The organism is Anaerostipes sp. PC18 (assembly GCF_039789045.1).
Lineage (GTDB): Bacteria > Bacillota > Clostridia > Lachnospirales > Lachnospiraceae > Anaerostipes > Anaerostipes hominis.
In genome coordinates this window covers 3,084,911-3,200,253 of the sequence record NZ_CP121164.1, presented here as the reverse complement: position 1 = coordinate 3,200,253, position 115,343 = coordinate 3,084,911, and the positions used below count along the sequence as shown (strand labels likewise).

Genomic DNA, 115,343 nt, shown 5'->3' with positions numbered 1-115,343 from the left:
TGATCAACAACGTCTTTAATCAGGCGGTGTTTGTCATAGGAATGGTCGTTTTTCTGGGAATGCTCGTACAAAAAACGGAGATGTCTAAAATCGTTGCAAGCACCGTTAAGACAATGATTGGATTTTTGCTGATCAATACAGGAGGACAGACGCTTGGGGCTGCACTGCTTCCTCTTCAGCCCATGCTCATAAGAGTCTTCCGTCTCCAGGTAAAAGTACAGGATCTGGGAGCCGCACAGGCAGAAAGCCTTGGGGACATAGGCAGTGAGATGGCCCTGATCTTTGCCCTTGGATTTCTGATGAATATTTTGCTGGCGAGAATTACGAAATTTAAGTATGTACATCTTTCTGCCCATGTCTCATTTTTCTTTTCCGGGCTGATTGCGGCGGCATTAAAATTTGGGACAAATTTAAGCTTTATACCATTAGTTCTCATAGGAGCCGTCCTGTTAGGGTGCTATATGACCTTTACATGTGCCTACGTGGCACCTCTGATGAAAAATATCAAGGGAGGGGAAGGATTTACCCTGGCACATTCCAGTTCCTGCGGTATCTGGCTGGCTGCAAAGATCGGCAGACTTGTGGGAAACAAAGAAAAGGATCTGGAGGATATTAAAATACCGAAGAAATTAAATTTCCTGAGAGAAATGACGATTGCACTTACTGTCGTAATGACCTTGATGTTTTTCGTAATCTCTCTGATCAGCGGTCCGGGATGGGTTGTGCAGCAGGTCAGTCAAGGCAGAGATATCATCAGTTTTTCCCTGCTGAACGGTTTACAGTTTGGACTCTGGATTACGGTGATCATCACCGGTGTGAGAATGCTTTTGTCAGAAATCATCCCTGCATTCCATGGAATTGCAGATAAGGTAATTCCGAACGCAGTTCCCGGACTGGATGTGCCGCTGCTGTTTCCCAATTATCCAACTTCCGTTATTTTTGGATTTTTGGTGAGCCTGGCCGCAGGATTTATCGGCATGGGGATTTTAGGAGCAGTCAATTATCCGGTCGTTGTGTTTCCGGCTCTGATCCCTACATTCTTTACAGGGGCGGTTACGGCTATTTTTGGAAACTCCACAGGCGGGATCCGGGGTGCGTTTGCAGGTTCATTTTTGAACGGATTGATTCTGATCATAGGCCAGGCACTCCTGCTTCCAATGATCGGAACTTATGCTCCGATCATGAGAATATTAAGTGAGACTGACTATTGTTTATACGGACCGCTTTTAGGAGGACTTTTAAAACTTCTGGGAGGCATTTAGATGAAAGATCTTGTATTGTATATGACCATTGGCTATCCTGATGAAAATACTTTTTTTCAAATGCTGGATATGCTGGATGAGGAAAAAGTTCCTGTTTTGGAGCTGGGAATTCCGGTCGGGAATCCGTTTCTGGACGGTGATCTGATCAGGCAAAGCCACAAGCAGGTGCTCGATTCAGGAATTGGCAGGGAAAAGATCGTAAGGTGGCTGCAGAAAATACGGAGAGAGTATAAATTCCGTATCATACTAATGACGTATAAGGAGGGTATGGAAAAGTTTTGTTTATCTGAACTGGACAGAAAATTATACGACGGCATTTTATGTGTGGATGAAGTGATAAGGGCAGATAGCGGGATGAAACCGGTTCAGATATATAATGAAACTATGACGGAAGTTCAAATGCTCGGACTACTGGCTGAGAATGCAAACTTTGCATATGTCATGAGCGGAAATGGGAAGACCGGATCTTTTTCGCGCCTGCCGGACGGATATATACGGACTGTTCATTTTTTAAAAAAAAATACAGCCCTGCCTGTCTATGTGGGATTTGGCATAAAGACGCTAAAAGACGTGAAGGCTGTGTGCAGCCATGGGGCAGACGGGGTGATCATCGGATCTCATTTTATGAGAATCATGAGAGAAAAAGGATGCCTGGAATGTAAAGAATATATAAAAATAATAAACAATTATTTACAAAAAACTGCTTTACAATCATAAAGAATAATTGTAAAATAATACCATAGGAGGGAGGCCTATGGTATTATTATTTTATCTCACAGCCGCGGTTATATGGGATTTCACCACATTCCGGATACCGAATTATTTTATTTTGTTTGGACTGATTCTTGGAGCTTTGCTCCTGCCGTTTCGCGGCTATGGCATACAGGAAGTCCTGCTGGGGTGTCTGTGCCCTGCTGTTTTTTTATATCCGCTGTTTTGCATGGGTGTCCTTGGTGCGGGAGATATCAAGCTCTTTGCTGTCACAGGACTGTTCCTCGGCGGATTAAACATATATCTTGTGGCGGTATCATTTGCAGCCGGAGGTGTTCTTTCTCTGTTTCAGATGTTATCTGACAGAAGTCTGATTCCGCGTCTTGTCTGTTTCTATTTCTATCTGCTCCGCTGTATCCATGAAAGAAAGTTTATGACGTATCCATCTTATTCCCCTCAGAAAGAGAAAAATCAAATTCATTTTACCACGGCAGTGATGATCGGGTATCTGATGCTGTGTGCATGGAAGGAGTGCCTATGAGCCATATTTTTATCGGCATCTATGATGAAGACGCTGTTTATGGAAAACGGCTGATGGAGTATATCAACCGGCAGAAAGAGTATCCTCTCACAGCGGCGGCGTTTGCTTCTTTAGAAGCACTCACAGAATTTACCGGCAGTCAGGATGTGAAAGGTTTAATTCTTGAGGAGGGAACACAGATCGATAGTAAAGTACCGGTTTATTACTTAAAGAAAGATTCCACACAGGAGGCATGCCGGTATGGAAGTGCAAAGGAGATCGTGAAGGAGGCCTATGCAGCTTTCAGGCCGAAAGGTCTGAGTTCAGGCGGTGTCACGGGTGTCTACTCTCCTTCCGATAATCTGAAGCGGACCGGATTTGCACTTGAGACCGCCGAAAAACTCAATGCATTGTTTTTAGGCATGGAGTCCTTTGGTTATGCCGTTTATAACAGGAGCATGGAGGACCTTTTGTTTGCGGTAAAGGCCAGGAGAGAGGGCATCATTGATTATGCATACAGTCTGACCGCCGGCACTGACGGAGTCCAAAGGATAGACTCTGCCCGATGTTTTCTGGACTATAAGGACATGTCCGGGGAAGATTACCGATGGTTTTTTCAGCAGCTGGGGGAAGCAGGCATATCCGCCGTATTAGATATGAGTACCGCCTGTATTTATGATTTTGAACTGTTCTCATTGTGTGACTGTCTGTATCTTCCTGTTTGGGAAGAAGATATAGAGGATTCCCGGTTTTTGGGGTTTAAAGAGCTTTCAAAACAGCACCCTGTACTTTCAACACTGCACTGGAAGGAGGTATATTTATCAAAGACACAGAACCGAGCAGACAGGACGAGATGTCCTGCAGAGAAATATTAAAAGAAAGAGTTCTTCAGAGGGCTGACCTCATCTGCGATATAAGCGACAGACAGCTCCTGGAACTGATAGAAGAAGAACTGCAGCGGATGTCGGAAGAAGGGTATCTGCCGCTGAAGTACAAGTTCGAACTGCTGAAAGAGGTTTATAACTCTCTGCGCAGACTTGATATTCTCCAGGAGCTGCTGGACGATACTTCGATCACGGAGATCATGATCAACGGATATGAAAATGTATTTGTTGAGATCGGCGGAAAGCTCAGGAGATGTCATAAGAAGTTTTCTTCCGAAGAGAAGCTGTATCAGGTGATCCAGCAGATCGTGGCAGGGGCCAACCGTATCGTCAATGAGACGAATCCCATAGTGGATGCCAGGCTCCCCGACGGTTCAAGGGTGAATGTAATGCTGCCGCCGGTCTCCTTAAACGGTGCCGCTATGACGATCAGAAAGTTTGCGGGGGAACCTATGACGATGGAATGGCTGAGGGGAAAAGGAGCCTTTACGCATTTTACGGAGCAGTTTCTTGAGATACTTGTGAAGGCCAGATATAACATTTTTATTTCAGGAGGCACCGGAAGCGGAAAGACAACATTGCTGAACGGAATGTCAAACTGTATTCCAAAAGATGAACGGATCATCACGATAGAGGACTCGGCCGAACTTAAACTCAATGGTATTGAAAACCTGGTTCGTCTGGAGATGAGAAATGCTAATATTGCCGGGGAGAACCAGATTACGATTGCACAGCTGATTAAGGCAGCGCTCAGGTCAAGACCCGACCGGATCATCGTGGGGGAAGTGCGCGGTGAGGAAGCTTTGTCGATGCTGAATGCCATGAACACTGGACATGACGGCTCCATTTCGACGGGACACTCAAACGGCCCGGAAGATATGCTCAGGCGCCTGGAAACAATGGTTCTCATGGGAGTAGATATGCCGGTCTCAGCCATAAGGGGACAGATCGCATCTGCCATTGATATTATCATTCATCTCGGCAGAGTCAGAGACGGCAGCAGAAAGCTGATGGAGATCGATGAGATTCTTGGAATTCACAACGGTCAGGTGAAGCTTGCAAAACTGTTTACGTATGATCAGGAAAAAGGGCTCTGTTTTGCCGGATCACTTAACAATACGAAAAAACTTAGGGAGTATGGTCAGTATGAGGCTTATAAAGAACTATTATCTCAGCAGAATCAAGGAGGTAAACATCCTTGAAGTGTTTGATATACGAAAGGCTGCGTTCAAAGCGGCACAGGGAATGATTTTGTTTTTTATAGTATGCTATCTCTTTTATGACCGGATCTGGCTCGGGCTCCTCTATGCCGTGTTTTGCTTCCCATATATGCTGTACCAGGCCAGAGAGGAGAGAAAGCTGCGGATCAGACAGGCCAGGCTGGAATTCAAAGAGATGCTGCTCTCCGTCTATAACAGTCTGAGCGCGGGATACTCCCTGGAAAACGCTGTGAGGGCCGCAAGAGATGATTTGAAAACAGTCAATGGAGATAAGAAAAGTGTGCTGGAACAGGAACTCTCTCTGGTGTGCGCGGGACTGGAGGTGAATCAGCCTATCGAAGTGTTGATGGACAAGATGGCTTTAAGGCTTGGTGTGGATGAAGCAGTGCAGTTTGCACAGGTGCTGTGGATAATTAAGAGAAACGGAGGGAATCTGATCCAGATCATTAAAAAGTCGGTGGAGCATATGAACCAGAAGATACAGGTGAAAGAAGAAATCCTTACGATGGTGTCTTCCAAAAGGATGGAACAGAAAATCATGTCTGTGATGCCGTTTTTTGTCCTTTTGTATGTGCGTCTCATGAACCCGGGATATTTTCAGGTTCTGTATGACTCGCCGGGAGGCGTGATATTGTCGACGGTTTGTCTGATTGTTTTAGTCACTGCAGGAATGTGGGCAAAAAGGATTGTGGAAATCGAGGTGTAACATTGATAGAAAAATGGGTCCGTCATCTGCCGGAAACAGCTGTCAGGAACAGGAGGGAGTGCATCCGCAGCTACTTCTGCGGCAGCAGGGAGGAACAGGAGAAAGAGGTTTGGCGTTCACTTTTCGAACAGTGGAGGAGGGTATTTCTCGCAGCCTTTATATTTGTTGGGGTCATCTTTTTAGCGGCAGGGGCAGAATGGCTGGGAAGAAAAGATATTGTCATCCACAGGGATAAAGACGGAGAAGAACTGAACCAGGAACTAAATATTGATACAGGCAAAGAAAAAGAGTCCTATGATCTGACCATTCATCCGAAGGCATATACCAAAAAAGAAGAAAGGGAAGCCTTTCAGAAGGCAAAAAGCTATCTGGAAAAACATATGAAAGGTGACAATCCGTCTTTAAATGAAGTGAAAAGCCCGCTTGATTTCCCAGGGCAGATTCCGGGAAGTCAGATAAAAGTCAGCTGGGATACAGGGGATCTGAGTCTGATCGATGAGGCAGGCAATGTATTTAACGGAGATTTAAAAAATCCTGTGATCATAAAAGTGAGAGCGTCTCTCTCATACGGAGAGCGCAGAGAAATAATCATGACACCGGTCCGCCTGGTTCCCGGACAGGCCGGCAAAAAGGGATCAAAAATTGCCGGAATTAAAAAGGAATTAGAACAAATTGAAAAAGAAAATGCAGGGAAAGAAACATTTCGTATTCCGTCAAGTATAAACGGCAGTGAGATTACAGAGGCGGACAAGGGGAAAAGCCGTCTCCCGATACTGGCTGCAATGGGTATCCTCTGTCTCGGGCTCCTGTGGTACACAGAGGAAGAAAGACAGAAGCAGAAGAAGGCTAATTCAATGAAAGAGACGATGGAGGAGTATCCTATGATTATCAGCCGGTTTGTTTTGCTCCTGGGAGCCGGAATGACGGTTCAGGGAGCAGTCCATTCCATCGGATCTTCTTATGACGGGGATCACCCCAAGTTTGTTTACCGGCAGTTTCAGGAGGCAGATAGAAAGATCGCTCTCGGGATGTCCCAGACGCAGGCTCTCAGTGAACTTGGAAGCAGCATTCAGCTGCCATGCTATAAAAAGCTGTCGGTCCTGCTTTCCCAGAGTCTGCTCAGAGGAACAAGGGATCTTTTAAGCAGACTTGAGGAGGAAGAGACAGCGGCGTTTTCAGAGCGGAAGGAAACGGCCCGGCGAAAAGGGGAGGAGGCCAGCACTAAGCTGCTGATGCCGATGATCCTTATGCTGATCGTTATTCTCACCCTGCTGATGGTGCCTGCATTTTTATCATTTTCGTAGAAAGGAGAGTTTGCTATGAAGGAGTTTATGAAAGATGAAAGAGGAATGGGTGTGGTAGAAGTGATTTTGATCATCGTCGTTCTCATAGGGCTTGTCATTATTTTTCAAACTCAGATCAAGAAAGTGGTACAGAACATTTTCAAAACGATCACATCCAAGACGGGTCAGGTTCAATGAAAACAAATACGAGGGGGAGTGTGACTGTATATGCAAGTCTTATGTTTCTCGTAGTTTTACTGCTGCTTAGCATGTGTCTGGAAGGAGCTTATCTCTATCTGGGAAAAGGGAAGGCCCAGGGAGCTTACATGGCGGCCCTCGCAGGTGCCAGAGGAAATTATCAAAAAGAGCTGGAGCAGCAATATCATCTGTTCGGATTGGATGTGCGGTATGGAAAACAGCTGGACGAGAAACTTGCGGAGGCATTGAAATACAATCTGACAGAGAGCAGGGATCCGTTTTCTTTTTATCCTGGCTCTGTGAGAACCTCTCATAAAGTTTCGCTGGCAGACAGAAGAGGTGAGATCCTGAGAGAACAGATCGCAGAATTCATGAAATACGACCTTGGGAAAGACGGCATCAGGCTGTTGACGGATAACGTGTTTAAGATGCCGAAAGAAGACGATGCCTCCCGGGCAAGAGAAGTCATCAATGAGGCAGACAGAGAAGCCAAAGAGGAGGAAGAAGCGGAGGAGACAGGAAAAAAGACGGAAACAAAAACGCCGGTGAGATCAAAAGATCCGAGGAAAGGGCTGGTCAAGATTTTGCGGGAGGGCACGGTGACTGTTGTACTGGGAAAAGAGGCGGAAGTATCCGAACAAAATGTACCGATCGTCTACGGACACAGGGACACGAAGAAGGAAAAGAATCCTGATTTCTATCAGGCGGAATCAGTAAGTCAGTCATTAAAAGGCCGGGGACAGTATGCATCTTCACCGGGGATAAAAACAGAACTTATGGGGACAGCCTACGGGGTAAAATATTTCAGGAACTATACATCAAAAGAAAAGAAGAAGGGCCTGCAGTATGAAACAGAATATCTGATTGCCGGAAAGGAGTCGGAAAAAGAAAATCTTGGTTCGGTGTTTTCTAAGATTCTCTTGATGAGATTCCTGCCAAACTTGATCTATGTTCAGGGAGATACTGTAAAACAGGGGCAGGCAGAGGCACTTGCGGTCTCGATCCTCGGAATTACCGGGCTCGTACCTGTTGTCAAGCTGGCAAAGCATCTGCTTCTGGCAGCGCTGGCCTATGGAGAATCAATTCTTGATCTGAGGAATCTTTCGGAAGGAAAACAGGTGCCTCTGTGGAAATCCAAAGACACATGGCAGATGGAATTTGCGGGTCTTTCCTCACTTACCGGCAGAAGAAAGTCTGTAAAGAAAGGACTGTCTTATAAAGATTATCTTCAGGTATTATTATTCCTCCAGACTGAAAAACAGGAAAAATATCTGCGGATGATGGATGTGATCGAGGACAATATAAAGAGGAAAGTCCCCGGGTTCTCTCTGAAGGATTGTTACGTTTCCTTTGAAGCAGAGACAAACATGAGTCTGAATCCGTTCAGATTCGGGGGAATCAATCTTCCGGTCATGGGACGGTATCAATGGCCAATGAAAGAAATATCACAATATTAATGTCTAAACGGGAGGAGGGGAGCAGAGATGTTCTTGGATTGTAAAAGAAAACATTTCTCCAAGCCAACAGCCAACAATTTAAAAATATCAATTGAATACAGACGATCCAAAGGGACATCTCTGCTCTCCTCCTCCGGTGGGAGCATGACGCTGGAAGCCAGCCTTCTGATCCCGGTTTTTGTATTTTTATTCCTGGCGCTGGCCTCGGTCGGGGAAAACCTGTGGATTCACGGTCAGGTATATCACGGAGTTACAGAGGCTGCAAAGGAGGAAGCGGTATATGAGTATATGCTGGCCAAAAAGAACATCTCTTCAATGAGGACCGTGCTGCTGAAACAGAAGTTTCTGACTGCTGTGGATCAAAAAAGGCTGAATAGCTCCTCACTTGCGGGAGGTGCACAGGGTATTTTGTTTACAGACTCGCGGTTTCAGGAAGACCGCGAAATCTATGAGATCAGGGCGCGCTACCGAATTGTGTACCGTCTTCCTTTTCTTCCGCCGTTTACAGGAGACTATGAGCAGAAGATCAGACAAAAAGCTATGACCGGATATGCTGAGGGACAGAGAGGAGCTGGCAGCGGGGAAGTATATATAACGCCCTATGAGAGTGTATACCACAAAGACATAAACTGTACGCATCTTTCACTGTCCATTGTTTCTGATTCGGATGTGCAGAAGTACAGAGACGGAAAGACCAGATACCGGGAATGTGAACGCTGCACAAAATACCATAAAGGGGATATATCCATTTTATTTATTGCGAAAGAGGGAGACGCTTATCACACGGACTTAGGATGCAGCGGCTTAAAAAGAACAGTCAGTAAGAAAAAGAAAAGTGAGGCAGAGGGGATGAAGCCATGCGAAAGATGCGGGAAATAGATGGATATATGACATTAGAGGCGAGCCTTATCGTACCTGTTATCTGTTTTTTACTTGTACTTCTGTTTTCGTTTTTCTTTTATATTATGGATCTGGGTATTGTATCTGGTACTGTAAAAGAAGCAGGATTGTATTCGGAGAAGCAAAAATATGGAACAGATTTGAGGCGGGATCTGGAAAGAAAGATCATGATGGGGCGGATCAGTTCATTCAGCGTATCTGAGACAAAGGAAAAGAGAAAGATCAAAGTACAGGCTGAAATTGGAGTGCCGGTGGCGGGAAGTGTGGAATTCTTTGGGCTGCGACTGTTTAAGATTACGGAACAGCAGGAATTTATGCTTCCAAAAGAGACAGAAAAGATCAGGAGGTGGAGCTTGATTGAATGAACAGTGGGTCCGGGAAGGGTTTGATCATTACTATGTTGTGCCTAAAACAGGCGGGGAAGTTTATGAAGAGCAGGTCCTTCTGTCAAATATGATCGCGGGGATCCTTCCCTGTGAACTTCGGAGGACGGAAAATGAAGAGGCATATTATTTTCATCTTGTTTCATCTGATTTATATATTGACCAGATTGGAAAGCTGGATGCGGGAAAATTTTTTATGGATCTGATCACGACGATAGAAGAAGCGGAGGATCACCTGCTGAATCCGGATCAATTTATTCTGACACCGAGGCATGTGTATGTTTTCGGCGGGAAGCCGGCTCTCTGCTATGTGCCGGGAAACGGATCAGACATCACAGAGCAGCTCATGGAGTTTGTACAGTCCTGTATTGATCAGCTGGATTATGGAAGCCGGAGCCAGGTCACTTTTTTTTACGAACTGCATAACAGGCTGAGAAAATCCCCAGTCTCCCTGGAAGGGCTGAAACAATTTATGAATCCTGAACCGGTATTGATTGAGCGGGCAAAGGAGTTTCCGGGAACAGAAGAATTCATAAAAGATGAACCTTTTGAGAGCAAGAAAGATAAAAGAGGCAGGATGCAGGTCTGTTCTGCCATGCTGTATATTCCGCTTCTTTTCTCTGCCGCATATTTTGCGGTCAGAGCATGGAATGAGGGAATGACCTATTCGAATCTCAGAGGGATTGTGATCGCAGGGTTTCTGATTATGCTAAACACAGGATGCCTGTGGGCAGAAGTAAAAAACAGCAGAAAAATCAGAGTGAAGCCGAAAGAAGATGAGAAACAGCCTGCGGATGAGACCGTGATGATGTGTGATGAAACCGTGCTTTTAGTCCGGGATAAAGGACCTGTTTTAAAGCCTTCGGGAGAGGAACATACGGAAATAGAATTAAACAGCGCTGAGTTCACTGCAGGGAGGCAGGAAGAAGCAGTTGATCTCTATCTGCCCCAGCCCGGAGTAAGCCGGAGGCACTTTCAGATATTGACAGAGAATGGGGGATACATACTCAGGGATCTGGGATCGAGAAACGGAACATTTTTGAATGGTGAAAGAGTGTGGAAGGAAACGGAACTAAAGAGCGGAGATGTGATAAAAGCAGGTACAGAACAATTTGAATTTATGATATAATTCCAATAAAGTTGAAAAGGCTTCTATTGGAGGAAATGTCATGTATCAGAGAATATTAAACTTGCTAAATATCAGAGGATATCAAAAAGAAATGACTCCTTTGGGCCCATGTTATGTAAAAGAAGAGCTTAGTAGAAAAAAAGGAGTGTTTATTGCTTACGAGCATAAACCGGACGGAAGCCTTTATACTGCAGAGGAAACGGGCTCATTGAATGAGGAACTGAAGCAGTATATTGGGCCGAAGGCATCGATTCTTGTATTGATTCTTTCAGAACAGGGCGGATCCATATGGACGGACCCTGACAGGTCTTTTGAAGAATTATATGATCCTGTCTGCATGATACTTTCAGCTTCAGACAGCAAGGGCCGGTTATCGGCTCCGTCAGAGGAGTTCCGTTTCAGAAAACTGAAAGATTACCGGGCTACGGCTGTTATATTGATGATCAATATTTTCATGTATCTGTGGTCGGCGGCCAGCACAGAGATCCTTAATTGGGGAGCGCTTACATGGATGCATGCATTCAAACAGGGGGAGCTTTACCGTTTGGTTACCAGCAACTTTCTGCACAATGGATTTGATCATCTGTTTAACAATATGATCGTCTTTGTTTTGATTGGAAGCAGACTGGAACGGAGCTTCGGCAGGGCCAGATATGTGGTTTTATACATGGGAGCCGGGTTATGCGGAAGCATCGCCTCCGCTGTATACTATATGAATATAGGAGAAATGGTGGCATCTGTCGGGGCATCGGGAGCTATTTTCGGACTCATTGGTGCGATGCTTTGGATCTTGATCAAAAACCGGGGTTATCAAAAAGAATTTTACGGAGGAGGAGTCGCACTTATGATCGCGGGAAGCCTGTATCACGGCTTCTCTACCATGGGAGTTGACAATGCAGCCCATATTGGGGGCTGCATCGGGGGATTCCTTTTGGCTATCTTGCTGTATCGGCGAGACAGGGGAAAATAAGGGTGAAGGTGGTGCCCTGATTTAAGGCCGAATCCATATGGATAGAGATGTCCAATTCCCTGGCAATCTCACTGACTACGGATAGGCCAATGCCGTTTCCTTTGGGCACAAAAGAGACGCCGCGGTAAAAGGCGCGGGACTGCTGTTCTTTTGTCATGCCGATTCCGGTGTCAGAAAGACTGCAGACAATATAATCGCCTTCCCGGCTTAAATGGACAGAAATCAGAGGCTCTCTTGAGGCCTCTTTTTTTCTGCTGATTGCGTTGACACCATTAGAGATTAAGTTGTTGAAGATTTGAAGGAATTTAGTCTTGGCGCCCTTGACATAATAGGGGGAGAAATCCTCTGTCTGGACAGAAAAGCGGATTTTACACTCGTTTAGCCTGGAATTCCATGAACACCTGATCTCTTCCAGGAGGGCTTTTAAGTCCACGGGCTCCAGTGCGGCTGAGGCATCGGATACAGGGGAGAGCATTTGGCGGACCATGTCAAAGACAGAGGAAAAATCAGCTTTCATTCCGGACCAGTAAATGTCCTTTAAGAGCTCCGGGTGTGTCTGCTCTATGTACTGAAGCTGGCTGTAAATTAAAGTCAGAGAGTTTTTTAATTCATGAGAAAATGTTGTCAATTCATTTTGATTCTTCATATTCACGCTTCTTTCTATTACAAATTTTATACATCGGCAACTATAAGTTTATATGGGAGATCGTGTAAAAGGCAACGGTAAACAGGGGCAAAAGTTCGACGATTTTTTTCCTTTTCCATTTTCAGAGGTTATGATACAATAAGGAAATGATGCAGGAGGAAAGAATATGTCATATATGGCTTTATACCGAAAGTTCCGGCCGTCGGCCTTTGATGAGGTCAAGGGGCAGGATCATATCGTCACGACGCTGAAGAACCAGCTGGAAGCCGGGCGTATCGGCCATGCCTATCTGTTCTGCGGAACCAGGGGGACCGGAAAGACGTCGGTTGCAAAGCTGCTTGCAAAAGCAGTAAACTGTGAGCACCCGGAGGACGGAAATCCGTGCGGGGTCTGCGAAAGCTGCAGGGAAATCCAGGAAGGCAGTTCTATGAATGTGATGGAGATTGACGCGGCGTCAAACAACGGTGTTGACAATATCCGCGATATCAAAGAACAGGTGCAGTATTCTCCGGCTTCAGGAAAATATAAAGTGTTTATTATCGACGAGGTGCATATGCTTTCCATGGGGGCATTTAATGCCCTGTTAAAGACTTTGGAAGAGCCGCCGGAATATGTGATCTTTATTCTGGCTACTACAGAGGTACACAAGATACCCATAACGATCCTTTCCCGATGCCAGAGATATGATTTTCACCGGATCACAGCAGATATTATTGCTGACCGGCTCATGGAACTGATGTTGGAAGAACACGTGGAGGCGGAAGAAAAAGCGCTGAGATATGTGGCCAGGATGGCGGACGGTTCCATGCGTGATGCGCTGAGTCTTTTGGACCAATGTATTGCATTTTATCTTGGGAAAAAACTGACCTATGAAAATGTGCTTGAAGTTTTAGGGACAGTAGATATCAGTGTATATGAAAGACTTCTGGACAGCATTCTTGTAAATGACGTGACGGAAGTCATCGGGATCGTCGGAAAGGTTGTGGAGCAGGGAAGAGAACTTTCCCAGTTCATCACAGATTTCATCTGGTATTTGAGAAATCTTCTGCTGGCAGGCAAAGGTGATGCGTCCATGGAGGCTCTGGAAGTTTCTGCGGAGCAGCTCAGCCTGATGCAGAAAAAAGCAGCACAGGTGGAAGAAGAGACTGTGATCCGGTATATCCGCATACTGTCGGATCTGCTGAACCAGATCCGGTTTGCCACATCAAAAAGAGTGCTGGCCGAGGTGGCATTAATCAAGATGTGCCGGCCGCAGATGGAGACCGACCTCTCCAGTGTGCTCGAGCGAATGCGCATGCTGGAAGATTCGCTTGAACAGATAAAATCCCGGGGAATCTCCCTGGCACCTGAGACTGCCTCAGAAGAACCCGTTCAGCAGCCTGAGGAGCCGGCAAAGACGCCGGAGCAAATACTGGAAGAGAGGCTTCCGAAAGCCAGAGCCCAGGAACTCAAGGAGATCATTAAGCACTGGAAGCAGGTGAAGCTTGCACAGCCGCCGATGATAAAGAATCTCCTTTCGAAGGGAATCCTGACTGCGGATGAATCGACAGAAGTTCTGAGACTTATGTTCAAACCGGAAGGCAGCATGAACATGGGGAAGGATTACTTTCAGAGACATCCCGAAAAGATAGAGGCACTGGAAGCAGAACTGGCGAAGAGATCAGGGTTCCAGGTAAAGATAGAGATCGGTGAACTGGAGTCTGAGAAAAACGAAGACACCATTAATCTGGATTGTATCCACATGGATGTGACAATAGAAGAGTAAAAAGAATTTTATTTCAGGAGGTATTTAAAATGGCAAAAAGAGGCGGATTTCCGGGTATGGGCGGAAATATGAACAACTTGATGAAACAGGCGCAGAAGATGCAGAAGCAGATGGAAGAAACCACAAAACAATTAGAAGAGACTGAATATGAAGCCACAGCCGGAGGCGGAGTTGTAAAGGTTGTTGTTTCAGGCAAAAAGGAAGTGGTATCCGTAAGTCTGGATGAGGAAGTGGTTGATCCGGATGATATTGAGATGCTGGAGGACCTGATCGTGGCAGCCGCCAATGAAGCGCTTCGCAAGATGGAAGAAGATTCACAGAGCAAAATGGGGAAAATCACCGGAGGTCTCGGAGGAGGCATGGGAGGCGGATTTCCTTTCTAAGGATGGATAGCGGATATGGATTATTACAGCAGCCAGATCACGAAGTTGATTGAAGAATTGGGGAAGCTTCCCGGAATCGGCCCCAAGTCGGCCGGGAGGCTTGCTTTCCACATTATAAATATGCCGCTTGACCAGGTGAAGCATTTGTCTGAGAGCATCCTGGATGCAAAGGAAAATGTCCACTACTGCAGAGAGTGCTGTACCCTGACGGATCAGGACATCTGTCCGATCTGTTCCAGCAGCAAGCGTGATCACAGTACTATTATGGTGGTGGAGAGTACCAGGGATCTGATGGCCTATGAGAAAACAGGAAAATACGAGGGCATTTACCATGTCCTGCACGGAGCAATATCTCCGATGCTTGGAATCGGACCTTCAGATATCCGGCTGAAAGAATTGATGGCCAGACTTCAGGGGGATGTGAAAGAGCTGATCATTGCTACCAACTCAAGCCTGGAAGGAGAGACCACGGCAATGTATATAAGCAAGCTTGTGAAGCCGACAGGCATCAAAGTCAGCAAAATTGCCAGCGGAGTTCCGGTGGGCGGAGATTTGGAATATATTGATGAGGTTACCCTTCTTCGGGCACTGGAGGGAAGAACTGAATTATGAAATGAAAAAGAGCAGCCGGGCAGGCTGCTCTTTTTCTGTAAGTAACTTTAAAACAATAAGGAGAGGATTTTCATCCTCAAGAGGGGTAGGATTTGAAAGTATTTAAAAATGTTTAACTACTTTACATTTCTTATTCTACTGGATAATTGTGACCAAACCGTGAAGAAACTGTGGATAAATTAAAAAAAGAGGTTAAATTATCAGAATCTTTTGAAAAAAATAATGAGAAAACAAAAAAACACTGTATACATATTGAAATTGCTTGACAATATAAAACCCATTTTTTATAATAATAACATAAAGAGGAACAAGGGAACGGATACCTAGAAAGAATCGATGGGAGGCGATATTGTTTGGATATTATGTCGAAAGACATAGAAGACATTCTATATACAGAGAGTAATAAATTTCATACAGTGAGCCTTCAGAATATAGAATAAATATGTCCAGTATAGATTTTATACACAGGTCGGAGAGACAGGACAGGTAGAACGTCATACGAAGAATCAGACGTATATAGAAGAGAACGGAAATAAAAGAAATGAAAGATCAAGAAGTTTGATGTTTGAGTCGCAGAGACTCAGAGTTCGGATTGATTGAGAGATTGAAGGGAATACAGAAGTTGTGTATGGCATGTATGAAATAGGGCGGATCGAAGAGAAGCCTCCGATCAATAACAATTAAATAATCTAAAAGGTGAGTCGCAGAGACTCACCTTTTTTAGTTAAGCGAATATTATAGTAATAATTTCACACTTCATTTTTGGATTCTTGAAAAAGGCCTATAAATAAGATACAATACTTACCAAAGGAGATGAAGATCATGAAAAAACAGGATTGTATATTTTGCAGGATAATCAGCGGAGAGATTCCGTCAACAACCATTTATGAAAATTCAAAATTTAAGGTGATCATGGATATCGCTCCGGCCAACAAGGGGCATGTACTCATATTGCCGAAAGAACACTATGATAATATTTACGATATAGATACGGCCACAGCCGGAGAACTGTTTGAACTTGCAGCTATGACTGCGAGGGCTTTAAAGTCGGTTCTTGGCTGCGACGGAATGAACATTTTACAAAACAATGGAACTGTGGCTGGTCAGACTGTCTTCCATTTTCATATGCATATCATCCCGAGATTCGAGGATGATACCGTGAATATAGGATGGAAAGAACTGAGCTATGAAGACGGAGAGATGGAACAGCTCAGGGAAGCCATACGGAAGGAAATGTAAGGGCATGTCAAAGATATCCTGGAAACCGGGCAATATGATATATCCCCTGCCGGCAGTGATGGTAAGCTGCGGCGCAGAGGGCGAGCCTGACAATATCATTACTGTGGCATGGACGGGTACGATCTGTACAAATCCGCCGATGACCTATATTTCACTGAGACCCCAGAGACATTCCTACCATATGATTGAAAAGAGCGGTGAGTTTGTCATCAACCTTACCACGGCAGAACTTGCCAAAGCGACAGACTTCTGCGGCGTGCGCTCCGGAAGGGACCTGGATAAGTTTAAAGAGACGGGACTCACGAGGGAACACGGTACACTCTCATATGCGCCGTATATCAAGGAGAGCCCCGTGAACATCGAATGCCGGGTAGAAAAGATCAATCCTTTGGGCTCCCACCATATGTTTACGGCCAGAGTTGTAAACATTCTCGCAGATGATACTTATATGGAAGAAAACGGACGGTTTGCCCTCGAAAAGACCAATCCTCTGATCTATTCACATGGAGGATATTTTGAGACGGGCAGACAGATCGGAAGTTTTGGATACTCCGTAAAGAAGAAAAAAAGGAAGAAAAGAAATGACAAGCCAAAAAGGAAATAACTATATTTTAATCGGGATGCCCGGGGCCGGCAAGAGCACCATCGGAGTTCTGCTCGCCAAGGCATTGGGAGCCGAGTTTATCGATACGGATCTGGTGATCCAGCAGAAGACCGGAAAGCTTTTAAGAGATATTATCAGCCAGGAAGGAAACGAAGCATTTAAAAAGATCGAGGAGGAGGTCAACGCATCTGTCGAAGCAGAAAACTCTGTGATTGCACCGGGGGGAAGCGCCATTTACAGCCCCAAAGCGATGGAACATTTTAAAAATATTGGTACAGTCATCTATCTGAAGCTCGATTATGAGACGGTTGCCCAACGCCTCGGGGACCTTGCGGCAAGGGGTGTGGTGCTGGATAACGGGCAGACACTCAGTGACTTATACCATGAAAGAATACCTCTCTATGAAAAATATGCAGACATCACGGTAGATGCCGATGATTTAAAGATCGGGGAAGCCTTAGAAAAAGTGTTGGAAAACTTAATGTAGTGTGATATACTGATAAATATGCGAGTAAGCGGCATGGAACTTTTGGACTTATGAAGGCTTTGATTGCCTGTCCAAGGGTTATGTATGAAAAAGATACGCTTATTTTTCAGAAGAATGGATAGAGTATTGATAGAGAATGAATGATTCGATTGATTGAATAGAGTTTTATATAGAGGTGTATGATGGAACAATATATCATTAAAGGCGGAAACCCACTGGTAGGGGAAGTTGTCATTGGAGGTGCGAAGAATGCTGCACTGCCCATTTTAGCAGCAGCAGTTATGACAGACGGGACGTGTACTATTGAGAATATGCCCGATGTCAGGGATACAAATGTTCTGCTCCAGGCCATGGAAGGCATTGGAGCCACAGTTAATAGATTAGGGAAACATGAAGTAGTTATCAGCGGAAGCGGAATGAATGTGGACTGCGATGTGGATAACGAGTATATCCGGAAGATCAGGGCTTCTTATTATCTGATCGGGGCTCTTCTCGGGAAGTATAAAAGGGCCAGAGTAGCCCTGCCGGGCGGATGTGAGATCGGAAGCCGTCCGATTGACCAGCATATTAAAGGATTTAAGGCGCTGGGAGCCACGATTGAGATTGAAAACGGCATGATCACAGCGACTGCCGATGAGTTGATCGGCTGTCACATTTATATGGATGTGGTATCTGTCGGTGCGACTATTAACGTCATGATGGCAGCGGCTTTGGCAAAGGGAAATACAACCATTGAAAATGTGGCAAAAGAACCGCATGTAGTTGATGTAGCCAATTTTTTGAACAGCATGGGAGCCAGCATACGCGGAGCCGGCACTGATGTGATCAAGATCAAAGGCGTAGAAAAGCTTGGAAATTGTGAATACTCCATTATCCCGGACCAGATTGAGGCGGGGACATTCATGACTGCGGCCGTGGCTACAAAGGGTGATATTACGATCAAAAATGTTATTCCAAAGCATCTGGAAGCCATCAGCGCGAAGCTGGAGGAGATCGGTGCGCAGGTAGATGAGTTTGACGATGCGGTCAGAGTTGTAGCGACAAAAAGGCTCGATTCCACCCAGATCAAAACTCTCCCGTATCCAGGGTTTCCGACGGATATGCAGCCTCAGATGGCAGTGTCACTGGCTCTGTCCAACGGAACTAGCATCGTTTCAGAGAGCATTTTTGAAAACCGTTTCCGGTATGTAGATGAACTGACAAAGATGGGTGCCCGTATCCAGGTGGACGGCAGAACGGCCATCATTACCGGAGTCAAATTGTTTACCGGGGCAGATGTCTCAGCACCCGATCTGCGTGCAGGGGCAGCGCTGGTCATTGCAGGCCTTGCGGCCGACGGTTATACTACGGTCAGCGATATCGGATATATCTACCGGGGCTATGAAGGTTTTGAAAAGAAAATTCAAAATCTTGGCGGAGATATCCAGCTGGTAAACAGCGAGAAAGAAATCGCCAGATTTAAACTTCGTATTGTATAGATAAAGGGGGAATTGCCGATGCGACAATACCTGAAGAATGAAGTTTTTAAAATATCCAAGTGGATAGAATTTTATTTATCTGCGCTGATTGCCATAGCGGTTATCGGCGGCGGGATCTGGATGATCAAAGATCTGATCACTATTTTATCATCCAATCCGGATTCCAATGCTGTCTATCAGTTTGTACTCAATGCATTTAATCTTGTGATCTGCGTGGAATTCATCAAGATGCTTTGCAAGCATACTGCGTCAACACTGGTAGAAGTGCTGATGTTTGCGATTGCAAGACAGATGATTGCGCAGCATACCAGTCCGGTGGAAAATCTGCTCTGTATTTTTTCAATCGCGGTCCTCTTTATTATAAGAAAGTATTTTCTGGACCGTTTTGAGGACATTGACAAGACAGTATTTCTGCCAAACCAGAAGATTGCCAAAGTAAATGAGCTGGTCCATGTGAACATTCCGGAGGAATACAAAGGAGAGTCCATAGGGGAAGCAGTACTCAAGGGCATCGATCTGGAAAAGGAAGAAGTAAAGTGCGGGCATTGTTATTATTTTCCGGGCGGGGCAATCCGCGTATCTAAAGTTGCCGCAGGGCAGGTGAAGGAAGTGGAAGTCATCCGCAGCAGGAATGTAAATATCATGCCGAATTTATGATTTTAGATTGAAGCAGGTCCGATCAGTTCGGGCCTTTTTCGATATATATAGTTGCTGTTCAGCAGAGCGAAAGGAGCACATAATGGAAAAAATATTATTTACATCAGAATCCGTGACTGAAGGACATCCGGACAAAGTCTGTGACCAGATTTCAGATGCTATTTTAGATGAACTGTTAAAACAAGACCCGATGAGCAGGGTAGCATGTGAGACTTGTACCACAACGGGACTCGTTATGGTCATGGGCGAGATCACAACCAATGCCTATGTGGATATCCAGAAAATAGTAAGACAGACTTTGACGGATATCGGATATACGAGAGCCAAATATGGATTTGACGCGAGTACCTGCGGTGTCATCACGGCCATCGATGAACAGTCCAAAGATATTGCCCTTGGTGTGGACAAGGCCCTGGAGGCAAAGGAATCCGATATGTCCGATGAGGAACTGGATGCCATCGGAGCAGGTGACCAGGGCATGATGTTTGGATTTGCTACAAATGAGACGGAGGAATATATGCCCTATCCGATCTCTCTTGCTCATAAGCTGTCCAAGAGACTTACGCAGGTACGTAAAGACGGGGTTCTTCCTTATCTAAGGCCGGACGGAAAGACACAGGTCAGTGTGGAATATGATGAAAACGGAAATCCTTTCCGTCTGGAAGCTGTAGTCTTATCTGCACAGCATGATCCGGAAGTGGATCAGGAGCAGATTCACGAAGATGTGAAAAGAGAGATCTTTGATAAGGTTCTTCCGAAAGAAATGGTGGATGATCAAACAAAATTTTTCATCAATCCGACAGGACGTTTTGTCATCGGGGGGCCGCAGGGTGACGCGGGACTCACGGGAAGAAAAATCATCGTAGATACCTACGGCGGATATGCACGGCACGGCGGCGGAGCTTTTTCAGGCAAGGACTGTACCAAGGTAGACCGTTCGGCTGCTTACGCTGCGCGCTATGTGGCAAAGAATATCGTAGCTTCCGGACTGGCTGACAAATGTGAGATCCAGCTGTCTTATGCGATCGGTGTTGCACATCCGACTTCCATCAATGTGGATACGTTCGGCACCGGAAAAATATCCAGCGAAGATCTCGTGGAACTGATCAGGAAAAACTTTGATCTGAGACCGGCAGGCATCATCAAGATGCTGGATCTGAGAAGGCCGATCTACCGTCAGACGTCCAACTACGGACATTTCGGAAGAAATGACCTGGATCTGCCGTGGGAACGCCTGGATAAGGCAGAGATGCTGAGAGAACAGGCCAAATAAGAGGATAGGATGATGTCATACGACCTTGTGTTTAAAAACGGAACCATTGTAGATGTAAAGACAAAGACAAGTTACAGGGCAGACCTGGCTGTGTCAGGGGGAGTGATCGCAGAGATCGGCAGTCTTGACGGAGAAAGAGTAGTGGACTGCAGCGGAAAGGTGCTCTGTCCGGGATTCATAGACGCCCATGTCCATATTGAGTCCAGCATGGCATCGCCGGCTTCATTTGCAGATGCAGTGCTGCCCCATGGGACTACGACGGTAATCGCCGATCCTCATGAGATGGTCAATGTCAGGGGAAATGAAGCTATGAAATATCTTCTGGATGCATCAGAGGATCTGCCGGTTTCCGTCTATGTGATGCTCCCGTCCTCCATTCCTTCTACACCATTTGAAACTAATGGGGCGGATTTCACGTCTAAAGATATAGAGGCGTGGATTGAACATCCGAGAGTGCTCGGCCTGGGAGAGGTCATGTGTTATCCGGATGTTCTTGCAGGAAGAAAGGAGATTATGGATAAGATCGCTCTCTGCAGGGGAAAAGTGATCGATGGACATGCTCCCGGACTCTCAGGAACCGATTTGTATCAATATATACAGGCTGGGGTCATGACGGACCATGAGTGTACCTCCTTTGAAGAGGCAGAAGAAAAGCGGAGAGCCGGCATGAAGATTCTCATCCGGGAAGGAAGTGCGGCAAGAAATGTGGAGGCGATCGTTTCAGGAATCGTGAAGAAGGGCCTTGACACGGAAGGATTTCTTTTCTGTACAGATGATAAACATCTGGATACAATCGAGCACGAAGGTCATATCAGTTATAATATAAAGAAAAGCATCCGGCTGGGACTGAAACCGGAGGAAGCAGTGGCCATGGGCACCTGGAATACGGCGCGGACATATGGCCTTGCCAGCGTCGGATGCCTGGAAAAGGGATTTGATGCAGACATCGCAGTCTTAGATTCTCTGGAGAATATGAATGTTCTTGAAGTCTATAAAAAGGGTCTTCCTTCCGGATGGTGGTTGGAACACAGGGCGGAACATGAAACGAATTACAGGGGAATGCTGCACACAGTGAATCTGAAACCGTTTACTGAGGAACAGCTGAAACTGCACACAGAAGGAAAAGTGCCGGTGATCGGGCTGGTGCCCGGACAGATCACGACAAGGTACCTAAAAGAAGAGGTGCCTGCTAAAAATGGTCTTTTTTGTCCCGATTCCACATACTCAAAGCTGTGTGTGTTTGAGCGGCACAGAGGTACAGGGAATATTAAGGCCGCTCCGCTGAAAGGGTATGGGATCACAAATGGAGCAGTTGCTACATCTGTTGCCCATGACTCACACAATATTATCGCAGCGGGAGATAATGACAGAGACATTATGAAAGCTGTGGAGATCATACAAGAGATGCAGGGAGGCTATGCTCTGGTGCAGGGCGGGGAAGATATTCTGAGACTTCCGCTTCCGATTGCCGGACTCATGAGTACGCGGCCTGCAAAAGAGATACAGAACCGGCTGGATGCCATGGTACGGAGAGCCAGGGAAATGGGCATATCAGAGGACTGTGATCCTTTTATAACATTGTCATTTATGGCGCTGCCGGTGATACCGGAACTACGCCTGACAGATAAAGGACTGGTGGATGTAAAAAACTTTCAGATGATAAAGGAAAAAGGTGAGTAGAATGAGCAGAAGAAGGAGAACAAGAAGGAAATGGAACAAAGCCGGTATTGCCGGATGGATTCTTTTACTGGCTGTAGTCATAGCCGGGAGTATCTGGTTTGTCCGTTCCGGAAAGACAAAATACACAAGTGTAAATGACGGGATTGGAGAAATGACCGCGAAGGCCAATGAAGGTGTCATGGACAAAGGAACAGGAGACGAATTAAAGGAGTCGCTCTATGTTCCGAGAAAAATTGATAAAACGAAGAAGCTGATCGCATTTTCTTTTGATGACGGTCCGGCCAGAGAGAATACGGACAGGATTGTCAAGGCTTTAGACAAAAATGATGCGAGAGCAACATTTTTTATGCTGGGACAGAATGCCAACCTGTATCCGGAACTGGTAAAGGAAGTCATGGATTCAGGAAATGAAGTGGCAGGACATTCATGGAATCATCCTCAGCTCACAAAGATCGGGACTTCCGGAGTCCGGCTGCAGATGCAGAAGATGAATGCTGCCATCTCCAAGGTGACAGGAGCAGATGTGGGACAGCTTAGACCTCCTTACGGTGCTATCAATGACACGGTGAAAGCCAATGTTGATGCTCCTCTGATTTTATGGAGCATCGATACGCTGGATTGGAAGACACTGAATACAAATGCCACGGTCAACACGATTTTAAAGCAGGCCAAGGACGGAGACATCGTATTGATGCATGATATCCATAAACCTTCGGTGGCGGCAGTGGAAAAAGTTCTTCCTCAGCTGAAGGCAAAGGGATTTGAAGTGTGCACGGTATCTGAGCTCCTGGAAGCCAAGGGAATAAAGGTCGGCAAGGGCGATGTGGTCATTAGTGCAAACCAGATCAACAGGTATAAAAAATAGTTTACATAGAATCAGTGATTCACTCACCCGGGTAAGTGATTGACTGCAGAACTATTGTCTGAACAAAGGAAATTATTTGCCTGCGGCAAATCGCATCTGGCACGCAAAGTTGTCAAGCCCCTCAAAGAGTGAGGGGTTGGGGCGTTGAAGTGGGCTTGCTCCTCTTTTCGTATGCACAGAGAGTTCAGAAAAAGCTGGCCGGAGTATTCAGAGACAGGGGAGCGAAAAAAGATGACCACCTCTATTTTCTGAACGGAACAAAACCGCCGGCGATTCTCGTGGAAAGTTTTTTCTGTGATAACAAGGGGGACTGTGAACTGGGAAATGATATGAAAAAGCTAGGAAAATTGATTGCAGACGGTATCGCCGGAAAAACAGAATTGAGACAAAAGGGGCCGTCTGCGCCGATGCATAAGGATGTGGAAAAAAACTTTCAAATGGTGCCGGGACTGTGGACAAAAGCCGCTGAAGACGGATCGGCTGCGACCTGGGCAATTTTTGAAGGCGAAGGTACCATGCCGGAATCGATCCAGCAGCTGGAAAAGAGGATTGGAACCGAATGGCTGCCAAACTCAGGATATGAGTTTGGGTTCCGGTAAAAAAGAAAAATGAGTAAACGGTAAATCAAAGATCCGGCAGCCATAATGACTGCCGGATCTGCATTCTTACAGATCATCTATTAAGGCGGTACTTTTTGCATACGCAGTGCTTTTTGCCTCAAAAAAGTCTGTTTTAATCATGTTGGCGTTGGAGAACTGTCCGACCCAGGACATGGACTCCGGTTCAGTTTCATTACCGGGATAAATGGGTTCAAAGCCGAGATTTTGGCATCTCAGATTTCCCAGGTACCTGATATATTCCTGCACCATTTCCTTTTTAAGCCCCTGGATCTCATCGCCGATTACATAGTGTCCCCAGCGTATCTCCTGTTCACAACCCTTTTTGATCATCCGGCGATAGTCATTGATACAGTCAGCATTGAACAGGGAGGGCTCTTCTTTTTTTAATTCCAGCAGAATATTTTTAAACAGCCACAAATGAGTATTTTCGTCCCTGTTGATATACCGGATTTCCTGTACAGAACCCGGCATACGGTGATTTCTTCCGAGATTATAAAAAAACATAAATCCGCTGTAGAAGTAAATGCCTTCTAAGATGTAGTTGGCAACAAGTGTTTTTACGAAAGTTTCTGCATTTTTATTGGTCTGAAAATCATTATAGAGGTCACCGATGAATTGATTTCTCTCCAGCAGATGAGGATCGTCTTTCCACTGATACAGGATATCATTTCTTTCCTGAGGCTCGCAGATCGTATCCAGCATATAGCTGTAACTCTGGCTGTGGACTGCCTCCTGGAATGCCTGGATCGACAGGCACAGATTGACCTCATTGGCCGTGATATATTCACTGATATTCGGAAGGTTTGCCGTCTGGATGCTGTCCAGGAAGATAAGAAAAGAAAGGATCTTATCATATGCCCGGCGCTCAGGCCCCGCAAGCTGCTTATAATCTTTGATGTCTGTCCCCAGATTGATCTCTTCAGGTATCCAGAAATTATTCATAGCCTGGCGGTACCAGATGCTGACCCAGGGGTATTTCATATTATTAAAATCATTCAGGTTTGTTGTATTTCCGTTGATCATCCTGCGCTTTCGGACATCCGTGTCACCGTAAGGATTAAACAGAGGTTTTTTTGTAAGTTCTGTCATTGATTCTCTCTCTTTCTGTAGTTAAGAAGAACAAACTTCGCAATCTTCAACTTCAAGGCTTTTGGACCGCATGTAATAAATTGTTTTGACTCCCTGTTCCCATGCCAGGATATAGAGGTCCAGGACTTTTCGGAACGTGTATTCATTGGTGATATACAGATTCATGCTCTGTGCCTGGTCGATGTGTCTCTGACGGACACCGCATGCTCTCACAGACCAGGTCTGGTCAATATAGTGGGCATTTTTATAATACCAGAACGTCTCCATGGACAGTTCAGGGGCAACTCTTGGGATCAGCCCATATTTTTTCTCTTCCAGAAAGTACCGGTTCATGACAGGATCCAGGCCTGCCGTGGTTCCGGCAATAATGCTGGTGCTGCTTGTAGGTGCTGCGGCAAGCAGATAGCCGTTGCGCAGCCCGTGTTTTTTGATCCGGTCCTCAAGTACTTTCCAGCGTCCTTTTGTGAGACCACGCTTTCTGAAATATTCCCCGGTCTGCCAGTCACTGCCCGGGAAATACGGATAATATCCTTTTTCTTGGGAAATTTTTGAACTGGCTTCCAGTGCGGCATAATGGATATCGGAAAATACTCTTTCTGCGAATTTTAAATGTTCTTCGCTCTCCCATTGTATTTTATGCTTTGCCAGCATGTGGTGATAACCGCTGACTCCGAGGCCTACGGGGCGGTATCTTCTGCTGTTGATCTCGGCATAAGGCACAGGAAAAAAGTTCAGGTCGATTACATTGTCCAGGGCCCTCACTGCACTTTCTGTGACATAGGACAGCTGCTCGTAATCGGTGACACAGAGATTCCCGAGGGAGAGGCTTGCCAGATTGCAGACTACAAAGTCTCCTGGTTTTGTGACGTTCACAACGACTTCCTCACCACCGATAATTTCAATTCTCTGTTCTGTCTGTACGGAGGCGCTCATATTCTGGGCGATCTCGGTACAGAGGTTGCTGCAGTAGATGATACCCTTGTGTGGGTTGGGATTTGCACGGTTGACATGATCCCGGTTGAATGTAAATGGCGTTCCGGTCTCTGCTGCACTTTTGATAATCATCCTCACGATATCTTTGATGGGGATCACACGCTTACTGATTCTGTCATCCCGGACACAGTCCAGATATTTTTCTGTCCACTCCGTTCCATAGCAGTCTTCCAGTGCATAACCTTTGACTGTGAGTATGTCGTGGGGGCACATCAGGTACCAGCTGCCTTCAATATTATCTCTTGCCTGTTCCCAGAAATAGTCGGGATAGCAGACTGCAGGGAACACGTCGTGGGCTTTCATTCGTTCATCTCCGTTGTTTGTCCGGAGACTCAGAAATTCGGGAAGGTCTTTGTGCCAGACGTCCAGGTAAACGGCCACGGCACCCTGCCGCATTCCAAGCTGGTCTACGGCCACAGCCGTATCATTTGCAAGCCGTATCCAGCGGATCACGCCTCCCGCGGCTCCCTCAAATCCCCGGATCGAGCTTCCGCTGGCCCTCACTTTTCCGAAGTAAAGGCCCATGCCTCCTCCAAATTTGCTTACTTTGGAAAAGCTGTCAATGCTTCGGTATATTCCGTCCAGGCTGTCCGGAACCGTGTCAATGAAACAGGAAGAGAGCTGATGGTAAGGTTTTCTGGCATTGGAAAGAGTCGGAGTGGCCATGGTGACTTGAAGGAGGCTTAACATATCATAAAAACGTTTGACCCACTGATTTCTGTCTTCTGTTTCCTTCATCGCCAGATGCATGGCGATGCCCATGAACATTTCCTGGGGAGTCTCCAGAGGATTCCCCTGCCGGTCCCGGATCACATACCGGCTGAGCAGAAGTTCCAGGCCGGAATAGTGAAACAGGCTGTTTCGCTCCGGCCGGATCCAGGATGAAAACAAACGGATCTCATCTTTAGAGTAATGTTTCAGGATATAATCTCCATATAAATTCTGCTGACTCAAAAATATAATTTTATCACAGAAATTCCGGATATGGTATTCTTCTAAATTGTTTTTAACCACAGATTCGAACTCCAGGATCTTGAGCCTTGCGGCAATATTCTCCCATTTGGGAGCCTCCTGGGAAGTGAGCTCGGCGGCCGCCTTTACAAGCAGAAGGAGTTTCTCATGATCCTCCATATTTTCCTTCAGAAAACTCTGAAACTTCTCGTTCAGGATATTTAAGTCATATTCTTTCTGCAGAAACTCATTTTGTATGGATTTAAGAAGGTTTCCAATCGGAAATTCCTCTGTCCGGAATGCTTCCAGTATCGTCTGTCTTACAATGACAGCGTTTTCGGAGCCCTGTGCTCTTGTTATGTTTTTCATATGAATTGTTCACCTTTCAACTATATGTAGGATGCTAAAAATTATATTAACACAATATATTGATCTTGACAACGCATATCAAGAATAAAACTGATGCAAAGAGACACGGGAATATATTCCTCCTGGGAAATTTCACAGGAATTGTGCAGCTTCATTGTTTGATAGCCCCTCTCCCTAAAGCCTTTGTATATATTGATTACATTTTCAAGGTCTGTTAGGATGGATTTGTTGAAAATAACAACACAGTAAAGATCAGAAGATTCCGTCTGATGTGTTGTGCTCAATACCCAGGCGCCGGGCTTTGAGTCCAGTTGACGAAGAAAGGATGAAAAATTATGATGCAGAAAATTCAAAAATTCGGCGGGGCGATGTTTACTCCGGTTCTCTTGTTCGCCTTCGCGGGAATTGTCATAGGGATCGGAACCCTGTTTACCACAGAGACTATTATGGGCAGTCTTGCTGCTCCGTCCAGCATGTGGTACAAATGCTGGAATGTGATATTACAGGGCGGCTGGACCGTATTTAACCAGCTCCCTCTCCTGTTTGTTGTCGGACTTCCAATTGGCATGGCGAAAAAACAGAATGCCCGGTGCTGTATGGAAGCTTTGGTTTTATATCTCACATTTCACTATTTCCTGAGCACGATCCTTTCCCAGTGGGGAGGAGTCTTCGGGGTTGACTTCGCACAGGAAGTCGGCGGCACAAGCGGTCTCACAATGATCGCAAATATAAAAACCCTGGATATGGGTATGATGGGCGCACTCGCTATCGCGGGAATCGTCATTTACTTACATAACCGTTTCTTTGACACGGAACTTCCGGAATGGCTGGGTACGTTCAGCGGCTCCACCTTCGTATTCATGGTCGGATTTTTCGTGATGATTCCGGTGGCAGTCCTCGCAGCATTATTATGGCCCAAAATCCAGATTGGTATGTTTGCATTCCAGGGATTTGTCAAAGGAGCGGGAGCTCTCGGAATATGGGTCTTCGTCTTTTTAGAGAGAGCCCTGATTCCTTTTGGCCTGCACCATATCTTATATTCACCGTTTTATTACGACAATGTGGTGGTACCCGGAGGACTTTATGCCTACTGGGCAACCAAGCTGCCTGAGATCGCAGCGTCCGGTGCATCTTTAAAATCGTTGGTTCCTATGGCCGGATTCACATCCACTGGGTTCTCAAAAATCTTCGGATGTCCGGGGATCGCACTGGCTTTTTACTCAACTGCGAAGAAAGAGAAGAAAAAGAAGATCCTGGGTCTGCTAATTCCGATCACACTGACCGCGATTTTCTGCGGCGTGACAGAGCCGATCGAGTTTACCTTCCTGTTCGTGGCGCCTGTACTCTTTGTAGTCCACGCACTGCTGGCGGCCACCTTATCCACTACCATGTATCTGGCAGGAATCGTAGGAATCCACTCCGGCGGAGCGATCGAAATGGCTTCTTTAAACTGGATTCCTCTGATGGGAAATCACTGGAAACAGTATCTGCTCCTGCTGGTCATCGGCCTTGTATTTACCGGAATTTATTTTGTGGTATTTAAATTTCTGATTCAGAAATTTGATTTCAAGACACCGGGTCGGGAAGATGATGATGAGATTAAATTTGGTTCCAAGAAAGAGTTCAGGGAGAAGAAAGGTTCTAAGCAGGACCAGAAAATAGAGTTTGCGCAGCTGATCCTTGAAGGCCTGGGAGGAAAGGATAACATAGAAGATGTGACAAACTGTGCAACCAGGCTCAGGGTCAATGTAAAAGATGAAAAGCTTTGTAAGGACGACCCTTATTTTAAATCCATAGGAGCCCATGGCTGCTCAGTGAATGGAAAGTCATTCCAGGTTATTATCGGCCTGAAAGTAGCGGGCGTCCGGGACGATTTTGAGAGTTTACTGTAGTAGGTTGAATTAAGAAAGCAGGGATAAAGATGATGAATGTAAAAAGCAGCAGATTAGACAGGTATTACAATATCGCCAGGGTCCTCCTTTGCCTGACACCGTTCGTGTGCCTTGCGTACCTTTCCATGGGAGCGGCCAGAGTGGGAGGCTCAGTCTCAGCCGCGATCGGGGAGGACCCTAAGCTTGCGGTGATGTTTCTGGTGTCTATGATCAATCCGTTTATCGCATACCTCATGACGTTTATGCAGAAGAAATTACACATGGATGCTGCCTATGCAGTTGTCAATCTCACCCTGCTCATTGCGGCAGAAATCATGCTTCAGAACATCTGGTATATCCTGCTCCTTGGGTTTATACTGTATAAGACAACCCGGGAGAGCGGACTGACCGTCAGGGAGAGCTTTAAAAAAGTTTGGAGGAATCAGTTTCTGAGTGTTATTTCAGGGAGCCTTGTCGTGATCGCGCTGTGCTCTGTCTGCCTGTTTGCAACCATAAGAATTGCGCTGCATTAAGCAGAAAATGGACGTAATTTCTACCGGATAAGTATCCATCTAACAATAGTTTTTTACCACTATTGTAGGAGCGCATTTTAAAGCGCGACGGAAATAGTGGTAAAAAACTCATTGAATGAAATATCTGTTTACATATCTCCGATAGAGAAGTTCACCAGGCGAAAATAGTCTTTTACATCCGGAATCGTCAGACGGAGGCACAGAGGGCCGCCGTTTTTTCTGTATTCCTGATATAAACCTTTCTGGATCATGCGGCTGTTCCATATATCCAGAGGCTTACCGCCGTCAGTCCAAAGAATCACCGGCCCGCTGCAATGGTCTGCAAGGCACAGAAATTCATCCAGGTTAAAAATATAAAGTTTTATCATTGATCTGCCCTCCTTTCATAGATTACAGTTTTTAGGAGAGAAAGAATCGGGGCCCTGTTTCTGTTCTGCTTATCTGTAATATCATTATAACGAAAAAATACAGATAAAAATATAAGATTACTGCTGCTTTATATCACTATCCTGCCATTTGCGTCGGTATTCTTTTGGTGAACATCCCATGGTTTCCCGAATGCGTGTGCGATCTGAGAGACCGTCAGTTTTTCAGAATAATGCTCCTGAACGTACTGCATTATGGATTTTATTTTTTTTGAGTCCAGAGATTTTGTGGCGTACAGGACATTGGAATTGACCAGACCGCCGGAACCGGCAGGAAAGCTCATTTTTCCGCCCGGAGTGTAATATTCCAGAGTTTCTTTTTGGATATAAAATAATCCGGCCTCCTTATGCAGTGCCAGGGGATCTGACCGCCGATACAGCGGTCAAACTCTACATAGGAACAGGTATATGGAAAATTCGGGCCAAAATCCGGGAAATGTGAAAATTCACAGCTTTTGTTCTGTGTCACGGAACCAATGACCGCTCCCTAAACCCGGCAAATCTATTGTCACCGGATGCTTTTGGGGTGTACTATTTGGTCAGTGAAGAAAACAACAAAGCAAATGCTAGGAGGATGTTGATTATGACAAAGAAGAAATATGCAGTTACAGTGGCAGGAGGAGGCAGCACATTTACACCGGGTATCGCTCTGATGCTCTTAGAGCACATGGACCGTTTTCCAATCAGAAAAATCATGTTTTACGACAATGACGCCGAGAGACAGGAAGTAGTGGCACAGGCATGCCGGATTTACCTGAAAGAGCATGCACCGGAAATTGAATTTGGATATACGACGGACCCGGAGACTGCATTTACAGACATTGATTTCGTACTGGCACATATCCGGGTAGGGAAATATGCCATGAGAGAGCTGGATGAAAAAATTCCGTTAAAATACGGGGTGCTCGGACAGGAAACCTGCGGACCGGGAGGAATTGCTTACGGAATGCGTTCCATAGGCGGCGTTATCGAGATTTTAGATTATATGGAACAGTATTCTCCGAATGCCTGGATGCTGAACTACTCAAATCCGGCAGCCATCGTTGCGGAGGCTACCAGGAGGCTGCGTCCTGATTCCAAGATCCTGAACATCTGCGACATGCCGATCGACCTGGAAGAGAAAATGGCAGATATGTGCGGGCTGTCTTCCAGAAAAGAGATGCAGGTCGGATATTATGGGCTGAACCACTTCGGATGGTGGCATAAGATTTATGACAATAACGGAAATGATCTGATGCCGCAGATTAAAGAGCATATGAAAGCAAACGGTTTTGCGGACGCATTGTCCGATACAAACCAGCATGTGGATGAAAGCTGGGTACATACCTTCCAAAAGGCAAGAGATGTCTACGCAGTAGATCCGGAGACGATCCCGAATACCTACTTAAAATATTATCTGTTCCCTGATTATGTGGTAGAAACCTCTGATCCGGAGTACACAAGGGCCAATGAAGTCATGGACGGACGGGAGAAATTTGTGTTCGGAGAGTGCAGGCGGATTGTAGAAAACGGCACAAGCAAAGGATGTGCGTTTGAGGCGGATGCACATGCAACTTATATCGTTGACCTCGCCTGTGCCATCGCTGAGAATACACAGGAAAGATTCCTCCTGATCGTTCCGAATGAAGGGGCAGTGGAAAACTTTGACCGCACAGCCATGGTTGAGATTCCCTGTATCGTAGGCTGCAACGGATATGAAAAGATCTGCCAGGGAGCAATTCCTCAGTTCCAGAAAGGATTGATGGAACAGCAGGTAAGTGTAGAAAAACTGACAGTGGAAGCGTGGATCGAGGGAAGCTATCAGAAACTGTGGCAGGCGCTGACTCTTTCAAAGACAGTTCCGAGTGCAAGGATTGCAAAACTGATTTTGGATGACCTGATCGAAGCAAACAAAGACTTCTGGCCGGAACTGAAATAAGTCAAATGGGAGGTATGGGATGTTCGGATTTTTAAAGGGAAAAAGTAAAAAAGAGAAGATATTTTATTCCATGGTAACAGGAAAGAGTATTGATCTTTCTGAGGTAGATGATGAAATGTTTGCAGGAAGGGTTCTGGGTGACGGGATTGCTGTCTGGCCGGAGGAGGATGTGTTTTCGGCTCCCTGCACCGGTACAGTGACTACGGTGACGGATACAAAGCATGCCATCGGTCTTGAGAACGGTGACGGTGTTCAGGTGCTCATTCATATCGGACTGGACACGGTAAAACTTGATGGAAAGGGCTTTGAAACTTATGTGGAGCCAGGACAGAAGGTAAAAGTCGGTGATCCCCTTGTAAAGGTGGACCGTCAGATGCTCAGGGAAGAAAAAATTCCGGACGTCTCCATGCTGGTTTTCATAGAACCAAACGGACATAAACTGACTAAATTTTATACACGACAGACAGTGGAGGCGGGAACAAGTCCTCTGGTGGAATACGAGTAGGAAATTTCTCCATTATTGCAAGGCAGGTATCATGAGGATATCTGCCTTCTTGCATCAATGGACAAAATGTGGGAAATAGAGTAAAATTAGGGTAAGATTCAGGAACCAGAAGGCGGCGGAAGCATTTATGAGGTAGATGTCTTTATGAAATTAGATGAACTGGTGAACAAGCATTACGGACAGCTCAATGAAAATGATTTATACATATGGAATTACATATTTTCACACAGGAAAGAGTGTGAAAAGCTTACCATAGACCAGCTGGCTTTTAAGTGCAGTGTGTCGAGGACAACCGTTCTGCGGTTTGCCCAGAAACTGTCCTTAAAAGGTTATGGTGAACTAAAGGTCTTTTTAAAGCTTGATAATCAGGAGGCAAAGGAAAACATCGGGCATGTGGACATGGTCTGTGAGTCTTACCGCCGGGTGATCGACAGCATGAAAGAAAAGGACTGTACAGATATCTTTAGGAAGTTTGATCAGGCAAAGAATATCTACGTGTATGGGATCGGCATGATCCAGTCTTCCATTAAAAAAGAGTTAAAGCGGACCTTCATGATGAGCGGGAGGCTGATCTATGATCTGAGCGGATATGAGGAAGCGGAAAGGCTTCTCAGCATTGTCACGGAGGATGACTTGTTTATCATCATATCTGTTTCAGGAGAGAATGAATTTATCAATAACTTTACTAAAAATCTAAAGATCCGGGGCGTCTCTGTGCTGTCCATCACGAAGCTTCGGGAAAATACGCTGGCACATATGGCGGACTATGCTCTCTACGTTACTGAGACGGTGTTTTCCCAGCCGTTCAGTCACATAGAGTATGATTCTCTCACATCATATTTCATTTTGATTGAGATTTTATTTTTAAAGTACATGGAATATAAGACAAAAAAAGAGGAGATAGCGGATGAGGCTGGAAACCCTGATTGAAGAAAATTATGATAAACTGAATGAAAATGATTTGAGTGTCTGGAACTATATTCTGCGGCATAAGAAGGAGTGTCAGACCATGTCGATCCAGGAGCTGGCAAAACAGTGCCATGTGTCCCACACAACAGTCTCAAGATTTACTCATAAACTGGGGATGGAAGGCTACGGGGAACTGAAGATTTTTTTGAAATGGGACAGCCGGGAGGAGGAATCCTTCGATGTGAGGGAGATCGAGCGGGTCTACCAGGACTACATAAAGACTCTGGATATGATGAAGGACAGGGACTGTTCTGATGTCTCAGAGATGCTTTCCAAGGCCGGAAGCATATATGTATACGGAACAGGAGCGGTCCAGAAAAATGCTGCAAGAGAGTTAAAGAAGAACCTGCTTTTCCTGGACTATTTATGTAATTTGATTGAAGGACGAGATGAAATAAAGATGGTGCTGGAAATCGTAAAAGAGGGAGATGTATTTTTTCTGTTTTCTCTTTCCGGTGAAAATGCCTTTGTCAATGAGCTGACAGGCAGGCTGAAAGCAAAGGGTGTCAAAATCATCTCTGTGACAAAAGTGGGGAATAATGAGCTGTCGAGGCTCAGTGATATCAGCCTTCAGTTCTATGCTCATCCGGTGCTGAAGGGAAGGTGTAATTCCGATGTATATATGACGGCTCAGTTTTTTGTGGTCAATGAGTTTTTACTTTTAAAGGGATTGGAGTATGGAAGAAGTGAAGAGTGAATTCTAAAAGGTACAATAGACGGTCTTTCTCTTTTCTGTTAAAATAAAAAGAAAAATCAGGTGGTGACAGATCATGTTTGTAGAAGAAAGACAGCAAAAGATTCTTGAACTTTTGCATGAAAATCAGAAAGTAAAAGTAAAAGAGCTGAGCCGGATGTTTGAGGTTACAGAAGACTGTATCCGGAAAGATCTGGCCAGTATGGAAGGCCGCGGCCTTTTAAAGCGTGCCTATGGAGGCGCCGTTCTGACGGAAGGCATGCACCCGGGGCACAGCAATGCGGTTTCTTCAAGGAAGGAAACGAACCTGAAAGAAAAACAGAGGATTGCAAAAAAAGCGGTAAAGCTGATCAGCGACGGGGATGTGGTTTTTTTGGACACATCCACAACGAACCTGGAGGTTGCGCGGGAAATCATCCGTTCTAAACGGAAAGTGACGGTCGTAAGCTGTATGCTGGATATCGCAAATCTGTTCGCAGCAGATGTAAACACTGGATTTATACTTTTAGGAGGAGAGTTCAACCGTTCTCAGATTGGGTTCCTGGGTTCGCTGACCCTTTCTATGATGGAGAACTTCAGATTTGATCTCTGCTTTATGGGTGTTGTCGGGGCGGATATAAAAGGAAATGAAGTCACTACCTATGTTCCGGAGGACGGAGCTATGAAGCGGAAGGCCATTGATAAAAGCCGCAGAAGATATCTGGTGATGGAGACAAAAAAGTTTGATTTCCAGGCAAATTATGTCTTCACAGATTTCACACAGGTAGATGGGGTGATCTGTGAGAAGGAGCCTCAGGAAGAGATAAGAGAAGTGCTGAGAGAATATGGAACAGAGATCATAGCATGACAGTTCCTGTATGATCTCCGCTCGATTTTTGAAATGTATGGATAAATAAGATCATAGGCAAAGTATCTGTAAAATATGGACAGATACTTTGCCTGTTGTATTGATTCGCTGATTTTAAAAGCTTTTTTAAATTTGTACCACCCTGTCCACCCAGCCGCGGTAAAAATTCTCTTCATGAGATACAAGAAGTACGGTGCCCGTGAATTTTTTCAATGCGTCTTTCAATGCTTCTTTGGCCGCTGCTTTTGAATACAGCAGGTTCATTTGCTCCTCTTTTATATAAAGAGACTGGAAAGCAGATTTTAAAAAATCTGAGATCGTTATGTTATGTTCCCCTTTGTTAAGCTGGAATTCTGCTTCTTTAAAAAGCTGTTTTTCGCCGAATGAATGTGATAAATCTTTAATATCTAATAAGCTCATGATGATCGTGATCCTTTCCTATCATATAAAAAGACAGAAGACAAAATACATTACTGTATCTGCCTTCTGCCGTATCTTAGAGACGGTGTATTATAAAACAACAAAAGGCCGCGGACAAAACATTGTCCGCAGCCTTATAGCATGGGATTTTTCGGGAAAACGGGTATCCAAATAAGAACTGCTCATGCAGCCGCAGATGATTCTTGATTCGGATCTGTCTACCGATGAAATCTTAAAGCGGGCAGGTGCCGCCATACTCTGCAAAATGTCCTACATCCCTTCGTGGAATGTTCGTCTCACAACCTCTTCCTGCTGTTCTCTGGAAAGCTTATTAAAGTTTACCGCATATCCGGAAACACGGATCGTCAGTGTCGGATACTTGTCCGGATGTTCCATTGCGTCAATCAATGTCTCGCGGTTGAATACGTTGACATTCAGGTGATGAGCGCCCTGTACAAAGTAACCGTCCAGGATATTTGCAAGATTTTCTTCTCTCTGGCCCTGATCTTTTCCTAAGGCCTCCGGTACAATGGAGAAGGTGTTGGAAACACCATCCTGGCATACGTCGCGGTAAGGGATCTTGGCTACGGAATTTAGAGAAGCCAGAGCGCCGCTGTTGTCCCGTCCGTGCATTGGGTTTGCACCAGGAGCAAGAGGCTCTCCTAATTTTCTTCCGTCTGGTGTGGAGCCCGTTTTCTTTCCATACATAACATTGGATGTGATGGTAAGCGCAGATAATGTATGGATGGCATTTCTATAGATCGGGTGTTTCTTTAATTCCTCAGAGAATAAAGTGACAGTGTTGACGGCCAAGTCGTCTGCCCGGTCATCGTCATTGCCGTATTTCGGGAAGTCTCCTTCAGTCTCAAAATCTACAGCCACACCGTTTTCATTGCGGACCGGTTTTACAGCGGCATATTTGATCGCTGATAAGGAGTCTGCCGCGATGGAAAGACCTGCCACGCCGTATGCTGCGATACGCTCCATATTGGTATCGTGCAGTGCGAACTGGCTCGCCTCGTAGGCATATTTGTCATGCATATAATGGATGATATTTACTGTGTCAACGTATAATTCGGCCACATAAGAAAGAACCTTTTTGTAGTTTGCCCAAACTTTTTCGTAGTCCAATACTTCATCGGTGATCGGCTCGATGCCCGGAATGACTTCAATCCCCTTTTTCTCATCGATGCCGCCGTTGATTGCATACAGCAGGGACTTGGCAAGGTTGCAGCGCGCTCCGAACAGCTGGGTCTGTTTTCCGACTTTCATAGCAGACACACAGCAGGCGATAGCATAATCATCTCCGTAAATCGGTCTCATGACATCGTCATTTTCATACTGGATAGAGTCTGTGTCAATGGAAACTTTGGAGCAGAACTTTTTGAAGTTCGCCGGAAGCTTTTCAGACCAGAGGACAGTCAGGTTCGGCTCCGGAGCTGTTCCCAAATTATAAAGAGTATGGAGATAACGGAAAGAAGTCTTTGTTACAAGCGGTTTGCTGTTGATTCCGATGCCGCCGATGGACTCTGTGATCCAGGTAGGGTCTCCTCCGAATAATTCATCGTACTCCGGTGTCCTTAAATGTCTTACAAGACGAAGCTTGATGATAAACTGGTCGATCAGTTCCTGGGCGTCTTTCTCCGTCAGAACGCCGTTTTCCAGGTCGCGCTGAATATAAATATCAAGGAAAGTGGAAGTACGTCCGAGGGATGTAGCCGCACCGTTGTTTTCTTTTACACCGGCAAGATAAGCCATATATACGGCCTGAACAGCCTCTTTGGCGTTGGATGCGGGTTTAGAGATATCCACTCCGTAGGAAGCAGCCATTTCTTTGATCGCTCCTAAAGCACGGATCTGCTCGGATACTTCCTCTCTTGCACGGATGCGGTCTTCGCTCATCGGTCCGTCTAAGGCATCCAGATCACGTTTCTTTTCTTCAACGAGATAATCAATTCCATAGAGGGCGGCACGGCGGTAGTCTCCGATTACACGTCCTCGTCCGTATGCATCCGGAAGCCCTGTCAAAAGACCGGCAGTCCTTGCAAGTCTTGTGCGCTGCGGATAAGCGTCAAAGACACCTTCGTTGTGTGTCTTGCGGTATTCATTGAAGTGACGGTCAATTTCCGGATTCAGCTTGTATCCGTACTGCTCCAGAGAAGAATGGGCCATTCTCTTTCCGCCGTATAAGTTTACGATACGTTTTAACGGAGCATCTGTCTGAAGACCGACGATGACTTCATTTTCTTTGTCGATATATCCGGGAGCGAAGTTTGTGATGCCGGAGATGATGTCAGTTTCTACATCTAAAACTCCGCCTTTTTTTGTTTCTTCGGAAAGCAGTTCTTCGCATTTGTTCCACACTTTTTCCGTTTTTTCTGAAACACCTGCCAGGAAAGAGTCATCGCCCTCATATAACGTATAATTTTTCTGTATAAAGTCCCTTACGTTGGTTTCCTTTGTCCATTTTCCATCTTTAAAGCCATTCCATTCTTTTAACATTGTTTTCCTCCGTATTGATCAAAATAGGTTTTTTGAAGTTGTTTGGTACGTTCCTTGTCCATTGCCGGAACTCCTTTGAGTGGGTAAGAAAGATTCATTACCTCATATTTGTTGGCACCGAGCAGATGATAGGGAAGAAGCTCTACCTTTTCTACGTTTGGTATGCGGTCTATGTATTCCTTTAATTCCTGCATGTGCTCTTCGCTGTCTGTAAGTCCCGGAACTACGACATGGCGAATCCATAGTTTCGTGCTGTTTTGTTCCAATGCCTTTAGAAATTCGTTGAACCGCTCCATCGGTCTTCCTGTCATAGACTCGTAAGCCAGTTCGGTTATTTCTTTGAGGTCTAAAAGTACCAGATTCGTGTAAGAGAGGATCTCATCATAATCTCCCTGTCCGAAGCCTGCGGTGTCAATGCACGTATGGATACCTTCCTGTCTGCAGAGTTTCAGGGTCTTAAGCAAAAACTCCGGCTGCATCAGCGGCTCTCCGCCCGAAAAGGTCACTCCGCCGTTCTGTTTAAAGTACGGCTTAAAGCGGGAAATCTTTTTCACCAGTGCCTCCGGAGTTATCTCTTCACCGCCCTGAAACTCCCAGGTGTCGGGGTTATGGCAGAACTTACACCGAAGGGCACAGCCCTGGAAAAAGACTACGCTGCGGATGCCCGGGCCGTCCACTAATCCCATGGATTCCATGGAATGGATGTGTCCAACAATCATAGGAACCTCCTGTAAAAATGTTGATTGGCTGCCTGGGATACGAGTATAAGCGGTTTATGGAAGGACAAAGTAGGCAAGCCCACACCTCATCTTCCCAACACCCCACTCTTTGAGGGGCTTGACAACTTTGCGTGCCAGATGCGATTTGCCAAAAGCAAATAATTTCCTTACGCATCTGTGCACAACCCGCGGAGCGTTTTTATTTCATGGGGAAGGTCGTAGAACTTTCCTGTGAAATAAAAAAAGCCGCACGTCCAGGCAGAGTGCCCAGACGGTCGGCTAAAAATTCATTGTCATACTTCCTGTGGTAAACTCCACTTGTCCGTCAGTCATATGACTTATGTCTTTAAAATACTATACCTGGCACCGGAATGTCAACCCCGGAATCGAAATATTTAATGTAAAATTTTTAGCCGGCTCCATCATAACCTGGATGCTTCTGCCTGTCTACCGGGTATCTGATAAAAGTTTTCATGTTTAAAATTCAGAAAATCCGGGCATGTTCATAGTATGAAGAAGAAATCAAACATTTGGATGTTTTTCCTTGCCGCCGCAGTGATCTTCTCTGTGGTCTGGGCAAAAGAGGAAGACGACAAAGCGGATCAGAAAATAAAACAGGGAGTCGTGCGGTTCCATATACGGGCAAATAGTAACAGCAGGAAAGACCAGGCAGAGAAACTCCTGGTCAGGGATCAGGTAGTGGCATATCTGAAGCCCTGTATGGAGCAGGCCAAAACAAAAGAAGATGCAAAGAGAATCCTTGACAGCCGGAAAAAGGATATTGCCAAAGTGGCAAAGGCCACGCTGCAAAAGAGGGGAAGGGATCTTCCGGTCAAAGTCTATCTGACCAGAGAGAAGTTTCCCGAAAAAGACTATGGCAGCTACGTATTTCCCGAGGGAACCTACGATGCACTGAGAATTGATCTCGGAAATGCCAGTGGACATAATTGGTGGTGTGTCATGTTTCCGGACCTTTGCATTACCAAAGAGAGTGAAGCGGCAAAAGACGAAAATACCAGAAAAAAACTGGAGCAGCAGGTAGGAAAAAAAGGAGTGAAAAAGCTGGAAAGGAAGAAAGAGAAGCTGCCCTGGTTTTTGAAATGGCTGGAGTAGAGAGGTAATATTTACTAAATAAACATATAAAAAGTTAACTACTTTTTTCGTTGATATTTGTTGTAAAAATAGGTATAATAAAGTTACAAAGGTTTTAAAAATTTATAACAATACATTTTATTTCCAACACGGCTGAGAGGGGCAGAAAGTGAAGGAGATGGTATGGATGAAAAAGATTTCAAAGAGGCATACGGTATGGTAGATCAATTATTTTTATAGGTCTCTGCTGCTCATAACAGCAGGGATTCTGATGCTTTTGGCCTTCCTGCTGCTCCTCCGGTAACTGCAGACGATTACATATCAAAATACAAAGAGGGAATTTTACAGGTGTATTCTGTAAACTTTCCTCTTTTATTTCATTTCATAGGAAAGTTCTATGACCTTCCCTATGAAATAAAAACGCTCCGCGGGTTGTGCACAGATGCGTAAGGAAATTATTTGCCTGCGGCAAATTGCATCTGGCACGCAAAGTTGTCAAGCCCCTCAAAGAGTGAGGGGCTGGGGAGATGAGGTGTGGGCTTGCCCACTTTGTCCTTTCTCTGTGAGAAAGCAAAAAACATAAAGAGTGCACTATCTGGGAACCATAAAAACAAATGATGAAACAGGCACAACTTTTATGCTGCCCAAAACGTCTAATTATTAAATACGGATGTAAGGAGAATCTACAAATGAAGAAAAAAATAAAAAAAGATAAACTAAAAGAAATGAAGGATTTTTACCGTTCAGTCCTGCTGATTTCACTTGGCATCACTATGATCCTGATCTTCCAGGCAATGCTCATGTAGACAGAAAATCATGGACGATTCAGCTGATGAAAAAGACACGCCGCTAAAGCGTGTCTTGCGGTATGTATGTTTGGACTGCTTAATCCTCAGGCAAAGGTTTCTTTGCAGAGATCAACAGCAGTTTTTTCAGCTTATGTACACGAAACTTTGTGAGTCCCGCTGCCTTGAACATGCCAAGAATTTCATGAGTGGACGGCCGTTTCACCTTACAGGAAGGAAGAAGCCTGTCCGCCACGTTGCCGGTGATTCTTATTACCTCCGGGAATGCAACGACACCGATGTAAAGCCTTCCGCCAGGAGTCAGGAGATCGGCCGCTTTCTGAATGAACTCCGCCTGGTCGGGGAAGTGATGGAATGCGCTGCACACAGTTATGATGCGAAATGTATTGTCCTCAAAATCCAGGTCATCGCTGCTGCCTACCTGGAAATGCAGGTCGGGATAATCTTCACTGGCCCTGCGGATCATCTCTCCGGAGATGTCGACTCCATATCCTTCAGCGTTTCTCCAGCGTGTGAGTCCGGCGAGCAACGCTCCGGTCCCGCATCCCACATCCAGAATTTTATCATTGTCGCGGACACATATCTTTTTGATCATCTCCTGTTCCAGAGAAGCCGCCATCTTACCGCTGATGGTCTTTTCATAATTTTCAGCCTTTTTATCGTAAATTTTTGCAGAACGTTCTTTTACATTTTTCATAGGTACGTCCCCTCTTTCTTCATCTTACTCTATTATTCTTTACAATGATTATATCAGATAAACGAAAACATCCGCAACAGATAAACCCAAAATGTGAGGCTGACAGAAGAAAGTACGGTTGCAGCCACCACAATACTGGAAGTCAGTACATGGTCGTTGTCCATGGCCTTCGCCATTACATAGCAGCTCACGGTAGTCGGTGAGCCGAGCATGATCAGAATTGCGATCAGCCCTTCATTCCGGAAACCGAAAAAAACAGCAAACGGAAGAAAGATGAGAGGCAGTATAAAAAGCTTGATGACTGCGGCAGCCATCGTAGGCCGGATTTTTTTCAAAGCCTTTGCGCCCTCAAAACCTGCGCCGACACAGAGCAGTGCCACCGGAGTTGCGGTGACAGAAAGTTCGTTTAAGCATTTATCGATGATCGGCGGAAAATCCACGGACAGATAGGAAAACGGAAGTCCGGCAAGAATTCCCAGAATGATAGGGTTTTTTGCGATATTAATCAGCGCGGATTTCATGCTGCCTGTGCCGGAACCCGATCCCCTGACTGTCAAAACGATGACAGAAAAGATATTATAAAGAGGTACACTGGCAACGATCATCAGCGGTCCCATAGTAGAATGCCCGTAAATATTCTCGATGAAGGCGATTCCCAGGATGGCGGCACTGCCCCGGAAAGAGGCCTGGACAAACGCCCCGGTCATGGACTTGTCCTTTAAGAAAATTTCTGCAAAGATCCAGATGCCGGAAAACATCAGAGTGGTGACGATCATGCAGAAAAAAAAGTATTTAAGATCAAAGGCCTGTTTCAGCGGTGCACCGGAAATATCCCGGAATAAAAGGGCCGGGAGGGCCGCATTAAAGACAAATTTATTGGCCGTGTTTACAAAGTTTTCGTTAAACCATCCCTTTTCCTTCAGAAACCATCCGAGAAAGATCATAAAAAAGATAGGGACAGTCGAATTTAAGCTGAAAATAAAATCATTCATAAGTATCCTCCGGGTGAGATTATAGCAAATAAAAAAGAACAATTCAAACATGCCAATTTTTCTTGCTAAATGCAAATTGAGGTGATATAGTACCCTTGGATGGTATTCCTTAGAGAAATCATACCAGTGATCGAATCTTATGAAGGACATCACCTCAAGAAGGCAGGTGATTATTCCGTATGAAAGCAGGGTTTATCGGGGCAGGCAAAGCAGGCTGTTCCCTTGGCAGGTATTTCGTACATTACGGCATCCCTCTGGCAGGGTATGCCAGCCGCAGCAAGGCTTCAGCCCAGGCGGCGGCAGACGCAGCACACACACAAAGTTTTGATTCATTTGACAAATTATTATCAATGTGTGATGTTCTTTTCATTACTGTTCCCGACGGTCGGATCAAAGACGTGTGGGAGCAGATCAGAGCTTTTCCGGTCCGGGAAAAGTTTATCTGTCACTGCAGCGGTTCCCTAAGTTCCGCTATTTTCTCTGAAATAACCGAAGCAGGGGCTTACGGCTATTCTATCCATCCAATGTTTCCATTTAACAGTAAGAAAACTTCATATGAAGATCTTTCTGAAGCCTTGTTTACCCTTGAGGGTGACAGGGAGCACAGAGATCAGATGCTCTCATTTTTAAGCGTGTTGCCCAACCCGGTCGTGGAGATCGAGGCGGAGCACAAGGTTCGCTATCATGCGGCCGCGGTCATGGCGTCCAACCAGATGGCGGCGCTGATGAACCGGGCTTTAAGGATTCTTGAAAGCTGCGGATTCAGTGAGCAGGAGGGCCTTATGGCGCTTGCTCCTCTTGTCCGGCCGAATCTTGAAAATATTCTTCGTTCGGGGCCGAAAGTAGCTTTGACAGGACCGGTGGAGCGAAATGATGCAGCTACTGTGGAAAAGAATTTAAATGCTCTTTCCGGAGAAGAGAAGGAGATCTACCTTCCTCTGTGCAGGGAGCTGATAAGGATTGCGAAAAGCAAATATCCGATGAGAAGCTATGAACATATGGAGAGAATATTGGAGGAAGAACATTGAAGAACACAGTAAGTACATTTCAGAAGATGAAAGAAAAGGGAGAGAAGATCTCCATGCTCACAGCATATGACTATTCCACGGCCAGGCTGTTTGACGAGGCCGGCATTCATTCGATCCTAGTGGGAGATTCCCTGGGGATGGTTATGCTCGGCTATGACACGACGATCCCGGTGACTGTGGAGGACATGATCCACCACGGCGCTGCGGTTGTGAGGGGAGCAAAGAATGCGCTTGTCGTAGTGGATATGCCATTTATGTCCTACCAGACGTCTGTATACGATGCAGTGGTCAATGCCGGAAGGATCATGAAAGAGACAGAAGCTACGGCAGTTAAGCTGGAAGGCGGAAAGGACGTGTGTCCGCATATCGAGGCCATTGTCAAGGCTTCCATTCCGGTCGTGGCCCACGTAGGCCTTACTCCGCAGTCCGTAAACGCCTTTGGAGGATTTAAAGTACAGGGCAAAAGCAAAGAAGCGGCGAAGAAGCTTTTGGAGGATGCCCTGGCAGTAGAAGCAGCCGGAGCATTTGCGGTCGTGCTGGAGTGCGTTCCTGCAAAACTTGCAAAGCTTATTTCTGAGAAACTCCGCATTCCGACCATCGGCATCGGCGCAGGGGCAGACTGTGACGGTCAGGTCCTCGTTTACCAGGATATGCTGAATATGTACGGGGATTTTGTACCGAAGTTTGTAAAGCAGTTCGGAAACGCAGGCCCGGTCATGAAAGAGGCAGTGCAGGAGTATGTCAGGGCAGTAGGAGACGGGACATTTCCGGAAGAACAGCATACATTTGCGATCGACGACGATATTATAGAGAAGTTGTATTAAGGAGAGGATCATGAAGATTGTCAGTACAGTAGATGATGTCAGGAAACAGATAAAAGAATGGAAGATGCAGGGGCAGAGCGTCGGATTCGTGCCGACCATGGGGTATCTCCATGAAGGGCATAAAAGTCTGGTAGATTGTGCACGAAAAGAAAACGACAGAGTCGTCGTGAGTATTTTTGTAAATCCGATGCAGTTCGGCCCGGCGGAGGATCTGGCCGATTATCCGAGAGACCTGGAACATGACGCACAGATCTGTGAGAGTGCAGGGGCAGATCTGATCTTTCATCCGGAACCGGAGGAGATGTATGCCGGCGACTTTTGCTCTTTCGTTGATATGAGCGTTTTGACGGAAGGACTCTGTGGGAAAACAAGGCCGGTGCATTTCAGGGGAGTCTGCACGGTTGTCACGAAGCTTTTCAATATTGTCACTCCGGACAGAGCCTATTTCGGACAGAAGGACGGCCAGCAGCTGGCGGTGATCAGACGCATGGTGAGAGATCTGAATATGGATATCCGGATCGTGGGCTGTCCGATCGTAAGAGAAGAAGACGGACTCGCCAAGAGTTCCAGAAATACATATCTTTCACCGGAGGAAAGAAAAGCCGCATTGATTCTGAGTCAGGCGGTGCGGCTGGGAGCAGAGCTTGCAAAGACCGAAAAGGATGCTGAGAAGGTTGTCCTGGCTATGAAGGATAAAATACAGACAGAGCCGCTGGCAAGGATTGATTATGTTGAGGCGGTGGACGCTCTGTCCATGCAGCCGGTGAAGACACTGGAAGGCGGCTGTATGCTGGCTATGGCAGTTTATATCGGAAAAACAAGACTGATCGACAATGTGTTAGTGTAAGGAGAAAGATGATGAAGCTTACGATGTTAAAAGGAAAGATCCACAGGGCCACGGTGAGACAGGCAGAACTGGACTATGTGGGAAGTATCACGGTGGACCCCGAACTTTTGGAGGCAGCAGGCATTCTGGAATATGAAAAGGTGGCCATCGTTGATATCAATAACGGCAGCAGGTTTGAGACATACACCATTGCCGGAGAGCCCGGAAGCGGCATGATCTGTTTAAACGGGGCGGCGGCCCGGTGTGTATCCCAGGGAGACAAGATCATTATAATGTGTTATGCTGAAATGACGCCGGAAGAGGCAAAAGAGCATAAACCAAAAGTAGTGTTTGTAGATGACAATAATAAGATCACCCGTCTGACCAGCTATGAAAAACATGGCCGGCTGGAGGATATGTAGGAGAAGACTATGCTGAGTGGAAAAACAATCGTCTTGGGTGTCACGGGAAGCGTGGCGGCCTATAAGATGGCTAACATGGCGAGCATGCTGATAAAAAGGGGATGCGAAGTCCATGTGATCATGACAGAAAATGCAACCAACTTCATCAATCCCATTGCATTTGAATCACTGACCAATACAAAATGTCTGGTGGAAACCTTTGACCGGAATTTTCAATTTCATGTGGCGCATGTGTCACTGGCAAAGAAAGCAGATGCCATGCTGATCGCTCCGGCTTCCGCCAATGTGATCGGAAAGATCGCAGGCGGAATTGCAGATGACATGCTGACAACCACCGTAATGGCATGCAAAAGTCCCGTCCTGATCGCGCCTGCTATGAATACAAATACGTATGAGAACCCAATCCTTCAGGACAATCTTGAGAAACTCAGAACATACGGTTATACGGTTATCGAGCCGGCCAGCGGACATCTGGCCTGCGGGGATACAGGTGCGGGGAAAATGCCCTCTGAGGAAGTCCTCATGGCTTATATTGAGCGGGCTGTGCACCGGCCGAAGGATCTTGCAGGAAATAAGGTGCTGATTACTGCTGGACCCACGAGAGAGGCGATTTGTCCTGTGCGGTATATCACCAATCACTCGACAGGGAAGATGGGCTATGCCCTGGCAAAGATGGCAATGCTCCGGGGTGCTGATGTGACCCTGGTTACCGGCCCGGTAGAGCTTGAGCCGCCGATGTTCGTTACCACAGTGCCGGTTGTAAGTGCAGCCGATATGTATGAGGCTGTGATGAGCAGAAAAAAGGAACAGGACATCATCATTAAATCGGCGGCTGTGGCAGATTATACTCCGGCCCGGGTAAGCGATGAGAAGATGAAAAAGACCGATGGGGATATGTCCATTCCTCTAGTCCGGACAAAAGATATTTTACAGGAGCTGGGCCAAACAAAAGAAGAAGGCCAGTTTATCTGCGGATTTTCTATGGAGACCCAGAACATGCTGGAGAATTCCAGAAAGAAGCTTAAGAAAAAGCAGATCGACATGATTGTAGCCAACAATCTGAAGGAGTCCGGAGCGGGATTCGGGACGGATACAAATGTGGTGACGCTGATCACCGATGACCGGGAAAAACAGCTTCCCATCATGTCCAAAGAAGATGTGGCAGATGCCATTTTAGATTTTATTAAAACTTCATAAAACTTTATTCAAATACTCTTTTTCCCACCTTCCTATGATATAATAGAAGTACCAAAAGCAGCAGGAAGGTACGGGGTCATGAAAGTAGTGAACAAAGTAAGAATTATATTTTTGCCAGCGATTATACTGCCGATTTTCTTGATGGTAGTATCAATCGCTGCTTTAAGTGTAGGGTATATCCGCACAACCAACGAAAACATATATTCCAATGGAATCGAAGGATTCGCCAATCCATTGAAAACGATGAACAATGAGACGAAGTCCTGTTTCAACGACTTGAAGAGGAGTGCCATCGAGAATCCCGCGGCCTTTGAGGATACGGATTACCTGAACAGGATCAATCAGAGGTTAAAAGAAAAAGAGTCTTATCTGATCATCAGAAAAGGAAGGACAATCGTATATCGGGGAACAAAAGAAGATCACACCGAGACGGAGAAGAAACTTCCCGGGTTTGGGAGTGAGATCAGCAGCCAGGACAGCGGAGTATTTCTCGGGAAACCGGAAAATTTTCTTGTCAAGCAGCAGGACTTTCAGTATACCGACGGAAGCAAAGGCTCTGCGTTTATTCTGACAGATTTGGAGACAGTCCTGCCTCATTATAAGAATATTATAAGCCAGGTCTTCTTTTCGATTGTGGCGATCCTGATTCTTACCAGTTTTCTGCTTTCCTGGTTTATGTACTCTGAGTTCATAAGGCCGTTAAAGAAACTCAAAGAAGGTGCAGACCGGATCAAGGAGGGCAACTTAGACGACGATGTGGAGATCAACAGCAAGGATGAGATCGGGGAACTCTGTGCTTCCTTTAATGCCATGAGGGCGGAATTAAAAGAGTCTATTGAGGCAAGAATTATCTATGAAAAACAGAACCGTGACCTGATCAGCAACATTTCTCATGACCTGAAGACGCCGATCACAGCCATCAAAGGCTATGTGGAGGGGATCATGGACGGAGTGGCAGACACGCCGGAGAAGATGGACCGGTATATTAAGACGATCTACAACAAGGCCAACGACATGGATGTGCTGATCAATGAGCTGTCCCTGTATTCCAAGATCGATTCCAACATTATTCCTTATAATTTCAGGAAGATCGATATTAACGCCTACTTTAAAGACTGTGTGGATGAGATTGGTTCAGACCTGGAGCAGAAGGGAATGATGTTCTCATACAGCAACTACTGTTCCGCAAATGTAGCGGTGATGGCTGATCCTGAACAGTTAAAGCGGGTGATGAACAACATCATTAACAATGCCTGTAAGTATACCAATAAAGCGAAGGGCAAGGTCAGCATTACATTAAAAGAGCTGGACCGCAAGATCCAGGTTGCGATTAAAGACAACGGCATCGGTATTTCCAGGGAGGATCTGCCCAATATTTTCCGCAGAACCTACCGCGCGGATATGTCCAGGAATTCTGCCGGAGGCAGCGGACTGGGACTTTCCATCTGTAAGAAGATCATTGAAGAACATGGGGGAGAGATATGGGCGGAGAGCAAGCTGCGCTCCGGCACCACAATATTTTTTACATTAAATAAAATCGCAGACACCCAGGAGGAAGAGAGTAATGAGTAGAGTTTTAATTGTAGAAGATGAACTGGCCATCGCAGAGCTTGAGAAGGATTATCTGGAGCTGAGTTCTTTTGAAGTAGAGATTGAGACGGACGGAGAGAAAGGTCTGAAACTGGGCCTTACCGAAGATTTTGATATGATTATTCTGGACATTATGCTTCCGGGTGTGGATGGTTTCGAGATCTGCAAGCAGATCCGGGAGAAGAAAGATATTCCGATCCTGATGGTATCCGCCAAGAAGGAGGATATCGATAAGATCCGCGGACTGGGTCTGGGAGCAGATGATTATATCACAAAGCCGTTCAGTCCGAGCGAACTGGTTGCCAGAGTAAAGGCTCATCTAGAGAGATACCGCCGTCTGGTATCCAGCAACACCCAGGAAAATGATGTGGTGGAGATCCGCGGACTCAAAATTGATAAAACCGCAAGAAGAGTCTATCTGAACGGAGAAGAAAAGGCATTTACGACGAAAGAGTTTGACCTTTTAACTTTTCTTGCCAGCCATCCAAACAGGGTATTTACAAAAGAGGAATTATTTAATAAAATTTGGGATATGGAATCTCTCGGAGACATTGCCACGGTCACCGTCCATATTAAAAAGATTCGGGAGAAGATTGAACTTAACACTGCAAAGCCGCAGTATATCGAGACCATATGGGGTGTCGGATACCGGTTTAAGATGTAGGAGCAGTCATGAGAAGAAAAAGAGAAGTAAAGATACTTTACAAAGATCAGGATATTGCCGTCTGTGAAAAGCCGGCGGGGATGCCCACGGCCGATGACAAGAGCGGAGATATGGATGTATTTCACAGTCTTAAAAACCAGCTCTTTTTTGAGGAGAACCTTGACAGGGAACCGGAGCTCTATGTGATCCACCGGCTTGACCGTCCCGTGGGAGGCGTCATGTTGTTTGCCAGGACGAAGGAGGCGGCGGCAGAGCTGAGCCGCCAGATCAGGGAACATATATTTGAGAAGGATTATCAGGCCATTATAAACGGCTGGCTTCCTGAAGAGGACGGGGTATTTACGGATTATCTGTTGAAAGACGATAAGAAAAATACGTCCTGCACCGTGCCGGGGGAAACGCAGGGAGCAAAGAAAGCGGAGCTGTCTTACGAGGTTCTGGATATGGTGGAGACAGGGGAAGGGAAACTTACCTACTGCCTGATTCATCTCATGACCGGGAGACACCACCAGATCCGGGTCCAGTTTGCCGCCAGAGGCTTTGGACTTTACGGTGACACTAAATACAATAAGAAATTCCAAAAGACGAAGAAACAATACGAAGAGATAGGACTCTATGCTACCAGGATCAGTTTTCGGCATCCGGTGACCGGGGAGGCATGTACCTTTAAGGCGGAGCCGAAAGGGAAGGCATTTCTTATGCTGGAAGAGCTGGATGCCTGGTAGAGACACGAAAAGAGGGAAGGCGAAATGAAATTCAGGCCGTGCATTGATATTCATAACGGAAAGATTAAGCAGATTGTGGGAGGCAGCCTGTTAGACAAGGGAGACCATGCAGAAGAAAATTTTGTTTCCGTACATGACGGAAGTTTTTATGGTAAACTATACAGAAAGCACCGTTTATCCGGAGGACATATCATTATCCTGAACCCTAAAAGCTCAGAGTATTATGATGCGGATGTACGGGAAGCATTGGCGGCACTGCGTGAATTTCCGGGAGGACTTCAGGTTGGAGGCGGCATCACTGACGAGAACGCTTCCTTTTTTATTAAACAGGGGGCATCCCATGTGATCGTCACTTCCTATGTATTTTCCGGAGGATTGATCCGGCTTGAGCGCCTGAGACAGCTTTCGAATATCGTCGGGCGGGAGCATCTGGTGCTGGATTTCAGCTGCAGGAAGAAGGGCGGAGAGTATTATATCGTCACAGACCGCTGGCAGAAGTTTACAGATGTTATTCTTACAAAAGAACGCTTAGAGGAGATGGAAGAATACTGCTCGGAATTTCTCGTTCATGGGGTCGATGTGGAGGGAAAGGGACAGGGCATTGACGAGGAACTGGTCTGGATTCTCGGAAGCTACATGGGAAACCCTGTAACATACGCGGGAGGCATAAAGGACTTTGCCGACCTTGAACTGATCAAAAGAGAAGGAAGAAACAGAGTGGATGTGACCGTCGGCAGCGCTCTGGATTTATTCGGCGGGCCTATGGAATTTGAGAGAGTCCTTGGTTATTGTGATTGATATTGGAGGAATATATATGAAACTATGGTATGAAGCCAGCAATTTTACTATACAGCCCCATTGGGTGATTCCGTTTGCAATTCTCGGAGTGATCGGGCTGATCCTTATTTTTGCGTCTAAGAAATCCTTTTTTAAGCTGCTTGGTGGAGTCTGCCTTGTGATCTGTGCCGTGGCGGCTCTGAGATTCTGCTATGGGTATGTAAGGATCATCCACGCATATAAACAGGGGAACTACAAAACAATCGAAGGCTACGTAGAGAATTTTATTCCGGCGTCCAAGGGCGGGGAGACAAATGAAGATACGGAGCAGGAGAGCTTCGACATCAAAGGGTTACATTTTTCTTACGGAGACCGCTTTATTAAGAAATTCGGGTATCATCTGCCTTCTACTCAGGGAGGATACATTAAGAAAGATGGACAGTATTTAAGACTCGGCTACATTGACACCGAAGACCAGGGATATGTCATTGTCAGGATTGAAGAGCGCAGAGCAAAAAAATAGGTGAACAGGAAAGCTGTACTATCCTTTTTGGGTGGCACAGCTTTTATGTTATGAGGGTTATTTAGCCGGGAACAGCAAAAAGCTGCATCAGAGTGGTTTCTGCCGGGCAAGCTTCTGCAGGTCGGCGAAGCGTCTATCCATACCGGGGGAGCCTCCTGTGTAACAGAGTATGACTCTTTCAACGGACTGTTGACCATGGAGGAAATGGAACAAAAGATAGACAAAGAATGGAAAAAGCTCTGCATGAAATAACAAAAACGACCGGTCATATTTGATCGGCCGCTTTTGCGGGTATATGTCATATTTTTAATTCTTATGTTTCAATTCTTCCTATTTCCTGCCTGAAACATTACGGGATGCTTCGATCGTTTTCTTCTTAAACTTCTTGAAGAATCCTTTGGGCTCCTGCGGCGGTGCAACGTTGCGCAGATTGTGGATTTCGGTAATATATATGCCGCTGACTTTGGCTTTGATCTCGGTTTTGACAGGCACTTGATCGTAGATCAGTTCATCACATAACAATGGAGTGATCTTCGGCCCGATCTTTACTTTTACCACAGGTACTTTGGCAATCTTGCCGCGCTTTGGAATCTGGTCGATGACCATCTTCGGAAAACCTGCCTCTGTCATCTTCATCTTCTTTTTATCAATGACCAGCATTGAATACATCTGAGCTGCACTCTCCAGCTGTGCCCGCTGGGCTTCCTGCTTCTTCTGAAGTTTGTTTCCTACAAAATACAGAATGGCAAGAACAGCAATAATGACGACAGCAATAATCAATAAAACCATCCATACTTGCATTTCTTTCTTCCTCCTGGCTTTTCACATCTTAAACTTCATGCCCTCGTACGGCATGCCTAAAAAACATTATATCATCTTTTCAGGCCATTGTCTTATGTTTTTTTCTCATTTCGATAATTTCTTCACGAACTGTCGCCCCCAGATGTTTCTGGGCCTGGCGGTCCAGCTGGTCTGGATAGATCGGCCGGCCGAATGTGATATGGACCTCTGCAGGCTTCACAGTGTATTTTTTGTTGTTCTCCAGAATATCCGGCGTACCGGAGATTGCCATGGGAATTACCGGCACCTTTGATTTCAAAGCGGGTCTTAGGCTGCCTTCTTTAAATGTGTGTGGATCTTCATCCTGGCTTCTTGTGCCTTCCGGGAAAATGACCATGGAAAATCCGTCCTTCAGATACTGGGTGCCTTTGTTGATCGTCTTCATACCTTCTTTGATATTTTTTCTGTCCAGAAACAGGCAGTTGATGAATGTCATCCAGTGGCTGAGGCAAGGAATCTTACCCATCTCTTTTTTCGCGAAAAATCCGGCGCCGTGGGGAGTTGCCACGTAGCTGCACAGGATATCGTAATAACTGCTGTGATTCCCTACATAGAGGACCGCGGTATCCTCGGGTATATTCTCGCGTCCTTCTACGATGACTTTAGTGCCTGCAAACCGAAGGCAGATCTTAAATGCATTCATGACCATAGACTGGGCTTTCTTTGCCCTGCGTTGTTCCTGCCCGGTTTTATTCCAATGGTTAAACAGCGGGTACATCGGAAAAGTGAGAGTCAGGAAGAAAAAAAGATATATGATATCAGCAAAAAAACGAATCATAGAGATTCTCCTTTCAATATTCTTTATTTTACGGCTTTTGAGAGAGCAGCTGATTTTTTAAATCATACAGAGGTTTAGAGAGATCCACATAGACATTCTGCGGATTGACTAAACGCCGAGTCTCGTCCCACAGAGTGTTGAGCTCTCCGGTACAGTAATCTCTGATCTCCATAGCCGAAGGATTTTCGTAGACACACTGTCCTTTCAGGAACACGGGAACCAGGAGTTCTCTGAGTGTATAGGTTCCACCTATGATCGTAGATTTTTTCCAGGTAGCGATCGGGTCAAAAATGACCAGGTCCTCTTTGCTGGAATAAGCTTCATCTGTCAGGCAGATCAAATCCGCACGGATCTTGCCTGTGGTCTTGTCATAAATCCGATAAACAGTTTTATTTCCCGGGTTTGTAACCTTGGCAGGATTTTCCGAGATCTTGATCTTTGCCGTAAAGTCTTTTTCACCCTGATGCTTTGCAGCCGCAAGCTTATATACACCACCGAACGCAGGACAGTCTGAGGAGGTAATAAGCTTGGTGCCGACTCCCCAGGAGGTGATCGGAGCACCCTGGAGTTTTAAACTCTGTATGAGGTTCTCGTCCAGATCGCTGGAGGCGGATATAATAGCCTCGGGAAATCCTGCTTCGTCCAGCATGGCCCTCGCTTTTTTAGAAAGATAGGCAAGATCTCCGCTGTCTAAGCGGATACCGATTTTGCGGGGATGTATGCCCTCTTCCCGCAACTCTTTAAAAACCCGGATGGCGTTGGGGACACCGGATTTTAATGTGTCATATGTGTCTACCAGAAGCATGCATGCATCCGGATACAGAGCGGCATAGGTTTTAAATGCCGTATATTCGTCCGGAAAACTCATGATCCAGCTGTGGGCATGGGTGCCCAGCACCGGAAGGTCAAACATCTTCCCGGCAAGTACATTGGAGGTGCCGTCACATCCGCCGATCACTGCGGCTCTGGCTCCGTATGTCCCGGCATCGGCACCCTGGGCCCGTCTCAGCCCGAATTCCATAACACCGCTTCCGCCTGCTGCATAGACGACGCGGGAGGCTTTCGTGGCAATCAGGCTCTGGTGATTGATGATATTTAATATGGCAGTCTCAATCAGCTGGGCTTCCATCATAGGAGCGATCACCTTTAAGAGCGGCTCCATCGGAAAAACAACAGTGCCTTCCGGAATGGCATAAATATCACCGGTAAAATGGTATCCTGCAAGGTATTCCAGGAAATCTTCATCAAATATGTCAAGGCTTCGCAAGTAGTCAATATCTTCATATGAGAAAGACAGGTTTTTGATATAATCAATAACCAGCTCAAGTCCGCAGGCAATGGCATAGCCGCTGCCGGAAGGATTGTCCCGGTAAAAGACGTCAAAAATCACGGTCTCGTCATTGCCGGACTTGTAATATCCCTGCATCATGGTCAGTTCATAAAGGTCCGTAAGCAATGTAAAATTTCGAGTCATCATCCTCCGATATCTCCTTTGTGTAGTTAGATTTTGATTTATCGTCATTTTTATATATTATATCATAAAATGTAAACTAAAAATCATGAGTTTTTACCGCAGTTTCCGTCGTGGGATGAATTTTAAAGTTCCGTTTCCAGAATATTCAGGAGCTGCTCTCCGACGGATTCTTCATTTGGTCCCTCAACCGTGACAGATATCTCATCCCCGCATCCGGCTCCCAGGGCCATGAGATCAATGGGATTTTCGGCAGCAGCCTCAATACCTCTGCAGGAAAGCACGATAGAGCAGCCGGTATTTCTGGCTAAAGCAATGATAGAGACGCAAGGACGGGCATGGAGTCCGTTCGGTGCCTCAATTTTATAAGAAAGTGTTTTCATGAGATAAAACCTCCAAATGTTACCTGATTTATTTTGGTATTTTGATATAATCTTATTACTATCTATGGTAACATATTGTGAAAGAAAAAATCCATAAATTTGTTTGGAGAAAAAGATTTTTATGTCATTTATTAAGATTTCATTATGCAGAAGAAGACGAGGCCGGTGTTGTTTTATTGTGACTGCAGGTAGGAAGATCCGTTCCATGATTTTACAGATGCAGACCTGCGGTTTTTGTTGTCGGGAACAGAAATTCATGAAGGTGGTTGACATTTATAAATGCCTATACTAAAATAAACACAAATAAACATTTTCAAAGAGCGTTGACAGAGACAGTACTTATGCTGTAAAAGCAGAGAGCGAGTCAGGGGCGGTGGGAGCCTGATGCAAGTAGCACATAAGGAATATCACTCTTGAGCTGCAAGCTGAATAAAGTAAGCTGTGCCGGCATCCTCCGTTATCAGGATAACATATGTCAGTATGTGAAATAGGTGGTATAGAAGCAGCAAGTGTTGTCCTATTTTAGGGCAGCACTTTTTTATTTCATAGCTTATTAATAAAAAAGGAGAAATAGACGATGTACAAGAAAGTATCTTCCGACTTGAATTTTGTTGACCGCGAAAAACAGACAGTAGGGTTCTGGAAAGAACACAAGATTTTTGAAAAGAGTATCGAAGAGAGAAAAGGGGATGACACCTATACTTTTTATGACGGGCCTCCGACAGCAAACGGCAAACCGCATGTCGGCCATGTCCTGTCACGTGTCATCAAGGATATGATCCCGCGCTATCAGACGATGAAAGGACACAAGATCATCCGTAAGGCAGGGTGGGACACCCATGGTCTTCCGGTAGAACTTGAAGTGGAAAAGAAGCTTGGACTGGACGGAAAAGAACAGATCGAAGAATACGGACTGGCTCCTTTCATCAAAGAATGTAAAGAAAGTGTCTGGAAGTATAAAGGCATGTGGGAAGATTTTTCAGGTGTGGTAGGCTTCTGGGCAGATATGGACGATCCATATGTAACTTATCACAACGACTATATCGAATCAGTCTGGTGGGCATTAAAACAGATCTGGGACAAAGGTCTTCTTTATAAAGGATATAAGATCGTTCCTTACTGTCCGCGCTGCGGAACCCCGCTTTCCTCTCATGAGGTTGCCCAGGGGTATAAAGATGTAAAAGAAAAATCAGCTATCGCAAGATTCAAAGTAAAGGGAGAAGACGCCTATATTCTGGCCTGGACCACAACCCCATGGACCCTTCCGTCAAACGTAGCACTCTGTGTGAATCCGAATGAGACTTATGTCAAAGTGGAAAATGACGGATATACTTATTATCTGGCAGAAGCGCTCTGTGACAGTGTTCTCGAAGGCGAATACAAGGTGCTTAAGACATACAAAGGAACAGACCTGGAATACAAGGAGTACGAGCCGCTGTTCTCGTTTGTGACACCGAAAGAGAAAGCATATTACGTAACCTGCGACACCTATGTAACGCTGACAGACGGTACGGGAGTGGTACACATCGCCCCTGCATTCGGTGAGGACGATGCTCAGGTCGGCAGAAAGTACGGACTGCCGTTCGTACAGCTGGTGGATGAAAAAGGTGAGATGACAAAAGAGACACCTTGGGCAGGAACGTTTTGTAAAGAAGCGGATAAACTGATCCTTAAAGAACTGGAAGAAAAAGGGCTCTTATTTGCGGCACTTGACTTTGAGCACAGTTATCCTCACTGCTGGAGATGTGATACTCCGCTGATCTACTATGCGAGAGAATCCTGGTTTATTAAGATGACGGATGTAAAAGACCAGCTGATCAAGAACAATAACACCGTCAATTGGATTCCGGAAAACATCGGTAAAGGACGTTTCGGGGACTGGCTGGAAAATGTCCAGGACTGGGGTATTTCCAGAAACCGTTACTGGGGAACTCCGCTGAATGTCTGGGAATGTGAATGCGGACATCAGCACGCCATCGGTTCTATTGAAGAGTTAAAGAGCATGTCTGACAACTGTCCGGATGACATCGAACTGCACCGCCCATATATTGACGATGTGACCGTGAAGTGTCCGGAGTGCGGAAAAGAGATGCACCGGGTGGAAGAAGTCATCGACTGTTGGTTTGACTCAGGCTCCATGCCGTTTGCCCAGTGGCATTATCCGTTTGAAAATAAAGAAATCTTCGAGGAGAATTTCCCGGCGGACTTTATCTCGGAAGCAGTGGACCAGACAAGAGGATGGTTCTATTCTCTCCTGGCGATCTCTACATTGCTGTTTGACAAGGCTCCATATAAAAATGTCATTGTATTAGGCCATGTCCTGGATGAAAACGGACAGAAGATGTCCAAGTCCAAAGGAAATGCAGTCGATCCTATGGAGGCACTGGCAGAGCACGGGGCAGATGCCATCCGCTGGTATTTCTATACAAACAGCGCCCCATGGCTTTCAAACCGATTCCATGGAAAAGCTGTTACTGAGGGTCAGAGAAAGTTCATGGGAACACTGTGGAATACCTATGCATTCTATGTGTTATATGCAGAGATCGATCAGTTTGATCCTACAAAATACAGTCTGGATCATGACAAACTGCCGGTCATGGACCGCTGGCTTTTATCCAAGCTGAATTCTCTGGTGAGGACTGTAGATGAGAATCTGGGCGCTTACAGGATTCCGGAAGCAGCAAGGGCTCTTCAGGAATTTGTCGATGAGATGAGCAACTGGTATGTAAGACGATGCCGTGAGAGATTCTGGGCAAAGGGAATGGAGCAGGATAAGATTAATGCATATATGACCCTTTACACTGCTTTGACGACTGTCTGCAAGGCAGCGGCTCCGATGATTCCGTTCATGACGGAAGAGATTTATCAGAATCTCGTAAAGAGTGTGGATCAGGAGGCTCCTGAGAGCATCCACCTGTGTGATTTCCCGGCTGTGGACGAAAGTCTTTGTGATAAAGAGCTGGAAGAAAATATGGACGCTGTACTGAAGATTGTAGTTCTCGGACGTGCGTGCAGAAACAGTGCAAGCATTAAGAACCGCCAGCCGATCGGACAGATGTATGTAAAAGCACCTTCAGAGCTGCCGGAATTTTATCAGGATATTATCCGCGAAGAATTAAATGTAAAAGCCATTGAATTTACGGATGATGTTTCAAACTTCACCACTTATAATTTTAAACCGCAGTTAAAGACGGTTGGACCGAAATACGGAAAACTCTTAAACGGTATCCGCAAGCATCTGACAGAGCTGGACGGAAATAAGGCCAAAGCAGAGCTGGATTCCAAGGGAATGCTTGAGTTTACTGTTGATGGTATGCCGGTGGAACTTTCCGAAGAAGATCTCTTGATAGAAATGGTGAAGCAGGAAGGCTTTGTGACAGAGGCGGACAGTGAATTTACTGTTGTGCTGGATACGAATTTGACAGAAGAACTTCTCGAAGAAGGATTTGTCCGCGAAATCATCAGCAAAGTCCAGTCTATGAGAAAAGAGGCGGGATTTGAAGTGATGGATAAGATCACGATCTTTTATGAAGCAAATGAAAAAGTCAACGAGCTGATCTCAAAAAATGAAAGTACTGTCATGAACGATGTGCTGGCTACGGGGATTGTGTCAGGAGAGGCAGCAGGCTTCACCAAGGAGTGGAATATCAACGGAGAAAAAGTAACTCTTGGGGTGAAAAAGAACGAAGAATAAAAACCATCAGATAAAGATGAAAAAGAGATGGGCGGGATATCATCAGCAGATGGGTATCCCGCCCATCTTTTATAATATAGAATCCTGAGACTGTGAATATTTATTTCTATTTATATACAATTATGATTGACTATGTAAAATAGTTTTTGGAATACATTCTGCCTGTCCTGAATAAAATAATAAGACGGACAGGAAGGGGGATTTTGATGAGAAATAAATTGTCCTACCTTTTCTTTTTACTGTTTCTGTTCTGCAGTGTTCCATATCTGCTGACAGTAGTGCTTTCAGGAAAAGAAGAAGCAAAACCTGTGGATTTTCAGACACACACCAGCGGCTATACTGTGACAGTAAGCGGAAAACCAATGGACTTAGAATCCTATCTGCTGGGTGTATTGCCGACACAGATTTCTATGGATGATGAAAAAGAGGCGCTAAAAGCCCAGGCGGTCATTTTGAGGACAGATATTATACGAAGAATGGGTGACAAAAAGAACATAAGCCAGGATTCTCTTCCATACAAACATGAGTCGGATGACAACCTTCAGGAAAAGCTAGGGGAACAAAAATATAAAATATCCGATCAGTTAAGAAAACAGGCAGTCGGGGAGACGACCGGGGAGGTCATGACATATGAGGGAAAGTACATACAGCCGTATTTCCATGGCATCAGCGTCGGTACTACTTTGAGTGCCAAAGAATGGTTTGGAAAAGAGATCCCTTATCTTCAGGAAAAAGACAGTTTGAAAGATGTGGAATCATCGGAATATATGACTGGTATCCCAGTTACATACGGACAGGTGGTGACTCAGCTAAAAAAGGAGAAAAAGATCAGTCTGTCGGTGGAAGAAGCCAAGAAATCCATACGAATCAAAGAAAAGACGGGAAACGGTTATGTCAAAAAGGTACAGGTAGGAAAATATGTTATGACCGGAGAGGCGTGGGCAAAATGCTTTCAGCTGAATTCTACCAACTTTTATCTGGAGCCGTATGACGGCAAACTGAGGATGGTCGCCTTGGGAAAAGGACTTGGACTCGGACTGTCCCAATACGGAGCCAATGAGCTGGCCAAGGACGGAAAAGGCTATAAAAAAATCTTAAAATATTATTACACAGGAATTCAAATTACAAAAATGTCTGATCAGTGAATAAAGCCTCTGAATTCGGTAAAACTATCACTGAGGTGATGAAAATGAAAGGACATAACCGGGACGTCTCTTCCCCATTAAAGAAATACTATGCGGTGATGCTGGTAGGACTGGCCCTTTTTATCGGGATCATGACATATTACAGCATAGAATTTAAAAATAAAAGAGACTTAGCAAAACAGCAGGTAGATTTAAACAAGGATTCTGTCGGTGTCAATAACGGGGCTACCGAGGGAACAACAGAAGCAACGACAACAGAAGCGACAGAGGCAGAGACTGAAAAGACCACAGAGACTATGAACCAGAATACGGTATCATATGATGGAAAAACAAAGCTTGCCTGGCCGCTGACAGGAAACATTCTGATGCCTTACAGCGTAGACTCCACTATTTATTTTGAATCCCTGGATCAGTACCGGGTAAATAAGGGAATCATGATCGAGGCAAAAGAGGGAATGGCAGTAAAAGCTCCGAAAAATGCAAAAGTAGAAGAAATCCGCAAGACCGAAGAATACGGACAGACTGTACTCCTGGATTTAGGAAACGGTTACACCGCTCTCTATGGACAGCTGAAAGATCTTGCTGTGAAAGAAGGAGATATGGTGACCAAGAACCAGATCCTCGGTAAGGTGGCGGCTCCTACTGACTGCTTTACACTGGAGGGTGCAAATGTGTACCTGCAGATGGAAAAGGACAAGAAGACAATTAATCCAACCAGTTATTTAGAATAGTGGAACAAAGATGTAAAAATATCGTATACTATATAAGAAGCAAAAATAACAGTCAATGTACTTTCTACTTTACTTTGCTTTTTAGGGTATTTTACTTTTCACATCTTTGGCTGCTGTAGAAGAAAGGCTGCCGCTTCGGCAGCTTTTTCTTCGAATAAACGAAGGAGAATTATAAATGAAGAGCTATACATATATTTTAAAGTGCAGCGACAAGAGTCTCTACACAGGATGGACCAATGACATTGAAAAACGGCTGAAGTCCCACAACGAGGGCAAAGGCGCCAAGTACACAAGAGGCCGGACGCCGGTTGAACTTGTGTACCTGGAGGAGTTTGATACAAAAGAGGCGGCGATGAAAAGAGAAGCCGCCATAAAAAAGATGAGCCGGGCAGAGAAATTAAAACTGCCCGGCATAAAAGTGTGAGTTTTTCAGCACTATTTCCGTCGCACTTTGTTGTAGAATCGTTGCGAGCTGTAACCGTGAATCCGGAACGGTCTACTGTGTGTGCAGATACTCTTCTGTTCATGACTGCTCCTTCTAGGCCAATTACAATTATCGGAGTAGAAGAAAAGGCTTCGGTAAAATTCACCCTTGCATCTACGGTAGAAGAAGCGTTTACACTGACACTTCCTCGGTTTATCAATATTTTTCTATTTGCAAATTTATCTAGTTGTGAATTGGTATTATCTAAGCTGGTTTTATCTGCTTTTTTTGAAATTTCTGCTTTTAAAGCCGAAGTTGTATTATTTAAAGCCAAATCTAAATCATCAGCCCTACGATTCACTTCACTGATCGCTTCTGTATGTTCCCGGTAAGCCTCAATATTCACCAACCCGCTGGAATCCAGTACAACTTCAAACGGTACCGTATTGGAAGTATATAAATAAAAATTCCACGTAACAGAGTACCCCGGGCTTTCTGCTTCAGAAGGAACATGTTTCGCCTGTGATGTCTGTGAAATGCAAAACAATATCTCACCTTCATCCGGATCTTCCGCGAAAAAACCAACCTGCCATAAGTCATAGCTCTCATTTAAACCTGTGTTTTCCAAAATATTCATTTCTTTCTCCTTTGTAAAAAATGATTTGTTAACTGCAGAAATGAATATAGCATGATGACCGCGGGCAATGTGGGCAAGTTTGGGTTTGCGCAGAAAAAAGAAACACAATGCTTCTGTGTTTCTTTTGATATCTCCCCAATATGCTGCCTCCAAACAAAACGTTAAATAAAAAACATCATGATCAAATGGCAGGCGCTTCCTCCCATGACGAACAGATGAAAAATTTCATGCAGTCCGAAATTCTTCCGGTGGTTTTCAAACCATGAAAGCTTCAGGGCGTAGATGATGCCGCCTACGGTGTAAATGATACCGCCGGCCAAAAGGAGTCCGAAGCATACTGCAGACAATTTCTTAAATAACGGAGATATGGCTATGACGCAGAACCAGCCCATGGCGATGTACATGACAGATGACACCCATTTAGGACAAGTCACCCAGAACATTTTAAAAACAATTCCTAAAATAGCGATGATCCAAATGGCGGTCAGCAGCCCGTAGCCCACTTTGCCGCCCAGTACTATGGTGCAGATCGGTGTATAGGAACCCGCTATCAGGATAAAGATCATGGCATGATCGAGTTTTTTCAAAACCTTCATCACATGCTCAGAAGAATAAACGGAGTGGTAGGTTGTGCTGGCTCCGTACAGGCCGATCATACTCAGTACAAAGATTGTCAGTGAGGCGATACGAATATAATCGTGAGTCTGAACACTGCTGACAATCAAGGGTATACCGGCCATAACGGACAGAACCATGCCAATAAAATGAGTGATTGCACTTCCGGGATCTTTCAGTCTATAATTCATAGTGTATATACCTCCGATAAAAACTTGAGTCATTAATATATTATATGTAGTAATGAAAACTATATTCGGTGTATTTATATACTACTACTACAGTGCAGTTATTTCAAGGATTTTTCCTATATTTATAAAAAGTTAAGATATTAATTGACATATGTCAGAAATGTGGTATCATAATAAATGACATATGTCAGTAAACCACCAAAGGAGAAAACGGATGCCGAGACCCAGAAAATGCAGAAGAGTCTGTGCCATGCCGGAGAATCAGGGCTTTGAGCCGCTGGGAAAACAGGAAAAATACTGCGGAAACAGAATCGTCAAGATGAGTATTGATGAATACGAAACCATTCGGCTCATTGATTGGGAAAAGCTCACTCAGGTGCAGTGTTCGGAGCAGATGGGGATTGCCAGGACCACGGTTACAGGCATCTACGATTCTGCCAGAACTAAGCTGGCTGATGCTCTCATTCATGGAAAGATGTTAAAGATTCAGGGCGGGGATTATACACTCTGTTCTGGAGATAAAGAAAAATGCAGCGGGCACTGCTGTAAAATAGAAAAGGAGAAAGAAAGATGAAGATAGCAGTAACTTTTGAAAACGGAGATATTTTTCAGCATTTCGGACATACAGAGCAGTTTAAGATTTATGAAACAGCCGACGGAGAAGTGTTAAACAGTGAAGTCGTATCCACCATGGGAAGCGGGCACGGTGCTTTGGCAGGATTTTTACAGGAACACGGGGCAGATACTCTGATCTGCGGCGGAATCGGTGCAGGGGCACAGGAAGCTTTAAAGGAAGCAGGAATTACTCTGTACGGAGGAGTTTCCGGAAGCGCGGATCAGGCTGTTGAGGATCTGCTTAAAAATGAACTATCCTATGACGAAAATGTCATGTGCAGCCATCACGGTGAAGACCACCATCATGACGGAAACTGCGGGGAGCACGGCTGCGGCCGTCACTAATTGTCGAGAGACAGGCACATCGTCTTCTTGACGCGGAACATGAAAATGTGTTATAGTTGATAACGTTGTTGCTCTGGATTGTCAGCATGCCTGACAACCCGGAGCATTATTTTTGATTGAAAGAGAAAGATACAGAGGAATTTATGGACGCAGTAAGATTTGATGAGTTGAATATTAATGATAAAATATTAAAAGCAGTGAAAGAGATGGGCTTTGAGGCTTCCTCTCCGATCCAGGGGGCGGCAATCCCGGTGATTCTTGAGGGAAGGGACATTGTTGGTCAGGCACAGACAGGAACCGGAAAGACCGCTGCATTTGGAATACCGCTTTTGGAAAAGTTGGATACCAAGGTGAAAAAGCCTCAGGCAATGATTTTATGTCCCACAAGAGAACTGGCGATCCAGGTGGCAGATGAGATCCGTAAATTAGCCAAATTTATGCATGGAGCAAAAGTGCTTCCGATCTATGGGGGACAGAACATTACAAATCAGATCCGGTCCCTCAAAGCAGGAGCCAATATTATAGTAGGAACACCGGGCCGTATCATGGACCATATGCGCCGTCATACTTTAAAATTAGAAGATTTGAAAATGGTAGTCCTGGATGAGGCGGACGAGATGCTGAACATGGGATTCAGAGAAGATATTGAAAGCATTTTAAAAGAAGTGCCGGAAGAAAGGCAGACTTTATTATTCTCTGCCACGATGCCAAAGGCGATCCTGGACATTACAAAAAAATATCAGAAGGATTCTAAGCTGATCAAGGTAGTGCGCAAGGAACTGACGGTACCGAATATAGAGCAGTACTACTATGAGGTAAGGCCGAAACAGAAGGTTGAAGTGCTCTGCCGTCTGCTGGATATGCATTCTCCGAAGCTTTCTATCGTATTCTGCAATACAAAACGTATGGTAGACGAAGTTGCGGGAGAGCTGAAAGGCCGGGGATACTTTGCAGAGGGAATTCACGGAGATTTGAAGCAGAGTCAGAGAGACCGTGTCATGAAAAGTTTCAGAGGCGGGCGTGTGGATATCCTTGTGGCAACAGATGTGGCTGCAAGAGGCATCGATGTAGATAACGTAGATGCAGTATTCAATTACGATCTCCCTCAGGATGATGAGTTTTATGTGCATCGGATTGGGCGTACCGGACGCGCAGGCAGGACCGGAAATGCATTTACTTTTGTAGCCGGAAAAGAAATTTATAAGCTGAGAGACGTACAGCGATACTGCAAAACAAAGATTAAGGCAAGACCGATCCCCAGTATAAACGATGTTCAGGCTACCAGAGCAGAAAAGAGCCTGGAAGAGATCACAGGGCTGATCGAAGAAAATAATCTGGATAAATATGTGGATATGTTGGATGAGTTTATTAATGAGACTGACTTCACTGCATTGGAAATCGCCGCGGCATTTTTGAAAAAGCAGATTTCTGAAAACGAAGAGGAAGTCCGCCAGGGTGAAGATTTTGGAGATACTGGTGCCGAAGCCGGTATGGTGCGGCTCTTTATCAATATCGGAAAGAAGAAAGGTGTCAGGCCGGGGGATATCCTTGGGGCGATTGCAGGGGAGTCCAGTATCTCCGGTGATTTGGTAGGTGCCATTGATGTGCATGATCAATATACATTTGTAGAAGTGCCGAAAGAGGTTGCAAAAGACGTTATGTACGGAATGAGACACGCAAAGATCAAAGGGAAAAGTGTCAGCATGGAGCCGGCAAACAGGAAATAAATACAGAGCACTATGACGGAATGAATTTTCGTCATAGTGCTTTTTTCGCAGATTTCTCAAGTAAGGTCCTTGACAACACATGTAAGGTGATTTATACTAAAAACAGTAACAATTATTATTATGAGAGGAGGCGCCTATGCAGCCTGCGACGAAAAGGAGCAAGCAGAGGGATGCGATCATTAACTTTTTGATGACGAGAAAAGATCATCCGACTGCGGATACCATTTATGTAAATATAAAAGAAGAGTTTCCAAACATCAGCTTAGGTACGGTTTACCGCAATCTGGCACTGCTGTCAGGCCGCGGTGATATCTTAAAACTGAGCTATGACGGCGGGGCAGACAGATATGATGCTAATGTTGGTCCGCACTATCATTTTATATGCAAAGAGTGCGGGGAAGTTATCGATCTTGAGATGGACCCGATCGACTATGTGAATGCGATTGCAAGCGCCCAATTTAAAGGTCGTGTAGACGAGAATGTCACTTACTTCCGTGGGGTATGTGAAAAATGTTTAAAAAAAGATATTGACAATACAAAATAGCGGTGTTATGATTAGATCAGCAAGAAAACAGTAATAGTTACTGATATCTTAACTGAGTTTCTTGAACATAGCAAAAACAGTAAAACAAATAAATCAAAAGGAGATGTATAAGTATGAAGAAATGGGTTTGTACAGTATGCGGTTACGTTCACGAGGGAGATACTCCACCAGAAAAATGTCCGACATGCGGAGTTCCGGCAGAAAAGTTTAAAGAGCAGACAGGCGAAAGAGAATGGGCTGCTGAGCATGTAGTCGGAGTGGCACAGGGAGCCAGCGAAGACATCATGGCGGACTTAAGAGCAAACTTTGAAGGAGAATGTTCTGAAGTAGGTATGTACCTTGCGATGAGCCGTGTGGCACACAGAGAAGGATATCCGGAGATCGGATTATACTGGGAAAAAGCTGCACTGGAAGAAGCAGAACATGCAGCAAAATTTGCTGAACTGCTCGGAGAAGTATTGACTGACAGCACAAAGAAAAACCTTGAGATGAGAGTTGATGCAGAGAATGGAGCAACAGCAGGTAAGTTTGATCTTGCAAAGAGAGCGAAGGCAGCAAACTTAGACGCAATCCATGATACTGTACATGAGATGGCAAGGGATGAAGCCCGCCACGGAAAAGCTTTTGAAGGATTATTAAAAAGATATTTCGGATAGAAAACATAGAGAAAAGAGACTGTGGCCGCAGTCTCTTTTCTTCTTGCTTCTCAGTAAAGTGTAAATCTAAGGGTTCAGGATATTTTTTACAATATCTGTATCACTTAAATAGACCATTTTGGAATCTTTCAGCTTCACATAGTAATTTTCTCCACTCTTGTCTTTGGAACCGATATAAAGGGTGAGAGATTTTGTTTTCTTTGTTTCCGTATCCTTGTAAGTAATATCTACTGTGATACGGGATTTACTGTTCAGGCCGTATTTTGCAAGGTCTTTATCTTCTGCAGAGTAGTTCTGACAGTCACCGAATGTGAAAACTCCAAGTCCTCCGGCAATGCTGTCCATATCATTTTTGGATTTGGATGTGTAGGTTTTTACCCTGCTGCCGCTGGTTACAACAACTTTTTTTAGATTCCCGCTGCTCAGTGTGGGAAAGGTATCCGTCTGCAGCATATCATTCAGAGAGTAAGATAAACCAGAGAGAAGATCTGCGGATACGGTATAAACAGTTGATTTGTCATCCAGCGTCAGATAATAGTTGTCTCCGGAGGCACTGCCGATATAATAAGTCGTCTGTGTTCCCTTTTTATCTTTCACCCTGATCGTATAAGCGGGGTGTTCCAGCCCATAGTCTTCAAGACTGTCACCGTTTTTTAATTTCCGGACGGCCTCTATCTTTTGAAACTGAGATGCCATGGAGGTGAGATAACTCTGTTCCAGAGGAAATTCGCTGTCCTTTTCATAAAACCATGTACCGTTTCTTTTCACAAAAGACAGGTTCTGTCCGTTGTTATAAGAAATAGAGGTGAGGTCCGACATGTTTTTAATGATCAGTTTATCGGAAGAACGTTTTTGTTCAGACTGTTTTTTCTGATACATGCGGATTCCGGCGTACAGGGCCAGAAGGCCCGCAAATACCAGGGTCAGAATGATCAGTGTTTTTTTCTGTCTCATAGAAACCTCCTTACCTTCTTCTTCTGCGGAACCATATGATAAAGCCGCCGGCAATGACCACAGAAGGAATCACGAAGATGATCAGGATACTGAAGATACCCGGATGTGCAATGGTGTTATAAGTTACCTGAAGGCTCTTCGGTGAGATGGAGATATTATCTGCACTGTCCAGATTCGCTGTGACAGAATTCATGAACAGAGTAAGGTTCTCTAAGGTTGAGAAAGACTCTGTTATCTGTGCGTCGATGAGCATATTGCTTCCGTAAACGGTCAGACGGCTGTCTTTCTTTTTTTTCTTTCCTCCGCTGTCTTTTACAGTGACCGATTCTGTGGCCGCTGCTCCCAATATATAGGTTCCCTGCGTCTGTTTTTTCTCTGTCACGGCACAGCCGTTCTCGGAAGTGGTCATAAAAGATTCCACGTTGATTGTGTCCCGGACAGGATCTGTCTGCGTCATGCCTTTCGAGTTGACCACCAGCACAGAATTTGAGGAAATACCGGAAGCCATATCGCCGCTCACAGATAAGTTTGGTATGAGGTAATAATAATTACCCTGATAGCAGCGCTCTGCATCCGCAATATATCCATTGGCGACTTTCATGCCGTAGTCCTCAAAAATGCCATAGAGCCGTGTCATGCTCTTGTTTGTATAGGCCAGGAGGGACATGACGTTTCCTCCTTCTTTCAGATAAGCGGTCAGAACTTTGGCTTCATCTTTTGTGAGATCACTGGTGGGTCCGTTGAGTATAAGAAGGTCACAGTCATCCGGTATGGATGAGGCAGTCAGGAGATTCAGCTCTGACACAGAGATTCTGGATTTTTCCATCAGGCCTGTGACAGAAGATGACAGGGCGGTTTCACCGTGTCCGGTCGTGTAATAAGCCTTGTATTCTTTTGTATTTGTCACATAATCTACTGCACTGGTCAGCTGCCCGTCTCCGTCAAACTTTGTGGCGGAAGAAGATGTATTATAATAGGAAGATTCAGTTACTAAAATATCGTCGAAGGAGATCGAAGTCTGCCGGTCTGTTGCTTTACAGGATACGACGATACTGTTTTTTTCCGTGTCATACTTTGTCAGTGCAGAAGGATGCAGTACGGGGTCGATCCATTCTACTCTGAGGCGGCCGGAGAGAGAGGCATACTTGGTGATAAAGGTCTTGATGCGGTCATCAGTGCTTCCTTTTTCCGCGATTACATAAAGGTTGACGTCATTCTTCAAACTTTTAAGCAGCTTTTGGCTTTTTGACGAGATCTCATATATATTGGTGTCACTGATATCAATCTGCCGGATCTTTTGAGGCAGCTGGGCCACAAGAAGATTAAACAGGATTACGATTCCTATGACAACGGCAGTAACAGCTATGCTGTATGAGCCTCTCCTGGAATCCTTTGTCTGAAATAGTTGTTTTATTTTATCCACTTACAGTCCTCCTAACTCCATCGTCTTTTCTGAAATGTCTGTATCGTCAAGAAAATAAAAAGAATGATGACGGAGAGATAATATAAAAGCCCTCCGATATCAAAAATATAGTTCTGGGCAAAATTATAGAAAACGCCGGTCAGGACGAAATGTTCCAGAATATCATGAATGAAATTTTCAAATACAGACGATTTAATGAAATATACTGCAATACTTATGACTGCTCCGGCAATTTCTACGGTTCCGGCGATAATCTGATTTTTTGTTATATGAAAGATCAGGCCTGCGGCCAGTGACAGGATCAGGATGGTGATGATGACACCGCTGGGTGCGCTGGTCGGAATATAGCTTAAGAGATTATCAAGCATATACAAAAAGAATAAAACCCCGAAGGTGCTGATCGCCGCAATGACCGGACTCTCTGTCAGGGAAGACAGTAACATCCCGATGCCGATAAAAACACAGCCCAGCAGATAAAATGCCAGGATTGAAGAATAGTCCACCAGAAGATGGGCATTTCCGTGAAACTTGATAATCAGAGGAAACAGGCAGTAGATCAGGCAGGGCATGGCAAATACCGTGATCATTGCAAAGTATTTGCCTAAAATGATCTTTGTCAGAGACACAGGCGAGGTCAGAAGCAGCTGGTCTGTCTTATTTTTTCTCTCCTCCGCGAAGCATTTCATGGATAGAACCGGGACCGTGATCAGAACGGCAAAGATTACACCGGACAGAGAATAAGAAAAATAGGGATATCCGCTCATCAGGTTATATACCATAAAATATACACCCCCGATGACAGTGAGGAATGCCGCAAAGGCACAGCCAATCATAGAGGTAAAATAGGAGCGGAGTTCCCGCTTATAAATTGCTTTCATTTTCTTCGTCTCCTTCCTGTTCCTGAATGTCTGTATCGGTCAATTCCAGGAAAATGTCCTCAAGAGTCGTCCTGGAAATATAAATCCTGGTGACCGGGATTTCTTCTCTTGCAAAAGCAAGGGAAATCTCCCGGCAGATCTTCTGGCTGTCGCCGGAGAATTCCACAGAGATGTCGCAGGAATCTCCCGTGTCTCCTTTCCAGCAGATCGCGCGTATGCCAGAGAGAGAATCCAGGACAGACTGTATACGTGCCGGGTCCGACATGATGGTAAGCTCCACAGTATCCTTTCCGCGGGACATTTCTTCCAGCTGTTTTGGTGTACCCTCGGCTGCCAGGCGCCCTTTTGAAATAATAAGAACATAATCGCAGATCTCCTGGACCTCCGCCAGGATATGAGAGCTGAGGATGATAGTATGGTCTTTGGAGAGCGTGCGGATGAGCTGCCGGATTTCGATGATCTGTTTTGGGTCCAGGCCAACGGTCGGCTCATCCAGAATAATGATATCGGGGAAACCAAGGACTGCGGCCGCGAGACCGGTCCTCTGGCGGTATCCTTTGGAAAGATTGCGGATCAGGCGGCTGGAAACATCGGTAAGCCTGACGAGACTTAGGACTTTATCCACCTGTGCTGCACTGTCTTTTCTGGGAATCTCTTTTAATTCAGATACGAAACTTAAATATTCCCGGACGGTCATATCCGGATAGAGGGGCGGAATTTCCGGCAGATATCCCACGGATCTTTTCGCTTTCTCCGGCTCTTTTAAAATATCGAACCCGTTTATCAGAACTTCTCCGCTGTCTGCACCGATATATCCGGTCATGATGTTCATCGTGGTAGACTTTCCGGCACCGTTAGGTCCGAGGAAACCATAGACCCGGCCTTTCTCGATCGTAAATGACAGGTCATCCAAAGCCGGATGGCTGTCATAGCTCTTTGTAAGGTGTTTTACTTCAATCAATTTACTGCCTCCTTTTATGTTGTCTCTTAACAGAATAAAAGAGAAAGCTAAACAAAATGTGATGAAAGTTTGATCTTTTTGTGTTCTCCTTCTTATCCTCAGTTACAAGTCTTTTTTTTTATTTCCATTTCTGTTATAATCTTAGAAAATAATTTCCATTTGACCTGCATTGTGTGAAAAGGGGCGGTGACTATGAAGGTAAAAGGCGTCAGACTTTATGGGGTAAAGGACATCAGGATGGAAGAATTTGAACTTCCCGGGATCAAAGAGGACGAGATCCTGCTCAAGATCCTCTGCAATGGAATTGCTATGTCTACTTTAAAAGAGATCACGCTTGCACAGAGGCATCTGAGGGTTCCGAAGAACATACGAAGATATCCGATATTGATCGGACATGAATTCGCCGGTGTCATTGAACAGGTGGGTGAGAAGTGGAAGGATCAGTACCGTCCGGGGGACAAGTATGTAGTTGTTCCCGAGATACCGGGACAAATCGAGTCTCCTGGTTATTCCTATGAGTATTTTGGAGGAGCTGCCACCTACTGCATTGTCCCGGGAGAAGTGATTGAAAAGGGATGTCTGCTTACTTTTGAGGGGGAAAGCTACTATGAGGCAACGGTGGCACAGGCACTGTACAGTATCGTAGGAAGCTTTCACTCCAATTATCACAGCAAACCTGGTTCCCATGACCATATCTCCGGCATTAAAGAAGGCGGCAATACAGTGATCCTCGGGGGATGCGGACCCATGGGGCTGATGGCCATCCGCTATGTCCTGGCTATGGAGAGGAAACCGAAGAGGCTTGTGGTGACGGATATAAACGAAGAACGGATTGCCAAGGCCAGAAGGCTGATACCGGTGCAGGAGGCCCAGAGGACCGGAGTGGAGCTTTACTATATAAATCCGTCCATGATGGTAGACCCTGCTTCCGCGCTGCTGGCGCTGACCAATGAAAAGGGGTATGATGATGTTTTCGTCTATGCCCCGCCGAAAAATGTAGCGGAGACAGGGAACAGGATCATGGCCATGGACGGCTGCATGAATATTTACGCGGCTACTGCGGACAAGAAGTACAGGGCGGGCATGAACATCTACGGCAGCCATTATCTCAAGACAAAGCTTATCGGTTCATCCGGGGGCCTGAGAAGCGATATGGAGGAAGCCCTTGAACTGCTCCGTGACAAAAAGGTTGATCCGGCTATGAATATTACCCATATCGGCGGTCTTAATGCGGTTGTGGATACTACACTGTATTTAAAGAAAATGCCGGGAGAGAAAAAGATCGTGTACACGCACATCTCTATGCCGCTGACGGCGATTGAGGATTTTCGGAAGCTGGGAAAAGAAGACCCTTTATTTAAACGGCTGGCAGATGCATGTGATGAGGCCGGGGGATTCTGGAACAAGAAAGCGGAGGATATTCTGCTGGGTCGGCATTCGGCAGAAGAATAGAGATACAGATTTTTTTACCGTTATTTCCTAATAACTTCCTTGCATATTTGTATGTGAGTTAGTATAATATAGGAGTGAATTTACTTGACAAGTTCGGGTATAAGTAGGTATACTTTGATAATCAAACTATTATGAGGTATGAAGGAGATTAATTATGTTAGAGAAAATGAAGGAAATCATTGCAGAACAGTTAAGCGTTGATGAAAGCGAAATTGCGTTAGAGACATCTTTCAAAGATGACTTAGGAGCTGACTCTCTGGACTTATTTGAATTAGTTATGGCATTAGAAGAAGAGTACGATGTAGAGATTCCGTCTGACGATCTGACAGAGCTTAATACTGTCGAAGATGTAATCAACTACTTAAAGAATAAAGGCGTAGAAGATTAAGATTGACAAAATATTGACTTATAACTGATGATTTGAGGTTATAAGTCAATTTTTTAGAAACAGATATTTTGAAACTCAAAGTAATTGACGAGGTGATAACGATGGGTAAAATTGTTTTTATGTTTCCGGGACAGGGAGCACAGTATGTCGGTATGGGACAAGAGTTCTATGACTCTTTTGAACACAGCAGAGAAGTATTTGAAAAAGCAAATGAAGTGTTGGATATTGATGTGAAGGCATTGTGCTTCGAGGAAAATGAAGACATCAACATTACGGAGTATACACAGGCGGCCATGGTGACAGCCAGTGTGGCCGTCTTAAGAGAGATCGAAGCCATGGGCATAAAAGCGGATATGACAGCTGGTTTAAGTCTCGGGGAATATTGTGCCCTTGTTGCATGCAATGTCATGAGCTTTGAGGATGCAGTCAAAGTAGTCCGCCAGAGAGGAATTCTCATGCAGGACACAGTGCCTGCCGGAGAGGGAGCCATGGCGGCTGTTCTTGGCATGAAGAAAGAAGAGATCGAGGCCGTGCTTCCCGGAGTGAGCGGAGTTGTCTCCATCGCCAATTACAACTGTCCCGGACAGATTGTGATATCAGGTGAGGCCAAAGCCGTCGAGGCAGCGGCAGATGTACTGAAAGAGGCGGGGGCCAAAAGAGTCCTTCCGCTGAAAGTGAGCGGGCCGTTTCATTCTCCTATGTTAAAGACTGCCGGGGAAAAACTGCTTGAGGTCTTAAAAGACGTGGAAGTTCATGATCCGGAGATTCCATATGTGTCAAATACGACTGCAGAATTTGTCACTTCCAAAGATCAGGTGAAAGACCTGCTGGGAAAACAGGTTTATTCTTCTGTCCGTTGGGAACAATCTATACATAAAATGATAGAAGCGGGAGCAGATACTTTTATCGAGATCGGTCCGGGAAGAACTCTGTCCGGATTTATGAGAAAGATCGACCGGAAGATGAAAGTGATCAATATAGAGAAAAAAGAAGATTTGAAAAAGCTTGAGGAGGTCTTATCATGTTAGAAGGAAAAGTAGCTGTTGTCACAGGCGCAAGCCGTGGGATCGGCCGTGAAGTGGCACTGACCCTTGCAGGCTATGGGGCGAAAGTCATCGTCAATTATTGCGGGTCCAAAGAAAAAGCCGAAGGAGTGGTCGCTTCGATCAAAGAAAACGGTGGAGAAGCCAAAGTATATCAGGGAGATGTCTCCGATTTTAATACAGCCAGGGAAATGATGGCTTCCGTGAAAAAGGAATTCGGTTCCATCGACATTTTGGTCAACAATGCAGGAATCACAAAAGATAACCTGGCTATGAAGATGAGCGAGGAAGAGTTCGATCAGGTGATCAATGTCAATCTGAAGGGAACATTTAACTGCATGAAGCATGTGGCAAGGATTATGCTGAAACAGAAGTCCGGCCATATCATCAACATGTCTTCCGTTTCTGGAGTGATCGGAAATGCCGGGCAGATGAATTACTGTGCCTCCAAGGCAGGAGTCATCGGTATGACCAAATCTCTGGCGAGAGAACTTGGGTCCAGAGGGATCACGGTCAATGCGGTGGCACCGGGGTACATAGATACGGAGATGACGGAAGTGCTTCCGGAGGACGTGAAGAAGGGTATTATCGATACGATCCCGTTAAAAAAAGTAGGGACGACAAAGGATATCGCAGAGACAGTAGCATTTTTAGCATCTGACAAGGCGTCCTATATTACTGGGCAGACGATCAGTGTGGATGGCGGAATGGGAATGTAAAGGAGAGCAGTATGAAGAATTTAAAGAGAGTCGTAGTTACCGGAATGGGTGCGATTACTCCGATCGGAAACAGTGTGGAAGAGTTCTGGGACGGAATCAAACAGCAAAAGACTGGATTTGCTCCAATCAGTCATTTTGATGCCAGTGAATACAAAACTCATCTGGCAGCAGAAGTAAAGGATTTTAAAGCGAAAGATTATATAGACCCGCGTTCTGCAAGGAGAATGGAACTGTTCTCCCAGTACGCCGTGGCTGCGGCCAAAGAGGCTATCGAGGATTCCGGACTGGATCTGGAAAAAGAAGATACAGCGAGGATTGGTGTATCTGTCGGGTCGGGAACAGGAAGTCTGCAGATTGTAGAAAAAAACACCGAAGTCATCCGTACAAAGGGTCCTAACAGAGTCAAGCCTCTGGTAGTTCCGATGATGATCTCCAACATGGCTGCGGGAAATGTTTCCCTTGCGTTTGGGTTAAGGGGCAAGAGCATCAATGTAGTTACTGCATGTGCTACAGGCACGCAGTCTATTGGAGAAGCATTCCGCTCGATCCAGTGCGGCGAGGCAGATGTGATGGTGGCAGGAGGAACGGAAGCCTGCATCACGCCGGTAGCTGTGGCGGGATTTGCCTCTCTGACAGCACTGAGCAGTTCAGAAGATCCAAAACGTGCATCGATTCCATTCGATAAAGAGAGAGACGGATTTATTATTGGAGAGGGAGCAGGCGTGGTAGTGCTGGAGACATTGGAGCACGCCAAAGCCAGGGGAGCCAATATCCTTGCGGAAGTTGTGGGATATGGGGCGACCAGCGATGCTTTCCATATCACTTCACCGGCAGAAGATGGAGAGGGAGCAGCGCGTGCGATGCAGTTTGCCATTGACGAGGCGGAGATCCGTCCCGATGAGGTGGATTATATCAACGCCCACGGAACAAGCACACCGGCCAACGACAAGTTTGAGACGAAAGCGATCAAAACTACCTTCGGCGATCACGCCAGAGACTTGAAGATCAGCTCTACAAAATCGATGATCGGTCACGGACTCGGGGCCGCCGGAGCCATTGAGTTTATCACCTGTGTAAAGACTGTTTTGGAAGATTACATTCATCCCACTGTGGGACTTAAGGTGCCGGATGAAGAATGTGACCTGGATTATACATTAGAGCCGGTCACAGACCGCACAGTCAATTATGCTCTGAGCAATTCACTTGGGTTCGGAGGGCATAATGCAACGCTTCTGATCAAAAAGTTTGCGGAATAGGGAGGATAGGCTATGAAATTAGAGGAAATGAAAGAACTGATCCAGGCATTATCAGAGTCAGATGTCGATAAGTTTGAATATAAAGATGATGATTTCTCAGTGAAGCTGTCAAAGAAGAAGGAAAGAGTCTTCGCATCACCGGAATTCGCAGCGCCGCCTGTGCCCGCGGCTGCACCTGCGTCGCAAAGCACGCTGGAAGCTCTGCCGGAAGACGAAGAGGCGGAAGGCAATGCCGTGACTGCTCCTTTGGTGGGTACCTTTTACGCTGCTCCGTCGGAAGGAGCAGAACCGTTCGTGCAGGTAGGCGATACGGTGACAAAGGGACAGATCATTGGAATTGTTGAAGCTATGAAGCTGATGAACGAAGTGGAGAGTGAATTTGAAGGAACCGTAGTGAGCATCCCGGTTAATAACGGGGATATTGTGGAATACGGGGAAACTCTGGTCATTATCCGGTAGGAAAGGGGAAACATATGCTGAATATTAAAGAAATTATGAATATTATCCCGCACAGGAGCCCGTTTCTTCTGGTTGACCGGATTGAGGAAATGGAAGTCGGAAAAAGGGCAGTGGGCAAAAAATGCGTGACATACAACGAACCGTTCTTTGCGGGACATTTTCCGCAGGAACCGGTGATGCCGGGTGTGCTGATCATCGAGGCGCTGGCTCAGGTGGGAGCCGTGTGCTGCCTTTCTGCGGAAGAGAACAAAGGAAAGATCGGATTTTTAGGCGGAGTCAATAAGGCAAAATTCCGCGGCAAAGTCGTACCTGGAGACGTGCTGAATCTGGAAGTAGAGATGATCAGGGTGAAAGGACCGGTAGGCGTCGGCAAGGGAACCGCAACGGTGGACGGAAAGGTCGTCGCGTCCGGCGAAATCACATTCATGATCGGCTAGGAGGAAGCGTTGTATGTTTAAGAAAATTTTAATTGCAAACAGAGGAGAGATCGCGGTGCGCATCATCCGGGCCTGCCGTGAGATGGACATCCTTTCTGTAGCAGTTTGCTCCGAGGCAGATAAAGAAGCTCTGCACGCACAGCTGGCGGATGAGACCGTCTGTATCGGGCCCGCGCCTGCAAAGGACAGCTATCTGGATATGGAGAGGATCATCGGAGCTGCTATGGCAGTAGGGGCGGATGCCATTCATCCGGGATTCGGATTTTTATCGGAGAACAGTAAGTTTGTCCGCATGTGTGAAAAGTGCAACATATCCTTTATCGGGCCTTCCGCAGAAATCATTGACAAAATGGGGGATAAATCTTCTGCCAGAAAGACTATGATGGAGGCTGGTGTTCCGGTTGTGCCGGGGACCAAAGATGCGGTTTACGAAGCCTTGGAGGGCAGGAAGATTGCCGACGAGATGGGATATCCCGTCATGATCAAGGCATCCGCAGGCGGCGGAGGCAAGGGCATGAGGATCTGCGAAGACTCCGCAGAGTTTGAACATATATTTGAAACGGCAAAGCGGGAAGCAGAAAATGCTTTCGGCGACGGCACCATGTATATTGAAAAATATATCCGTGATCCGAGACATATCGAATTTCAGATTTTGGCTGATAAATACGGAAATGCGGTTCATCTGGGTGAGAGGGACTGTTCCATCCAGAGACGTCATCAGAAGCTGATTGAGGAGTCACCGTCACCGGCCATTAACAAAGAGCTCAGAGAGAAGATGGGAGCCATTGCAGTCAAAGCGGCAAAAGTGGTCGGATATTACAGCGCAGGCACCATTGAATTCCTGAAGGACCAGGACGGGAATTTCTATTTCATTGAGATGAACACCAGAATTCAGGTAGAACATCCGGTCACGGAATGGGTCACCGGCATCGACTTAATCCGGGAACAGATTCGTATTGCGGCGGGAAGACATCTGACTTATCAGCAGAAGGATATCCATATCTCCGGACACGCCATTGAGGTAAGGGTAAATGCAGAGGATACGGAACATGATTTCAGGCCGAGTCCGGGAACTGTTACAAATGTACATTTTCCGGGAGGCAAGGGTGTGCGCATTGACTCTGCCCTGTTTACCGGATATCAGATCCCTCCGTTCTATGATTCGATGGTTGCAAAACTGATCGTCTATGACAAAAACCGTGAACTGGCTTTGAGGAAGCTCAGAAATGCTCTGGGAGAGCTGGTACTGGAAGGCATCAAGACGAACATCGATTACCAGTATGACATCATCAATCATCAGGATTTTATTGACGGAAATGTGGATACCGCATTTATTGAAAGGTTCCAGAAGGAACGGGAAGAAGAGACAGAAAGCCAGGGTGAAGCATCATGTTAAAAGAAATGTTTAAGAAAAGAACATTGACACCTCAGGAGAAAAAGCAGGCGGAACGGGTGAAAAAGGCCAAAGATACCCTGCTTGAATATCAGGCGCCGGAAGGACTGTTCCAAAAATGCAGTGACTGCGGAAAGCCGGTCTATAATGAAGATATCATTGAAAATTATTATATCTGCCCCCACTGCGGAAATTATTTCAGAATACGGCCGAGAACAAGGATTGCCATGGTTCTGGACCGCAATACCTTTGAGGAGTGGGACACCGGACTTGTCACGTCCGATCCGCTGGAGTTTCCGGGCTATTTGAAAAAGCTGGAGCACCAAAAATCTGTGACAAATCTGGAAGAAGCGGTGATCACGGGAAAAGGAAAGATCGGCGGCAGTGAAGTGGCCATTGCAGTCATGAGTGCTGATTTCATGATGGGCAGCATGGGCCAGGTCGTCGGTGAAAAGATCACGAGGGCTATCGAGAGAGCCACCGAGCAGAGAATACCAATCATTATTTTTACATGTTCGGGAGGGGCCAGGATGCAGGAAGGCATCATTTCCCTGATGCAGATGGAGAAGACGTCGGCGGCTTTGAGAAGACACGACCAGGCAGGGCTTTTGTACATCAGTGTACTGACAGATCCGACGACCGGAGGAGTGACTGCAAGTTTTGCAATGCTCGGAGATGTGATACTGGCTGAACCGGGAGCGCTGGTCGGATTTGCAGGACCCCGCGTCATCGAGCAGACCATTGGGCAGAAGCTTCCGGATGGTTTCCAGAGATCCGAATTCCTGCTGGAGCACGGATTTGTAGATAAGATCGTTGAGCGGAAGAACCTGCGGAAAGTGCTTGCCACCATTATAAGGAGTTGTTGTTATGAGTCATAATAATTTAACACCATGGGAGAGAGTCGAGATCTCAAGGTCAGCGGAGCGGCCGACCAGCCTGGACTACATTACAACGATCTTTGACCGTTATATGTCCCTGCACGGAGACCGCCTGTTCGGCGATGACGGAGCGATCGTCGGGGGGCTGGCATCCATAGACGGCATTCCGGTCACAGTGGTTGGACAGCAGAAAGGCCGTTCTACAAAGGAAAATATAAAAAGGAACTTCGGAATGCCTTCCCCGGAAGGTTACAGGAAGACGATGCGTCTCATGCGTCAGGCAGAGAAATTCCATCGTCCGGTCATCTGTTTTGTGGATACGCCGGGAGCCTTCTGCGGCATCGAAGCTGAGGAGGGCGGCATCGGTGAGGCGATCGCGAGAAATCTTTATGAGATGTCTTCCCTGAAAGTTCCGATACTTTCGATTATGATCGGAGAAGGCGGCAGCGGCGGAGCTATCGCCATGGCTGTCGGCAATGAGGTGTGGAGCATGGAAAATTCCACTTACTCAGTCCTATCCCCGGAAGGGTTTGCAAGTATCCTGTGGAAAGACGGAAGCAGGGCATCCGAGGCTGCAAAAGTAATGAAGATCACAGCGGCAGATTTAAAGGAACTCGGAGTGATCGAGAGGGTCATCAGAGAACCCGAACCTGCAAGTATTGATAATATTATCGAATTGTCAGAGGAGATCAGAGAGATGATCGTTGATTTCCTGAAACGATATAAGAAGAAAACGCCGGAAGAGATTGTAGAAGAGAGATACCAGCGCTTTAGAAAAATGTAACTGAAAGAAAGACCACGGAGGTAATGGAAGTGAAACCATTGAAGATCGGGGATTTGGTTGCGAAAATCCCTATTATACAGGGGGGAATGGGCGTAGGTGTCAGTTTGAGTTCTCTTGCGGGAGCTGTTGCAAGAGAGGGCGGCATCGGTGTGCTGTCGGCGGCTCAGATTGGATACAACGAGCCGGACTTTGAGCAGGACCCTGAGGGCGCCAATATGCGTGCCATGAAAAAACATATCAGGAAGGCGAGAGAGATCGCACCCGACGGTGTCATTGGCATAAATATCATGGTAGCCACAAGGCTGTATGCCAACTATGTAAAAGAAGCAATTGCAAACGGCATTGACCTGATTATTTCAGGCGCCGGACTTCCTACGGAGCTTCCGGCTCTGGCAAAGGGGAGCAAAACAAAGCTTGTCCCGATCGTATCCCCGAAAAAGTCGGCGCGGGTGATTCTCAAGATGTGGGATAAAAAGCATCAGACGGCACCGGATGCTCTGCTGATCGAAGGTCCAAAGGCCGGGGGCCATCTGGGATTTAAATATGAAGAGCTTGTCAGCGATGAGACTTATGAAAATTATGACGACACGATTCAGGAGATCATCGACATGGTAAAAACATATGAAGAAAAATATGAAAAAGACATCCCGGTTATCGTGGCGGGAGGAGTTTCCTCCAAAGAAGACCTGGAACACTGTCTTTCCATGGGAGCTTCCGGAGTGCAGATTGCCACTCCATTTGTCACTACTGAGGAGTGTGACGCGGATATCAAGTATAAAGAGGCTTATATTAACTGCAAAAAAGAAGATATCACGATCGTAAAGAGTCCGGTGGGAATGCCTGGGCGGGCCATCAAAAATAAATTTATGGAAATCGTCCAGAGAGAAGGCAGGATCAAGCCGAAGCACTGCTTTAACTGTATGTCTGCCTGCAGTCCGGCTGAGACCGTTTACTGTATCACGGAACGGCTGATTGAGGCTGTTAAAGGAAATGTGGATGACGGACTGATTTTCTGCGGAGCTGATGCGTGGAAGTGCAATAAGATCACCACTGTGAAAGACGTTATTGGAAGCTATTTAAGATGAGAAGAGAGAGAAAAAAAGCGAAATGGTATCTGTGGATCTTCATAGGTATAGCTGTGCTGATCCATCTGATTCTCCAAAGTGATTTTGGGGATGACTTAATCTTTGGAGCACAGCTGGAACACAAGGCTGTCCTGCCGTGGCTGGTCCACAGGTATCACAGCCTGTCTTCCAGATTCCTGGTTGAAATCTCCATGGCGGCGGCGCTTAAAATGCCGGTTCTGCTCTGGAAGGCTTTAGATATCTTGGTCTGTATCCTGCTGGGTGCAGGACTCAATTATCTGCTGGACAACAAGGGGAAGTGTGCAATTTTCACCGCAGCGCTGCTCTGTGTATATCCATTTATGCATATGGGTTCTGCAGGATGGAGAGTTACCACAGCCAATTATCTCTGGCCTTTGGCCGCAGGGATCGGCTGTCTTGTGCTGTTTAAAAAGTTCCTGGAACAAAAGAAACTGTCAGTGGCTGAGTATGTGCTCTATATGGCCGGCATACTTTACGCGGCGAACCTGGAACAGATGGCTATTGTGCTCGCAGGCAGTCTCTGTCTGCTGATCTTCTGTTTCAGAGATCATAAAAGAGCTGTGGTTTTTCTTGCGGCAGGACTTATCGCTGTCATTGGGAACCTGGTATTTATTTTGAGCAATCCGGGCAATTCTGTCCGAGTGGCAAAAGAGATCCACGACAAAATGCCGGAATTTATTCGTCTGACATTTCTTGACAAGCTGAGACTTGGATTTGTGTCAATCTTCCAACATTTTACCGTTGTGCCAAACTTCATCCTGTTTATCTTTTGTCTTCTGCTCATTCTTCTTGCCGTTGACAGGAAGTTCCGGAAATGGAAGCTTGCCGCAGCACTGGTCCCTATGGGGCTTGATATCATCTACAGCCTGTATTTTCTTGTTGATATCGTCAAGAATCGGTCAGTGGAATACACGGAACCGCGGGTTCTCCCGGAAAATGCAGTACAGTGGGGATTCCAGATCCTTATGGGCGTTGCTTTTCTGATTTTTATCATATGTGTGATCTTTGTCTGTATAGAAGGGCTCAAGGACAGCAGGGACCGGATGCTTGTGATCTCAGGGTTTTTGATCGGAGGAGCTACCAGAATGGCCCTGGCCTTTACCCCGACCATGTTTGCGTCCAGCACCAGGACGTATCTGTTTTTATATATGGCATTCATACTTGGATCGGCGGTCATCTATAAAAGGATTGAGAAGGTCCGTTTTAACTGGCTCCTGAATGCAGCCATTGTTTTTGGGGTTCTCATGAATCTGGGAGGTATCGTCATGCTCCAGATGAAATATTAAAAATTCATAGTAATCTAAAATCTCTGCAGAAGGATCGTTTGCCCTCTGCGGAGATTTTTTAGTGTTTTTTATTCCTAAATTGCTGCATCTTAAAATTTGCAAAGCGAGAGGTCCGCTTAATAAAGGTTCTCCGTTCGGCTATCAGCTTTATGATCTCATTACCGATTCTGTCTATGATTGAACGCATTTCCTCCTAAGCGAGGGGGCAGAGGTTCAAATCCTCCCGGAGACGCGTTTTTAAGAGTGGGAATTGTTAGCAAAAATGCTAAAACAGTTCCCGCTTTTTCGTTCCATAGATTTCCCTTGCAATAACGGTATCCCTTATAAGTTTTGTTATATTTTTCCTTTTTGGGAAATTCAATTTACCTGCAAAGTATAGAACATTTGAATGTAAACTTTCAGAAAATGTCTGCTATAATATTTATATAATATGTTAGAAAATGAGGGATTAGAATGAAAGTGCAAGAATAATATAGCCAATCAGGGCGGTGCAATGATCAGGACACTTTATACGACGTATAATGGGACAAAAGAAAATCATAAGTATCTTGCCCAATACTGTTTCAAGAAAGTATTCCCATGTGATAGGTACTACTCAAATAAAGTGAGGAGTTTGCTAGTTAAGGGATTGAGATTTAGTACGAGATGACGTATCTGATATATTACTACTAGTAACATTGAAAGATATGTATATATCTTGATTTCTACCGGACTAATATGTATTATAATCTAAAATAAAAAGGAATTAATAGGAACGGAATTATGTACGGAATAAATTTAGAACAAAAACGGACACATAGTCTTTCTCAGTCAAATGGATTTGATAGAAGCATGGTGGAAAATTGTGGGATGGAAGAACTGTCTATGCTGGAAGAAATAGGGGAGGATATCGTATTATATATCAAGGAACAGCTGGATTTTAATAAGTATAGTAAAAAAGAGCTGGAAATTATAGAATACCTGACGGAAAATCTGGATGAAAACGGATTTTGCTCAGTGAATGAAGAAGAAGTAGCCGAAACTGTATACATAAAAGATTTGTTTACTTCGGGAGTGAAACAAACGGATGGTCAGATGACTTCAGTGGATGAAATTAAATATATTTTAGAAGAGTTTATTGCAGCTGAGAATAAAGCAAGACCTTATAGTGATAGTAAGTTGGTCGATCTATTTAAAGAAAAAGAGATTTTGATATCAAGACGTACAATAGCGAAGTATAGAAAAGAATTAGGCATAAAGAGTAGTTTTGCCAGAAAGGAACTTGTGGATGAATAAAACTAAAGAAAAAATATACGAAGAAGTCCGAGAAAATACAAAAAAATGGAAAGACAAAGGAATAGAGTGGTTTTCTGCAGGTGAAATAGGTATGCGTTTAGGAATTAGTAGAACTCTTGCAAGTCAGTACCTGAATGAAATGGTAAGAGAAGGAAGACTGGTTAAAACATCTAATCGTCCGGTTGCTTATCTGGAAAAAAAAATTTTGGAAGATTTGTATCCAGATAGAAACATTACAGATACAGTAGAAAAAGAAAGTCTGGAAGATGGAAAACCCGGAGAAAAAGAAGATTGTTTTAAAAAAGTAATCGGAGCGAACGGAAGTATTTCATATATGGTAGATCAGTGCAAAGCGGCGGTCGTTTATCCTCCAAATGGACTTCCTGTATTACTTACGGGACCTACAGGATGTGGAAAAAGTTATATGGTAAAAATACTATATGAGTATTTGAAGAAAGAAAATCTGATTCCAGAACATGCAAAACTTGTAACATTGAACTGCTCAGAATATGCAAATAATCCAGAACTTTTGACAGCTAATTTATTTGGGTATAAAAAGGGAGCATTTACAGGGGCATATCAGGATTGTTCCGGTTTAATCCAGGAGGCTGATCAGGGAGTGCTTTTTCTTGATGAAGTACATAGTCTTCCGGATAAATGTCAGGAAAAATTATTTATATTTCTTGATAAGGGAGAATTTTATCGTTTTGGTGATAATTCAAAAGTGTGTCATGCTTCTGTTAAGATGCTGTTTGCAACATCGGAAGATCCGAATGCAGTGTTGTTAAAGACCCTTTTAAGAAGAATTCCGGTGATTATTCATCTTCCTTCTTTGGAGGAAAGATCAATCGAAGAAAAAAAAGAAATTATTTTAATGACAATCAAAAATGAGGAGGAACGAATAAAAAGAAAGATCAGGATAGGAAGGCAAGTATTTAATGCATTGATGAATTACAGATTTGACGGTAATATCGGTCAGTTAAAAGATTGTATAAGGCTGGGATGTTCCAATGCGTATGCAGAAAATAAAGAAAATACGGTAGATATTAAACTTTTGAATATGCCAAATTATATTATTAGAGAGGCTGGAAAACATATTGATGATACACGGACAGAAGTAGAAATGCTTGATCTCGATAAGATAAAAAATACAAAAGAGCAGAAATATGTTTTGCATTTATATGATGAGATTTTGAAAGGCTATGAAGAGTACTATAAAGATGGACGAGATTTTGAGGATTGTATGAAGATGCTGCTGGAAAAGATAAGTGAATATTATGATTATCTGATCTATCAAAAGCAGTATATGAATACAAGGATAGAGTTGTTAGAAGAAATGGTAAATGATATTCTGAAACAGGCAGAAATCAGATATAGTTTAAAAAGAGATACCAATAAAGAAAGAATCATAGTGAGATTTTTATGTGACTACACACAGAGACTTTCTATGTTCAGACAATGGGAACAGGAACATATCAAAGAAATTAAAAAGTGTAAAGAAACATTTCAGATAAACTGTCCAATCGAATATGAAATTGCAGATAATATCACAAAACAGATTGGGAAAAGAATGGAACTTCAGTTAGGAGAGTTTAATAAGATTCTTATATTATTACATGTTCATTCTGTTCAACAAACAGGAAGCACAAACAATATATTTGGAGTTATTTTGTGCCATGGATGTTCAACTGCAACCAGTATAAAAGATGCTGCAAATAAATTGTTGGGCAGCCAGGTGTTTGAAGCTATAGATATGCCATTGGATATACCCACATCAGAAATCGGGGAGCGTTTAGTGCAATTGCTAGAAAGGGAAAATACATACAGAGATGCAATCTTTTTAGTAGATATGGGATCATTAGAAGGTATTTATGAATATGTGAAAGGAAAATATAGAGGAAATATAGCAATTATCAATGGTGTGACAACAAGAATGGCATTGGAAGTAGGAAGTACCATATTAGAGAAACAGGAATTGAAGAAAATTGCAGAAACGGCGTGTAAGCATAATATTAGTACATATAAGGTTTTTGAAAATAAGGAAAAAGAAGATACGATTCTCTTTATCAATGAATCAGATATCCATGCTGCAAGGAGTATGATGGAGTTGTTTCAAAATAGTCTAATTCAGAATATAAAGTTAAAGTTTATTCCTGTAGATTATTATTCACTTGTGGTTCAAAAAAAGGATGCACCAATCTTTAAAGATTATCATGTGGTTGCAATCGTAGGAAGCCCAGATCCGCAGATACCGGGCACACCATTTATACCGATTGAAGAAATAATTGAAGGAAGTGCAAAATCGGAAATAAATAAGATACTTATCAGATATATTTCTGAACAGGAACTTGAAAAATTTAATCTTGCGGTTTTAAAGAATTTTTCATTACAAAATGTTATTGAAAAGATCACTATTTTGAATGTGAAAATTGTTTTGGATGACGTAGAAAAAGCATTGGAAAAATTTCGAAAAGAATGGAAGATTATGATTCCAAATAAAATTTTGATAGGGTTGTATGTCCATATATGTTATTTGATTGAAAGACTAGTCAAAAAAGCACCAATTTCTACATATGCAGAGTTAGAGACTTTTCAAGTTGAACAACAAGAGTTTATTAGTGTTATAAAAAAATGTTTTAGTGACGTACAAAGACGGTATAGTGTCGAAATTCCAGTGTCGGAAATGGCATATATCTGGGATTACATAAATTTAATATAAAAAAATAAACATAAAAAAGGTTGATATTTCAACCTTTTTTATGTTTTAAATAATTTTTTTTTGCTAATGGGGAAAAGTTGGCATCAGATTTGCGATATAAATATAGTGAAAGAAAAAGAAAGGAGAGAAAGATGAGAAAAATAATTTTAGCATCTCATGGAGAACTGGCTAACGGAATGAAGATGTCGGTGGAAATGATTGCTGGTGAGCAGGATAACCTTTATGCTGTTTCCATGTGCGGAACTATGGGACCTCAGGATGTTCTTCAAAAAGTTAAAGAAATTCTGGCAGAGGATGAAACATGCCAAGCAATCTTAATTACTGATCTGTCGGGCGGAAGCGTGAACACTGCGTTATCTGAATTACTTCGAGAAGAAAGATGTTCTTTAGTGTCAGGAATGAATATTATGCTTGTATTAGATATAGTGATGTCTGATGAAAGTAGTAATATAGACGAAATTCTGGAATCTGCACTGAGAGATGCGAAAAAAACAATTTTAAATGTAGGAGAAATGTTGAATTCACAGGAAGAGGAAGGAGAGATGTTCTATGATTAAAATGATGAGGATTGATGATCGTTTAATTCATGGTCAGGTAGCAGTAGTATGGTCAAAACATCTTGGAGTTAATCGTATTGTTGTTGCGAATGATGAAATTGTAAATAATGAAATGCAGATGATGACAGTAAAAATGGCTGTTCCACAAAATATTAAGGCAATAATTAAGAATGTAGATGATTCTATTAAACTTTTAAATGATCCAAGAGCAGAATCATTAAATATTTTGGTAGTTGTAAGCAATCCCAAAGATGCATACAGAATTGACGAGGCAGTATCGGATATTCCACTGATTAATGTGGGAAATTCTGGAAGAATGGGAACAACAGCAGAAGAAATAAAGAGGAAAGAGCAGATTGATAAAAATATTTATGTAGATGAAGAAGATAAGAAATATTTCAAACTCTTAAACAAAAGTAAAACAAAGGTAAACATTCAGTCAGTACCAACAGAGATGGAAAGATTACTGAGTGATGTATTAAAATAATATGAAAAGAAATACCCTAAAACAGCCTGTTTACGTATTGGCATAGGTATCTGGCTTATCAGGGCATTTCTTAAGATTGATTATACATAATTTCTATATATTAGACAAGAAATAAGGAGGAAATAAGAAATGTTAAAAGAGGCTATAATAATTGCATTGGTTATGTTTGTTGCTGATCTTTCAGATATGGCAATGGGAGACCCAATGCTTAGAAGACCACTTGTTATATCATCAGTAGTGGGATTATTGTTAGGAGATTTAACACAGGGGGTTATAATCGGAGCGTCTTTGGAGGTTATATTCCTTGGAGTTACACAGATTGGTGGAGCACTCCCATCAGATACAATGACAGGAGCTATTTTTGGAACAGCATTTTCAATTTTGTCAGGATCAGGAACAGAAGTTGCATTATCTTTAGCGGTACCAATCAGCATTCTGGCAGTATTTATTAACCAGTTCTGTCTTTTCGTTAGAGGTCTGTTGCTGAAAAAATTTAATGACTATATTGAAGATGATAATCAGAAGGGTATCATTCGTTTGCATATGGCAAGTACCTTTGGTGTACCGTTAGTATACGGAATTATTGGATTTTGCGGAATTTATTTTGGAGCAAATGCGGTACAGTCACTTGTAAATGATATACCGGAATTTCTGATGGATGGATTAACTGTAGCAAGTGGATTATTACCGGCACTTGGACTGGCATTATTATTAAATACTTTATGGGATGCTAAAATTGCAGTATTTCTGCTTTTAGGTTTTGTGTTGATAGCATATATGGATCTTCCATTAATTGCAATTGCATTAATTGGTGTTGTAATTGCAGTGTTTACTGCGGTAATTGAAAAAGAGCGCAAAAGCACAGTAGTCGTTGCACAGACAAATTGTTCAGAAGAGGAGGATTTTTTCAATGAGTAATCAGAAGAATACAATAACTCCGGAAAAAAAGAAAATATTTAGCAAAGTTTTCTGGAGATCATTTACATTATCAGGGACATGGAACTATATTAATGCACAAGGTGTTGCATTTTTATACTGCATGCTGCCATTTATCAATGCTGTATATAAGAAAAAAGAAGACAGAATTGCGGCAATGAAACGTCATATGTCATATTTTAATATTACACCTGCAATTGTAACATTTCCGTTAGGAATTGCAGGGAGTATGGAAGAGGAAAATGCATCAAAACCGGATTTTGATATATCATCAATTAATGCAATTAAAGCCAGTTTGATGGGACCATTATCAGGAATTGGAGATTCATTCTTCTGGGGAACATTCCGTGTTATTGCAGCAGGTATTGGTATTAGTTTAGCACAGAAGGGTAACCCACTTGGACCTGTATTATTCCTGTTACTGTATAATATTCCTTATTTCCTTACAAAATATTTCTTATTAAGACTTGGATATAATCTTGGTGGACAATTTATTAAAAAAGCGTATGAGAATGGTCTGATTGAAATTATCACAAGAGCAGCTGGCATTTTGGGACTTATGATGGTTGGTGCAATGATTTACTCTAATGTAAGTTTAGCAACAACAGTAAAGTTTACATTAGGGGATATGACATTTAAGCTTCAGGAGATCTTAGATCAAATTTTAAAAGGATTTTTACCACTTATCGCTACCATGGGATGCTTTGCTCTGCTAAGGAAAAAAATAAGTGCCAATAAGATAATTATTGGAATCTTGGTTTTATCTTTAGTTTTAAGTCTTTTTAAAATAGTATAAATAATGATTATACAGGATTGCTCTAAATAGAGCAGTCCTGTATAGTTTCTTGATAGTTTTATTGTATAAAAAAGGGAAAGGAAATAAATATATGAAGTATCAAAATCCTATTATAGAAGGTTTTTATCCGGATCCGAGCGTATGCCGTGTTGGGGAAGAATATTATTTAATCACAAGTTCATTTGAATATTTTCCTGGAATTCCGATTTTTAACAGCAAAGATCTGGTGAATTGGGAACAAATCGGACATTGTCTGACAAATGATAAACAGCTGCCGATACAGAATGCTCTAAATTCTTATGGAATTTATGCCCCAACAATTAGATTTCATAATGGCAGGTTCTATGTGATTGCAACAAATGTTACAAATTATTATAATTTTATTGTCTGGGCAGAGAATCCAACCGGACCATGGTCAGATCCTGTTAAGTTAAAAGAATGGGATGGGATTGATCCATCATTGTTTTTTGATGATGATGGGAAGGTATATATTATGGGAAATTCTTATAAAAAAAAGGCAGAGACTCTGGGATGCTATATGGCAGAATTGGATATCAATACAGGAAAATTAAAAACAGAAAGACGATTGGTATGTACTGGATCTGGTGGGAAAGCGCCGGAAGCACCCCACCTTTATAAGAAAGATGGAAAATATTATCTAATTTTGGCAGAGGGAGGAACGGAATATGGACATATGGTAACTGTATTTAGAAGCGATAACCCTTATGGACCATTTGAAAGTTATGAGAATAATCCCGTTCTGACACATAGAAGTAGAAAGCATACATTTCAAGGAATCGGTCACATGGATCTTGTAGAAGATCACCAAGGAAACTGGTGGGGCGTATGTCTGGGGATGCGTCCAAAGGGGAGTCATGCATATTTCCATCATCTTGGAAGAGAGACATTCCTTGTGCCAGTTGTATGGACACAAGATGGCTGGATAGAAGTCGGAACAGACAAAATGGTAGCAGAGACATATGAAAATCCATTGATGACAGAGGAACAGAAAAGACCTGGTGATTTTGAAGATGATTTTTCGACAGAATGCAGGCCGAAAGAATGGGTATATCTGAGAAATCCGGAAAGAGGAAATTACGCATTAGATAAAAGTGGAAAAGGATTCTGGTTGACAGGTAATAAAGAGAGTCTTAGCTCAGGAGGTGCATGTACTTTTATCGGAAAACGACAGTGTCATTTTGAGTGTGATACAACGACGGACTTTTATGTGGATTTTAAGAACGAAAATGATGAGGCAGGTTTAACTGCCTATATGAGTGATCGTTATTATTATGCTATTTGTGTAAAGAGAAAAAATAATGAAAATTATATTGTTTTACGAAAAAAAATTGCTGATTTTGATATAGAGGAAACGGCGGTATTACTGGAGGATGATCATGTAGTTCTTGGAATAGAAGCGGATGAAAAAATGTACAAATTCTATTTTAAGGATTCAAAAAATAAAAAATGGTTTATTGGAAAAGCTGAATGCAGATTTTTGGCAAGTGAAATCTCTGCAACTTTTACAGGAACTATTTTGGGAATTTATGTTACTGCAAATGGGAATGAAGAAACTCCGAAAATATGTGTTAATAATTTTAAATATGGTACTTTATAGGTTAGAAATTGTACTATCGAGAGGATAAAATATTTGATTATGAAAAAGGGCTGTAAAAAAGTCTTTATCTAGGAAGCGCCAGAACTGGCAAATGCTGAGTCTGGAGAGACCTCTTCAATTATTATAATGCAGTTTCCAGGCATCTCTTGTAAAGACAATAAAGTAGTGGATTAGACAATTCAATTATCGTAAAATTTGCGGCAGTACCACATCTTCGTAGAGCGGTGCCTGCCGTCTTCTAGTTTATAGTCCTCTTTCTCCCGCTTGTTGGAGCGTTCTGCGGAAGCTCTTCCGGCATATTCCTTTTCCCCTGCTTTGCTGTCCCTTGGCGGTTTGTTAAACAACCTTGGATTGTCATCCGTAAAGATGTGTACAGTCCGGCCGTATTTCACTGGTGAACAGGGATGCTCACAGAAGCAGCCACGTTTCCGGTTTGCTTTTGGGCACCAGTACTTTGCACGGTGCTTGGCAGCCTCATATCCATCTTTGTGCATGCGTAAGCCCAACTTACAGACAGGGACACCGTCATCGTCAATGGTGAAATCGTCTTTATACGTGAAATGCCCGGAGTGTCCCGGGTTCAGGTCCATAAAGGGTGTGGTGTTCTCCCTTGTGCAGTATTCATAGACAGCGTAGGCATCATGGGTGGAATCCAGAAGGAGCTTCTTAATGCGCAGTTCCGGAAGATACGCTTTCATGGTGAAAAAGGAATGGAGAAAGGAAAGCATGTCATGCCGGGAAGCCTTATAAAATCAGGACTGAAGATTCCGAGAAGTTATTGAAAGAAGAAGGAAGGTAAAAATGCGACTGAAAAATAAGAGAAAGAAACGATCATCTTGTTTAACGAGTCCGCGGGTGAGGCGAGCATCTATACGTATAATGCCGGATTAAAAACTTGTTTGGAAAAGTTCAGCAGACAGTATCCGCAATTCTGCCGTATGAAAGAACAGAATAGATATGGCGGTGTGGAGTATTTGATCGATAAATCCAGACTATCTATTCATTTACAGTCATCGTATAGTAAAGAACGAATTGAGACTGTAACTCGAAATCTAAAAAATGGATTATGCAGATAATTAAAATGATAATGAACTGAAAAAGTAAGAGGATGTTCCAAAACAAGAATGATTATTAAATAGCTTTGGAACATTCTCTTCGTTAGATTAAGCCTTGTTGGAGGGAAGATTTTTTGTTAATAGTATTGTATAAATGCTCAAATTTCCTTAATTTTTTTTCGGCAAATCACAGTAGAATATCCGCATACACCTCCGTCATAGCTCCCCCATAAAATTTCTGTGTTTTTGGGAATTCTAATAGATATTTTGTGGTCAGTATAATTTTGAATAAATAGATATTCATATTTTTCTCCAGATCTACTTGATACCTCAATACCATCGGGTATATCTGTCATAATTTGTTGTAGTTGATTTTCTGTGATTATTCTATTATATAAATCATGATAAAAGTTCATTTCTGCATCGGCACATACATAATATGCAATTCCTTTTCCATATTTATGCCGTGTAAGTGCGGGATAACCTTTATAAAAATTATCACCGTAAACCATAAGGGGCTCAGCATCTTTGAGACGCACTAAATCACATAAATGTTTACAGGAATACGAATTTTTCATATTCATCGGATTGCCTGTAAAAGGAAGTAGATGATTGACTTCGTGATCGCATAAGCTATCAATCTCTTCACTACGTAATCCTAAAACATCCATAAGACCATGAGGTGTTCCACCAAGGAAACACAGATCTGTCTCATCTACTATCCCACTCCAATATGTCATGATTAAGATTCCACCGTGTTCAACAAATTTTTTTAGTTTTTTTTCAAATCCGTTACGGAACATATAAAGCATAGGTGCAGCGATAATTTGATATTGTTCTAAGGATTGATCCATATTTATTATATCCGTGTTTAAACCGTTTTCACGCAACCCGCGATATGACTTTAGGGCTGCTTCATGGTAATATAGTCCCTCATTTCTTGGACCTTTCGCGTTTTCCATAGCCCATCTACTTTCCATGTCATATATAATTGCGGCAGTAGCATGAACACGTGTGTTAGTAATCTCTTTGATTTGTTTTAGTGCTTTTCCCAGTTCTGATACTTCGCGGAATACACGAGTATCCGCTTCCCCATAATGATCAATTACTGCACCATGAAATTTCTCAAACCCCCCTCGACTCTGACGAATTTGAAAGAATTGAACACTGCAGGATCCATGCGCAATGGCCTGAAGGGATGCATTAGATAACAGGCCAGGTTTTTTAATTTTGCTGATGTTCATCCAGTTAGGGCTGGCGGGACATGATTCCATTAGAAAGAAAGGTTTTTGTTTCATAGAGCGCATAAGATCATGTTGCATTGCTGTGTCATATGCTGTTTGAATATCTGGTTGTTGATGCCATGCAGGATAGCTATCCCAGGAGATATACTCTACATGTTCTGCGAGCCGGTAATAGTTAAGTCCTGTATAGTCATCCATAAAATTTACCACTGCGGGCTGTGTTGCTCCAGCATCGCGGAGAGCTTTTATCTCACAACACATAAAGTCGGTGGTTTGATCTGTTACAAATCGTTTCCAGTCCAGTGAAAGCCCATGAAGACCTTTGTCACCGATAAATGAAGGACTTTCAATTTGATCGAAAGAATTATATGTATGGCTCCAGAATGTTGTCCACCATGCATGGTTCAATTTATCAATACTTTGATATTTGCTTTTCAACCAATTTCGGAACGCATTTTGGCATAGAGGACAATGACATTCATCTCGATATTCGTTTGAGATATGCCACATAATTACTGCCGGATGATTTTTGAAATTTTCTGCAAGCTTCTGATTGATGATACGAACTCTTTCACGATATGCGGGTGAAGTGTAGCAATGATTATGCCTTTCACCGTATAGATAACGCATACGATTTTCCTGTACTCGCAGTACTTCAGGATATTTTTCTGCCAGCCAGCGGGGGCGAGAGCCTGATGGGGTCGCAAGAATTACACGAATATCGTGACAATACAGACTATCTATAATTTCTTGAAGCCATTCAAAATGGAATTCATTTTCCTGTGGTTCCAGTACAGACCAAGAAAATACATCGAGAGTCACGGTGTTGATACCTGCTTTTTTCATTAAAGTAATGTCTTTCTTTAATATGTCTGGTTGGTCAAGCCATTGCTCAGGGTTGTAATCTCCGCCATAGATAAAATGGTTAGATAAAAAGATATCTTTCATCTAAAAATCTCCTCTCAAAATCAGTTATATGTTTCAGAGTATAAAGCTATCTTTGATTCAGAGCAATACTTTGTACTGCAATAAACCGTCCACCTTTTTGCACAGCTAATAGGCAAAAAAAAGATTTTTTTGCGATAAATAATTAGGATAAAATGAGAAATGTAAGAAGATAAAGGAAAGGAGAAGAGAAAATGATGAAACCAGAATATCACATAACGCCGGAATATGGATTTCTTAATGACCCAAACGGATTAGCACAGTTTAATGGAAAATATCATGTGTTTTATCAGTGGCTTCCAGAAGTAACCCCGCAGGGAAATAAGCGATGGCGACATTGTGAATCAGATGATTTGATTCAGTGGAAGGATAAGGGCTGTGGGTTACAACCGGAAGAGTGGTTTGAGAAAAACGGCTGTTATTCAGGTTCAGGTGTCATTGACAATGGACAATATTATCTGTTTTATACAGGTAATGTCAGAGACAAAACCGGGGGCCGGGAAACCTATCAGTGTGCAGCGGTCTCAGCGGATGGAAACAATTTCACAAAAATAGGACCAGTAGCCTATCTTACAGAAGCATATACATCTCATTTTAGAGATCCCAAAGTGTGGCATAAAAATGGAAGATGGTGGATGATTGTTGGTGCTCAAACAAAGAAATTAAAGGGAAATGTGGCGCTGTATGTATCGGATAATTTAAAAGAATGGAAATGGCTTGGCAATCTGTTGGACGAATCCATGGATTGGGGGTATATGTGCGAGTGTCCAGATATCATTGAAAGTGAAAAACGGGATTTTCTTGTTGTGAGCAGACAGAAGGAAGACGGTTGCCGTGCCATGGCATTTGCTGGAAAGATGGATTATAAAATAGGAAGATTCAAAATAGAAGATTGTTCAGGAAAGTATCTGGATGAAGGAATGGATTTTTATGCACCGCAGAGCTTTGTTGATGAGAAAGGAAGATGCCTTCTTTTCGGATGGCTTGGCTCCGGAGAATTTGACTATCAAATGAGCCAGCCTGCAGTAAAAGAAGGATGGCTTCACAGTCTAACGATACCTAGAGAGATTTTTGTTAAGGACGGTGAACTTTGCCAGAGACCGGCAGAAGAATTAAAAGTTTTGAGAAAGCAGAGACAGAAGTTTTTCAGCTGTGGAAACACTATGATAGATCCAGAATCCTCATGCATAGAAGTCTATGCAAAAGGACTGACAGGAAAATCGATATCAATTGATATTGGTGGAGTGTTGAAAATAGATTATTCAAAAGATAGTAAGGCGTTACGTGTACAGAGAAAAAAATGGGATGTTGACGAGTATGATGAACGGATGCTTGTGGTAAAAAATTTAGTCGATATTCACATCTTTCTAGATAACTGTACAGCAGAGATATTTGTCAATGAGGGAAAGACTGTACTTACCATGAAAGCTTATTTTGACGTTGATACTAAGATACTGGTTTATTCAGATAAGCAAATTGAAGTTCAGACATGGTTATTGGAGGTAAAATGATGGGTAATACAACAGATTATAATGCGATAGCAAAACAGATTATCGAGACAGTTGGAGGAGCAGATAATATTATCTCGGCCGCGCACTGCGCAACAAGGTTCCGCTTGATCGTAAAGAATAGAGACATTATAGATGATAAAAAAATTGAGGAAATTGATCTTGTAAAAGGATGTTTTTTTACCGCAGGGCAGTATCAAATTATATTGGGGACGGGAATTGTCAATAAGGTTTATGATGAAGTAATTAAAATAGGAATATCCGGTTCATCTAAAAATGAACAGGCGGCTGCAGCAGCGGAAAAGGGAAATACAGCGCAGAGACTAGTTCGTGTATTTGCGGATGTATTTGTTCCTATCATACCGGTTATGGTAGCGACAGGTCTATTTATGGGACTTAGAGGTCTTCTTACACAAGAGGCTCTGCTAGCATTCTTTGGAATGTCAGCTGATGCAATTCCGCAACAGTTTCTTGACTTTACATCCATACTTACAGATACAGCATTTAGTTTTTTACCAGTACTTGTATGTTGGTCGGCATTTAAAAAATTTGGTGGGTCCCCAGTGCTTGGTATTGTAATTGGCTTGATGCTTGTAAGTAATGTGTTGCCTACGTCTTGGGACGTGGCTCAAGGCGTGACAGAGCCAATGACATTTTTTGGATTTATTGATGTGAGTGGTTATCAGAGTTCAGTTCTTCCAGCATTTATTATTGGATTTTTAGGTTCAAAAGTGGAACAGTGGTTACATGATCATGTAATAAATGCACTTGACTTGATTGTAACTCCGTTTGTGACAGTTTTTGTTTCCCTCTGTCTAGGACTTTTTATTGTAGGACCTATCTTCCATACGGTCGAGATGGCTCTTGTAGGTGTTGTTACAGCACTTTTTTCACTTCCCTTTGGTATTGGAGGACTCATTTGGGGAGCATTATGTCAGGTGATTGTTATTACAGGAGTACACCATGCACTTAATTTGGTTGAAATTGAGATGTTGGCAAGTACATCATGGAATCCAGTCAATCCAGTGGGCTCATGCGGTATTGTTGCACAGGCTGGTGCTGCGATGGCAGTTGCTGTAAAATCAAAATCGGCAAAAATGAAATCCCTTGCTTTCCCATCTTCGGTATCGGCGCTTCTTGGAATTACGGAACCTGCAATTTTTGGTGTTAACCTTAGGATGGTGAATCCATTTGTATGGGGATGTGTAGGAGGCGGCATCGGAGGATGGTTGGCTGCGTTATTAAATTTGAGAGGTACAGGGATGTCTGTGACCGGTATACCCGGAATGTTACTGTATTTAAATGATCAACTTCCGCTCTACATATTTGTGAATGCGGCAGCGTTTGCAGTGGCATTTGTGCTCACATTCTTATTTGGAATGAAAGGAAAAGAACAGGAGTAACATGGATAATAATCAGATTAGAGCGCTGATTGGTAAGATGACTCCAGAAGAAAAAGCCGGGCAGCTAACACAGCTGCCTACTCGGCTTTTTGGAAATAATGAAAGTGAGCTTACCGGTACAGATAATAGATTGCGTATTACAGATGAAGAAAAATGGTTGGCAGGAAGCCTTTTAGGCCGACTTGATGCGAATTCTATGCGACATATTCAAAAAGAAAACATGAGCAGGAGTCGGCTTGGGATACCAATGATGTTTATGACAGATATCATACATGGATATCGCACAATTTTTCCGGTGCCACTTGCTCTGTCGTGTTCATTTGACACATCTCTTGCATGGAGATGTGCAAGATGTAGTGCAGAAGAAGGAAGCGCGGCAGGATATCAGGTGACGTTTTCACCTATGGTGGATTTAGTACGTGATCCCAGATGGGGAAGAGTAATGGAGAGCTTCGGTGAAGACAGTAAACTTTCTTGCGAATTTGGGAGAGCAATGGTACAGGGATATCAGGGAAATGACCTGAAAAATCCATCTACACTGGCAGCCTGTGCTAAGCATTTTGTTGGATATGGAGCAGCTGAAGGGGGACGGGATTATAATCAAGCTGATTTATCTGATTACACGCTTTATAATCAATACTTTCCTTCCTTCCAGGGGTGCATTGTAAATAATGTAAAACTTGTAATGGCAGCTTTTGAATCCGTAAATGGGATACCTGCTACAGCCAATAAGCGATTTCTAAAGAAAATTCTCCGGGAAGAACTGGGGTTTAATGGGATTATCATTTCAGATTGGAATGCTTTGCCGGAATTGATTTGTCATGGTGTGGCTGAAAATGAAAAGGATGCGGCTGAATTGGCCTTGAAATCAGGAATTCAGATAGAAATGGCGTCTGATATTATTTTTAAACATATTAGATTGATTCTGGAAGAAAACCCTGATCTCGAAAAAATACTGGATGAAGCCGTGGAAAAGGTTCTTACGCTAAAAGCAGAGCTTGGACTATTCGAGGATCCATACCGGGGTGTAAGCAGAGAAAACGAGCAAAAAACCCTTATTAGCATAGAAAAACGCCGTGCTGCTTTGATTGCAGCGCAGGAGTCTAGTGTCCTTCTGAAGAATGAAGGGATATTGCCACTCAAAAAAGATTGTCCAATTGTTTTGACCGGTCCATATGCTGATTCCGGAGATATCCTCGGTCCATGGTCGGTGGATGGAAGGATAGAGGATGCAGTTTCTGTTTTGGAAGGATTGAAAAACAGAGGGGGAAAGATTATTGATGTAATTCAAACCGGATCTGAGAATATTGCTCCAGAAATGACAGAGAGCATCTTGTCTTCAGCAAAGCAGGCGGATATTGTGCTGCTAACTTTGGGGGAACCGGTATCGTGGTCTGGAGAAGCCGGAAGCAGATCTTTAATAGAAATTCCGAAAGATCAGTGCAAGCTTTTACAAAAATTGCATAAGAATGGTGTTAAGACGGTAGTGTTGCTGTTCAATGGAAGACCTCTTGATTTAAGATCCATTTTACCGTGGGCAGATGCTATTCTTGAAATGTGGTTTCCTGGAACAGAGGGAGGAAATGCAGCTGCAGATCTTGTATATGGAAATGTGAATCCATCCGGTCATCTGACTATGAGTTTTCCCTATGGGAGTGGGCAAATTCCAGTCTATTATAATAGAGGTAGAACTGGTCGCCCGGCAGAATATCTACAGTCTGAACCAAGATATAAGTCTCAATATTTGGATATTCCTAATGAACCTCTTTACTCATTCGGTTTTGGAATGAGTTATACAGAATATTGTGTGAGGAAGAACGGTGAGATAAAGAAAAAAGGGAATGGAAATTATGTGATTCCTATTTATGTTTCAAATATTGGAAACATGGACGGTAAAATTGTGGTGCAAATATATATTCATAAGATTAAATCTATTATCTCTCGTCCTGTGCAGGAGCTTGTAACATGGGAAAAGATTTTATTGAAAGCAGGTGAAGAAAGAAAAATTGAAATTGTGTTGAATTCAGATGTGTGGAATTATTGGATTCCAGGAGAAGGCTGGACAAAAGATATAGGTGACTATATAATTACTGCTAGCACAGATAGTCAACATAAAGATGTTAAATGGGAACTGACTGTAAAATGAGATAAGCTGAAAGGCAGGAACAGTACATGTACAGCAGAAAGATTAAACTTATTCGGGTACTTGTGGAGAATGAAAAGATGTCATCAGCAGAACTGATGAAAAAATTGAATGTCAGTCAACGTACACTTCGTGCAGAAATACGCGAAATTAATGGTATTTTAAAGAAAGAAAACGTATATATCCGTTCGTTTAATGTAGGTGGTTATTACATAAAGAAAGAGGATAAGCGCTTAATCCAAAAAAGTTTGGAAGAGATGATTATAGAGAGTAAGCAGATGATTTTTCCAGAAACACCGAACGAAAGATTTCTCTTTGGATTTACATGGCTGTTTTTTCAAAAAAATCCTGTGTCTATACAGCATGCTGCCGAGAGTTTATATGTATCTAAAACGTCTATGCTTGAAACGAAAAAGCAGATTCAGGATACTATTAGATGGTATCATAACATATATCTGGAATCAGGTTCTCGAGGTATGTGGATTAGCGGAGATGAGGCTATAAAACGTCATGTTCTGGCAGAAATTGTAAATTATTGGACGTATGGTTCTATCTTGATGGAACGTGTCATAACCTTTTTGTTCGGTCAAAAAAAATATCAACACTATATTTCTCTTTTTAAAGCACTTCCCAAGATTCTTTTATATTATGGATATCGTTTAATTGACAAGGGAATTGAAGGGTTTGCACTTGATATTTTTCTAAGTTTAATGCGTACGGAAGAAGGATTCATATTAGATGAAAACAATTCTTATTTTGAAGTGCCATGTATAGAAAAAGTTTGTGGATTTATGAATGAAATGGGGTATACAATCAAGGAAGAAGAAAAGCAATATCTTTACAAATGCTTACAAGCAAAGAGATTATTATATGATACGAATATGAAATGGGAATTTGATCAGGAATTTTTAGAATTGATTACAGATTTTTTAACAGTTGTTGATCAGAAATATCATACAGAATATCAGAATAATGAAGAATTAAAAGAAAAGCTTATTATTCATACGATGAAAATGTTTCAACGCCTGAAAGAGGGATATTTTGAAACAAATTCCATCCTGAAAGATATCCTTGCTAATTATGAAAGAGAAGTCAATATGGCAGATGAAATAAATACGCTCTTGCAGGAACGGTATGGTTTAACAGTAAATATACACGAGATATGTTATATTGCAGTGTATCTTAGAGCGTATTCTTGCAGAAAATTAACGGCTATTATATTGTGTGATATTGGTGAGAGTATTGCGGATAATATGGAACGCCAAATTAAAGACTATTGTGGAGAAAAAATTCATATCATAAAAAGGATGTCTCTTTCAGAATATAGAATGAATCCCATTTCGGTGGATTTACTGATAACCGGTTCACGTGTATATAATGTAATGCTACCCGAAAAGACAAAAGTTATTTATGTGGATTATCTATTAAAAGAAGAAGATTTAAAAAAAATACAGGATTATTTATTAGAAAATTCGAATATGGTCAAATAGACAAGTAGGAGTAGGAAATGTTGTTTTATAAGAAAAATAATAAAGTAGAAGAAAAAGAAAATGAACTAAAAGCATATATTTCTGGAAAAGTTATTTCAATCACAGAAGTAGCTGATTCAGTGTTTGCATCTAAAGTACTAGGGGATGGAATTGCAATTTTACCAGACGGAAATACAGTTTTTGCTCCTTGCGGAGGTACAATTTCTATGCTTGCTGATACAGGACATGCAGTAGGAATTACAGCAGACAATGGAGCAGAAATTTTGATTCATATTGGTCTTGATACGGTGTCGTTAAATGGAGAAGGATTTAAGATAATGACAAAACAAGAAAAAAGAGTTAAACTTGGCGATCCATTGATAAAATTTGATAAAGGATTCATTGAAAAGAAAGGTCTTGCATCAGATTGTATTCTAGTTGTAACTAATGCGGATGCTTTTCCAAAACTTGAGTTTCAGAGTGGGATAATGGCAGATCAAGGAGAAACAGTGATTGGTACTTTTTAGAATATAGTTACTATAATCCTTTTTGTTAAAGCCAAACATAACATTGACAATGAACGCCAACCCTATTGTTAGCACGTGCAAACATCGGGCTAATATTCTAGGGTTATATAAGGCTGACAGAAATGATATTTAGATTGACGGAGAATGAAATATATGTTCGATTCTCCGAGCTATTATATTTCATGATCTGTTCTTCTTTTTTAGTATATGTAGTTTTATAAAGTCTGATGGCGGTAGTGATAAAATGCTCACACCAGGACCACATCGGTCATTTCCTGTATGTTGCGCAGCACGTCCCCGGGGATATCCCCATCGATGATCAAATGGTCGATATCATGCCAGCTTGTGTACTGGATCAGGGAAGATGCCTGGGCCTTGGAGCTGTCTGCGATCACCACATTGGTTCTGGCATTCGGTATAATGGCCTGCTTTGTCTGGGCATCCTGAAAGTCCGATACAGCAGGTCCTTTGTGCTGTTCAAAACCGTTGGTCCCTAAGAATGCAATGTCAACCTTCAGGGAGTTGATCAGGCTGGTAGCCTGGAAGCCCTCGGCTGCCATGCTGTTTGGATTCAGCATGCCGCCGGTAAGAATCACCTTATTGTTGCTGTGAACCAAGGCATAAGCAGCCTCCAGTGAAGTGGTCACAATGGTGTAGCCGGATTTCTTGCTCAGCATTCCTGCCAGGCAGAAGATGGTGCTTCCGGAGTCCAGGAATATCACATTGCCGTCCTCAATGAACTCCATAGCCCGTTCGCACAGCTTTTCTTTCAGCGGTACCTTCTCCCTGACCCTGGACTCCCACGGCAGAGGTTTTAGTTCATAGACAGAAGTGGCCCCGCCGTGGCTTTTCTTTACCGCTCCTATTTCATTTAGATGTAGTAAATCCCGCCGGATCGTTTCTCTGGATACCTGGAACTGTTTCGCAAGCTGGCTGATCTTTACGCTCCCATTGCTGTTTAGCAGCCTTATGATTTCTTTTTGGCGTTCTGCCGCGATTAATTTTCCCATGCTGTGTCTCCTTCGTAGATCAAACTATGATAAGTTTTCTTATTGAACTATTTTAGAAATAGTTTACATCATTTTAATTGCGAAGTCAAATTTATACAACACAAAAAACTGCAAAACTGCAAAAAAAGCAAAATATTATGTTGACATTGTTGGGTTGTGAATCTATAATGAAAGCATAAAGCAACAAAAGACCACAATTAAAAACATATTGCCACATGTTAAGGAAAAGGAGAATATCATGGAAGCAGTCAATTTAAAGATAATCACGGATGAACTGTCAAAGTTTTCAGGGATGGTCAAAGAAGAAGAAATCCAGGGTCTGGCAGATGAGATCAGGAAAGCAAACAAGATCTTCCTGGCAGGAGCAGGTCGTTCTGGACTGGCAGCAAGAGGATTTACCAACCGTTTATTACATATGGGATTTGACGTGCACTTTGTAGGAGAGATCTCCTGTCCGCCGATCAAAGAAGGAGACCTGATCGTCCTCGGATCTGGCTCAGGAACAACGCAGAGTCTGATCGTCATGGGTGAAAAGGCAAAGAAGGTTGGAGCAAGAATCGCTACTGTGACTATGTTTCCTACACACACCATCGGACAGATGGCAGATGTGATCGTGACAGTGCCTGGATCTACCCCGAAGAAAGCAGAAGGAGAAAAGAATCTGGCAGAATCCAATCAGCCAATGGGAAATCTGTTTGAGCAGATGAGCTGGCTGACCTATGACAGCATTATAATGAATCTCATGAGCGACCTGGGACAGACAAGCGAAGAGATGATGGGAAGACATACAAATTTAGAATAGGAATCTAAAAAGGAGGAAGAACATTGCAGAGATTTGTAAATAATCCGGATTACATTGTAGAGGATATGGTCAAAGGCTTTCTGAAGGCTCATGACGATCTGATCGTTAAAAATGAAAAAAATGACCGCGTTGTCCAATATAAAAATGCTCCGGTAGAAGGCAAAGTCGGTCTGGTCACCGGAGGCGGAAGCGGACATGAGCCTGCGTTCCTTGGATACGTAGGAGAAAATATGATGGATGCGGTAGCTGTCGGAGAGGTATTTTCTTCTCCGTCTGCCCAGGCATTTTATGACGCATTTATGGCGGCAGATTCCGGAAAAGGTGTTGCCTGTCTGTTCGGAAACTATGCCGGCGACAACATGAATGTAAAAATGGCCATCCGCAAAGCAAAGAAACAGGGAGTCACAGTTAAGTATGTCACAGCCACGGACGATGTGGCATCTTCTCCGAAAGAGACAAAAGAAAAACGCCACGGAATCGCAGGCGGAGTCTTTATGTGGAAGGTTGGAGGCGCTAAGGCAGCTAAGGGAGCAGACCTGGACGAAGTCATCGCTACAGCGCAAAAGGCAGTGGACAACACGAGAAGTATCTGTGTGGGACTGAGCCCGTGTGCAATCCCGGCAGTGGGCCATCCGAACTTTGACATCAAAGAGGGGGATATGGAATTCGGTATCGGCCATCACGGTGAGCCAGGGATCAATGTCCAGAAACTAAAACCAGCCAAGGAAATTGCCAATGATATGGCAAAAGCAGTCATTGATGACCTGGAGCCTGCTGACGGTGATGAAGTGGCAGTGCTTTTGTCCGGATTGGGAGCTACACCGATCATGGAACTGTATGTGCTCTACGATGAGATTGAAGCATACCTGAAAGAGCAGGGGGTTTCCATATATAAAGTACTGATCGGTGACTATGTGACCTCACTTGATATGAATGGTGCGGCTCTTACTGTGATGAAGCTGGATGAGGAGTTAAAAGAGCTTCTGGACTATGATGCCAAAGCGCCAGGTTTAAAATAAATTTATAGACAATGTTAATCATTTAGGAAAGGAATCCAATTATGAAATTACAGTTAGCTTTAGACGAAATGCCGTTAGTAGACGCCTTGAGATTTGCAGATAAGGTTGCTGAACACGTTGATATTATCGAGATCGGGACACCGTTTGTCATGGATGAGGGAATGCGCGGAGTGCGTGAGTTCCACCGTTTCTTCCCGGACAAGGAAATCCTTGCGGACTTAAAGATCATGGACGGAGGATACCTTGAGGCGAGTTATGCATATGAAGCTGGGGCGGCTTACGCAACCATCCTCGGAGTGTCTGACAACCTGACCATTGAAGGAGCTTTGAAGGCTGCCAGAGATTATGAAAGGAAGCTTGTGGTAGACATGATCTGCGTAGAAGACCTTCCAAGCAGGATCGCAAAGATGGAAGAGATCGGCGTTGACATCCTGGCAGTACATACCGGAGCTGACCAGCAGGCAGCGGGAAGAGAACCGATTGAGGATCTCAAAGTTATGACAGAAAATGCAAAGAAAGCACAGATCGCCGTAGCCGGAGGAATCAATAGCAAAACCATTGACAAATATGTAGCATTAAAACCGGAGATCATCATCGTGGGTTCTGCTATTGGCCATGCAGATGATCCTGTAGCGGAAGCAAAAGCAATCAAAGACGCAATGCTGTAAAATAATACAAAAGTGATGAGGTGAGAACAATGACTAGTTTTAAAAATGCCGAAGCAGGTTTGATTGTTGACCAGCTGATCAAGACCATCCAGGAACAGAGAGATTATCTGAGTGAGATTGACGGCAAGATCGGGGATGGGGACCACGGTATCAACATGAATAAAGGCTTTACAATGTGTGAAGAAAAGTTAAGCCATATGACATATAATCTGAGTGAAGCTTTGTCAACCCTTGGTGAGACATTGTTAGACGACATCGGAGGTTCTATGGGACCGCTGTACGGCATGCTGTTTGATGAAATGGCCATGGCCTGCGAGGACGCAGAAGATATAGACGCAGAAGTCTTCGGTGAGATGCTGGCCAATGCGGTAGAGGGTATCCAGGAGATCAGTCCGGCAAAAGTCGGAGATAAATCACTGATCGATACCCTGGTACCTGCCAAGGAAGCCTTTATCGCGGCAAAAGAAGAAGGAAAAGAATTTGTACAGTGTCTGGAAGCAATGAATGATGCGGCCGAAAGGGGATGGCAGTCAACAAAGGATCTTGTGGCAAAGATAGGCCGGGCAAGCCGACTGGGAGAGCGCTCCAGAGGTGTTCTGGACGCAGGTGCCACCAGCTGTTACTTCATTGTGACGGGTATCGGAAAAGCAGCAATCGGGCTGCTCAAATAAATCTGCCTGAAATATACAATGTGAGAGATTGAGGAATTTCTTATTCAGGAAAGGCTGTCATGCCGGGAAACTGGGGACAGCTTTTTGCATGTGTCCCTTTTACAAGTATAAAGAATTAAGAGCAGAACCGGGAATGGTTCTGCTCTTACAAATGAAGAGGATCATTTATTTTTTCTTCTCACACATTAAAAGATGTTCACAAGCCAGGACCACTCTTCCATCCTGATTGATAACTTCTAATGCCTCTGTTACCACCCCCATATCAGGATTTTTCTTATGATCCTTCTTTTCTTTAATAGTGACTTTAGTATGAATGGTGTCACCGATAAAGACGGGACCGATGAATCTCAAACGGTCATAGCCGTAGGAAAAAGCCGCAGGATTGATCACATTGGCAGTAAGTCCCACACCTATGCTGAAGGTTAATGTTCCGTGAGCAATCCTCTTTCCAAAAGCGGTTGTCTTTGCAAATTCCTTATCTAAGTGATGGGGGAAGAAATCGCCGGTCTGGCCTGCATGCATTACGATGTCAGTCTCTGTGATGGTCCTTCCGATACTTTCTCTGACACTTCCAATTTCATAATCTTCATAATAAATTGCCTGTTCCATGATAAATCTCCTTTTTAATGAATATAAAGTTCGTTATCCTGTCCGATGACAGGAGCTGCTTTTTTATTTGTATAGCGCTGCCGGTCAATGGTGATCGGACATCTCGTTGTATATAATTCGGTACCGTTTTTGCGGGTAATCTTTTGGATCATTTCAAGTTCCTTAAATCCGTCCAGCTGCATCAGTTCATCCCAATTCAATACATCGGCACACCAGATGTCTGCTCTTTCAAGAATAGAAAGCCAGTGAGAAGTGGTATTAGTTTTTAAGAAATCTTTTAAGATTGTTTTAATTTCATCTCTCTGATCAGACCAGGAAGAGGGATCAGTATACTGAAGTAGAGCTTTACATCCGATGAGCTCCCCTAAATAAGGGATCGGAACCATGGCCAGTGCAAGGTAGCTGTCTGCAGTCTCATAAATTCCGTATGGAGCACCGATATATGCATTGGCATTATTCACAGCGCTGCGCACAGGTTCTTCGTATCCATCATTGAGATAGGTTGTAAATACTTCAAATTGAATGTCTAAAATTGATTCCAAAAGACTTACCTGGATCAGTGATCCTTCGTTGGAATGTTCTCTCTTGATCAGTGCGGATAAAACTCCCTGCACCAGATGCTGACCGGCAAACATATCTGCAACGGAAAGGCCAAAAGGCATGGGAGCATCATTCCGATTTCCGTTAAGGAAAGGAAGGCCAGACAGCGACTGGACCAACAGATCCTGTCCGGGCTTTTGTTTCCAGGGGCCTTTACAGCCATAGCCGCTGATCTCGCCGTAAATGATCCGGGGATTTATTTTTTTTACAGAATCATAATCTAGTCCCAGTTTTTCTGTAACTCCGGGACGGAAGTTAAATAAGGTCACATCGGACTGACTGATTAAGTCCGCAAGGATACTTTTGCTCTTTTCTGCCTTCAGATCCAGTGTAATGCCGTCCTTATTTCTGTTGATTGCGTGGAAAAGAGAACTGTCCCCGTCAATCATGCAGTTGGAAATATAAAGCGTGCGACAGATATCTCCTGTTTCTGGTTTTTCCACTTTGATGACATGGGCACCCATGTCAGCAAGTCGCAAGGCAGCGGAAGGAGCGGATAAAAACTGGCTGAAATCTAATACAGTAATGCCTTCAAGGGGCTTCATAGTGCATCTCCTTTCTCTGAGATCAAGCCGAATTCACGGCTGATTTTTTCGGTGTCTTCTCCTAATGCAGGTGCCCACTTGGAAGACTTCATAGAATCTCCGTTTACAGTGATCGGACATCTGGACGTCCACAAATCCTGACTGGTATGCGGACGCTTTACATTTTGAAGAAAGTCCAGGGCTTGAAAGCCATCGGACTCTATTAAACGATTCCAACTATATACATCAGAGCACCAATAACCGTTCGCTTCCAAGATGTCTAGCCAATGACCGGTTGTTTCTGATTTTAACTTTGCTCCGATGAGCTGCTTGATCTCCTCTCTTTTTGTAAACCATTCGTTCTGATCCGTATACCGGGCAAGTTCATCAATGTGGAGATATCTGCCCAGATCTGTCACAGAGCCCATTGCCAGTGCTATGTAATTATCTCTGGTTTCATAGATACCGTAAGGAGCGCTTAAGTATGCATGGGCATTGTTGTATTTGCTGCGCTGAGGCTGCTTATGACCGTCATTCAGATAGGTTGTCAGAACTTCAAACTGCATATCTAAAATAGATTCCAACAGGCTGACCTCCACAAGGCCGCCCTTGTCAGTTCGGAATCTTCTGAACAAGCAGGCCATGATCCCTTCTGCAAGATGAACCCCGGTATAGGAATCGGCAATAGAGAGAGCAAAAGGTGCAGGGGGTTCACCGTCATTTCCATTTAGCCATGCAATTCCTGATAAGGACTGCAGCAGCAGGTCCTGACCTGGCTTCTTTGTCCATGGCCCTACTGTGCCGTATCCGGTAACGGTTCCGTATACAATACGAGGATTTATTTTCGTTACCGCATCATAGTCCAGGCCTATTTTTTTCATAACACCGGGCCTGAAATTCTCGATCATTACATCTGCTTTTTCGATGAGTTTTTTTACGGCCGCAAAGTTACTTTTGTTTTTCAGGTCAGCACAGAAGCTTTCTTTGTTGCGGTTGATTGTCTGAAATAAGACGCTGTCTTTATCTGCAATTAGATTCTTCAGGGTCATACTGCGGCTGCCGTCTCCAGAAGAGGGGCGTTCTATTTTGATAACTCTTGCGCCAAGGTCTGCCAGGCGCAGAGCGGCAGAAGGACCAGCCAGGTACTGGCTGAAGTCTAAAACTAAGATTCCTTCTAGTGGTTTCATGAGTTTTCTCCTTTCGATTTGAGATAAAGGGCATTTAACTGATTCAGTGTTTTTTTCGGATCACCGCCGTTCATAACATAATCCTGGACATAATCACCTGCATGATCCTGGAAGTACAAGTATCCGCTGTATCTTGGACGCAGATAAGAGTGATCCAGGGTTTTTAATGTGTCTTTGAAGAAATCCATACACCGGCTGTTGGCGGTTTTATCTGTCCATGCACCGCGGTGGCCCGGCTGTCCTCCGTTATCAAAGAATAAGGTTCTTTGAATGAGAGGAGATGCCGTATACTCAGCAAATTCAACAGCGGTATCAATATTCTTGCACTGGCTTGAAATGGCAAGACCGGTACCTCCTAAGACTGTTCTGAACATATTTCCTTTGTAAGTGACCACATCTGCTGCTTTCAACAGGTGTTTTGCATAACCTTCCCTGGAATAGTTGGTATATCCATAAGCGAATGGACAATAATAGATTTCCTCTTGTGAAGAGAGAACCTCATGGACCTGGATTGGATCCCAGGAAAACATCTCTTTAGGACAGTAACTGGCAAGTTCTCTCATAGTCTCTAAAATTTCAATTCCCGAGGAGATATCGATGACTTCATCCTCTGTAAAAAAGCCGGAAGCAGAAGTGGCTGCAAACATATAGAAGTCCATTAATAAGTTCAAAGGGATACCGGCGTAAGCTACCACCCCCTGTTTTGCCAGAGTCAGCACTTCCTCAAAGGTCATAGGGACATTTTGTCCAGTGTTCTCAAAGTAATCCGGCCGGTATACTGCGATGGGAGTAGCTGCATCAATTGCCAATGCGCTCTGGAATCCCTGAAAATTGTAACTGATATGGGAAGCACCCACAGAATTCTCAGCCTGATCTTTTAGGAAATCTTTAGACAAATACTTTTCTAATGGAAGCAGGATTCCTGTGTCTGCAGCAAAACCAGCCCATGGATGGTCAATGATCAATAAATCATATGTCTTCGCCAGATTTTCTATAGGAGCATCGGCAAATTCCTGGAGAGAACGTTTTTCCCATTGAATATCGACACCCGGATGGAGTTCACTGAATCGTTGTGATACGGCTACGATAGAGGTAAAACCTCTGCTGTGCGACCATGTGATACCTTTTAATGTTTTGTTCATGAATGTTACCTCCTAACATTATCTCAAGTTGGTAATACCAAGGATGATATGTTGGTACTACCAAAATTTTTTCTTTTATTATATGTTTTATTGTATAATAGGAAAAATAAATGCGTCAATGGGAAAAATAGATAAAAACTGATAAAATATTTAGTTAATATTGCATATTGCATTAAAATAAATGCAGTGTTAAAGTGTAGACAACTGGTATCGTGGTAGTACCAAAAAACGAATGTGAATTAAGGAGGATGTATTAATGGTGATTTATGGTTTTGGTGTTTTGCTGCTTGCATGTCTATTTCAGGGGAGTTTTGGTATCTGTTTTAAAAAATATCAGCCTTTTTCATGGGAAGCGTTCTGGGTGTTATTTTCAATTGTAGGAGTTCTGCTTATTCCTCATATCTGGTCGTTCATAGAAGTTCCTAATTATATAAGCTACATTATGCAGACCCCGGCGAAGACACTATTTTTTGGGGCGCTGGCAGGATTCTTTTGGGGGATCAGTTCTATTTGGTACAGTAAGTCCATTGATATGATAGGAGTTTCCTTGGTAACCGGGATCAACCTTGGACTTTCTAATCTGCTGGGAAGTTTTGTTCCCATGGCCATCCTCGGCAATGTGCCGTCTGCAAGAGTATTGGCTGTTCTTCTGGTCGGTCAGGCCGTTTTATTAGTAGGAGTTGTGATTTTATCAAAAGCCGGATTTATGAAGAATGATGATACCAGGGAAAGTATGCAGACAGAGGGAAAGAAAGGTTCCTTATTTGTGACAGGACTGATCATGGCACTGGCATCCGGGGCAGGTTCTGCAGCCATTAATATCGGCGCAACAGCATCAAATTATCCTGTGAATCTGGCGGTTGCGGATGGCATCAATCCTACAAGTGCTAGTTTATTATCATGGGTAGTGGTATTCTTCGGCGGTTTCATCGCAAATTTTGTCTACGCTATGATCAAATTGATCAAGAACAAAACTTATACGGATTATACCAAACCGGGATGCGGAAAAGCATACTTTAAAGTTCTTATTACATCCATTGTGTGGTTCAGCGCACTGGCTGTCTATGGAAAAGCGACATCATTGCTGGGAACCTTTGGACCGGTAGCCGGATGGGTTGTCTTTAATGGTTTGGCACTGATCATTGCGAATTTATGGGGATTTGCCGACGGTGAATGGAAAGGTTTTGAGAAAGCAAAAAAGGTGGCATTACTGGGAAATGGCGTCATCGTAATAGCGTTGGTGATCGTGGGTATATCAAATGGTTTGTAAATTAATTATAATGATATTGAATAGGAGGAAGCAAAAATGGTAAGCAGTGTAAAGGAATTAAACTATGTACCAGAAATGCCTGAGAAGGCAAGAAATATTGTGATCATAGGTGCGGGAGGGATCGTTTCAGGATCTCATCTCCCGGCATATCGGCTGGCAGGATATCCGGTGGTGGGCATCTATGATCTTGATGAGGAAAAGGCCAAAAGTGTGGCAAAAGAATTTGGGATCGCAAATACAGCGTCTACTGTAGAAGAACTTGTAAAGATCGGAACAGAGTATGATGCGGTATTTGACATCGCGGTTCCAGCTTCAGCGACAGCTGCGATCTTAAAACAGCTTCCGGATGGAGGGGGTGTTCTGATGCAGAAGCCCATGGGTGAAAGCATTGAACAGGCAAAAGAGATTCTGGACATCTGTCATCAAAAGAATCTGACTGCAGGAGTAAACTTCCAGCTCCGCCAGGCTCCTTATATTATAGCGGCTAGAAAGCTCATTGAAGAAGGTGTTATCGGGGATGTTGTAGATGTGGACTGGAGAGTTGTAGAACTTCATCCATGGCATTTGTGGGATTTTCTGTTTGAAAAAGAGAGGATGGAAATCAATTATCACAGCATCCACTACATTGACTGTATCCGAAGCATTGTCGGGGATCCGTCAGGAGTTTACTGTAAAACCATGCAGCATCCCAAAATGAGAGATCTGGCTCAGACACGTACAGCTGTCATCATGGATTATGGAAAAGATCTGAGGGTAAACATTCATGTCAATCACAATCATGATTTTTCAAATGACTATCAGGAAAGCACATTAAAGATTGAAGGAATGAAGGGTGCTATCCGTGTGACGGTTGGTTTGATCCTTGATTATCCGACGGGACGGCCTGATAAACTGGAATATATTACAGATGACGGCAAGGGATGGCGTGAAGTAGAAGTGAAGGGAAGCTGGTTCTCAGAAGCATTTATCGGCACTATGGGTGGATTGATGAAGAAGTTAGATGATCCGGATTATCATTATATGAATAGTGCAGAGGATGCTTACCGCACTATGTGTGTTGTGGAATCCTGCTATGAGTCAAGTGCTGATGGTGCAACGCCGGTAGAATATTAAAGGTAGTGTAAAGTAGTCTATGAAAAAACGAGCCAAAGAAAAATAGAGCTCAATGAACCTTGATAATTGCAGATATTATAGATGCTGACAGCATACGCCACCCTTGACGGCGCGCCAAAGCAATGCTCTGAACGTCATACCGACGGCGAAGAACTCAAGAACAGCTAGCAGCTCTGTTTCGTTGCAGCTTCAGGATTTCCTGTCGACCAGGAAAAATCAGGAGCTGCCATTTGTCGGGTATGCCACTTGCACCTTCCAACAATTCCACCTTACCGGATAATTCGTGTGGACGTAAGAAGTTGTAATAGGCAACCCAAAGGGAGGCGTTGTGAACAGCACCGCTTTCTGTGCCATAGCCGCAAGTAATGCCGTACGATTCTTTGAAGGTGTGGTTAAAACGTTCTATGAACTGCATAAACGGACGGAACTTTTTGAATTTATCAAAGGCCATGCGTATGGTGAGGATACAGGGACCTGGCTCTCTGGAAGTGGATACCTGATATCCGAGAATCGAGCGAGAGACTTTGTCCATGATGACAGCAGCTGTCTTAGCATAGTTGTTGCTGATACATTTATGGACACGGAAGTGTTTTCGGTCTTTGACAGGCTGGAGTGCATGACTACAGTATGGGCATTGGAGTTTTAAAGCAGTAACTATCTGAAGGAATATTTCGGGTCTTACCCTTGTGAGGCTTTACTGGTTTTTTCTGCTTTGCCATAGCTGAGGTGGTAATACTCGGTACCATATTAAAAATGGAGGGGATATCATGAAATTAATAGATACGCATTTACACCTTTGGAATATTAATGAGTTTTCTCTGCCGTGGCTGGACGGAGAAGGTTCTGTTTTAAAAAGAAATTATTCTATAAATGACTACAGCAAAGATATGGCGGCAGGATCAGATTATGAAATAGAAAAAGCGGTTTACGTGGAAGTGGACAGCGCCGATTTTGAAAAGGAACGTGAAAATCAATATGCATTAAACCTTTGCAGGGACAGTTCCAATATGGTATCTGCAGCTATTATTTCCGGTGACCTGACGAAAGATCAATTTAAAGAATATATCAATGCTTATCGGGATATTCCTCAGGTGAAAGGGGTAAGGCAGGTGCTTCATGTACCGTCTGTAAAGCCTGGAACATGTCTTTCCGGACAATTTATTGAAAATGTACGCTATCTTGGAGAAAACGATTTTCTCTTTGAGGGATGTTTAAGGAATGAAGAGCTTCATGATCTGTATCAGATGGCAAAACAATGTCCAGATACAATGATCGTTTTAGATCATATGGGAATTGCAGATCCGGATATTATTTCAAAGCCGGCTCCGGATGCAGAGGAACTGGCGTATAAGCGGAAGTGGATAAAAAACCTGACATTGCTGGCAGGACTTGAACATGTCGTGTGTAAAATCTCAGGACTAAATCCTGCCGGAGAGTGGAATGTAGATACTTTACGTCCGGCTGTGGATATTGCACTGGACATCTTTGGCGAAGACCGGGTGATGTTTGCAAGCAATTATCCGGTATGTAATATAGCAACCGGACTGTCCCCGTGGATTAAAAGTCTGGATGAAATTACAAGAGAGCGGGGAGAAGAGTTTCAAAAGAAACTATTTTATAACAATGCCAAACGGATTTATCATTTATAAGAAAGGAAATCATTATGGGAAAAGTACAGCGTTTTGGAAGTATTTCAAAAGTGAAACCGGAAAAATTAGAGTATTATAAAAAGCTGCATGCCAATCCATGGCCTCAGATCAATGCGATGATCAAAGAATGTAATATTGAAAACTATTCTATTTATTATCATGATAACCGTCTGTTTACTTATTTTGAATATACAGGGGATGATTACGAGGCAGACATGGCAAAAATGGCGGCAGATCCTGAAACTCAGAGATGGTGGGATGAATGTATCCCGTGTCTTGCCCCATACACAGAGGACGGACCGTGGCTTGATATGGAATGCGTATATCGCTTGGATTAGTATTGGAGGAAGAGTGAAAAATAAAGTAGATTTTGAGACGCACTTAAATTAGTTATCGTTGCGTTTTACTAACTTAGTGCTATCGTAACCAAGAGATTCAAGGTAGGCGAAAACATTGTTTTCGTTTAATGTAACCCGCTCTACATGATTTTGGGGATTCATCAATTCCTCATAGTCAGTCGGGGTAAAAGGCTTCTTTTCGGAAACCATGTGGTAAATACAGACCATCATCATACGTGCAATGGCGATAATGGCTTTCTTGTGACCACGGCGCTTTTTGATACGTCCATATTAGCAATTATTCTTGATAAGCCAGTTGTGAAACCTTTGGATATCCGAGTTAATGGTGGAAAAAGATTTTTGATTATACTCGGAAATTCCGTTCTTGCCGGTGGTTACGATGGTTGCAACGATGACATTTTTGTGGACATCAAGCCCACAGCAGATGGAGTATTTTAGCTTCATCATAAGTATCACCACCTTAACTAAAAAAGGAATAGCAGCATTGACTGTCATCCTGCGACTAAATAAACATGGTTTATTACCAATGATAAGAGTCCGGGCTCAATGTCCCACTTGTTTGTGCTTGAAAGGATGACGGCACATATAAAAATACGGGGTGAAATAAATTCGCCACTCCTCCTCCCGTGCTCTGTAGTGTATTGCTATTCCATAGGAAGATTATATAACGGAAAATGGAGGGGCACAACTTTTTTCATTAACCTGTTTGTGCCTTGAGCGAAGCGAAAGGAATGGTAAAAATGATGAAAGGTTTATATGTGGCATCTATCACCCCTTATGATAGAGAGAATAAAATCAATGAAGAAGCAGCCAAACAGCTGTTTAGCAAGAATTTGGAAGAAGGTGCAAAAGGATTTTTTGTGGGAGGCAGCTCCGCAGAATGCTTTCTGATGACGAGAGAAGAAAGGGTTCAGTTGTTTGAAATAGCCAGCGGATTTAAAGAAAAAGCAGATCTTTTTGCCCATGTGGGAGCGCTTTCCACGGATGAAGCAATCTATTATGCCAAAGAAGCCAAAGCGATGGGATATGAGAATATTGCGGCAACACCTCCTTTTTACTTTGGATATTCACAGAAGGCCATTGCGCAGTACTTTTATGATATTGCTGAGGCGGTTGATATGCCGATTTTATATTATAATATCCCTTGTAATACATATAAAGAGTTGGATTTGACCAATGCGGATACGATTGCCTTGTTAAAGTCGGGAGCCTTAAGTGGTGTAAAGCATACTAATCTGGATGTGTATCAAATGGAGAGAATCAAAAATGTGAACCCTGAGTTATTGACATTCGGCGGATTTGAACAGAATATGGTTGCCTTTTTAGCGTTGGGATGCGACGGATTCATTGGAAGCACATTCAATTTTATGCTTCCGCACTACAAGAAAATTTATGATTTATATCTGGACGGAAAATCGGAAGATGCAAGAAAGCTCCAGATCAAAGCAAATAATATTATGGAGTGTATCTGGAATATCGGATTGTTCCCTGCGATCAAACATATCTTAAATGCCAGAGGAATGTATGTAGGGGAAGTGAGAAAACCGTTTCTTGAGTTAAGTCAGGAAGAAAAAGAAATTGTGGATCGTGTGGTCAGAGAAAATTTAGAGAACTAAAAATAAAGAAGTATTTCCGCTGAATGTGGGAAATACTTCTTTTTATTGTGTATTATTGTTCAATGGATGCGGAATTATCTATGGTAATAGATTGAATAGAATATTTAAAAAAGTCATCTAAGGCTTTTTTTAGTTTCTCCCGGTCATCCTGGTGAAAACAGTCAATGATTTTTTTGCGGTAATAAATGGCAGACGCTCTCGAGGTTGATAAAGCAAGAATCTTCATAGCTGATTCTTTCCTGAGGAGTACCATGGTCTGCATGAGCTTGTTATAGATGTTGTTGCCGCATGCACTTCCTACATAGAGATCAATATCTGAAATCAATGTATAGAAAGTGTCTGACGAAATTTCATTGATATCGGCATCAAACAGGACATCACCATAAGAAGTGATACGGGATATAATGTCTGGAGTCCTGTGATCAAAACATGTTAAATATACTTCAGTTTCGATCAACTTCCTTGCGGCATAAATTTCATCATGATTGTGGATCTCCTGATGATATATCCATAATAAAGTTTCATCGGGGATCTTGATTCCTTCCTCGTTGACAAAGCTGCCGTCACCTGGTTTGATCGTGATCAGACCAATCAGTGATAATGCGCGAAGTGCCTCACGAATCCTGCTTCTGGTGACATTGAACATCTCGCCCAAAGCGCGTTCATTTGGAAGTTTTTCTCCTGGTTTTAATTGTCCGGAAGTGATCTGAGAAGCAATCTCCTGCATGATCTGTTCCGTTAAAGTGATTTTCTTGACTGGTTCAACTTCCATGAAGCTAACCTCCTTTGTTTAAAATCGATACTCTAATTATACTGATAAAACAAGGAAATAGCAACTGATCTAGGTGCGGGAAAAACGAATCTGGGTACCTTTAATACTTCAGATAGACGTGCTTTGCACGAAAAGACACCGGGGCAGGTCCTCCTTCACTGACTTGTGCAGGATGGATTCGGAGTCATACCGAAATCTTCAAATGAGAGAAGAATCCGGCAGAACATGGGGAATTTTGATTTCCAGCTGACAGATGAAGAGATGAGCCGCATGCAGGAGCTCGCAGAGAAGCAGATCCAGATGGGAGATAATCCGAGAACCTACCGGTTCCCACTGCTGGATGAGATGATCGCGGCTGGAAAGGAACCGGAGAAGGATAAATTCGGGAATTATATGTAAGAAAGCGAAAAAAGAAGGACGGGTGTGCCCGTCCTTCCGATATTTCTTATAATTATACAATATTTTGGGTGGTTATCCAAGTTATTAATTGTAAAACTACAGATGATGAAATGTGATAATGGAAAATTGCATTCCTCA

Annotated in this window: 113 protein-coding genes, 3 pseudogenes and 1 riboswitch (1 of these 117 cut by a window edge); of the genes and pseudogenes, 89 read left to right on the top strand and 27 right to left on the bottom strand. The window is 43.8% G+C overall.

Annotation, left to right across the window (positions count from 1 at the left end):
- The 13 genes in view from P8F77_RS17220 to P8F77_RS17160 are tightly spaced (at most 40 nt apart) and all read left to right on the top strand, a layout consistent with a single transcriptional unit that may run on beyond the window.
- A protein-coding gene (locus P8F77_RS17220; protein ID WP_095142899.1) for a PTS ascorbate transporter subunit IIC crosses the window boundary here: on the top strand, nt 1–1,262 show its 3' portion. The gene continues 19 nt to the left of window position 1, outside the view; the window shows 1,262 of its 1,281 coding nt (coding positions 20–1,281); the start codon falls outside the window, past its left edge; its stop codon occupies nt 1,260–1,262.
- Entirely contained in the window at nt 1,263–1,979 is a 717-nt protein-coding gene (locus P8F77_RS17215; RefSeq protein WP_024729235.1) for a tryptophan synthase subunit alpha, read from the top strand.
- Nucleotides 1,980–2,016: 37 nt separating this feature from the next.
- The gene (locus P8F77_RS17210) at nt 2,017–2,514 is read left to right on the top strand and encodes a prepilin peptidase (RefSeq protein ID WP_024729236.1); all 498 of its coding nucleotides are present in this window, start codon (nt 2,017–2,019) and stop codon (nt 2,512–2,514) included.
- The gene (locus tag P8F77_RS17205; protein ID WP_024729237.1) at nt 2,511–3,368 is read left to right on the top strand and encodes a hypothetical protein; all 858 of its coding nucleotides are present in this window, start codon (nt 2,511–2,513) and stop codon (nt 3,366–3,368) included. Before P8F77_RS17210 ends, P8F77_RS17205 begins: the two co-directional genes overlap by 4 nt.
- On the top strand, nt 3,347–4,579 hold the full coding sequence (locus P8F77_RS17200) for a CpaF family protein (protein WP_024729238.1): 1,233 nt from the start codon (nt 3,347–3,349) through the stop codon (nt 4,577–4,579). Before P8F77_RS17205 ends, P8F77_RS17200 begins: the two co-directional genes overlap by 22 nt.
- Nucleotides 4,524–5,303 (top strand): type II secretion system F family protein, encoded by a 780-nt coding sequence (locus P8F77_RS17195; RefSeq protein ID WP_024729239.1) that lies wholly within the window; start codon nt 4,524–4,526, stop codon nt 5,301–5,303. Before P8F77_RS17200 ends, P8F77_RS17195 begins: the two co-directional genes overlap by 56 nt.
- 2 nt (nt 5,304–5,305) lie before the next feature.
- Nucleotides 5,306–6,607, top strand: a complete 1,302-nt coding sequence (locus P8F77_RS17190; RefSeq protein ID WP_024729240.1) for a type II secretion system F family protein — start codon at nt 5,306–5,308, stop codon at nt 6,605–6,607.
- 15 nt (nt 6,608–6,622) lie between these two features.
- The gene (locus P8F77_RS17185) at nt 6,623–6,784 is read left to right on the top strand and encodes a Flp1 family type IVb pilin (protein ID WP_081723925.1); all 162 of its coding nucleotides are present in this window, start codon (nt 6,623–6,625) and stop codon (nt 6,782–6,784) included.
- Nucleotides 6,781–8,241: a DUF5702 domain-containing protein gene (locus P8F77_RS17180; RefSeq protein ID WP_024729241.1), complete on the top strand. Its 1,461-nt coding sequence runs from the start codon at nt 6,781–6,783 to the stop codon at nt 8,239–8,241. The genes P8F77_RS17185 and P8F77_RS17180 overlap by 4 nt, the downstream gene beginning before the upstream one ends.
- Before the next feature lie 27 nt (nt 8,242–8,268).
- On the top strand, nt 8,269–9,120 hold the full coding sequence (locus P8F77_RS17175) for a pilus assembly protein TadE (protein WP_024729242.1): 852 nt from the start codon (nt 8,269–8,271) through the stop codon (nt 9,118–9,120).
- Nucleotides 9,108–9,506, top strand: coding sequence for a hypothetical protein (locus tag P8F77_RS17170; protein ID WP_347256208.1), 399 nt, complete (start codon nt 9,108–9,110; stop codon nt 9,504–9,506). The genes P8F77_RS17175 and P8F77_RS17170 overlap by 13 nt, the downstream gene beginning before the upstream one ends.
- The gene (locus tag P8F77_RS17165; RefSeq protein ID WP_024729244.1) at nt 9,499–10,653 is read left to right on the top strand and encodes a DUF6382 domain-containing protein; all 1,155 of its coding nucleotides are present in this window, start codon (nt 9,499–9,501) and stop codon (nt 10,651–10,653) included. The genes P8F77_RS17170 and P8F77_RS17165 overlap by 8 nt, the downstream gene beginning before the upstream one ends.
- 40 nt (nt 10,654–10,693) lie before the next feature.
- Nucleotides 10,694–11,623: a rhomboid family intramembrane serine protease gene (locus tag P8F77_RS17160; RefSeq protein WP_024729245.1), complete on the top strand. Its 930-nt coding sequence runs from the start codon at nt 10,694–10,696 to the stop codon at nt 11,621–11,623.
- Here the strand turns inward: P8F77_RS17160 and P8F77_RS17155 are convergent.
- Nucleotides 11,589–12,269 (bottom strand): HAMP domain-containing sensor histidine kinase, encoded by a 681-nt coding sequence (locus P8F77_RS17155; protein WP_024729246.1) that lies wholly within the window; start codon nt 12,267–12,269, stop codon nt 11,589–11,591. The two genes, P8F77_RS17160 and P8F77_RS17155, sit on opposite strands and share 35 nt — an antisense overlap.
- 166 nt (nt 12,270–12,435) lie before the next feature.
- Between P8F77_RS17155 and dnaX the strand changes: the two genes are divergently transcribed.
- The 13 genes and pseudogenes from dnaX to P8F77_RS17090 form a co-directional block, all read left to right on the top strand.
- Nucleotides 12,436–14,034, top strand: coding sequence for a DNA polymerase III subunit gamma/tau (dnaX, locus tag P8F77_RS17150; protein ID WP_024729247.1), 1,599 nt, complete (start codon nt 12,436–12,438; stop codon nt 14,032–14,034).
- 29 nt (nt 14,035–14,063) lie between these two features.
- Nucleotides 14,064–14,417 carry a YbaB/EbfC family nucleoid-associated protein gene (locus P8F77_RS17145; protein ID WP_024729248.1) on the top strand — a complete coding sequence of 118 codons (354 nt, stop codon included), beginning with the start codon at nt 14,064–14,066 and terminating at the stop codon, nt 14,415–14,417.
- A 15-nt stretch (nt 14,418–14,432) separates the two neighbouring features.
- Nucleotides 14,433–15,029: a recombination mediator RecR gene (gene recR, locus P8F77_RS17140; RefSeq protein WP_024729249.1), complete on the top strand. Its 597-nt coding sequence runs from the start codon at nt 14,433–14,435 to the stop codon at nt 15,027–15,029.
- Between the two features lie 822 nt (nt 15,030–15,851).
- Nucleotides 15,852–16,268, top strand: coding sequence for an HIT family protein (locus P8F77_RS17135; RefSeq protein ID WP_024729250.1), 417 nt, complete (start codon nt 15,852–15,854; stop codon nt 16,266–16,268).
- A 4-nt stretch (nt 16,269–16,272) separates the two neighbouring features.
- A complete protein-coding gene (locus tag P8F77_RS17130; protein WP_024729251.1) occupies nt 16,273–16,872 on the top strand; it encodes a flavin reductase family protein in 600 nt (199 codons plus the stop codon).
- Entirely contained in the window at nt 16,850–17,359 is a 510-nt protein-coding gene (locus P8F77_RS17125; protein WP_024729252.1) for a shikimate kinase, read from the top strand. Before P8F77_RS17130 ends, P8F77_RS17125 begins: the two co-directional genes overlap by 23 nt.
- Before the next feature lie 182 nt (nt 17,360–17,541).
- On the top strand, nt 17,542–18,837 hold the full coding sequence (locus P8F77_RS17120; RefSeq protein WP_024729253.1) for a UDP-N-acetylglucosamine 1-carboxyvinyltransferase: 1,296 nt from the start codon (nt 17,542–17,544) through the stop codon (nt 18,835–18,837).
- Nucleotides 18,838–18,855: 18 nt separating this feature from the next.
- On the top strand, nt 18,856–19,494 hold the full coding sequence (locus P8F77_RS17115; protein ID WP_024729254.1) for a hypothetical protein: 639 nt from the start codon (nt 18,856–18,858) through the stop codon (nt 19,492–19,494).
- Between the two features lie 82 nt (nt 19,495–19,576).
- Nucleotides 19,577–20,767: a methionine adenosyltransferase gene (metK, locus tag P8F77_RS17110; protein WP_024729255.1), complete on the top strand. Its 1,191-nt coding sequence runs from the start codon at nt 19,577–19,579 to the stop codon at nt 20,765–20,767.
- A gap of 9 nt (nt 20,768–20,776) precedes the next feature.
- Entirely contained in the window at nt 20,777–22,447 is a 1,671-nt protein-coding gene (gene ade, locus P8F77_RS17105) for an adenine deaminase (RefSeq protein ID WP_330607072.1), read from the top strand.
- Between the two features lies 1 nt (nt 22,448).
- The gene (locus tag P8F77_RS17100; RefSeq protein ID WP_287519809.1) at nt 22,449–23,312 is read left to right on the top strand and encodes a polysaccharide deacetylase family protein; all 864 of its coding nucleotides are present in this window, start codon (nt 22,449–22,451) and stop codon (nt 23,310–23,312) included.
- Nucleotides 23,313–23,440: 128 nt separating this feature from the next.
- Nucleotides 23,441–23,620 (top strand): annotated as a pseudogene (locus P8F77_RS17095) (hypothetical protein); the annotation flags it as partial.
- A gap of 84 nt (nt 23,621–23,704) precedes the next feature.
- Nucleotides 23,705–23,896: pseudogene (locus P8F77_RS17090) on the top strand (GyrI-like domain-containing protein); the annotation flags it as partial.
- An 81-nt stretch (nt 23,897–23,977) separates the two neighbouring features.
- On the opposite strand, the gene P8F77_RS17085 reads toward P8F77_RS17090, so the two are convergent.
- Entirely contained in the window at nt 23,978–25,021 is a 1,044-nt protein-coding gene (locus tag P8F77_RS17085; protein WP_148459919.1) for a ribonucleotide-diphosphate reductase subunit beta, read from the bottom strand.
- 21 nt (nt 25,022–25,042) lie between these two features.
- On the bottom strand, nt 25,043–27,334 hold the full coding sequence (locus P8F77_RS17080) for a ribonucleoside-diphosphate reductase subunit alpha (protein ID WP_024729260.1): 2,292 nt from the start codon (nt 27,332–27,334) through the stop codon (nt 25,043–25,045).
- 335 nt (nt 27,335–27,669) lie between these two features.
- Here P8F77_RS17080 and P8F77_RS17075 point away from each other — a divergent pair, with 335 nt between their 5' ends.
- Both P8F77_RS17075 and P8F77_RS17070 read left to right on the top strand, forming a co-directional pair.
- The gene (locus tag P8F77_RS17075) at nt 27,670–29,226 is read left to right on the top strand and encodes an alpha-glucoside-specific PTS transporter subunit IIBC (protein WP_024729261.1); all 1,557 of its coding nucleotides are present in this window, start codon (nt 27,670–27,672) and stop codon (nt 29,224–29,226) included.
- Nucleotides 29,227–29,255: 29 nt separating this feature from the next.
- A complete protein-coding gene (locus P8F77_RS17070) occupies nt 29,256–29,738 on the top strand; it encodes a hypothetical protein (protein ID WP_024729262.1) in 483 nt (160 codons plus the stop codon).
- Between the two features lie 128 nt (nt 29,739–29,866).
- Here the strand turns inward: P8F77_RS17070 and P8F77_RS17065 are convergent, their stop codons facing one another.
- Nucleotides 29,867–30,106 (bottom strand): hypothetical protein, encoded by a 240-nt coding sequence (locus tag P8F77_RS17065; protein WP_024729263.1) that lies wholly within the window; start codon nt 30,104–30,106, stop codon nt 29,867–29,869.
- A 640-nt stretch (nt 30,107–30,746) separates the two neighbouring features.
- Between P8F77_RS17065 and P8F77_RS17060 the strand changes: the two genes are divergently transcribed.
- The 5 genes from P8F77_RS17060 (at nt 30,747) to P8F77_RS17040 (ending at nt 35,096) form a co-directional block, all read left to right on the top strand.
- Nucleotides 30,747–32,081: a 6-phospho-alpha-glucosidase gene (locus P8F77_RS17060; protein WP_024729266.1), complete on the top strand. Its 1,335-nt coding sequence runs from the start codon at nt 30,747–30,749 to the stop codon at nt 32,079–32,081.
- 19 nt (nt 32,082–32,100) lie between these two features.
- Nucleotides 32,101–32,586, top strand: a complete 486-nt coding sequence (locus P8F77_RS17055) for a PTS glucose transporter subunit IIA (protein WP_024729267.1) — start codon at nt 32,101–32,103, stop codon at nt 32,584–32,586.
- Between the two features lie 144 nt (nt 32,587–32,730).
- Nucleotides 32,731–33,516: a MurR/RpiR family transcriptional regulator gene (locus P8F77_RS17050; RefSeq protein ID WP_024729268.1), complete on the top strand. Its 786-nt coding sequence runs from the start codon at nt 32,731–32,733 to the stop codon at nt 33,514–33,516.
- Nucleotides 33,494–34,252, top strand: coding sequence for a MurR/RpiR family transcriptional regulator (locus P8F77_RS17045; protein ID WP_024729269.1), 759 nt, complete (start codon nt 33,494–33,496; stop codon nt 34,250–34,252). The genes P8F77_RS17050 and P8F77_RS17045 overlap by 23 nt, the downstream gene beginning before the upstream one ends.
- Nucleotides 34,253–34,325: 73 nt before the next feature.
- A complete protein-coding gene (locus P8F77_RS17040; protein ID WP_024729270.1) occupies nt 34,326–35,096 on the top strand; it encodes a DeoR/GlpR family DNA-binding transcription regulator in 771 nt (256 codons plus the stop codon).
- Nucleotides 35,097–35,222: 126 nt separating this feature from the next.
- Here P8F77_RS17040 and P8F77_RS17035 read toward each other — a convergent pair whose 3' ends face one another.
- Nucleotides 35,223–35,516 carry a hypothetical protein gene (locus P8F77_RS17035; protein WP_330625689.1) on the bottom strand — a complete coding sequence of 98 codons (294 nt, stop codon included), beginning with the start codon at nt 35,514–35,516 and terminating at the stop codon, nt 35,223–35,225.
- Here P8F77_RS17035 and P8F77_RS17030 point away from each other — a divergent pair.
- Complete coding sequence (locus P8F77_RS17030; protein WP_347256207.1) at nt 35,515–35,691, top strand: hypothetical protein; 177 nt, start codon at nt 35,515–35,517, stop codon at nt 35,689–35,691. The genes P8F77_RS17035 and P8F77_RS17030 overlap by 2 nt on opposite strands.
- A gap of 95 nt (nt 35,692–35,786) precedes the next feature.
- On the opposite strand, the gene pflB is transcribed toward P8F77_RS17030, so the two are convergent.
- Both pflB and pflA read right to left on the bottom strand, forming a co-directional pair.
- Nucleotides 35,787–38,018, bottom strand: coding sequence for a formate C-acetyltransferase (gene pflB / locus P8F77_RS17025; RefSeq protein WP_024729272.1), 2,232 nt, complete (start codon nt 38,016–38,018; stop codon nt 35,787–35,789).
- Nucleotides 38,012–38,737, bottom strand: a complete 726-nt coding sequence (gene pflA / locus P8F77_RS17020; protein ID WP_024729273.1) for a pyruvate formate-lyase-activating protein — start codon at nt 38,735–38,737, stop codon at nt 38,012–38,014. Before pflA ends, pflB begins: the two co-directional genes overlap by 7 nt.
- A 258-nt stretch (nt 38,738–38,995) precedes the next feature.
- Nucleotides 38,996–39,080, bottom strand: a riboswitch (ZMP/ZTP riboswitch).
- Nucleotides 39,081–39,247: 167 nt separating this feature from the next.
- Between pflA and spoIIR the strand changes: the two genes are divergently transcribed.
- Nucleotides 39,248–39,850: a stage II sporulation protein R gene (gene spoIIR, locus P8F77_RS17015; protein WP_024729274.1), complete on the top strand. Its 603-nt coding sequence runs from the start codon at nt 39,248–39,250 to the stop codon at nt 39,848–39,850.
- A gap of 864 nt (nt 39,851–40,714) precedes the next feature.
- Here spoIIR and P8F77_RS17010 read toward each other — a convergent pair.
- Together P8F77_RS17010 and P8F77_RS17005 are read right to left on the bottom strand one after the other, a co-directional pair.
- Complete coding sequence (locus P8F77_RS17010; RefSeq protein WP_024729275.1) at nt 40,715–41,332, bottom strand: class I SAM-dependent methyltransferase; 618 nt, start codon at nt 41,330–41,332, stop codon at nt 40,715–40,717.
- Between the two features lie 53 nt (nt 41,333–41,385).
- The gene (locus tag P8F77_RS17005) at nt 41,386–42,324 is read right to left on the bottom strand and encodes an AEC family transporter (protein ID WP_024729276.1); all 939 of its coding nucleotides are present in this window, start codon (nt 42,322–42,324) and stop codon (nt 41,386–41,388) included.
- Nucleotides 42,325–42,503: 179 nt separating this feature from the next.
- Between P8F77_RS17005 and P8F77_RS17000 the strand changes: the two genes are divergently transcribed.
- From P8F77_RS17000 to P8F77_RS16955, 10 genes are all read left to right on the top strand, one after another.
- Entirely contained in the window at nt 42,504–43,352 is an 849-nt protein-coding gene (locus tag P8F77_RS17000) for a DUF2520 domain-containing protein (protein ID WP_024729277.1), read from the top strand.
- A complete protein-coding gene (gene panB, locus P8F77_RS16995; RefSeq protein ID WP_024729278.1) occupies nt 43,349–44,176 on the top strand; it encodes a 3-methyl-2-oxobutanoate hydroxymethyltransferase in 828 nt (275 codons plus the stop codon). Before P8F77_RS17000 ends, panB begins: the two co-directional genes overlap by 4 nt.
- 10 nt (nt 44,177–44,186) lie before the next feature.
- A complete protein-coding gene (gene panC, locus P8F77_RS16990; protein ID WP_024729279.1) occupies nt 44,187–45,023 on the top strand; it encodes a pantoate--beta-alanine ligase in 837 nt (278 codons plus the stop codon).
- An 11-nt stretch (nt 45,024–45,034) separates the two neighbouring features.
- Nucleotides 45,035–45,424, top strand: coding sequence for an aspartate 1-decarboxylase (gene panD / locus P8F77_RS16985; protein ID WP_024729280.1), 390 nt, complete (start codon nt 45,035–45,037; stop codon nt 45,422–45,424).
- Nucleotides 45,425–45,433: 9 nt separating this feature from the next.
- Nucleotides 45,434–46,621, top strand: a complete 1,188-nt coding sequence (gene coaBC / locus P8F77_RS16980) for a bifunctional phosphopantothenoylcysteine decarboxylase/phosphopantothenate--cysteine ligase CoaBC (protein ID WP_347256206.1) — start codon at nt 45,434–45,436, stop codon at nt 46,619–46,621.
- 78 nt (nt 46,622–46,699) lie between these two features.
- A complete protein-coding gene (locus tag P8F77_RS16975; RefSeq protein WP_287519071.1) occupies nt 46,700–48,193 on the top strand; it encodes a HAMP domain-containing sensor histidine kinase in 1,494 nt (497 codons plus the stop codon).
- Nucleotides 48,186–48,875 carry a response regulator transcription factor gene (locus P8F77_RS16970; RefSeq protein WP_006568425.1) on the top strand — a complete coding sequence of 230 codons (690 nt, stop codon included), beginning with the start codon at nt 48,186–48,188 and terminating at the stop codon, nt 48,873–48,875. The genes P8F77_RS16975 and P8F77_RS16970 overlap by 8 nt, the downstream gene beginning before the upstream one ends.
- 8 nt (nt 48,876–48,883) lie before the next feature.
- Nucleotides 48,884–49,600: an RluA family pseudouridine synthase gene (locus P8F77_RS16965; protein WP_024729283.1), complete on the top strand. Its 717-nt coding sequence runs from the start codon at nt 48,884–48,886 to the stop codon at nt 49,598–49,600.
- A gap of 24 nt (nt 49,601–49,624) precedes the next feature.
- Nucleotides 49,625–50,398 (top strand): phosphoribosylformimino-5-aminoimidazole carboxamide ribotide isomerase, encoded by a 774-nt coding sequence (hisA, locus tag P8F77_RS16960; RefSeq protein WP_287519081.1) that lies wholly within the window; start codon nt 49,625–49,627, stop codon nt 50,396–50,398.
- 16 nt (nt 50,399–50,414) lie between these two features.
- Nucleotides 50,415–50,900, top strand: a complete 486-nt coding sequence (locus P8F77_RS16955) for a hypothetical protein (RefSeq protein ID WP_287519083.1) — start codon at nt 50,415–50,417, stop codon at nt 50,898–50,900.
- 330 nt (nt 50,901–51,230) lie between these two features.
- On the opposite strand, the gene P8F77_RS16950 is transcribed toward P8F77_RS16955, so the two are convergent.
- From P8F77_RS16950 to P8F77_RS16935, 4 genes are all read right to left on the bottom strand, one after another.
- The gene (locus P8F77_RS16950) at nt 51,231–51,701 is read right to left on the bottom strand and encodes a hypothetical protein (RefSeq protein ID WP_024729287.1); all 471 of its coding nucleotides are present in this window, start codon (nt 51,699–51,701) and stop codon (nt 51,231–51,233) included.
- Between the two features lie 79 nt (nt 51,702–51,780).
- On the bottom strand, nt 51,781–52,518 hold the full coding sequence (locus P8F77_RS16945) for a lysophospholipid acyltransferase family protein (RefSeq protein ID WP_024729288.1): 738 nt from the start codon (nt 52,516–52,518) through the stop codon (nt 51,781–51,783).
- A 28-nt stretch (nt 52,519–52,546) separates the two neighbouring features.
- On the bottom strand, nt 52,547–53,995 hold the full coding sequence (locus tag P8F77_RS16940) for a nicotinate phosphoribosyltransferase (RefSeq protein WP_024729289.1): 1,449 nt from the start codon (nt 53,993–53,995) through the stop codon (nt 52,547–52,549).
- A gap of 119 nt (nt 53,996–54,114) precedes the next feature.
- A complete protein-coding gene (locus P8F77_RS16935) occupies nt 54,115–54,372 on the bottom strand; it encodes an HPr family phosphocarrier protein (RefSeq protein ID WP_024729290.1) in 258 nt (85 codons plus the stop codon).
- A gap of 577 nt (nt 54,373–54,949) precedes the next feature.
- Between P8F77_RS16935 and ileS the strand changes: the two genes are divergently transcribed.
- The 5 genes from ileS to P8F77_RS16910 all read left to right on the top strand — a co-directional run bounded on the left by ileS (nt 54,950) and on the right by P8F77_RS16910 (nt 60,758).
- Nucleotides 54,950–58,066, top strand: a complete 3,117-nt coding sequence (gene ileS, locus P8F77_RS16930) for an isoleucine--tRNA ligase (RefSeq protein WP_270430733.1) — start codon at nt 54,950–54,952, stop codon at nt 58,064–58,066.
- A 206-nt stretch (nt 58,067–58,272) separates the two neighbouring features.
- A complete protein-coding gene (locus tag P8F77_RS16925) occupies nt 58,273–59,211 on the top strand; it encodes a SpoIID/LytB domain-containing protein (RefSeq protein WP_024729292.1) in 939 nt (312 codons plus the stop codon).
- A gap of 38 nt (nt 59,212–59,249) precedes the next feature.
- Complete coding sequence (locus tag P8F77_RS16920; RefSeq protein ID WP_207727523.1) at nt 59,250–59,942, top strand: M23 family metallopeptidase; 693 nt, start codon at nt 59,250–59,252, stop codon at nt 59,940–59,942.
- 175 nt (nt 59,943–60,117) lie between these two features.
- The gene (locus tag P8F77_RS16915) at nt 60,118–60,366 is read left to right on the top strand and encodes a GIY-YIG nuclease family protein (RefSeq protein WP_024729294.1); all 249 of its coding nucleotides are present in this window, start codon (nt 60,118–60,120) and stop codon (nt 60,364–60,366) included.
- Nucleotides 60,363–60,758: a hypothetical protein gene (locus tag P8F77_RS16910; protein ID WP_347256205.1), complete on the top strand. Its 396-nt coding sequence runs from the start codon at nt 60,363–60,365 to the stop codon at nt 60,756–60,758. The genes P8F77_RS16915 and P8F77_RS16910 overlap by 4 nt, the downstream gene beginning before the upstream one ends.
- Before the next feature lie 406 nt (nt 60,759–61,164).
- On the opposite strand, the gene P8F77_RS16905 is transcribed toward P8F77_RS16910, so the two are convergent.
- The gene (locus P8F77_RS16905) at nt 61,165–61,809 is read right to left on the bottom strand and encodes a hemolysin III family protein (RefSeq protein WP_270430730.1); all 645 of its coding nucleotides are present in this window, start codon (nt 61,807–61,809) and stop codon (nt 61,165–61,167) included.
- Nucleotides 61,810–62,023: 214 nt separating this feature from the next.
- Between P8F77_RS16905 and P8F77_RS16900 the strand changes: the two genes are divergently transcribed.
- From P8F77_RS16900 to P8F77_RS16880, 5 genes are all read left to right on the top strand, one after another.
- Complete coding sequence (locus P8F77_RS16900; protein ID WP_024729296.1) at nt 62,024–62,383, top strand: DUF134 domain-containing protein; 360 nt, start codon at nt 62,024–62,026, stop codon at nt 62,381–62,383.
- Nucleotides 62,380–62,769, top strand: coding sequence for a NifB/NifX family molybdenum-iron cluster-binding protein (locus P8F77_RS16895; RefSeq protein ID WP_024729297.1), 390 nt, complete (start codon nt 62,380–62,382; stop codon nt 62,767–62,769). Before P8F77_RS16900 ends, P8F77_RS16895 begins: the two co-directional genes overlap by 4 nt.
- Before the next feature lie 143 nt (nt 62,770–62,912).
- Entirely contained in the window at nt 62,913–64,496 is a 1,584-nt protein-coding gene (locus tag P8F77_RS16890) for a DEAD/DEAH box helicase (RefSeq protein WP_024729298.1), read from the top strand.
- Between the two features lie 136 nt (nt 64,497–64,632).
- A complete protein-coding gene (locus tag P8F77_RS16885; RefSeq protein ID WP_270430725.1) occupies nt 64,633–65,040 on the top strand; it encodes a transcriptional repressor in 408 nt (135 codons plus the stop codon).
- Between the two features lie 113 nt (nt 65,041–65,153).
- Nucleotides 65,154–65,696, top strand: a complete 543-nt coding sequence (locus tag P8F77_RS16880) for an NADH peroxidase (protein ID WP_006568456.1) — start codon at nt 65,154–65,156, stop codon at nt 65,694–65,696.
- Between the two features lie 66 nt (nt 65,697–65,762).
- Here P8F77_RS16880 and P8F77_RS16875 read toward each other — a convergent pair whose 3' ends face one another.
- From P8F77_RS16875 to P8F77_RS16860, 4 genes are read right to left on the bottom strand one after another with little or no spacing between them, the layout of a single operon-like run.
- On the bottom strand, nt 65,763–66,650 hold the full coding sequence (locus tag P8F77_RS16875) for a DUF4340 domain-containing protein (protein WP_287519100.1): 888 nt from the start codon (nt 66,648–66,650) through the stop codon (nt 65,763–65,765).
- A 10-nt stretch (nt 66,651–66,660) separates the two neighbouring features.
- Nucleotides 66,661–68,073, bottom strand: coding sequence for a GldG family protein (locus P8F77_RS16870; protein ID WP_287519103.1), 1,413 nt, complete (start codon nt 68,071–68,073; stop codon nt 66,661–66,663).
- 11 nt (nt 68,074–68,084) lie between these two features.
- Nucleotides 68,085–68,951: an ABC transporter permease gene (locus P8F77_RS16865; RefSeq protein WP_024729302.1), complete on the bottom strand. Its 867-nt coding sequence runs from the start codon at nt 68,949–68,951 to the stop codon at nt 68,085–68,087.
- Entirely contained in the window at nt 68,935–69,912 is a 978-nt protein-coding gene (locus tag P8F77_RS16860; RefSeq protein ID WP_287519106.1) for an ABC transporter ATP-binding protein, read from the bottom strand. The genes P8F77_RS16865 and P8F77_RS16860 overlap by 17 nt, the downstream gene beginning before the upstream one ends.
- A gap of 192 nt (nt 69,913–70,104) precedes the next feature.
- Between P8F77_RS16860 and P8F77_RS16855 the strand changes: the two genes are divergently transcribed.
- The 18 genes and pseudogenes from P8F77_RS16855 (at nt 70,105) to P8F77_RS16770 (ending at nt 89,501) form a co-directional block, all read left to right on the top strand.
- Entirely contained in the window at nt 70,105–71,364 is a 1,260-nt protein-coding gene (locus P8F77_RS16855; protein ID WP_148459103.1) for a zinc-binding dehydrogenase, read from the top strand.
- A 154-nt stretch (nt 71,365–71,518) separates the two neighbouring features.
- A complete protein-coding gene (gene acpP / locus P8F77_RS16850; protein ID WP_006568462.1) occupies nt 71,519–71,752 on the top strand; it encodes an acyl carrier protein in 234 nt (77 codons plus the stop codon).
- A gap of 101 nt (nt 71,753–71,853) precedes the next feature.
- The gene (fabD, locus tag P8F77_RS16845) at nt 71,854–72,780 is read left to right on the top strand and encodes an ACP S-malonyltransferase (protein WP_287519111.1); all 927 of its coding nucleotides are present in this window, start codon (nt 71,854–71,856) and stop codon (nt 72,778–72,780) included.
- Complete coding sequence (gene fabG / locus P8F77_RS16840) at nt 72,774–73,514, top strand: 3-oxoacyl-[acyl-carrier-protein] reductase (protein ID WP_024729306.1); 741 nt, start codon at nt 72,774–72,776, stop codon at nt 73,512–73,514. The genes fabD and fabG overlap by 7 nt, the downstream gene beginning before the upstream one ends.
- 11 nt (nt 73,515–73,525) lie before the next feature.
- Entirely contained in the window at nt 73,526–74,770 is a 1,245-nt protein-coding gene (fabF, locus tag P8F77_RS16835; protein ID WP_024729307.1) for a beta-ketoacyl-ACP synthase II, read from the top strand.
- 12 nt (nt 74,771–74,782) lie between these two features.
- Nucleotides 74,783–75,229 carry an acetyl-CoA carboxylase biotin carboxyl carrier protein gene (gene accB, locus P8F77_RS16830; protein ID WP_024729308.1) on the top strand — a complete coding sequence of 149 codons (447 nt, stop codon included), beginning with the start codon at nt 74,783–74,785 and terminating at the stop codon, nt 75,227–75,229.
- 14 nt (nt 75,230–75,243) lie between these two features.
- On the top strand, nt 75,244–75,666 hold the full coding sequence (fabZ, locus tag P8F77_RS16825; RefSeq protein ID WP_024729309.1) for a 3-hydroxyacyl-ACP dehydratase FabZ: 423 nt from the start codon (nt 75,244–75,246) through the stop codon (nt 75,664–75,666).
- A 13-nt stretch (nt 75,667–75,679) separates the two neighbouring features.
- The gene (locus P8F77_RS16820; RefSeq protein WP_024729310.1) at nt 75,680–77,062 is read left to right on the top strand and encodes an acetyl-CoA carboxylase biotin carboxylase subunit; all 1,383 of its coding nucleotides are present in this window, start codon (nt 75,680–75,682) and stop codon (nt 77,060–77,062) included.
- Nucleotides 77,056–78,721, top strand: a pseudogene (locus P8F77_RS16815) (acetyl-CoA carboxylase carboxyltransferase subunit alpha). The gene P8F77_RS16820 and the pseudogene P8F77_RS16815 overlap by 7 nt, the downstream one beginning before the upstream one ends.
- Nucleotides 78,722–78,744: 23 nt before the next feature.
- Complete coding sequence (locus tag P8F77_RS16810; RefSeq protein WP_270430715.1) at nt 78,745–79,806, top strand: nitronate monooxygenase family protein; 1,062 nt, start codon at nt 78,745–78,747, stop codon at nt 79,804–79,806.
- Nucleotides 79,803–81,113 carry a DUF6056 family protein gene (locus P8F77_RS16805; RefSeq protein ID WP_287519117.1) on the top strand — a complete coding sequence of 437 codons (1,311 nt, stop codon included), beginning with the start codon at nt 79,803–79,805 and terminating at the stop codon, nt 81,111–81,113. The genes P8F77_RS16810 and P8F77_RS16805 overlap by 4 nt, the downstream gene beginning before the upstream one ends.
- A gap of 762 nt (nt 81,114–81,875) precedes the next feature.
- Entirely contained in the window at nt 81,876–82,388 is a 513-nt protein-coding gene (locus P8F77_RS16800; RefSeq protein WP_024729315.1) for a hypothetical protein, read from the top strand.
- A complete protein-coding gene (locus P8F77_RS16795; protein ID WP_270430713.1) occupies nt 82,381–85,107 on the top strand; it encodes a sigma 54-interacting transcriptional regulator in 2,727 nt (908 codons plus the stop codon). The genes P8F77_RS16800 and P8F77_RS16795 overlap by 8 nt, the downstream gene beginning before the upstream one ends.
- A 131-nt stretch (nt 85,108–85,238) precedes the next feature.
- Nucleotides 85,239–85,664: a PTS sugar transporter subunit IIA gene (locus P8F77_RS16790; RefSeq protein ID WP_024729317.1), complete on the top strand. Its 426-nt coding sequence runs from the start codon at nt 85,239–85,241 to the stop codon at nt 85,662–85,664.
- Nucleotides 85,657–86,151, top strand: coding sequence for a PTS sugar transporter subunit IIB (locus P8F77_RS16785; RefSeq protein WP_024729318.1), 495 nt, complete (start codon nt 85,657–85,659; stop codon nt 86,149–86,151). The genes P8F77_RS16790 and P8F77_RS16785 overlap by 8 nt, the downstream gene beginning before the upstream one ends.
- A 129-nt stretch (nt 86,152–86,280) precedes the next feature.
- Nucleotides 86,281–87,069 (top strand): PTS sugar transporter subunit IIC, encoded by a 789-nt coding sequence (locus tag P8F77_RS16780; RefSeq protein WP_024729319.1) that lies wholly within the window; start codon nt 86,281–86,283, stop codon nt 87,067–87,069.
- Nucleotides 87,062–87,883, top strand: a complete 822-nt coding sequence (locus P8F77_RS16775) for a PTS system mannose/fructose/sorbose family transporter subunit IID (protein ID WP_270430712.1) — start codon at nt 87,062–87,064, stop codon at nt 87,881–87,883. The genes P8F77_RS16780 and P8F77_RS16775 overlap by 8 nt, the downstream gene beginning before the upstream one ends.
- Before the next feature lie 91 nt (nt 87,884–87,974).
- The gene (locus P8F77_RS16770; protein ID WP_287519122.1) at nt 87,975–89,501 is read left to right on the top strand and encodes a glycoside hydrolase family 43 protein; all 1,527 of its coding nucleotides are present in this window, start codon (nt 87,975–87,977) and stop codon (nt 89,499–89,501) included.
- Nucleotides 89,502–89,680: 179 nt separating this feature from the next.
- On the opposite strand, the gene P8F77_RS16765 is transcribed toward P8F77_RS16770, so the two are convergent.
- Both P8F77_RS16765 and P8F77_RS16760 read right to left on the bottom strand, forming a co-directional pair.
- Nucleotides 89,681–90,199: a hypothetical protein gene (locus P8F77_RS16765; protein ID WP_347256204.1), complete on the bottom strand. Its 519-nt coding sequence runs from the start codon at nt 90,197–90,199 to the stop codon at nt 89,681–89,683.
- A gap of 515 nt (nt 90,200–90,714) precedes the next feature.
- Nucleotides 90,715–92,748 carry a beta-galactosidase gene (locus tag P8F77_RS16760; RefSeq protein ID WP_270430709.1) on the bottom strand — a complete coding sequence of 678 codons (2,034 nt, stop codon included), beginning with the start codon at nt 92,746–92,748 and terminating at the stop codon, nt 90,715–90,717.
- 191 nt (nt 92,749–92,939) lie between these two features.
- Between P8F77_RS16760 and P8F77_RS16755 the strand changes: the two genes are divergently transcribed.
- From P8F77_RS16755 to P8F77_RS16735, 5 genes are all read left to right on the top strand, one after another.
- A complete protein-coding gene (locus P8F77_RS16755) occupies nt 92,940–94,256 on the top strand; it encodes a glycoside hydrolase family 32 protein (RefSeq protein ID WP_235824568.1) in 1,317 nt (438 codons plus the stop codon).
- Complete coding sequence (locus P8F77_RS16750; RefSeq protein ID WP_347256203.1) at nt 94,253–95,656, top strand: sucrose-specific PTS transporter subunit IIBC; 1,404 nt, start codon at nt 94,253–94,255, stop codon at nt 95,654–95,656. Before P8F77_RS16755 ends, P8F77_RS16750 begins: the two co-directional genes overlap by 4 nt.
- Before the next feature lies 1 nt (nt 95,657).
- On the top strand, nt 95,658–97,802 hold the full coding sequence (locus tag P8F77_RS16745) for a glycoside hydrolase family 3 N-terminal domain-containing protein (RefSeq protein WP_024729326.1): 2,145 nt from the start codon (nt 95,658–95,660) through the stop codon (nt 97,800–97,802).
- Between the two features lie 77 nt (nt 97,803–97,879).
- Nucleotides 97,880–99,289 carry a PRD domain-containing protein gene (locus P8F77_RS16740; protein WP_235824569.1) on the top strand — a complete coding sequence of 470 codons (1,410 nt, stop codon included), beginning with the start codon at nt 97,880–97,882 and terminating at the stop codon, nt 99,287–99,289.
- 17 nt (nt 99,290–99,306) lie between these two features.
- Entirely contained in the window at nt 99,307–99,795 is a 489-nt protein-coding gene (locus P8F77_RS16735) for a PTS glucose transporter subunit IIA (RefSeq protein ID WP_024729328.1), read from the top strand.
- Between the two features lie 248 nt (nt 99,796–100,043).
- On the opposite strand, the gene P8F77_RS16730 is transcribed toward P8F77_RS16735, so the two are convergent.
- A complete protein-coding gene (locus P8F77_RS16730) occupies nt 100,044–100,805 on the bottom strand; it encodes a DeoR/GlpR family DNA-binding transcription regulator (RefSeq protein WP_024729329.1) in 762 nt (253 codons plus the stop codon).
- Between the two features lie 238 nt (nt 100,806–101,043).
- On the opposite strand from P8F77_RS16730, the gene hxlB reads away from it, so the two are divergent.
- From hxlB to dhaL, 4 genes are read left to right on the top strand one after another with little or no spacing between them, the layout of a single operon-like run.
- Nucleotides 101,044–101,607, top strand: coding sequence for a 6-phospho-3-hexuloisomerase (gene hxlB / locus P8F77_RS16725; protein WP_024729330.1), 564 nt, complete (start codon nt 101,044–101,046; stop codon nt 101,605–101,607).
- 23 nt (nt 101,608–101,630) lie between these two features.
- Nucleotides 101,631–102,626 (top strand): dihydroxyacetone kinase subunit DhaK, encoded by a 996-nt coding sequence (locus P8F77_RS16720; protein ID WP_287519129.1) that lies wholly within the window; start codon nt 101,631–101,633, stop codon nt 102,624–102,626.
- A 41-nt stretch (nt 102,627–102,667) separates the two neighbouring features.
- Nucleotides 102,668–103,294 carry a 3-hexulose-6-phosphate synthase gene (gene hxlA, locus P8F77_RS16715; protein WP_024729332.1) on the top strand — a complete coding sequence of 209 codons (627 nt, stop codon included), beginning with the start codon at nt 102,668–102,670 and terminating at the stop codon, nt 103,292–103,294.
- Between the two features lie 29 nt (nt 103,295–103,323).
- Entirely contained in the window at nt 103,324–103,965 is a 642-nt protein-coding gene (gene dhaL / locus P8F77_RS16710) for a dihydroxyacetone kinase subunit DhaL (protein ID WP_148459108.1), read from the top strand.
- Nucleotides 103,966–104,130: 165 nt separating this feature from the next.
- Here the strand turns inward: dhaL and P8F77_RS16705 are convergent, their stop codons facing one another.
- From P8F77_RS16705 to P8F77_RS16690, 4 genes are read right to left on the bottom strand one after another with little or no spacing between them, the layout of a single operon-like run.
- Complete coding sequence (locus P8F77_RS16705) at nt 104,131–104,574, bottom strand: MaoC/PaaZ C-terminal domain-containing protein (protein WP_024729334.1); 444 nt, start codon at nt 104,572–104,574, stop codon at nt 104,131–104,133.
- Nucleotides 104,575–104,588: 14 nt separating this feature from the next.
- A complete protein-coding gene (locus P8F77_RS16700; RefSeq protein ID WP_270430702.1) occupies nt 104,589–105,719 on the bottom strand; it encodes a CaiB/BaiF CoA-transferase family protein in 1,131 nt (376 codons plus the stop codon).
- Nucleotides 105,716–106,885, bottom strand: coding sequence for a CaiB/BaiF CoA-transferase family protein (locus P8F77_RS16695; RefSeq protein ID WP_024729335.1), 1,170 nt, complete (start codon nt 106,883–106,885; stop codon nt 105,716–105,718). Before P8F77_RS16695 ends, P8F77_RS16700 begins: the two co-directional genes overlap by 4 nt.
- The gene (locus P8F77_RS16690) at nt 106,882–108,027 is read right to left on the bottom strand and encodes an extracellular solute-binding protein (RefSeq protein WP_024729336.1); all 1,146 of its coding nucleotides are present in this window, start codon (nt 108,025–108,027) and stop codon (nt 106,882–106,884) included. The genes P8F77_RS16695 and P8F77_RS16690 overlap by 4 nt, the downstream gene beginning before the upstream one ends.
- Nucleotides 108,028–108,283: 256 nt before the next feature.
- On the opposite strand from P8F77_RS16690, the gene P8F77_RS16685 reads away from it, so the two are divergent.
- The 5 genes from P8F77_RS16685 to P8F77_RS16665 all read left to right on the top strand — a co-directional run bounded on the left by P8F77_RS16685 (nt 108,284) and on the right by P8F77_RS16665 (nt 112,397).
- A complete protein-coding gene (locus P8F77_RS16685) occupies nt 108,284–109,297 on the top strand; it encodes an L-rhamnose/proton symporter RhaT (protein WP_034550701.1) in 1,014 nt (337 codons plus the stop codon).
- A gap of 36 nt (nt 109,298–109,333) precedes the next feature.
- Nucleotides 109,334–110,410, top strand: a complete 1,077-nt coding sequence (locus P8F77_RS16680) for a Gfo/Idh/MocA family oxidoreductase (RefSeq protein WP_034550703.1) — start codon at nt 109,334–109,336, stop codon at nt 110,408–110,410.
- A 328-nt stretch (nt 110,411–110,738) separates the two neighbouring features.
- Complete coding sequence (locus P8F77_RS16675) at nt 110,739–111,056, top strand: hypothetical protein (protein WP_024729338.1); 318 nt, start codon at nt 110,739–110,741, stop codon at nt 111,054–111,056.
- Between the two features lie 121 nt (nt 111,057–111,177).
- Nucleotides 111,178–112,059, top strand: a complete 882-nt coding sequence (locus tag P8F77_RS16670; protein WP_287519143.1) for an amidohydrolase family protein — start codon at nt 111,178–111,180, stop codon at nt 112,057–112,059.
- Nucleotides 112,060–112,073: 14 nt separating this feature from the next.
- Nucleotides 112,074–112,397 (top strand): L-rhamnose mutarotase, encoded by a 324-nt coding sequence (locus P8F77_RS16665; protein WP_148459114.1) that lies wholly within the window; start codon nt 112,074–112,076, stop codon nt 112,395–112,397.
- A gap of 291 nt (nt 112,398–112,688) precedes the next feature.
- On the opposite strand, the gene P8F77_RS16660 is transcribed toward P8F77_RS16665, so the two are convergent.
- Complete coding sequence (locus P8F77_RS16660; RefSeq protein ID WP_303008513.1) at nt 112,689–112,865, bottom strand: hypothetical protein; 177 nt, start codon at nt 112,863–112,865, stop codon at nt 112,689–112,691.
- Between the two features lie 266 nt (nt 112,866–113,131).
- Between P8F77_RS16660 and P8F77_RS16655 the strand changes: the two genes are divergently transcribed.
- Entirely contained in the window at nt 113,132–114,034 is a 903-nt protein-coding gene (locus tag P8F77_RS16655; protein WP_347256202.1) for a dihydrodipicolinate synthase family protein, read from the top strand.
- Nucleotides 114,035–114,086: 52 nt separating this feature from the next.
- Here P8F77_RS16655 and P8F77_RS16650 read toward each other — a convergent pair whose 3' ends face one another.
- On the bottom strand, nt 114,087–114,806 hold the full coding sequence (locus P8F77_RS16650) for a GntR family transcriptional regulator (protein ID WP_024729343.1): 720 nt from the start codon (nt 114,804–114,806) through the stop codon (nt 114,087–114,089).
- 165 nt (nt 114,807–114,971) lie between these two features.
- On the opposite strand from P8F77_RS16650, the gene P8F77_RS16645 reads away from it, so the two are divergent.
- Complete coding sequence (locus P8F77_RS16645) at nt 114,972–115,205, top strand: hypothetical protein (protein ID WP_034550706.1); 234 nt, start codon at nt 114,972–114,974, stop codon at nt 115,203–115,205.
- Nucleotides 115,206–115,343: the final 138 nt, after the last annotated feature.

What these genes read in the sequence shown, in the direction of transcription:
- P8F77_RS17200 (WP_024729238.1), top strand. Translation starts at nt 3,347, where the DNA reads ATGTCCTGCAGAGAAATATTAAAAGAAAGAGTTCTTCAGAGGGCTGAC.
- metK (WP_024729255.1), top strand. Translation starts at nt 19,577, where the DNA reads ATGGAAAAAATATTATTTACATCAGAATCCGTGACTGAAGGACATCCG.
- P8F77_RS16895 (WP_024729297.1), top strand. Translation starts at nt 62,380, where the DNA reads ATGAAGATAGCAGTAACTTTTGAAAACGGAGATATTTTTCAGCATTTC.
- P8F77_RS16920 (WP_207727523.1), top strand. Translation starts at nt 59,250, where the DNA reads ATGAAAATGAAAGGACATAACCGGGACGTCTCTTCCCCATTAAAGAAA.
- P8F77_RS17185 (WP_081723925.1), top strand. Translation starts at nt 6,623, where the DNA reads ATGAAGGAGTTTATGAAAGATGAAAGAGGAATGGGTGTGGTAGAAGTG.
- recR (WP_024729249.1), top strand. Translation starts at nt 14,433, where the DNA reads ATGGATTATTACAGCAGCCAGATCACGAAGTTGATTGAAGAATTGGGG.
- fabD (WP_287519111.1), top strand. Translation starts at nt 71,854, where the DNA reads ATGGGTAAAATTGTTTTTATGTTTCCGGGACAGGGAGCACAGTATGTC.
- panC (WP_024729279.1), top strand. Translation starts at nt 44,187, where the DNA reads ATGAAGATTGTCAGTACAGTAGATGATGTCAGGAAACAGATAAAAGAA.
- P8F77_RS17215 (WP_024729235.1), top strand. Translation starts at nt 1,263, where the DNA reads ATGAAAGATCTTGTATTGTATATGACCATTGGCTATCCTGATGAAAAT.
- P8F77_RS17170 (WP_347256208.1), top strand. Translation starts at nt 9,108, where the DNA reads ATGCGGGAAATAGATGGATATATGACATTAGAGGCGAGCCTTATCGTA.
- P8F77_RS17010 (WP_024729275.1), bottom strand. Translation starts at nt 41,332, where the DNA reads ATGAAAAATGTAAAAGAACGTTCTGCAAAAATTTACGATAAAAAGGCT.
- P8F77_RS16755 (WP_235824568.1), top strand. Translation starts at nt 92,940, where the DNA reads ATGATGAAACCAGAATATCACATAACGCCGGAATATGGATTTCTTAAT.
- hxlB (WP_024729330.1), top strand. Translation starts at nt 101,044, where the DNA reads ATGGAAGCAGTCAATTTAAAGATAATCACGGATGAACTGTCAAAGTTT.
- P8F77_RS16745 (WP_024729326.1), top strand. Translation starts at nt 95,658, where the DNA reads ATGGATAATAATCAGATTAGAGCGCTGATTGGTAAGATGACTCCAGAA.
- P8F77_RS16925 (WP_024729292.1), top strand. Translation starts at nt 58,273, where the DNA reads ATGAGAAATAAATTGTCCTACCTTTTCTTTTTACTGTTTCTGTTCTGC.
- P8F77_RS16885 (WP_270430725.1), top strand. Translation starts at nt 64,633, where the DNA reads ATGCAGCCTGCGACGAAAAGGAGCAAGCAGAGGGATGCGATCATTAAC.
- P8F77_RS16915 (WP_024729294.1), top strand. Translation starts at nt 60,118, where the DNA reads ATGAAGAGCTATACATATATTTTAAAGTGCAGCGACAAGAGTCTCTAC.
- P8F77_RS17180 (WP_024729241.1), top strand. Translation starts at nt 6,781, where the DNA reads ATGAAAACAAATACGAGGGGGAGTGTGACTGTATATGCAAGTCTTATG.
- P8F77_RS17120 (WP_024729253.1), top strand. Translation starts at nt 17,542, where the DNA reads ATGGAACAATATATCATTAAAGGCGGAAACCCACTGGTAGGGGAAGTT.
- P8F77_RS17040 (WP_024729270.1), top strand. Translation starts at nt 34,326, where the DNA reads ATGTTTGTAGAAGAAAGACAGCAAAAGATTCTTGAACTTTTGCATGAA.
- P8F77_RS16750 (WP_347256203.1), top strand. Translation starts at nt 94,253, where the DNA reads ATGATGGGTAATACAACAGATTATAATGCGATAGCAAAACAGATTATC.
- P8F77_RS17085 (WP_148459919.1), bottom strand. Translation starts at nt 25,021, where the DNA reads ATGACAGAACTTACAAAAAAACCTCTGTTTAATCCTTACGGTGACACG.
- P8F77_RS16660 (WP_303008513.1), bottom strand. Translation starts at nt 112,865, where the DNA reads ATGATGAAGCTAAAATACTCCATCTGCTGTGGGCTTGATGTCCACAAA.
- coaBC (WP_347256206.1), top strand. Translation starts at nt 45,434, where the DNA reads ATGCTGAGTGGAAAAACAATCGTCTTGGGTGTCACGGGAAGCGTGGCG.
- P8F77_RS17035 (WP_330625689.1), bottom strand. Translation starts at nt 35,516, where the DNA reads ATGAGCTTATTAGATATTAAAGATTTATCACATTCATTCGGCGAAAAA.
- P8F77_RS16890 (WP_024729298.1), top strand. Translation starts at nt 62,913, where the DNA reads ATGGACGCAGTAAGATTTGATGAGTTGAATATTAATGATAAAATATTA.
- ileS (WP_270430733.1), top strand. Translation starts at nt 54,950, where the DNA reads ATGTACAAGAAAGTATCTTCCGACTTGAATTTTGTTGACCGCGAAAAA.
- acpP (WP_006568462.1), top strand. Translation starts at nt 71,519, where the DNA reads ATGTTAGAGAAAATGAAGGAAATCATTGCAGAACAGTTAAGCGTTGAT.
- P8F77_RS16820 (WP_024729310.1), top strand. Translation starts at nt 75,680, where the DNA reads ATGTTTAAGAAAATTTTAATTGCAAACAGAGGAGAGATCGCGGTGCGC.
- P8F77_RS16900 (WP_024729296.1), top strand. Translation starts at nt 62,024, where the DNA reads ATGCCGAGACCCAGAAAATGCAGAAGAGTCTGTGCCATGCCGGAGAAT.
- panD (WP_024729280.1), top strand. Translation starts at nt 45,035, where the DNA reads ATGAAGCTTACGATGTTAAAAGGAAAGATCCACAGGGCCACGGTGAGA.
- P8F77_RS16740 (WP_235824569.1), top strand. Translation starts at nt 97,880, where the DNA reads ATGTCATCAGCAGAACTGATGAAAAAATTGAATGTCAGTCAACGTACA.
- P8F77_RS17125 (WP_024729252.1), top strand. Translation starts at nt 16,850, where the DNA reads ATGACAAGCCAAAAAGGAAATAACTATATTTTAATCGGGATGCCCGGG.
- P8F77_RS16770 (WP_287519122.1), top strand. Translation starts at nt 87,975, where the DNA reads ATGAAGTATCAAAATCCTATTATAGAAGGTTTTTATCCGGATCCGAGC.
- P8F77_RS16665 (WP_148459114.1), top strand. Translation starts at nt 112,074, where the DNA reads ATGGGAAAAGTACAGCGTTTTGGAAGTATTTCAAAAGTGAAACCGGAA.
- dnaX (WP_024729247.1), top strand. Translation starts at nt 12,436, where the DNA reads ATGTCATATATGGCTTTATACCGAAAGTTCCGGCCGTCGGCCTTTGAT.
- dhaL (WP_148459108.1), top strand. Translation starts at nt 103,324, where the DNA reads ATGACTAGTTTTAAAAATGCCGAAGCAGGTTTGATTGTTGACCAGCTG.
- P8F77_RS17030 (WP_347256207.1), top strand. Translation starts at nt 35,515, where the DNA reads ATGATGATCGTGATCCTTTCCTATCATATAAAAAGACAGAAGACAAAA.
- P8F77_RS16805 (WP_287519117.1), top strand. Translation starts at nt 79,803, where the DNA reads ATGAGAAGAGAGAGAAAAAAAGCGAAATGGTATCTGTGGATCTTCATA.
- P8F77_RS17175 (WP_024729242.1), top strand. Translation starts at nt 8,269, where the DNA reads ATGTTCTTGGATTGTAAAAGAAAACATTTCTCCAAGCCAACAGCCAAC.
- P8F77_RS16800 (WP_024729315.1), top strand. Translation starts at nt 81,876, where the DNA reads ATGTACGGAATAAATTTAGAACAAAAACGGACACATAGTCTTTCTCAG.
- P8F77_RS17055 (WP_024729267.1), top strand. Translation starts at nt 32,101, where the DNA reads ATGTTCGGATTTTTAAAGGGAAAAAGTAAAAAAGAGAAGATATTTTAT.
- P8F77_RS16695 (WP_024729335.1), bottom strand. Translation starts at nt 106,885, where the DNA reads ATGAAACCACTAGAAGGAATCTTAGTTTTAGACTTCAGCCAGTACCTG.
- fabF (WP_024729307.1), top strand. Translation starts at nt 73,526, where the DNA reads ATGAAGAATTTAAAGAGAGTCGTAGTTACCGGAATGGGTGCGATTACT.
- P8F77_RS16670 (WP_287519143.1), top strand. Translation starts at nt 111,178, where the DNA reads ATGAAATTAATAGATACGCATTTACACCTTTGGAATATTAATGAGTTT.
- P8F77_RS17060 (WP_024729266.1), top strand. Translation starts at nt 30,747, where the DNA reads ATGACAAAGAAGAAATATGCAGTTACAGTGGCAGGAGGAGGCAGCACA.
- P8F77_RS17160 (WP_024729245.1), top strand. Translation starts at nt 10,694, where the DNA reads ATGTATCAGAGAATATTAAACTTGCTAAATATCAGAGGATATCAAAAA.
- P8F77_RS16785 (WP_024729318.1), top strand. Translation starts at nt 85,657, where the DNA reads ATGATTAAAATGATGAGGATTGATGATCGTTTAATTCATGGTCAGGTA.
- P8F77_RS17005 (WP_024729276.1), bottom strand. Translation starts at nt 42,324, where the DNA reads ATGAATGATTTTATTTTCAGCTTAAATTCGACTGTCCCTATCTTTTTT.
- P8F77_RS17045 (WP_024729269.1), top strand. Translation starts at nt 33,494, where the DNA reads ATGAGGCTGGAAACCCTGATTGAAGAAAATTATGATAAACTGAATGAA.
- hisA (WP_287519081.1), top strand. Translation starts at nt 49,625, where the DNA reads ATGAAATTCAGGCCGTGCATTGATATTCATAACGGAAAGATTAAGCAG.
- P8F77_RS16945 (WP_024729288.1), bottom strand. Translation starts at nt 52,518, where the DNA reads ATGATTCGTTTTTTTGCTGATATCATATATCTTTTTTTCTTCCTGACT.
- P8F77_RS16935 (WP_024729290.1), bottom strand. Translation starts at nt 54,372, where the DNA reads ATGAAAACACTTTCTTATAAAATTGAGGCACCGAACGGACTCCATGCC.
- P8F77_RS17000 (WP_024729277.1), top strand. Translation starts at nt 42,504, where the DNA reads ATGAAAGCAGGGTTTATCGGGGCAGGCAAAGCAGGCTGTTCCCTTGGC.
- P8F77_RS17155 (WP_024729246.1), bottom strand. Translation starts at nt 12,269, where the DNA reads ATGAAGAATCAAAATGAATTGACAACATTTTCTCATGAATTAAAAAAC.
- P8F77_RS16950 (WP_024729287.1), bottom strand. Translation starts at nt 51,701, where the DNA reads ATGCAAGTATGGATGGTTTTATTGATTATTGCTGTCGTCATTATTGCT.
- P8F77_RS17210 (WP_024729236.1), top strand. Translation starts at nt 2,017, where the DNA reads ATGGTATTATTATTTTATCTCACAGCCGCGGTTATATGGGATTTCACC.
- P8F77_RS16730 (WP_024729329.1), bottom strand. Translation starts at nt 100,805, where the DNA reads ATGGGAAAATTAATCGCGGCAGAACGCCAAAAAGAAATCATAAGGCTG.
- spoIIR (WP_024729274.1), top strand. Translation starts at nt 39,248, where the DNA reads ATGAAGAAGAAATCAAACATTTGGATGTTTTTCCTTGCCGCCGCAGTG.
- P8F77_RS17075 (WP_024729261.1), top strand. Translation starts at nt 27,670, where the DNA reads ATGATGCAGAAAATTCAAAAATTCGGCGGGGCGATGTTTACTCCGGTT.
- P8F77_RS16700 (WP_270430702.1), bottom strand. Translation starts at nt 105,719, where the DNA reads ATGAAGCCCCTTGAAGGCATTACTGTATTAGATTTCAGCCAGTTTTTA.
- accB (WP_024729308.1), top strand. Translation starts at nt 74,783, where the DNA reads ATGAAATTAGAGGAAATGAAAGAACTGATCCAGGCATTATCAGAGTCA.
- P8F77_RS16790 (WP_024729317.1), top strand. Translation starts at nt 85,239, where the DNA reads ATGAGAAAAATAATTTTAGCATCTCATGGAGAACTGGCTAACGGAATG.
- P8F77_RS16970 (WP_006568425.1), top strand. Translation starts at nt 48,186, where the DNA reads ATGAGTAGAGTTTTAATTGTAGAAGATGAACTGGCCATCGCAGAGCTT.
- P8F77_RS16875 (WP_287519100.1), bottom strand. Translation starts at nt 66,650, where the DNA reads ATGAGACAGAAAAAAACACTGATCATTCTGACCCTGGTATTTGCGGGC.
- P8F77_RS16760 (WP_270430709.1), bottom strand. Translation starts at nt 92,748, where the DNA reads ATGAAAGATATCTTTTTATCTAACCATTTTATCTATGGCGGAGATTAC.
- P8F77_RS17050 (WP_024729268.1), top strand. Translation starts at nt 32,731, where the DNA reads ATGAAATTAGATGAACTGGTGAACAAGCATTACGGACAGCTCAATGAA.
- P8F77_RS16685 (WP_034550701.1), top strand. Translation starts at nt 108,284, where the DNA reads ATGGTGATTTATGGTTTTGGTGTTTTGCTGCTTGCATGTCTATTTCAG.
- P8F77_RS16765 (WP_347256204.1), bottom strand. Translation starts at nt 90,199, where the DNA reads ATGAAAGCGTATCTTCCGGAACTGCGCATTAAGAAGCTCCTTCTGGAT.
- P8F77_RS16650 (WP_024729343.1), bottom strand. Translation starts at nt 114,806, where the DNA reads ATGGAAGTTGAACCAGTCAAGAAAATCACTTTAACGGAACAGATCATG.
- P8F77_RS16965 (WP_024729283.1), top strand. Translation starts at nt 48,884, where the DNA reads ATGAGAAGAAAAAGAGAAGTAAAGATACTTTACAAAGATCAGGATATT.
- P8F77_RS16905 (WP_270430730.1), bottom strand. Translation starts at nt 61,809, where the DNA reads ATGAATTATAGACTGAAAGATCCCGGAAGTGCAATCACTCATTTTATT.
- P8F77_RS16940 (WP_024729289.1), bottom strand. Translation starts at nt 53,995, where the DNA reads ATGATGACTCGAAATTTTACATTGCTTACGGACCTTTATGAACTGACC.
- P8F77_RS17080 (WP_024729260.1), bottom strand. Translation starts at nt 27,334, where the DNA reads ATGAAAAACATAACAAGAGCACAGGGCTCCGAAAACGCTGTCATTGTA.
- P8F77_RS16680 (WP_034550703.1), top strand. Translation starts at nt 109,334, where the DNA reads ATGGTAAGCAGTGTAAAGGAATTAAACTATGTACCAGAAATGCCTGAG.
- P8F77_RS16975 (WP_287519071.1), top strand. Translation starts at nt 46,700, where the DNA reads ATGAAAGTAGTGAACAAAGTAAGAATTATATTTTTGCCAGCGATTATA.
- fabG (WP_024729306.1), top strand. Translation starts at nt 72,774, where the DNA reads ATGTTAGAAGGAAAAGTAGCTGTTGTCACAGGCGCAAGCCGTGGGATC.
- pflA (WP_024729273.1), bottom strand. Translation starts at nt 38,737, where the DNA reads ATGATTGTTGGACACATCCATTCCATGGAATCCATGGGATTAGTGGAC.
- P8F77_RS16795 (WP_270430713.1), top strand. Translation starts at nt 82,381, where the DNA reads ATGAATAAAACTAAAGAAAAAATATACGAAGAAGTCCGAGAAAATACA.
- P8F77_RS17065 (WP_024729263.1), bottom strand. Translation starts at nt 30,106, where the DNA reads ATGATAAAACTTTATATTTTTAACCTGGATGAATTTCTGTGCCTTGCA.
- P8F77_RS16705 (WP_024729334.1), bottom strand. Translation starts at nt 104,574, where the DNA reads ATGGAACAGGCAATTTATTATGAAGATTATGAAATTGGAAGTGTCAGA.
- hxlA (WP_024729332.1), top strand. Translation starts at nt 102,668, where the DNA reads ATGAAATTACAGTTAGCTTTAGACGAAATGCCGTTAGTAGACGCCTTG.
- P8F77_RS16690 (WP_024729336.1), bottom strand. Translation starts at nt 108,027, where the DNA reads ATGAACAAAACATTAAAAGGTATCACATGGTCGCACAGCAGAGGTTTT.
- P8F77_RS17205 (WP_024729237.1), top strand. Translation starts at nt 2,511, where the DNA reads ATGAGCCATATTTTTATCGGCATCTATGATGAAGACGCTGTTTATGGA.
- P8F77_RS16955 (WP_287519083.1), top strand. Translation starts at nt 50,415, where the DNA reads ATGAAACTATGGTATGAAGCCAGCAATTTTACTATACAGCCCCATTGG.
- P8F77_RS16775 (WP_270430712.1), top strand. Translation starts at nt 87,062, where the DNA reads ATGAGTAATCAGAAGAATACAATAACTCCGGAAAAAAAGAAAATATTT.
- P8F77_RS16865 (WP_024729302.1), bottom strand. Translation starts at nt 68,951, where the DNA reads ATGAAAGCAATTTATAAGCGGGAACTCCGCTCCTATTTTACCTCTATG.
- pflB (WP_024729272.1), bottom strand. Translation starts at nt 38,018, where the DNA reads ATGTTAAAAGAATGGAATGGCTTTAAAGATGGAAAATGGACAAAGGAA.
- P8F77_RS17195 (WP_024729239.1), top strand. Translation starts at nt 4,524, where the DNA reads ATGAGGCTTATAAAGAACTATTATCTCAGCAGAATCAAGGAGGTAAAC.
- P8F77_RS16780 (WP_024729319.1), top strand. Translation starts at nt 86,281, where the DNA reads ATGTTAAAAGAGGCTATAATAATTGCATTGGTTATGTTTGTTGCTGAT.
- P8F77_RS16735 (WP_024729328.1), top strand. Translation starts at nt 99,307, where the DNA reads ATGTTGTTTTATAAGAAAAATAATAAAGTAGAAGAAAAAGAAAATGAA.
- P8F77_RS17100 (WP_287519809.1), top strand. Translation starts at nt 22,449, where the DNA reads ATGAGCAGAAGAAGGAGAACAAGAAGGAAATGGAACAAAGCCGGTATT.
- P8F77_RS17115 (WP_024729254.1), top strand. Translation starts at nt 18,856, where the DNA reads ATGCGACAATACCTGAAGAATGAAGTTTTTAAAATATCCAAGTGGATA.
- P8F77_RS17135 (WP_024729250.1), top strand. Translation starts at nt 15,852, where the DNA reads ATGAAAAAACAGGATTGTATATTTTGCAGGATAATCAGCGGAGAGATT.
- P8F77_RS16880 (WP_006568456.1), top strand. Translation starts at nt 65,154, where the DNA reads ATGAAGAAATGGGTTTGTACAGTATGCGGTTACGTTCACGAGGGAGAT.
- P8F77_RS16855 (WP_148459103.1), top strand. Translation starts at nt 70,105, where the DNA reads ATGAAGGTAAAAGGCGTCAGACTTTATGGGGTAAAGGACATCAGGATG.
- ade (WP_330607072.1), top strand. Translation starts at nt 20,777, where the DNA reads ATGATGTCATACGACCTTGTGTTTAAAAACGGAACCATTGTAGATGTA.
- P8F77_RS17145 (WP_024729248.1), top strand. Translation starts at nt 14,064, where the DNA reads ATGGCAAAAAGAGGCGGATTTCCGGGTATGGGCGGAAATATGAACAAC.
- fabZ (WP_024729309.1), top strand. Translation starts at nt 75,244, where the DNA reads ATGCTGAATATTAAAGAAATTATGAATATTATCCCGCACAGGAGCCCG.
- P8F77_RS17130 (WP_024729251.1), top strand. Translation starts at nt 16,273, where the DNA reads ATGTCAAAGATATCCTGGAAACCGGGCAATATGATATATCCCCTGCCG.
- P8F77_RS17070 (WP_024729262.1), top strand. Translation starts at nt 29,256, where the DNA reads ATGATGAATGTAAAAAGCAGCAGATTAGACAGGTATTACAATATCGCC.
- P8F77_RS16810 (WP_270430715.1), top strand. Translation starts at nt 78,745, where the DNA reads ATGGAAGTGAAACCATTGAAGATCGGGGATTTGGTTGCGAAAATCCCT.